Source organism: Paenibacillus macerans (genome assembly GCF_900454495.1).
GTDB classification, from domain to species: domain Bacteria; phylum Bacillota; class Bacilli; order Paenibacillales; family Paenibacillaceae; genus Fontibacillus; species Fontibacillus macerans.
Genome location: NZ_UGSI01000001.1, coordinates 3,056,137 through 3,171,479, shown reverse-complemented (window position 1 = coordinate 3,171,479; position 115,343 = coordinate 3,056,137). Strand labels below are relative to the sequence as shown.

103 protein-coding genes, 3 pseudogenes and 1 riboswitch (2 of these 107 only partly in view) are annotated in these 115,343 nt (G+C 51.5%); of the genes and pseudogenes, 84 read left to right on the top strand and 22 right to left on the bottom strand.

Translation table 11 applies throughout. The features are described 5' to 3' along the window. The 11 genes from DYE26_RS14350 to DYE26_RS14300 all read left to right on the top strand — a co-directional run. Positions 1-681, top strand: partial view of an endonuclease MutS2 gene (locus DYE26_RS14350; RefSeq protein WP_036628572.1) — the final stretch only. It extends 1,686 nt beyond the left edge of the window; the window shows 681 of its 2,367 coding nt (coding positions 1,687-2,367); the start codon falls outside the window, past its left edge; its stop codon occupies positions 679-681. A 20-nt stretch (positions 682-701) separates the two neighbouring features. Continuing rightward, on the top strand, positions 702-1,118 hold the full coding sequence (locus DYE26_RS14345) for a DUF350 domain-containing protein (protein WP_036624898.1): 417 nt from the start codon (positions 702-704) through the stop codon (positions 1,116-1,118). Between the two features lie 126 nt (positions 1,119-1,244). Beyond that, positions 1,245-1,928: a hypothetical protein gene (locus tag DYE26_RS14340; RefSeq protein WP_036624897.1), complete on the top strand. Its 684-nt coding sequence runs from the start codon at positions 1,245-1,247 to the stop codon at positions 1,926-1,928. 526 nt (positions 1,929-2,454) lie between these two features. After that, complete coding sequence (locus tag DYE26_RS14335; RefSeq protein ID WP_051985634.1) at positions 2,455-3,711, top strand: MFS transporter; 1,257 nt, start codon at positions 2,455-2,457, stop codon at positions 3,709-3,711. A 154-nt stretch (positions 3,712-3,865) separates the two neighbouring features. Then, positions 3,866-4,366, top strand: coding sequence for an Lrp/AsnC family transcriptional regulator (locus tag DYE26_RS14330; RefSeq protein ID WP_036624896.1), 501 nt, complete (start codon positions 3,866-3,868; stop codon positions 4,364-4,366). Positions 4,367-4,379: 13 nt separating this feature from the next. Then, positions 4,380-5,588 (top strand): aminotransferase class I/II-fold pyridoxal phosphate-dependent enzyme, encoded by a 1,209-nt coding sequence (locus DYE26_RS14325; RefSeq protein WP_036624895.1) that lies wholly within the window; start codon positions 4,380-4,382, stop codon positions 5,586-5,588. 197 nt (positions 5,589-5,785) lie between these two features. Continuing rightward, positions 5,786-6,019 (top strand): aspartyl-phosphate phosphatase Spo0E family protein, encoded by a 234-nt coding sequence (locus DYE26_RS14320; protein ID WP_172531724.1) that lies wholly within the window; start codon positions 5,786-5,788, stop codon positions 6,017-6,019. 770 nt (positions 6,020-6,789) lie between these two features. Further along, positions 6,790-7,359, top strand: a complete 570-nt coding sequence (locus tag DYE26_RS14315; protein ID WP_036624894.1) for a cob(I)yrinic acid a,c-diamide adenosyltransferase — start codon at positions 6,790-6,792, stop codon at positions 7,357-7,359. Then, complete coding sequence (locus DYE26_RS14310) at positions 7,356-8,327, top strand: RluA family pseudouridine synthase (protein WP_036624893.1); 972 nt, start codon at positions 7,356-7,358, stop codon at positions 8,325-8,327. Before DYE26_RS14315 ends, DYE26_RS14310 begins: the two co-directional genes overlap by 4 nt. Further along, positions 8,324-8,686, top strand: coding sequence for an arsenate reductase family protein (locus DYE26_RS14305; protein WP_036624892.1), 363 nt, complete (start codon positions 8,324-8,326; stop codon positions 8,684-8,686). The genes DYE26_RS14310 and DYE26_RS14305 overlap by 4 nt, the downstream gene beginning before the upstream one ends. Before the next feature lie 35 nt (positions 8,687-8,721). After that, entirely contained in the window at positions 8,722-9,582 is an 861-nt protein-coding gene (locus tag DYE26_RS14300) for a 5'-3' exonuclease (RefSeq protein ID WP_036624890.1), read from the top strand. A gap of 125 nt (positions 9,583-9,707) precedes the next feature. On the opposite strand, the pseudogene DYE26_RS14295 reads toward DYE26_RS14300, so the two are convergent. Then, positions 9,708-10,029, bottom strand: a pseudogene (locus DYE26_RS14295) (transposase); the annotation flags it as partial. 158 nt (positions 10,030-10,187) lie between these two features. After that, positions 10,188-10,853, bottom strand: coding sequence for a Crp/Fnr family transcriptional regulator (locus tag DYE26_RS14290; protein ID WP_036624888.1), 666 nt, complete (start codon positions 10,851-10,853; stop codon positions 10,188-10,190). A gap of 112 nt (positions 10,854-10,965) precedes the next feature. On the opposite strand from DYE26_RS14290, the gene DYE26_RS14285 reads away from it, so the two are divergent. Then, entirely contained in the window at positions 10,966-11,643 is a 678-nt protein-coding gene (locus tag DYE26_RS14285) for a lactate utilization protein (protein WP_036624886.1), read from the top strand. Positions 11,644-12,280: 637 nt separating this feature from the next. On the opposite strand, the gene DYE26_RS14280 is transcribed toward DYE26_RS14285, so the two are convergent. Together DYE26_RS14280 and DYE26_RS14275 are read right to left on the bottom strand one after the other, a co-directional pair. Beyond that, positions 12,281-12,487, bottom strand: a complete 207-nt coding sequence (locus tag DYE26_RS14280; protein ID WP_082208085.1) for a helix-turn-helix domain-containing protein — start codon at positions 12,485-12,487, stop codon at positions 12,281-12,283. Positions 12,488-13,117: 630 nt separating this feature from the next. Then, on the bottom strand, positions 13,118-13,426 hold the full coding sequence (locus tag DYE26_RS14275; protein WP_036624885.1) for a DUF3055 domain-containing protein: 309 nt from the start codon (positions 13,424-13,426) through the stop codon (positions 13,118-13,120). A gap of 260 nt (positions 13,427-13,686) precedes the next feature. Here DYE26_RS14275 and DYE26_RS14270 point away from each other — a divergent pair, with 260 nt between their 5' ends. Next, positions 13,687-14,691, top strand: coding sequence for an HRDC domain-containing protein (locus DYE26_RS14270; RefSeq protein WP_036624883.1), 1,005 nt, complete (start codon positions 13,687-13,689; stop codon positions 14,689-14,691). Between the two features lie 405 nt (positions 14,692-15,096). Here DYE26_RS14270 and corA read toward each other — a convergent pair whose 3' ends face one another. Continuing rightward, positions 15,097-16,032 carry a magnesium/cobalt transporter CorA gene (gene corA / locus DYE26_RS14265; RefSeq protein ID WP_036624882.1) on the bottom strand — a complete coding sequence of 312 codons (936 nt, stop codon included), beginning with the start codon at positions 16,030-16,032 and terminating at the stop codon, positions 15,097-15,099. A gap of 483 nt (positions 16,033-16,515) precedes the next feature. Beyond that, a riboswitch (SAM riboswitch) is annotated at positions 16,516-16,643 on the top strand. 113 nt (positions 16,644-16,756) lie between these two features. On the opposite strand from corA, the gene metA reads away from it, so the two are divergent. Genes metA through DYE26_RS14250 form a run of 3 tightly spaced genes read left to right on the top strand, consistent with a single transcriptional unit; the run spans position 16,757 to position 20,088 of the window. Next, positions 16,757-17,692, top strand: coding sequence for a homoserine O-acetyltransferase MetA (gene metA / locus DYE26_RS14260; RefSeq protein WP_036624880.1), 936 nt, complete (start codon positions 16,757-16,759; stop codon positions 17,690-17,692). Positions 17,693-17,708: 16 nt separating this feature from the next. Further along, positions 17,709-18,905: an aminotransferase class V-fold PLP-dependent enzyme gene (locus tag DYE26_RS14255; protein WP_036624879.1), complete on the top strand. Its 1,197-nt coding sequence runs from the start codon at positions 17,709-17,711 to the stop codon at positions 18,903-18,905. Further along, complete coding sequence (locus DYE26_RS14250; RefSeq protein WP_036624878.1) at positions 18,898-20,088, top strand: trans-sulfuration enzyme family protein; 1,191 nt, start codon at positions 18,898-18,900, stop codon at positions 20,086-20,088. The genes DYE26_RS14255 and DYE26_RS14250 overlap by 8 nt, the downstream gene beginning before the upstream one ends. Positions 20,089-20,238: 150 nt before the next feature. Here DYE26_RS14250 and DYE26_RS14245 read toward each other — a convergent pair whose 3' ends face one another. Next, positions 20,239-20,424, bottom strand: coding sequence for a hypothetical protein (locus tag DYE26_RS14245; protein WP_124331695.1), 186 nt, complete (start codon positions 20,422-20,424; stop codon positions 20,239-20,241). Between the two features lie 185 nt (positions 20,425-20,609). Between DYE26_RS14245 and mqnC the strand changes: the two genes are divergently transcribed. The 16 genes from mqnC to glnA all read left to right on the top strand — a co-directional run bounded on the left by mqnC (position 20,610) and on the right by glnA (position 38,878). Next, positions 20,610-21,746: a cyclic dehypoxanthinyl futalosine synthase gene (gene mqnC, locus DYE26_RS14240; RefSeq protein WP_036624876.1), complete on the top strand. Its 1,137-nt coding sequence runs from the start codon at positions 20,610-20,612 to the stop codon at positions 21,744-21,746. A gap of 116 nt (positions 21,747-21,862) precedes the next feature. Beyond that, on the top strand, positions 21,863-22,771 hold the full coding sequence (locus DYE26_RS14235) for a putative sporulation protein YtxC (protein WP_036624875.1): 909 nt from the start codon (positions 21,863-21,865) through the stop codon (positions 22,769-22,771). 510 nt (positions 22,772-23,281) lie between these two features. Then, entirely contained in the window at positions 23,282-25,222 is a 1,941-nt protein-coding gene (gene thrS, locus DYE26_RS14230) for a threonine--tRNA ligase (RefSeq protein ID WP_036624874.1), read from the top strand. A gap of 246 nt (positions 25,223-25,468) precedes the next feature. Further along, on the top strand, positions 25,469-26,155 hold the full coding sequence (locus DYE26_RS34550; protein WP_036624873.1) for a 3D domain-containing protein: 687 nt from the start codon (positions 25,469-25,471) through the stop codon (positions 26,153-26,155). A 138-nt stretch (positions 26,156-26,293) separates the two neighbouring features. Next, positions 26,294-26,461, top strand: coding sequence for a hypothetical protein (locus DYE26_RS33450; protein WP_164815208.1), 168 nt, complete (start codon positions 26,294-26,296; stop codon positions 26,459-26,461). Positions 26,462-26,638: 177 nt separating this feature from the next. Next, positions 26,639-27,616 carry a cell wall-active antibiotics response protein LiaF gene (gene liaF, locus DYE26_RS14220; protein WP_036624872.1) on the top strand — a complete coding sequence of 326 codons (978 nt, stop codon included), beginning with the start codon at positions 26,639-26,641 and terminating at the stop codon, positions 27,614-27,616. Between the two features lie 4 nt (positions 27,617-27,620). After that, positions 27,621-28,664: a sensor histidine kinase gene (locus DYE26_RS14215; protein ID WP_036624871.1), complete on the top strand. Its 1,044-nt coding sequence runs from the start codon at positions 27,621-27,623 to the stop codon at positions 28,662-28,664. Then, positions 28,661-29,320, top strand: coding sequence for a response regulator (locus DYE26_RS14210; protein WP_036624870.1), 660 nt, complete (start codon positions 28,661-28,663; stop codon positions 29,318-29,320). Before DYE26_RS14215 ends, DYE26_RS14210 begins: the two co-directional genes overlap by 4 nt. A 28-nt stretch (positions 29,321-29,348) precedes the next feature. Next, entirely contained in the window at positions 29,349-29,567 is a 219-nt protein-coding gene (locus DYE26_RS14205) for a hypothetical protein (protein ID WP_036624869.1), read from the top strand. Positions 29,568-29,842: 275 nt separating this feature from the next. Continuing rightward, complete coding sequence (locus DYE26_RS14200) at positions 29,843-31,456, top strand: S1C family serine protease (protein ID WP_036624868.1); 1,614 nt, start codon at positions 29,843-29,845, stop codon at positions 31,454-31,456. Positions 31,457-31,566: 110 nt separating this feature from the next. Continuing rightward, a complete protein-coding gene (locus DYE26_RS14195) occupies positions 31,567-32,256 on the top strand; it encodes a response regulator transcription factor (protein WP_036624867.1) in 690 nt (229 codons plus the stop codon). A gap of 1 nt (position 32,257) precedes the next feature. Further along, positions 32,258-33,715, top strand: coding sequence for a sensor histidine kinase (locus DYE26_RS14190; RefSeq protein WP_036624866.1), 1,458 nt, complete (start codon positions 32,258-32,260; stop codon positions 33,713-33,715). 183 nt (positions 33,716-33,898) lie between these two features. Next, entirely contained in the window at positions 33,899-34,858 is a 960-nt protein-coding gene (locus DYE26_RS14185) for a 4-hydroxy-3-methylbut-2-enyl diphosphate reductase (RefSeq protein WP_036624865.1), read from the top strand. A 109-nt stretch (positions 34,859-34,967) separates the two neighbouring features. Further along, positions 34,968-35,744: a CAP domain-containing protein gene (locus tag DYE26_RS14180; RefSeq protein ID WP_036624864.1), complete on the top strand. Its 777-nt coding sequence runs from the start codon at positions 34,968-34,970 to the stop codon at positions 35,742-35,744. 414 nt (positions 35,745-36,158) lie between these two features. Beyond that, the gene (gene aroF, locus DYE26_RS14175) at positions 36,159-37,202 is read left to right on the top strand and encodes a 3-deoxy-7-phosphoheptulonate synthase (RefSeq protein WP_036624863.1); all 1,044 of its coding nucleotides are present in this window, start codon (positions 36,159-36,161) and stop codon (positions 37,200-37,202) included. A gap of 251 nt (positions 37,203-37,453) precedes the next feature. Beyond that, a complete protein-coding gene (gene glnA / locus DYE26_RS14170; RefSeq protein WP_036624862.1) occupies positions 37,454-38,878 on the top strand; it encodes a type I glutamate--ammonia ligase in 1,425 nt (474 codons plus the stop codon). 105 nt (positions 38,879-38,983) lie between these two features. On the opposite strand, the pseudogene DYE26_RS34870 reads toward glnA, so the two are convergent. Next, positions 38,984-39,128 (bottom strand): annotated as a pseudogene (locus DYE26_RS34870) (IS4 family transposase); the annotation flags it as partial. 366 nt (positions 39,129-39,494) lie between these two features. On the opposite strand from DYE26_RS34870, the gene DYE26_RS14165 reads away from it, so the two are divergent. Continuing rightward, positions 39,495-40,412: a transposase gene (locus tag DYE26_RS14165; RefSeq protein WP_051985633.1), complete on the top strand. Its 918-nt coding sequence runs from the start codon at positions 39,495-39,497 to the stop codon at positions 40,410-40,412. A gap of 396 nt (positions 40,413-40,808) precedes the next feature. Here DYE26_RS14165 and DYE26_RS14160 read toward each other — a convergent pair whose 3' ends face one another. Continuing rightward, positions 40,809-41,807, bottom strand: coding sequence for a LacI family DNA-binding transcriptional regulator (locus DYE26_RS14160; RefSeq protein ID WP_036628566.1), 999 nt, complete (start codon positions 41,805-41,807; stop codon positions 40,809-40,811). 477 nt (positions 41,808-42,284) lie between these two features. On the opposite strand from DYE26_RS14160, the gene DYE26_RS14155 reads away from it, so the two are divergent. The 9 genes from DYE26_RS14155 (at position 42,285) to DYE26_RS14115 (ending at position 52,526) form a co-directional block, all read left to right on the top strand. Next, entirely contained in the window at positions 42,285-43,649 is a 1,365-nt protein-coding gene (locus DYE26_RS14155) for an ABC transporter substrate-binding protein (protein ID WP_036624861.1), read from the top strand. 115 nt (positions 43,650-43,764) lie between these two features. Beyond that, complete coding sequence (locus tag DYE26_RS14150; protein WP_036624860.1) at positions 43,765-44,658, top strand: carbohydrate ABC transporter permease; 894 nt, start codon at positions 43,765-43,767, stop codon at positions 44,656-44,658. A gap of 1 nt (position 44,659) precedes the next feature. Then, positions 44,660-45,496, top strand: a complete 837-nt coding sequence (locus DYE26_RS14145; RefSeq protein WP_036624859.1) for a carbohydrate ABC transporter permease — start codon at positions 44,660-44,662, stop codon at positions 45,494-45,496. Between the two features lie 33 nt (positions 45,497-45,529). Further along, complete coding sequence (locus DYE26_RS14140) at positions 45,530-48,265, top strand: GH36-type glycosyl hydrolase domain-containing protein (protein ID WP_036624858.1); 2,736 nt, start codon at positions 45,530-45,532, stop codon at positions 48,263-48,265. Between the two features lie 96 nt (positions 48,266-48,361). Next, positions 48,362-49,243, top strand: coding sequence for a hypothetical protein (locus tag DYE26_RS14135; protein WP_036624857.1), 882 nt, complete (start codon positions 48,362-48,364; stop codon positions 49,241-49,243). Positions 49,244-49,878: 635 nt separating this feature from the next. Continuing rightward, entirely contained in the window at positions 49,879-50,967 is a 1,089-nt protein-coding gene (serC, locus tag DYE26_RS14130) for a 3-phosphoserine/phosphohydroxythreonine transaminase (RefSeq protein ID WP_036624856.1), read from the top strand. A gap of 194 nt (positions 50,968-51,161) precedes the next feature. Further along, positions 51,162-51,626 (top strand): tRNA (uridine(34)/cytosine(34)/5-carboxymethylaminomethyluridine(34)-2'-O)-methyltransferase TrmL, encoded by a 465-nt coding sequence (gene trmL / locus DYE26_RS14125; protein ID WP_036624854.1) that lies wholly within the window; start codon positions 51,162-51,164, stop codon positions 51,624-51,626. A gap of 5 nt (positions 51,627-51,631) precedes the next feature. After that, entirely contained in the window at positions 51,632-52,192 is a 561-nt protein-coding gene (locus tag DYE26_RS14120) for a maltose acetyltransferase domain-containing protein (protein ID WP_036624852.1), read from the top strand. Positions 52,193-52,280: 88 nt separating this feature from the next. Next, a complete protein-coding gene (locus DYE26_RS14115; protein ID WP_036624848.1) occupies positions 52,281-52,526 on the top strand; it encodes an AbrB/MazE/SpoVT family DNA-binding domain-containing protein in 246 nt (81 codons plus the stop codon). A 448-nt stretch (positions 52,527-52,974) separates the two neighbouring features. Here DYE26_RS14115 and DYE26_RS14110 read toward each other — a convergent pair whose 3' ends face one another. Together DYE26_RS14110 and DYE26_RS14105 are read right to left on the bottom strand one after the other, a co-directional pair. After that, positions 52,975-54,042, bottom strand: coding sequence for a phosphodiester glycosidase family protein (locus DYE26_RS14110; RefSeq protein ID WP_036624845.1), 1,068 nt, complete (start codon positions 54,040-54,042; stop codon positions 52,975-52,977). After that, complete coding sequence (locus DYE26_RS14105; RefSeq protein WP_036624842.1) at positions 54,039-54,449, bottom strand: hypothetical protein; 411 nt, start codon at positions 54,447-54,449, stop codon at positions 54,039-54,041. Before DYE26_RS14105 ends, DYE26_RS14110 begins: the two co-directional genes overlap by 4 nt. Before the next feature lie 165 nt (positions 54,450-54,614). Between DYE26_RS14105 and DYE26_RS14100 the strand changes: the two genes are divergently transcribed. Next, entirely contained in the window at positions 54,615-56,234 is a 1,620-nt protein-coding gene (locus DYE26_RS14100) for an aminotransferase-like domain-containing protein (RefSeq protein ID WP_147291300.1), read from the top strand. Positions 56,235-56,315: 81 nt separating this feature from the next. Here the strand turns inward: DYE26_RS14100 and DYE26_RS14095 are convergent, their stop codons facing one another. Further along, on the bottom strand, positions 56,316-57,071 hold the full coding sequence (locus tag DYE26_RS14095) for a DUF2161 family putative PD-(D/E)XK-type phosphodiesterase (protein WP_036628562.1): 756 nt from the start codon (positions 57,069-57,071) through the stop codon (positions 56,316-56,318). Between the two features lie 605 nt (positions 57,072-57,676). Here DYE26_RS14095 and DYE26_RS14090 point away from each other — a divergent pair. The 12 genes from DYE26_RS14090 (at position 57,677) to DYE26_RS34865 (ending at position 76,168) form a co-directional block, all read left to right on the top strand. Then, a complete protein-coding gene (locus tag DYE26_RS14090; RefSeq protein ID WP_036624836.1) occupies positions 57,677-59,572 on the top strand; it encodes a PrkA family serine protein kinase in 1,896 nt (631 codons plus the stop codon). Between the two features lie 420 nt (positions 59,573-59,992). Continuing rightward, entirely contained in the window at positions 59,993-62,728 is a 2,736-nt protein-coding gene (locus DYE26_RS14085; protein WP_051985631.1) for an OmpL47-type beta-barrel domain-containing protein, read from the top strand. 17 nt (positions 62,729-62,745) lie between these two features. After that, entirely contained in the window at positions 62,746-68,649 is a 5,904-nt protein-coding gene (locus DYE26_RS14080; protein ID WP_082207885.1) for a toxin C-terminal domain-containing protein, read from the top strand. A 5-nt stretch (positions 68,650-68,654) separates the two neighbouring features. Then, entirely contained in the window at positions 68,655-69,167 is a 513-nt protein-coding gene (locus tag DYE26_RS14075; RefSeq protein ID WP_036624834.1) for a hypothetical protein, read from the top strand. Between the two features lie 146 nt (positions 69,168-69,313). Further along, complete coding sequence (locus tag DYE26_RS14070; RefSeq protein WP_036624831.1) at positions 69,314-69,718, top strand: DUF4279 domain-containing protein; 405 nt, start codon at positions 69,314-69,316, stop codon at positions 69,716-69,718. Between the two features lie 385 nt (positions 69,719-70,103). Further along, the gene (locus DYE26_RS14060; protein ID WP_155621573.1) at positions 70,104-70,484 is read left to right on the top strand and encodes a hypothetical protein; all 381 of its coding nucleotides are present in this window, start codon (positions 70,104-70,106) and stop codon (positions 70,482-70,484) included. A 459-nt stretch (positions 70,485-70,943) separates the two neighbouring features. Then, positions 70,944-71,303, top strand: a complete 360-nt coding sequence (locus DYE26_RS35055; RefSeq protein ID WP_036624826.1) for a YfjL-like protein — start codon at positions 70,944-70,946, stop codon at positions 71,301-71,303. Positions 71,304-72,156: 853 nt separating this feature from the next. Next, positions 72,157-72,951, top strand: a complete 795-nt coding sequence (locus tag DYE26_RS14045) for a hypothetical protein (protein ID WP_036624821.1) — start codon at positions 72,157-72,159, stop codon at positions 72,949-72,951. Next, entirely contained in the window at positions 72,942-75,002 is a 2,061-nt protein-coding gene (locus DYE26_RS14040; RefSeq protein WP_036624818.1) for a peptidoglycan-binding domain-containing protein, read from the top strand. Before DYE26_RS14045 ends, DYE26_RS14040 begins: the two co-directional genes overlap by 10 nt. A gap of 9 nt (positions 75,003-75,011) precedes the next feature. Beyond that, positions 75,012-75,455 (top strand): hypothetical protein, encoded by a 444-nt coding sequence (locus DYE26_RS14035; RefSeq protein ID WP_036624815.1) that lies wholly within the window; start codon positions 75,012-75,014, stop codon positions 75,453-75,455. A gap of 173 nt (positions 75,456-75,628) precedes the next feature. Further along, positions 75,629-75,823: a hypothetical protein gene (locus tag DYE26_RS14030; protein ID WP_036624813.1), complete on the top strand. Its 195-nt coding sequence runs from the start codon at positions 75,629-75,631 to the stop codon at positions 75,821-75,823. A 24-nt stretch (positions 75,824-75,847) separates the two neighbouring features. Further along, complete coding sequence (locus DYE26_RS34865; protein WP_082207884.1) at positions 75,848-76,168, top strand: pentapeptide repeat-containing protein; 321 nt, start codon at positions 75,848-75,850, stop codon at positions 76,166-76,168. 346 nt (positions 76,169-76,514) lie between these two features. Here DYE26_RS34865 and DYE26_RS14020 read toward each other — a convergent pair whose 3' ends face one another. Next, positions 76,515-77,966 carry a SpoVR family protein gene (locus tag DYE26_RS14020; RefSeq protein ID WP_036624811.1) on the bottom strand — a complete coding sequence of 484 codons (1,452 nt, stop codon included), beginning with the start codon at positions 77,964-77,966 and terminating at the stop codon, positions 76,515-76,517. Then, positions 77,963-79,123: a sporulation protein YhbH gene (yhbH, locus tag DYE26_RS14015; protein ID WP_036624809.1), complete on the bottom strand. Its 1,161-nt coding sequence runs from the start codon at positions 79,121-79,123 to the stop codon at positions 77,963-77,965. Before yhbH ends, DYE26_RS14020 begins: the two co-directional genes overlap by 4 nt. 527 nt (positions 79,124-79,650) lie before the next feature. Between yhbH and DYE26_RS14010 the strand changes: the two genes are divergently transcribed. From DYE26_RS14010 to narI, 8 genes are all read left to right on the top strand, one after another. Further along, positions 79,651-81,048, top strand: a complete 1,398-nt coding sequence (locus tag DYE26_RS14010; RefSeq protein WP_155621591.1) for a transposase — start codon at positions 79,651-79,653, stop codon at positions 81,046-81,048. 318 nt (positions 81,049-81,366) lie between these two features. Then, positions 81,367-81,843, top strand: a complete 477-nt coding sequence (locus tag DYE26_RS14005; RefSeq protein WP_051985627.1) for a hemerythrin domain-containing protein — start codon at positions 81,367-81,369, stop codon at positions 81,841-81,843. Next, positions 81,797-82,126 (top strand): hypothetical protein, encoded by a 330-nt coding sequence (locus tag DYE26_RS14000; RefSeq protein ID WP_036624806.1) that lies wholly within the window; start codon positions 81,797-81,799, stop codon positions 82,124-82,126. The genes DYE26_RS14005 and DYE26_RS14000 overlap by 47 nt, the downstream gene beginning before the upstream one ends. Positions 82,127-82,196: 70 nt before the next feature. After that, positions 82,197-82,478, top strand: coding sequence for a hypothetical protein (locus DYE26_RS13995; RefSeq protein ID WP_036624804.1), 282 nt, complete (start codon positions 82,197-82,199; stop codon positions 82,476-82,478). Then, positions 82,479-86,171, top strand: a complete 3,693-nt coding sequence (locus tag DYE26_RS13990; RefSeq protein ID WP_036624801.1) for a nitrate reductase subunit alpha — start codon at positions 82,479-82,481, stop codon at positions 86,169-86,171. After that, complete coding sequence (narH, locus tag DYE26_RS13985; RefSeq protein ID WP_036624798.1) at positions 86,161-87,663, top strand: nitrate reductase subunit beta; 1,503 nt, start codon at positions 86,161-86,163, stop codon at positions 87,661-87,663. The genes DYE26_RS13990 and narH overlap by 11 nt, the downstream gene beginning before the upstream one ends. A 16-nt stretch (positions 87,664-87,679) precedes the next feature. Then, complete coding sequence (gene narJ, locus DYE26_RS13980; protein WP_036624795.1) at positions 87,680-88,333, top strand: nitrate reductase molybdenum cofactor assembly chaperone; 654 nt, start codon at positions 87,680-87,682, stop codon at positions 88,331-88,333. A 14-nt stretch (positions 88,334-88,347) separates the two neighbouring features. After that, positions 88,348-89,049, top strand: coding sequence for a respiratory nitrate reductase subunit gamma (gene narI / locus DYE26_RS13975; protein ID WP_036624794.1), 702 nt, complete (start codon positions 88,348-88,350; stop codon positions 89,047-89,049). A 68-nt stretch (positions 89,050-89,117) separates the two neighbouring features. On the opposite strand, the gene DYE26_RS13970 is transcribed toward narI, so the two are convergent. Both DYE26_RS13970 and DYE26_RS13965 read right to left on the bottom strand, forming a co-directional pair. After that, positions 89,118-89,972 (bottom strand): DegV family protein, encoded by an 855-nt coding sequence (locus DYE26_RS13970; protein WP_036624791.1) that lies wholly within the window; start codon positions 89,970-89,972, stop codon positions 89,118-89,120. A gap of 55 nt (positions 89,973-90,027) precedes the next feature. After that, the gene (locus DYE26_RS13965; protein WP_036624788.1) at positions 90,028-90,876 is read right to left on the bottom strand and encodes a DegV family protein; all 849 of its coding nucleotides are present in this window, start codon (positions 90,874-90,876) and stop codon (positions 90,028-90,030) included. Between the two features lie 173 nt (positions 90,877-91,049). On the opposite strand from DYE26_RS13965, the gene DYE26_RS13960 reads away from it, so the two are divergent. Beyond that, complete coding sequence (locus tag DYE26_RS13960; protein ID WP_036624786.1) at positions 91,050-91,427, top strand: DUF423 domain-containing protein; 378 nt, start codon at positions 91,050-91,052, stop codon at positions 91,425-91,427. 665 nt (positions 91,428-92,092) lie between these two features. On the opposite strand, the gene DYE26_RS13955 is transcribed toward DYE26_RS13960, so the two are convergent. Then, positions 92,093-92,656 carry a hypothetical protein gene (locus DYE26_RS13955; RefSeq protein WP_036624784.1) on the bottom strand — a complete coding sequence of 188 codons (564 nt, stop codon included), beginning with the start codon at positions 92,654-92,656 and terminating at the stop codon, positions 92,093-92,095. Between the two features lie 215 nt (positions 92,657-92,871). On the opposite strand from DYE26_RS13955, the gene DYE26_RS13950 reads away from it, so the two are divergent. The 6 genes from DYE26_RS13950 to sufB all read left to right on the top strand — a co-directional run bounded on the left by DYE26_RS13950 (position 92,872) and on the right by sufB (position 98,759). Beyond that, positions 92,872-93,345, top strand: coding sequence for a Dps family protein (locus DYE26_RS13950; RefSeq protein WP_036624782.1), 474 nt, complete (start codon positions 92,872-92,874; stop codon positions 93,343-93,345). Between the two features lie 251 nt (positions 93,346-93,596). Beyond that, positions 93,597-94,379: a Fe-S cluster assembly ATPase SufC gene (gene sufC, locus DYE26_RS13945; RefSeq protein ID WP_036624780.1), complete on the top strand. Its 783-nt coding sequence runs from the start codon at positions 93,597-93,599 to the stop codon at positions 94,377-94,379. A 20-nt stretch (positions 94,380-94,399) separates the two neighbouring features. Next, the gene (sufD, locus tag DYE26_RS13940) at positions 94,400-95,701 is read left to right on the top strand and encodes a Fe-S cluster assembly protein SufD (protein WP_036624778.1); all 1,302 of its coding nucleotides are present in this window, start codon (positions 94,400-94,402) and stop codon (positions 95,699-95,701) included. After that, positions 95,698-96,918: a cysteine desulfurase gene (locus DYE26_RS13935; RefSeq protein ID WP_036624776.1), complete on the top strand. Its 1,221-nt coding sequence runs from the start codon at positions 95,698-95,700 to the stop codon at positions 96,916-96,918. The genes sufD and DYE26_RS13935 overlap by 4 nt, the downstream gene beginning before the upstream one ends. Continuing rightward, positions 96,918-97,340, top strand: a complete 423-nt coding sequence (sufU, locus tag DYE26_RS13930; RefSeq protein WP_036624774.1) for a Fe-S cluster assembly sulfur transfer protein SufU — start codon at positions 96,918-96,920, stop codon at positions 97,338-97,340. The genes DYE26_RS13935 and sufU overlap by 1 nt, the downstream gene beginning before the upstream one ends. Before the next feature lie 21 nt (positions 97,341-97,361). Beyond that, positions 97,362-98,759, top strand: a complete 1,398-nt coding sequence (gene sufB / locus DYE26_RS13925) for a Fe-S cluster assembly protein SufB (RefSeq protein ID WP_036624770.1) — start codon at positions 97,362-97,364, stop codon at positions 98,757-98,759. A gap of 463 nt (positions 98,760-99,222) precedes the next feature. Here sufB and DYE26_RS13920 read toward each other — a convergent pair whose 3' ends face one another. The 3 genes from DYE26_RS13920 to DYE26_RS13910 all read right to left on the bottom strand — a co-directional run bounded on the left by DYE26_RS13920 (position 99,223) and on the right by DYE26_RS13910 (position 101,569). Continuing rightward, positions 99,223-99,561: a L,D-transpeptidase gene (locus tag DYE26_RS13920; RefSeq protein WP_036624767.1), complete on the bottom strand. Its 339-nt coding sequence runs from the start codon at positions 99,559-99,561 to the stop codon at positions 99,223-99,225. A 124-nt stretch (positions 99,562-99,685) separates the two neighbouring features. After that, positions 99,686-100,732: an HD-GYP domain-containing protein gene (locus DYE26_RS13915; RefSeq protein ID WP_036624765.1), complete on the bottom strand. Its 1,047-nt coding sequence runs from the start codon at positions 100,730-100,732 to the stop codon at positions 99,686-99,688. Between the two features lie 84 nt (positions 100,733-100,816). Beyond that, positions 100,817-101,569, bottom strand: coding sequence for a molybdenum cofactor biosynthesis protein (locus DYE26_RS13910; protein WP_036624762.1), 753 nt, complete (start codon positions 101,567-101,569; stop codon positions 100,817-100,819). A 140-nt stretch (positions 101,570-101,709) separates the two neighbouring features. Here DYE26_RS13910 and DYE26_RS13905 point away from each other — a divergent pair, with 140 nt between their 5' ends. From DYE26_RS13905 to cotJC, 9 genes and pseudogenes are all read left to right on the top strand, one after another. Further along, positions 101,710-103,149 (top strand): bifunctional metallophosphatase/5'-nucleotidase, encoded by a 1,440-nt coding sequence (locus tag DYE26_RS13905; RefSeq protein ID WP_036624759.1) that lies wholly within the window; start codon positions 101,710-101,712, stop codon positions 103,147-103,149. Between the two features lie 34 nt (positions 103,150-103,183). After that, positions 103,184-104,011, top strand: a complete 828-nt coding sequence (locus DYE26_RS13900) for an undecaprenyl-diphosphate phosphatase (RefSeq protein WP_036624756.1) — start codon at positions 103,184-103,186, stop codon at positions 104,009-104,011. 88 nt (positions 104,012-104,099) lie between these two features. Further along, on the top strand, positions 104,100-105,200 hold the full coding sequence (locus DYE26_RS13895; RefSeq protein ID WP_036624754.1) for an HD-GYP domain-containing protein: 1,101 nt from the start codon (positions 104,100-104,102) through the stop codon (positions 105,198-105,200). Beyond that, positions 105,200-106,336 (top strand): radical SAM/CxCxxxxC motif protein YfkAB, encoded by a 1,137-nt coding sequence (yfkAB, locus tag DYE26_RS13890; protein WP_172531721.1) that lies wholly within the window; start codon positions 105,200-105,202, stop codon positions 106,334-106,336. The genes DYE26_RS13895 and yfkAB overlap by 1 nt, the downstream gene beginning before the upstream one ends. A 16-nt stretch (positions 106,337-106,352) precedes the next feature. Next, complete coding sequence (locus DYE26_RS13885) at positions 106,353-107,711, top strand: hemolysin family protein (protein ID WP_036624751.1); 1,359 nt, start codon at positions 106,353-106,355, stop codon at positions 107,709-107,711. 462 nt (positions 107,712-108,173) lie between these two features. Then, positions 108,174-109,076, top strand: a complete 903-nt coding sequence (locus DYE26_RS13880; protein WP_036624747.1) for a transposase — start codon at positions 108,174-108,176, stop codon at positions 109,074-109,076. Between the two features lie 717 nt (positions 109,077-109,793). After that, positions 109,794-110,045, top strand: a complete 252-nt coding sequence (locus DYE26_RS13870; RefSeq protein WP_051985626.1) for a spore coat associated protein CotJA — start codon at positions 109,794-109,796, stop codon at positions 110,043-110,045. 4 nt (positions 110,046-110,049) lie between these two features. Beyond that, positions 110,050-110,325, top strand: a complete 276-nt coding sequence (locus tag DYE26_RS13865) for a spore coat protein CotJB (protein WP_036624741.1) — start codon at positions 110,050-110,052, stop codon at positions 110,323-110,325. Positions 110,326-110,654: 329 nt separating this feature from the next. Beyond that, positions 110,655-110,846 (top strand): annotated as a pseudogene (cotJC, locus tag DYE26_RS13860) (spore coat protein CotJC); the annotation flags it as partial. Between the two features lie 17 nt (positions 110,847-110,863). Here the strand turns inward: cotJC and DYE26_RS13855 are convergent. The 3 genes from DYE26_RS13855 to DYE26_RS13845 all read right to left on the bottom strand — a co-directional run bounded on the left by DYE26_RS13855 (position 110,864) and on the right by DYE26_RS13845 (position 113,714). Beyond that, complete coding sequence (locus tag DYE26_RS13855; protein ID WP_240534170.1) at positions 110,864-112,549, bottom strand: recombinase family protein; 1,686 nt, start codon at positions 112,547-112,549, stop codon at positions 110,864-110,866. A 51-nt stretch (positions 112,550-112,600) separates the two neighbouring features. Then, positions 112,601-113,188, bottom strand: coding sequence for an ImmA/IrrE family metallo-endopeptidase (locus DYE26_RS13850; RefSeq protein WP_036624736.1), 588 nt, complete (start codon positions 113,186-113,188; stop codon positions 112,601-112,603). 142 nt (positions 113,189-113,330) lie between these two features. Continuing rightward, complete coding sequence (locus tag DYE26_RS13845; RefSeq protein WP_036624734.1) at positions 113,331-113,714, bottom strand: helix-turn-helix domain-containing protein; 384 nt, start codon at positions 113,712-113,714, stop codon at positions 113,331-113,333. A gap of 153 nt (positions 113,715-113,867) precedes the next feature. On the opposite strand from DYE26_RS13845, the gene DYE26_RS13840 reads away from it, so the two are divergent. The 5 genes from DYE26_RS13840 to DYE26_RS33150 all read left to right on the top strand — a co-directional run. Next, positions 113,868-114,074 (top strand): helix-turn-helix transcriptional regulator, encoded by a 207-nt coding sequence (locus DYE26_RS13840; protein WP_051985625.1) that lies wholly within the window; start codon positions 113,868-113,870, stop codon positions 114,072-114,074. Positions 114,075-114,131: 57 nt separating this feature from the next. After that, entirely contained in the window at positions 114,132-114,359 is a 228-nt protein-coding gene (locus tag DYE26_RS33155; RefSeq protein WP_144245275.1) for a hypothetical protein, read from the top strand. A gap of 80 nt (positions 114,360-114,439) precedes the next feature. Next, positions 114,440-114,679: a hypothetical protein gene (locus DYE26_RS13835; protein ID WP_036624732.1), complete on the top strand. Its 240-nt coding sequence runs from the start codon at positions 114,440-114,442 to the stop codon at positions 114,677-114,679. A 248-nt stretch (positions 114,680-114,927) separates the two neighbouring features. Further along, the gene (locus DYE26_RS13825) at positions 114,928-115,128 is read left to right on the top strand and encodes a hypothetical protein (RefSeq protein ID WP_036624728.1); all 201 of its coding nucleotides are present in this window, start codon (positions 114,928-114,930) and stop codon (positions 115,126-115,128) included. A gap of 102 nt (positions 115,129-115,230) precedes the next feature. Next, positions 115,231-115,343 carry the beginning of a hypothetical protein gene (locus DYE26_RS33150; protein WP_127463469.1) on the top strand. The gene runs 208 nt beyond the window's last position, so the window shows 113 of its 321 coding nt (coding positions 1-113); its start codon is at positions 115,231-115,233; the stop codon falls past the right edge of the window.

Sequence of the window (115,343 nt, the reverse complement as noted above, 5' to 3'; positions counted from 1 at the left end):
CAAAGGGACAAACATCTCGAGAGAGCGGAGGCGGATGCCGCGGCGATCGTTGCCAAAGCGCGCCAGGAAGCCGAACGGATCATCGCCGATTTGCGCAAAATGGCCCAGGAGGAAGGAGCCGCCGTCAAGGAGCACAAGCTGATTGCGGCCCGCAAGCAGTTGGATGAGGCCGAGCCGCAGCAGCGGAAGAAAACCGCGGCCGGACGCAAGGCGGCCAAGCCGCCCCGGCAAATCGAACCCGGCGATGAAGTGATGGTGTACAGCCTGAATCAAAAGGGCCATGTCGTTGAGCTTGCCGGCAGCAGGGAGGCCGTGGTTCAGCTTGGCATTATGAAGATGAAGGTGAGCCTGGACGACATGGAGCTCATTGCTCAGGCTCCGGCCAGCAAGCCGGCGCAACGCACGGTGACGAATGTCAAGCGGTCGCGCGACGATCAGGTCCGCAGCGAGCTTGATTTGCGCGGGGCCAACTTGGAGGAGGCGCTGATCGAGGTCGACCGGTTTATCGACGAGGCATATCTGGCGAATTTGGGCCAAATCTATATCATCCACGGCAAAGGCACCGGGGTTCTGCGCACGGGAATCTCCGACTATTTGCGTAAACATAAGCATATCAAAAGCTACCGGCTCGGCAATTACGGCGAAGGCGGTACGGGAGTGACGGTTGCGGAGCTGAAATAACGTAAGAGGAGAGGGAGGACGTGAAGGAGAACATCGATCCGCTGCTGGAGCAGCCGCTGGGGCTTATAATCGGTTATTTTTCCGTGGCGGTTGTGGAGTTGATCGTTTTTCTTTCCTGCTTTGAATCGTTGACCAAATACCGCTGCTGGCAGGAAATCAAGCGTGGGAATATGGCTGCTTCGCTGGCGACCGGCGGAAAAATTTTCGGGCTGTGCAACGTGATCCGGTTTGCCGCCAAGCAGCCGTCCATTTACGACTTTATGATCTGGTCGTCGGTCGGCTCGCTGCTGCTTTTTGCAGCTTACCTGTTATTTCAGTTCTGGACGCCGGTGTTCCGGCTCGACCGGGAAATCGCCGAAGGAAACACGAGCGTTGGTTTTATTTCCATGGCCGTTTCCGTTTCGGTGTCCTTTTTGATTGGAGCTTGTATAGGCTAGTTTAGGGGGAGTAGAGCGGAAGTGAAAAATTTGGTCCGGATCTTGTTTGTTGCGTCGATCCTGTTTTTGGCAGCAGGTATTATTTATTTATGGAACGCTTAATATACGTTGAAAGGACGAACATCGATGGAAACGACGATTTGCCCATGGTGTCAAACCGAAATCGTATGGGACGAAGAACTGGGGCCGGAGGAAGAATGCCCCTATTGCCATAATGAACTAAAGGGCTACCGGACGCTCAGCATTACCCTCGGCAGTGAAGAGGAGTTTGAAGACGAATACGAGGACCATCCTTTTGGCGACCGTAAACGCGGGCATCATCACGACCACGATTACGACCATGATGAACACGGTGACGACCATGGCCATGGCCATGACCACGATCGTGCACACGACCGTGACTACGATCATCATCAAGGGCATGATCACGGGGATGAAGATGACTACTGGGACGACGAACAGGGCGGGCATCTCGGCGCAGTGCGCCGGCTGGAAGCCTTTACGTCCTCCGGCGGGGATTTGCTGGCGTACGAGACCGGCGTGGAAAAGCTGCTCGATCATCAGGACGAGGTTCCGGAATGCCCTCACTGCCGGGAGTACATGATTTATGCCGGCCAGCAGGAGCTTGCGCCGGGCAGTCTGGACGCTCCGATTCCGACCGGCCTGAAACGGCCTTTGCTGCAGGCGCCGGTTAAGCTGAACGTGTACATCTGCTCCGCCTGCTTCCATGTCAGCCGCTTCTTATCCGAGGACGACCGGATTTCTTTTATCCGCACGGTGAGCGGGAATGATGAGGCATCCAACAAATGATTCGCCCGTGAAAAAAGACGCCAAAACGGCGTCTTTTTTGCATTTCTCGGAGCGTATTCGATATTTAATGACGGCGTGGCTAAACCAACTGCAAAAGTGCATTTGGTTTTCGAGTATAGCGGCGGTTTATGAAGGTTGAAATGCAAAAGTGCATCTGTTTTGGCGCTGATGGATAAAAAAAGGTTTTTTCGAACGGGAATGAAATGCACATTTGCATTTGAACCCCCTTTTTCGAGGGATTTCGACGAAAATCGCATGCATTTTTGCATTTCGCTCGCGGGTGGCGGAACAACCCGGACCAGTCCTTAGTTTTAGCATACTTTCGGAGTTGCTTTTGGCATTACTTTCGGAGTTATCGCATAATCCCGATTTAACATAACCCCAGCCTGCCCATGAAAAAAATCTCATGCTTCCTCCAGTTTTGGGCATCTTACAAAGTGCGTATTCAAAAAGGCGGGTTTAGAGCAACGGACTTTTTGAACAACCTCTACAAGAGTAACTTTTTTGACGGCTGGAGGAACGAATCATGAGTAAACACCGCAAAAGCCTGAACGGTCAGTCGATTCTGCTGCTGGCGGTCAACGGACTGTTTGTGCTGGCCGGAGCCTTGTCGGGGACTTTTCTCAACGTGTACATCTGGAAGGTGAAGCAGGATTTCTCTTTGATCGGCTGGTTTACGTTTTCCCAGCAACTGGCGCTTGGTTTAGCGTTTTGGATCGCCGGCAAATGGGTCAAGGAGCGCGACAAAATGTTTTTTCTGCGGCTTGGCATCATCGTATCCGGCTTGTTTTATTTGCTGGTGCTCTGGGCGGGGAAACATACGGTTGACTATATTTGGCCGCTGGGCCTGCTGTTTGGCGCAGGATCGGGCCTGTTCTGGCTGGCCTTCAATGTGGTTTATTTTGAAGTGACCGATGTGAAAACACGGGACCTGTTTAACGGCTGGGTCGGAGTGTTGGGATCGGTGATCGGGATTTTCGGCCCTTGGGTATCCGGTTGGCTGATTTCGGTCAAGCATGGCGAAGCGGGCTACCGGCTTATTTTCACGATTTCCCTCGTTGTATACGGCCTCGGCATTTTGCTCAGTTTTTGGCTCAAAAAAAGGCAGCGGGGAGGTCCCTACGATTGGCTCGCCCCGGTGCGCAAGCTGCGGCACGACAGCCCATGGCGTCAAGCGGCACCCGCGTCGGCGGCCCACGGTTTGCGCGAAGGCGTGTTCACTTTCATTACTAACCTGCTCGTCTTTATCAGCACGTCGGCAGAATGGCGGATCGGGCAGTTTTCGTTTGTGACTTCGCTGGTATCGCTCGTCAGCTATTGGGCGGTCGGCAAATGGCTGAAGCTGAAATTCCGCTATTACGGAATGCTGATTGGCGCTGTATTGATTACGCTCGTCATCGGCCCTTTGCTGTGGAAGGTGAGCTATGGCACGTTGATGTTTATGGGCATCGGCACCTCCTTGTTTTTGCCCTTGTACCTCATCCCCGTCGTTTCTTCGGTGTTCGATTTGATCGGCAATAGCCCGGAAAGCGTGGAGCGGCGCGTCGAGCTCGTCGTCCTGCGGGAGCTGAGCATCACGGTGGGGCGCATGGCCGGAACGCTGCTGTTTATCGTCATTTATTCGCTTTATCCGCAGATGAGCACGGTAACATGGTTGATGTTCGGTTTGGGGGCGGCGCCGATCCTGAGCTGGCTGGCGCTGCGCAAACAGCTGAAAAAGGCGCCGAGCCCTTCAGACCCGGATAGCCGCCGCAAAAAAACGGTTAGGGCCGTTAGAGCCTGATTTCGGCGGGCAACCGTCCAGTTCCGGGAAGCTCACCTAGAATGGGCGGTTTTTCTATGCAGGAGCCTAAATTTCATGTAATATAAGTATTAAATTTAGATTCCGAATCACTGGATTGATGCGGTGAAGCGGAAGCATCGCTGGAGGATGAGGGATGAAACAACTAAGCGAATTGAAGCTGAAGGTGCTGGACCTCCTGAAAGAGGACGCCCGCCGTGATGCGAATCTGCTGGCGACCCTGATCGGGGTTCCGGTGGAGGAAGTGGCGGAAGCGATCAGGGAGCTGGAAGATGACCATGTGATCGTCAAATACGCGACGGTGATCAATTCCAGCAAGCTGGACGACGAGAAGGTAACGGCTTTGATTGAAGTTCAAATCACGCCCGAACGGGGACGCGGGTTTGAAGCGATCGCGGAGCGGGTTTATTTGTTCCCTCAGGTCAAATCCGTCTATTTGATGTCCGGCGCGTACGATTTGCTGGTCGAGGTGGAGGGCCGCAACCTGAAAGAGGTGGCCAGCTTCGTGTCGGAAAAGTTGTCGACGCTGGAGTCCGTGTTATCGACCAAAACCCATTTTATTCTCAAAAAATACAAACAAGACGGCGTCATCTTCGAAGATCCGGAAGAAGACCGCCGTTTGATGATTTCTCCGTAAAGGAAGTAATGTTATGAGCGTTAATTCACAGCAAGCAGAGCAGGCAGGACCAACGATGACTTCATATTTGGCTCCCCGGGTCCGGGAGATTCAGCCTTCCGGCATCCGCCGTTTTTTCGACCTGGCCAGCGGGAGCAAGGATATCATTACTTTAGGGGTAGGCGAGCCGGATTTTATCACGCCGTGGCATGTGCGGGAAGCTTGCGTGTATTCGCTGGAGCGCGGGTACACGAGCTATACGTCCAACGCCGGCACGCCCGAGCTCAGGGAAGCGATCGCGGAGTATTTATATTCCAGTTATGACGTCAAATATAACCCGAAGGATGAAATTCTCGTTACGGTGGGCGCAAGCGAAGCGATCGACCTCGCCCTCCGGGCGCTGATCGAACCGGGGGACGAGATTCTCGTTCCGGTTCCTTGTTACATCTCCTATTCGCCGATCGTTACGATCGGGGGAGGGATTCCGGTAGAAATCGAAACCTACGCAGGCGACAATTTCAAATTGAAGGCCGAGCACCTGAAGGCTAAAATCACGCCGAAGTCGAAAGTGCTGATTTTGAACTATCCGAGCAATCCGACGGGCGGGATTATGACGTACGAGGATTGGCTTCCGATCGCCAAAGTGGTGGAGGAACACGATCTGATCGTTATTTCGGATGAGATCTACTCGGAACTGACGTACGGTCAAAAACACGTCAGCTTCGCATCGATTCCGGGCATGAAGGACCGGACGATCCTCGTCAACGGTTTTTCCAAGGCGTTTGCCATGACCGGCTGGCGGATGGGATATGCCTGCGGCCATCCGGATTTAATATACGCCATGCTCAAAATTCACCAGTACACGGTGATGTGCGCTCCTGTCATGGGGCAAGTCGCGGCGCTGGAAGCCCTCCGAAACGGACTTGAGGAAAAAGACCAGATGATCGAATCCTACAACCAGCGGCGCAGATTGATCGTTCAAGGGCTGCGGGACATCGGTTTGAGTTGTCATGAACCGCAAGGCGCGTTTTATGCCTTCCCGAGCATCGAATCGACGGGGCTGACGTCGGACGAATTCGCGCAGCGCCTGCTGATCGAAGCCAAGGTTGCGGCGGTGCCCGGGAATGTGTTTGGGGCCGGAGGCGAAGGTTTCCTTCGCTGCTCCTATGCGACGGGAGTCAGCCAAATCAATGAGGCGCTGCATCGGATAGGAGAGTTTGTCCACAAACTGAAGCTAGGTTAGAAAAAAATCCCTGTAGAAATGGTGTTAATTAACATTTCTTTCATTTTTTAATTGATTATTGTCATAAGGACATGGTATAATTCGATTTTGGGAGAAGGTTTTAGTTTCTCAGGGAGGGATTTCTTTTGCGCAGTGGTGGATACAACCTGCCATTCGATAACATGATAATCGCCGAAGGCAATGATACGAATCAGTGGATGGACGAAGAAGATCGGGCGAATTCACCACAAGCTGTAACGTTAGAGGATGAAATTCATCTGCTGCGCAGTAAGATGGAGAAGATCTTTTTGCAGGAGAAGTCCTTTACTTCGGATGTCGTGATCGAAATCAGCAGTTTGCTTGATTTGAAAATCAATGAGTTTATGAAAACCCATAAAAATACGTGTTCAAAAAGGCCGGTTTTCAGCACCGAGAAGGTTGAAAGAAGTTAGGGACGTAAGGAGTGGAGTGTACGTATCGGGTACGAGAGCAACGGAAGGCCCGGCTGAATTCAAGATTCGATGTGAATCCACTTCTTGATTCACTTCGTGATCAAAAGCGGACTTTTTGAACAACCTCTAAAAAAACAAATAATGGTTAGCCGCTTGCGGCTTCGAAGGGGATCCCGGGGGATCTCCTTCTTTGGTGTTTGGTATCCTAGAATGTACGTTGGCTACCCTTAGAAACTGTTGCGAAAAACATAAGGACAAAAAATGTCGTTATTTCAGCGATATCCGTCCATTTGAGTAATATAGAGGACATTTATGCCGTTATTTTCTCGAATCGCCAGTAGATGCCCGCAACCTGGACCATTTATGGAAAAATAAGAACATAAAATGCCGCTAAGGGTGACGAACATGGCTGGCTCCGGATCATAAGAACACAAATTGGCGCTATTTTGGAGGACATCCGGCTTGTCTTCGTCGTTCCAGCAGCCGGCTGTCTAGCGCCGAATTCTAGGTTGAGCCATAAATTGCCGCCGCTTTAGGCAACAGGGTTCCCGCACATAATGGATGGGCCTCTGCATAACCTTCGTTCTCTGGCGGTTTTTGTTGTGGTATCATGGAAGGTGGCAAGTTCCGATAGAACGGCTGACCTATATGCGAGACTTATATGCGATATCTATATGCGATATCTATCTGTGAAACCTATATTCCGGATCTATATGTGAGACCTATATTCGAGATCTATATGCGGCTCGAAGCGAATGGGAGGAGTACCAATGCCAATTTACACGCGTACCGGAGACCAAGGGCAAACCTCGGTCATCGGGGGCAGAGTGGACAAAGATGACAACCGGATTGAAGCTTACGGAATGATCGATGAACTGAACAGCTTTGTCGGGGTAGCGGCGAGTTTGGCCGGACCGGAGCTGTTTTCCGATTTGCGGGAACAACTGGTGGAGATTCAGCAGGAACTGTTCGACTGCGGTTCGGATCTGGCCTATGTCAAGCTGTCCGAAAGCCGCTATAAAGTGGCGGCGCAGCTGGCTGAACGGCTGGAAACGTGGATCGACCGGTACGAAGCGGAAAATCCGCCGCTGGAAAGGTTCATCCTTCCGGGCGGAACCGAATTGGCTTCGGCTTTGCATGTTTGCCGTACCGTCTGCCGCCGCGCGGAACGCCGCGCGGTCACCTTAAGCCGCCACACGGAAGTGAATCCGCATGTGTTAACCTACTTAAACCGGCTGTCCGATTATTTCTTCGCGGCGGCCCGCACCGCCAATGCCCGGCAGCACGTATCCGACATCGAATACGCCCGCGGCAGGAAGGTGTTCGGCAACAAGTCATGACCGAATATTACGATCCGATCACCTATCATGTCACCGAACGCGAGGACGGCTGGCAGGTCAAAAGCGTGCTGCAGCGCCGGCTGGGCGTATCCCGGAAACTGCTGTCCAAAATCAAGCTGACCGAGCGCGGGGTGCAGCTTAACGGCGAAAGAGTTTACATCAGCGTGCCGGTCAAAGCCGGCGATACGGTTTCAATCACACTGGAAAAAGAAACGTCAGAGGATATTTTGCCGGAGCCGATGCCTGTTGACATCGTTTATGAAGATGAGGCATTGCTTGTCGTGAACAAGGCAGCCGGCGTGATCGTCCACCCGACGCACGGGCATTACACCGGCACGCTCGCCAACGGCGTCGTGCATTACTGGCAGGAAAAAGGCGAAAAATTCCGGTTTCGTCCGGTGCATCGGCTGGATCAGGAAACGAGCGGACTCCTAGCAATCGCCAAAAACGCCTACGTGCACCAGCATATCTCCGAGCAGTTGATCGCCGGGCAGGTGACGAAGAAATACACTGCGCTTGTGCACGGATGGCCGGCGGAGCCGGAGGGGATGATCGACGGGCCGATCGACCGCGATCCGGCCGAGCCGCACCGGCGGATCGTCACGGAGAGCGGCTATCCGGCCCAAACCTATTACAAGGTGCTTGATGGCCGGCAGGCGGGCTCTCTCGTGGAGCTCCGGCTCGGGACGGGGCGGACGCATCAAATCCGCGTCCACATGACCTCGATCGGCCATCCGCTGATCGGCGACAAATTTTATCGGATGCCGGGGTTGGACTTGCTCGGACCAGAGGAGCGGGAGGCCGTGCTTTGGTGGGACGAAGCGATCGGCCGGCAGGCGCTGCACGCCTCGGAACTGGGCTTTGTTCACCCGCTTACGGGCGAGTTGCTCCATTTCACGCTGCCGCTGCCTGCGGATATGCAGGCGCTGTACGATCTTTTGCGAAACGGAAGGGGAAGTTCAATATGAGCAAATTATTGGTTTATCAATATCCGCCATGCGGCACATGCCGCAAAGCGATTAAATGGCTGGAGTCCAAAGGCCACGAGCTTGATTTGCGGCACATCAAGGAGAACCCGCCAAGCGAGGCTGAGCTGGCCGAGTTGGTGGAGCGGAGCGGTCTGGAATTGAAGAAGTTTTTTAATACGAGCGGCGAGGTTTATAAAGAATTGGGACTTAAGGACAAGCTGTCCGGCATGTCCAGGGAAGAGCAGATAACGCTGTTGTCTTCGAACGGCATGCTGATCAAGCGGCCGATCGTCACGGACGGAAAAACGGTCACGGTCGGGTACAAGGAAGAACAATACGAGCAGGTATGGGGCAAATAGCTCCATGCTTTTGAGGAAGGCGGTTTATATTTTTCATGAGCGAACATAAAATTCTTGTGGTTGACGGAATGGCCTTGCTTTTCAGAGCCTACTTTGCCCAGTCCTACAGTGCCAGGCGTCTGGCGGACGGCACCCCGACCAATGCGATTTACGGATTCCTGCAATATCTGTTCGACGCGGTAAATACGTTTAACCCTACGCACGTCCTATGCTGCTGGGATATGGGCAGCAAAACGTTCCGCAATGAGCTTCACGCGGATTATAAAGCGAATCGTCCCGAAGCCCCGGAAGACCTGGTGCCGCAGTTTTCTTTGGTCAAAGACATCGTAGCCGCGCTCGACATCCCCAATATCGGACTCGAAGGATACGAAGCGGATGACTGCATCGGCACGGTTTCCAACCGGTTAAGCGGGTTCGGTCATGTTTATGTTCTTACCGGCGATCAGGATATGCTGCAGTTGGTGTCGGAACGCATTCATGTCGTAATCATGAAGAAGGGCAGATCCAATTATGCGGTGTACGACTTGGATTTCTTAAAAGAGGACAAGGGAATTCAGCCGTTCCAGGTGGTCGAGATGAAGGGTCTTACCGGCGACACCAGCGACAACTACCCCGGAGTGAAGGGGATCGGCGAAAAGACGGCGTTAAAGCTGTTGGCCGAATACAAATCCATCGACGGGATTCTGGACAATTTGGAGCATTTGCCGAAGAGCGTTAAAGCCAAAATCGAGGCCGACTTGGACAACCTCCATTTGTCCAGAACGCTCGCCCGGATTAATATCGAGGTGCCGATCGAATGCTCGCTGGAAGAATGCTTGTGGACGGTGAACCCGGACGCGGCGGCGGACTTGTTTGAAAAATACCGGTTTACCTCTTTGTTGAAAATGATTGGTTAGAATCGTAAAGAAATGCTTGCAAGAGGGTGTCCCAAAAGTAAACTTTGGAACACCCTCAGCAATAAAATTAGGATGGTATTCGTAAAAAAACTAAGGAGCTAAGCAGTCTGTTCTCGCTTAGCTCCTTAGTTTTGGCGTCCACGGCAGCTTTTTAAGAGCAGATTATGGGCAAGGGAAAGCCACCCGATCTCCAGACTTACTTTTGGTAAACCTCGAAGCAGGAAACTTTTAAAGCCTCGATTGTTCTTCATATGGCCAAACACAGGCTCCGGCTCGATCATGCGCCTTACGGCCAGGGCATAACCTTCTTCACTGCGGAGCTTTTGTCTTGCCTGGTTCTTTAGCCGCAAATACTTCATACTAACTTTGATCTCGCGATCACCTTGGGCTTTTGTTACACTGCGGCTTTAGTGGACAGTCCTCACAGCCGGCACTTCGGTAATGTCGGTAAGTTGATCCATGGTATATTGAATATACAAAGAAACCGTCTCCTTCTGGTTTATGGTTGGGTGGTACCTCCATTTTACCAGAGAGCGGTTTCTTTTTGTTTGACGAAATGAAGAGAGGGACGCCCTCCCTGCTTGCCGGTTAGTGAAAATCTTTTTCTACTGCTTTTGCAATAGCTTAAATTCGTTTCTATAAAAGTCAATCAAGCCGTCCCGCTTCATCCATGCAAGCTCTCTGGATAAAGCACTTCGATCTACATCTAAATACTCGGCCATCGCTTCTCTATCAAAAGGAATAGTAAAAGTTTCTGTTCCAGTTTCACGCATAACTCTTGTTAAATAAGTTAAGACCTTATCCCGAATAGTAGGCATAATCAGACAATCATTTCGGTCATGCAGTTCTAACGCTCGTTCTGCAATACTATCAAAAAGATTGCCAAGTAATTGTTCGTGTGCCATACATAACTTCGTACAACGGCTCAATATGCTTTTGATAGGAATAAACAGAACCTCAAGCGGTTCTACTGCCTGTACTGACATAGGGCATCTTCTTCCACGGCTAGCCGCTGTTAAAACTGCGGTATATCCACCCGGATAATGGAGAGATACAATAATTTGTTTTCCCGTGACGCTCAATTTCGTACTTTGAGCGCTACCCTGCAATATGATGCCGACATCATCAACTAAATCGCCCTCACGGACAACCATCTCATCTTTTGCATATTCTTTCCGTGTGGCTGACAGACATTTAAGCATTTGGGGAATATCATATGGGGAAATCCCCGAAAATAAACGTGATTGACATAGGGAATCTAAGTTGTTCATGAGAGACTCCTCGTTGCATGTGCAACATACTTTTTCTGTTTACTATACTATATTTATCATAAATACACAAAAAGTTAGTCACCTTTTCTAAGGTCAGAATGGAGGAAAAACAATGCAAGAGAAAGAAAATTCAATAAAAGCGAGAAATCGACTTTTAGCCTCAAAGGTTATTAAAAATCTGCAAAGCAGAAAGTTTGAGGCTTATTACTGTGATAACGCCATAGAAGTTGTAGAAAAGGCACTATCATTTATTCCGGAACATTCTTCGGTATCATGGGGCGGGTCAGTCACGCTTGAAGAAATCGGGCTTCTGAATCGAGTACGTCAAGGCAGCTATATAATCACTGATCGTGATAAAGCGCAAACCATGGAGGAACGTTATGACCTCATGCGCCAATCTCTTTTGTGCGACACCTATTTAACGAGTTTTAACGCCGTTAGCGAAGATGGCATATTGGTCAATATAGACAGTGTGGGCAATCGAACGGCGGCGATTACCTTTGGACCGAAAAGTGTTGTTGCTATCGTTGGGATGAATAAGGTTTGCAAGACCGCTGAAGACGCAGTTATAAGAGCCAGAACATATGCGGCCCCCATTAATGTATACCGCTGTTCGTGTTCGTCCAGCCCATTTTTACATTCGCCGCAAAAAACGCCCTGCTTGATCAATGGTGCTTGCGGAGATTGTAAAACAGATGATTGCATCTGTTCTTACATCGTCCAAACAAGAATGTGTAGACCGGCGGGGAGAATAAAGATTATCCTCGTTGGTGAATCTTTGGGATTTTGAATAAGGATTATAGTTTAATAGCTGCCAAACGGCATATAAAAAAATCCGCCATTTGGCAGATGATGGTAGTGTCAAGGTGACACCAAATGAATCCACTGGTTGTGCAACGCTGCTTGAGTTAGAAATACTGCTGGTCGAATCAATTGCTCCTCCGCTAACTAAATAGTTGTATCTCGAAAACATTCAATATTCTATTTTCAAATATCTTAAATAAGGTTTGTCAGACCTCATAACCCCCTCTCCTTAGTCGTTCTAGGAGTAAGGGAGTTTTTTATAACTACATATACTCCACGCCTAAAAATAGGATGGAGACAGCTTTATTTTTTTTGAACAGAAGCAGACTAAAAAGGGAGTTTTAAATATTTAAGAGTCTGGTTGCTTTATCATCCCCTACTCCCCATTTATACCAATGAAAAGAAGATTACATCCTTGGTATGATTAACCGGATTGACTCGAAAGAAATGCCTGAGGATAGCAACTGGTAAAGAAACAGAAAATGCCCTGTATTCAGCGAGTTCATTAGAGGAAATTCTCACTTCAACGAAGTCAGGATGACAGTAGGGGAAAGAGGGCTTAAATACCGCACCAAAGGTAGGAAACGATAATGCTCCCCCTGAGTCATCCCTATCCAGTATGATTAGCCATCTTCCAATACAAGAAGTTCGCTCAAGCTGATGTTTAAAGTCTTACAAATCACATCAAAGGTGCTGAGATGTACCCTGTCAACTTCTTTGGAACAAAGATGGCTTATGGTATTTGGTCTTAGTCCTGTTAGTCTTGCTAATTCACGCTGAGACATATTGCGTTCGGCTAGAATCTCTTTGAGTTTAACGACAACTGGCAAAATGCCACCAACTTCCGAGTAGAGTTCATCACATAAATTATACGCTTTCTTGTCCGTTATGAAAACATGATTGACTGTATCGTCTAATCGATATACAGTCAAATTGTATCCATTAGGCGATATAAAATTCAAGTTAAATATGGAGGTGAAATATCGTAAAAAAACTTGAGCACCCTTTTTCGGAAAATCCGAAAGAAATCCGCCTTACAGTACGGCTTACGAAAAATGAGACTGTAAGCGTAAGATTGAGAAGTTGGATGATCATGAGTAAAAAGGAAGCGGCGCCTCCTCGCAAAAGAAATCGCCACTTCCTCCCCGCAACTGCCTGAAAGGCAGACTGCACATTTAATCTATCATGTGTAAGTCTTTCTCGTAAATGGGTTTCAGCTTGCGGCATTAATGATGATGGAAGTATACGTGGCAAAGGAAGAACTTCTTTTTGGCTAAGGTGAATTTCCGGTAACATAAATTTGAAATTTTATGCAATTTACTTCCAACGGACATTTCCGGTCGGACCAGACAATAAAGCGGCAGAAAGTCGTGGTTCTGCTGTCCCGTCTGACCGGAAATTGGTCCATTCATTCGAGTTAAGAATCGTTTGGCTTTTGTAAAGATGAAACCTTTGTGGCATCAGTCCGTAAAATAAGCGTCGCCAACCACCTGATACAGAAACGAGCGCATTTCTTCGGCTTCTTCTTCGTCCAGGCCGTAGACGTGTTCAAGGTAGCCTTCCTCATCCAAATCATCCGTGCCTAAGATGGCGGTTTTGCCGGATTGCAAATCCGTGACCAGCTTTTTGCCGTAAAAGCGGTTGGTCGTTGTGACGGCGAGATCGAACCGACGCAGCGAGCTCCCGATAAACGTGACGAAACGGGTCGAGGTATCCTCGGTGCTGTCGGAGAGAAAGTCCAAATCTTTATGCGGGTTCGGTTGGCTCATCATTTATGCCTCCTGTGGGTGTGGTTACATGTCTTTTTGGTTAATTATACAGGAAAAGCCGGACCGTTGGAAAAAGGATTAATCTTATAATAGCAGTGTCGTCTATTGACAGTCTCATTGAATATGGTATGATTAGGAATAACAGTATACGTCTGGAGGAAGCACCTCTCTTGCGATAACCGCAGGAGGGGTGCTTTTTGCGTTCCGCCAACATCAGGGTGGTTCCTCCGCGTAGCTGAAGTTAAAGGAGGAGAAAGATTATGCGGATCGTATTTTTGAACAGTTTGGAGAAGAAAAGAAACGGCGCGTTGATGACCGAGGCCCAGGTCTGGATCGGCGAAGAGGAAGGGCAATGGCGGATGGGCTGGAACGAATTGACCGCGGACGGGGAGCAGGAGCATTTGTGGTACGAAGGGGCTTCCTGGTCGGAAATGCTTCACGTTTACCGCCATCGTCTGGCGGTCAAGCTGGGGGAGGGATTTCGCCCCGTCATGGAGGGAATCTGGGATGAAAAAGAGCAGCTGAGAGGGCGGGGAATGGCGGCTCAGAAATTGATTTGTTACAGCGAGCTGAACGCAAACGAGCCTGTGTATAACGAGCTTTGTGTATGGCGTAGAAAGAAGGCCGCCGCCGACCGGAAAGCGCCCTATCTCATCGCGAGCAATCGGCTGCTGCGCATGATCAGCACATTTTTGCCGCATACGGCCGAGGAACTGCTGCAGCTTCCGGGCGTAGGCGAGAACAAAGCCGCCGAGTTTGGCGCCGAGGTGCTGGATATTACGGAGAAAGCGGAACGAACCCATGATTTTCCGCTGGATTGGGTGGAGCGGGAGATCGATGATGAGACATTCCGGTCCTGGCTATATAAGCAGAAGGAAGTCAAGTTTCGCGCGGAGATGGAAAAATTCAGCGTTCGCCGCTCGTTGCTTGAATCCCTGGCCGCAGGTTCAAGCTTAAACGACATGTGTTCCCGGGCCGGCATCGAGCGGAGGGAGGCGCTGGAGCTGCTTGAATCGTTGGAAAAGGAAGGGTACGATACCGATTCCCTGGTGGATGCCGAGCTGCAGGAGATGCCCGAAGAGGAGCAAATCGCGGTTTGGCAGGCTTACGAGGAACTGGGCGACGCTTTTCTTAAGCCGGTGCTCCAGAAGGTTTACGGCGCCGAAACACCGGAAGGAGCAAATCTCGATTTGCTCTACGAACGGCTGCGCCTGATCCGCCTCCGCTACCGCCGCCACCGCGAAAGCGCCCGCCACGCGGGGTGATTGTCCCCATATAAAAAAGCGCCGAACATGGTTTAACTTCCATGTCGGCGCTTTGACCTTCATACCAAAAGAGCGGTGTTACGGGATGGAGAGAAAATTTGAAGCGGGTAGCGCTTGCCTTGCCGCTTCAGTATTGTCTATATAAGTTGAATTAAAGAAGCGTGAAGAATAGGCAAGAGGGTGAAATGATTCTGAAGAAACGGCAGTGGTCGCCTTTGCGAGCGGATTTCTACCATATTTGAATTTATACAATCATAGAAATCCGGGAACAACAGCGATCGTAAGAACATTTCACCCGTCTGCCCCATCTGTGCAATCATTAGTTCAACTTATATAGAATCCTAGCGGCAACAGCGATCGTAGGCCCAAATATTTCTCGTAATCCCGTTCTTCACCGCTCTGCCCCTAAATCCAATCCCGCTTCCGGAAAATATAAAACATGCCCAAACCAAGCACGAGCATAATGCCCAAAACGATAAAATAGCCGTATTGCGAATGGATCTCCGGCATGTTGTCGAAGTTCATCCCGTAGATGCCGGTGATCAGCGTCAGCGGAATGAAAATCGTCGTAATCGCCGTAAACACGCGCATGATTTCGTTGGCCCGGTTGGCGATGGCGGACTGGTAGGCCTCGCGCAAGTTGCCGACCAGTTCGCGGAACGTATCGAAGTTTTCGGATATCTTCACGGCGTTTTCATAAATGTCGCTGAAATATTTCTGCAGTTGGTCGTCGATCAGCCGCAGATCTTTTTTATTTAAAATATTGATGACTTCTTTTTGCGGGCCAAGCACCTTTTTGAGCCACAAAATTTCGCTTCGCAGCCCGATGATTTCGTTCAAGTGCGAACGTTTCGTATGCATCAGGATGTCTTCCTCAAGCTTTTCGATCTTGACTTCGATCCGGTCGCCGACAATGAAATAATTGTCCACCACGAGGTCGATCAGCAGATACAGAAAACGGTCGGGTTCGCTTACTTCCTGTTCCCATAAAATCGGTTTGACCGCCCGCAGCTCGTTGATTTTCTGCTTGGTTACGGTAATGATGTAATGCCGTCCCAAAAAGATGTTCAGCGCCCGCAGAAAAATCTCTTCGTCATCATAACGGATGCTGTTCACAACAATAAAGTAATGGTTGTCGTATGTCTCGATTTTCGGACGTTGCTCTTCCTCGGTCAGGCAGTCCTCCACGGCCAAATCATGCAGCGAAAACAGCGGCTGCAGCAGCGCCAGATCGTCCACGTCGGCATCGATCCAATAGAAGCCTTCCTCCGGCGGGGTTGTCGTCAGTTCAACGTCCTCTACAGCGGTAAATACGCCTTCTTTAACATGACGGATTTTCATATGCTTTCACTCCCTTTCCCCTGGGGATGAATCCAGGGTTTGCTCTTGGTTAGAGCATAGGAAAGAGACCGCTGCATTCGGCCGCACCGAAAGAGGCGTTTAGCCAAACACCGGGAAACGGAAGTGCCCATCTCGGTCCTTGAGCACCCAGCTGATCAATTTCCTATGCGATTGTAATTTCCGGGTTGTCCTCTGCGAACTCGGGTCGCCTTCCATTCTCGGTTTCACCTCGCAACTTTTCAAAATTGAAACATTCAGTCCGCTTCAAGGCCGAACAGCCTCTAAGCACTTGTTTAGTATAACGCTGCGATCGGAAATGTTTCAACCCAAAAGTATATTATGCACCGGGACGAAAGCCGTACATGAAAAAACAGTGTGATTTTTCTCCTAAGTTCTTGACGGAAGGCAGCATTTACATTAAAGTGATTTCAAGGAGCAACGCTTCATGAACAACAGCTCCGAACCCCAATTAAATACAGCGAAATCTTATCAAGAGCAGGTGGAGGGACTAGCCCGATGAAACCCGGCAACCGGCGATCTTTGATCGCAGCGGTGCTAATTCTTGCAGAACCGATTTCAAGCGATGCTTGGCGGATTCTGAGAGATGAGAGAGGCGCATACTGGAACGTAATGACCTTTCTCCCGCGGAGAGAGGTCTTTCTTGTTATCGCCGACTTTCGAATCGATATGATTTCCGACTAACTTCTAAAGGAGTGAACCCCCTATGCCGATTAAAGTACCGGACCATCTGCCGGCCAAAGAAGTGCTGACCCACGAAAATATTTTCGTGATGGACGAAAGCCGGGCCTATCATCAGGACATCCGTCCATTAAGGATCGCGATCCTGAACCTGATGCCGACCAAAGAAACGACCGAAACGCAAATTTTGCGTCTGCTCGGCAACACGCCGCTGCAGGTTGAAATCGTCCTGCTCCACCCGAGCTCCCATACCTCCAAAAATACTTCGGCCGAGCATTTGGAGATGTTTTACAAGACGTTCGACGAAATCAAATACCGCCGGTTCGACGGCATGATCGTTACGGGCGCTCCGGTGGAGCAGCTGGAATTTGAAGATGTAAATTACTGGGAAGAGCTCAAAGAAATTTTCGAGTGGAGCAAAACCTACGTCACTTCCACCATGCATATTTGTTGGGCTTCCCAGGCCGGTCTTTACTATCATTACGGCGTGCGGAAAATCCCGCTGCCGAAAAAATGCTTCGGCGTGTTCTCCCATACGGTCAACGATCCGCGCGTCAAACTGCTGCGCGGCTTCGACGAAATGTTCCTGGTGCCGCATTCCCGTCATACGGATGTGGAACGCGCCGACATCGAGCGGGTGCCCGAGCTGCAGATTTTGGCCGAATCCGAAGAAGCCGGAATTTACCTGGTGGCCAGCCGGGACGGCAAACAGATTTTCGTGACCGGACATTCGGAATACGATCCCGATTCGCTCAAGTGGGAGTATGAACGAGACATAGCCAAAGGAATGGAAGTCGATCCGCCGGTCAACTATTTCCCGAAAGACGATCCGTCCCGTCAGCCGGTTTCGTCCTGGCGCGCCCATGCAAACTTATTATTTTCCAATTGGCTGAACTACTATGTGTATCAAGAAACGCCGTATGATATCGATCAAGCGGCGGAAATTATGTATGAGATCTGAAGTGGAGGGATAACAGATGGGAGAGAACAACAAGCAAGAGTGGCGCATCGAAAGCGTCCTGGCGCAAATCGGTTCCGTGGAGGAACCGGTGACCGGGGCGGTGAATTACCCGATTTATCAGGCGACGGCGTTCCGGCATCCGCGGCTCGGTCAAAGCACAGGCTTCGATTACGCCCGGACCAAAAGCCCGACCCGCAAAGTGCTGGAAGACGCGGCGGCTGTTTTGGAAGCCGGGGATGCGGGGTTTGCCTGTAGCTCCGGCATGGCGGCGCTGCAAACGATATTCACCCTGTTTGCCCAGGGCGATCATCTGATCGTATCGCTCGACCTGTACGGCGGGACCTACCGTCTGTTGGAACGGATCATGTCCAAATACGGCGTGACGGCTTCGTATGTGGACACGAACGATCTGGACGCGCTGGAAAGCGTGCGCAAGCCGAACACCAAAGCGGTGTTTATCGAAACGCCAACCAACCCGCTGATGATGGTGACCGACATCGAGGCCGTCGGCAAATGGGCTCATACGCACGGCCTGCTGACGATCGTGGACAATACGCTGCTTACGCCGTATTTTCAGCGGCCGTTGGAGCTTGGAGCGGACATCGTGGTGCACAGCGCGACCAAATATTTGGGCGGGCACAACGATGTGCTGGCCGGGTTGATCGTCACCAAAGGCAAAGAGCTGTCCGAGGAAGTAGGGTTTCTGCACAATTCCATCGGCGCGGTGCTGAGTCCGTCCGACTCCTATCAGTTGATGCGCGGCATGAAGACGCTGGCGCTGCGCATGGAGCGCCATGAAAGCAATGCGCTGGCGATCGCCAAATACCTGCAGGGCCATCCGCAGGTGGCCGAAGTGTTTTACCCGGGGCTGGAGGATCATCCGGGATACGAGATCCAGAACAAACAATCCCGCGGAAACACGGGGATTTTCTCCTTCAAAGTAACGGACGCCCGCTACGTGGAGCCGGTGCTTCGCAACCTGCGGCTGATCGCGTTTGCGGAAAGCCTCGGCGGCGTCGAATCGCTGATGACCTATCCCGCCGTGCAGACCCATGCCGATATTCCCGCCGAAATCCGCGAAGCGGTGGGCGTTGACGACCGTCTGCTGCGCTTTTCGGTAGGCATTGAACATGAGGACGATTTGATCGCCGATTTGGGACAGGCTTTGGAGGCGGCGCGGATCGAAGTCGAAGGGGGACAAAAACATGAGTAAACAGGAGCATAACGAAGCGGCGGCTCAACCCGGGAATTTGGAAAAAAAATTCGACACGAAGCTGATTCATTTCGGCAGCGAGGTCGACAGCGCTACGGGCGCATCCAGCGTGCCGATTTATCAGGCTTCGACGTTTCATCATCACGATATTTTTAATCCTCCGCAGCATGATTACAGCCGCTCTGGCAACCCGACGCGGCAGGCGCTGGAGGATTATATCGCGCTGCTGGAGGGCGGCGTGCAAGGCTTCGCCTTCTCCAGCGGAATGGCGGCGATCTCCACGACGTTTATGCTGCTGTCCGCCGGCGATCATATCATTGTGACGGAGGATGTGTACGGCGGTACATACCGGCTGCTGTCGAACATTTTAAGCCGGATGAACATCGAAACGACCTTCGTCGACATGACCCGGCCGGACGAGGTGAAAGCGGCCCTGAAGTCCAACACCAAAGCGGTATATATGGAAACGCCGTCGAATCCGACGCTGAAAATCACCGATATCGCCGAAATTTCCGCCTGGGCCCGCGAGCATGATTTGATCAGCATCGTCGACAACACGTTCATGACCCCGTATTACCAGCGGCCGATTGAACTGGGAACCGATATCGTGCTGCACAGCGCGACCAAGTTCCTGGGCGGCCACAGCGACGTGCTGGCCGGTTTGGCGGTGGCCCGCACCGAGGAATTGGCGAAGCGGCTTAAATTCCTGCAAAACGGCATGGGCACCGTGCTTGGCGCGTCGGATTCCTGGCTGCTCATGCGGGGCATGAAGACGCTTGGCGCCCGCATGGCCCACAGCGAAATCAGCGCCCGGAAGCTGGCCGATTGGCTGAGCAAGCGCGGCGACATCGACGCCGTCTTTTATCCCGGCCTGCCGGATCACCCAGGCCGGGAGATCCAGGAGAAGCAGTCGGCCGGTTACGGCGCGGTCGTCTCGTTTGACGTCGGCTCCGGCGAGCGGGCGAAACGGCTGCTGAGCGAAGTGAAGCTGCCGATCGTCGCCGTCAGCCTCGGCGCCGTCGAGAGTATCCTGTCGTATCCGGCGATGATGTCCCACGCCTCGATGCCGCAGGAAGTACGCAGCGAGCGCGGGATTACCGACGGCCTGCTGCGGTATTCCGTCGGTCTTGAAGATATCGGCGACCTGATCGCCGACTTGGACCGCGCCCTTCAGCGAAGCTGATGTTTGTTTTCCCCCACAGTACCCGGTCATCCTGGCCGGGTGCTTGCTTTTTGGTAAGAAAGTTAACGGCATTTTATGTACTTATTATCCGGACTCAGGCATGTTCATTCCCATTAGCGGCATTTTTGGTACTTATTTCCTATTAAAGGTCTAGAACGCGGTCATTTCCTTGTCATTCGAAAAAATAGCGACATAAATTGTACCTATTTCTCTCAAATGGACGGATACCGACGGAATAACGCCCTTTGTTGCCCTTATATTTTGCTGGACTCCTCTCTCAGGCTCAGGCAACCAGGTTTTAGCCTTTTTCAACTGCACTTTTGCAGTTGGTTCCATAAGGCCGTCCTTCTTCCAACCGTTCTCCCGATCGTTCTTCAACCGTTCTTCAACCGTTCTTCCGATCCGGCCTTCGCTCAACACGGGTGCTGTTTTTCTGCCCATGATTATGTTACGATTAAACCATAATGTTTAATTTTTCACGATTTTATTTATCTCATTTTTAGTTGTAGGGAGGCAGTGATATGGCTGCGATCGACGATATATTAAACAAGGCGCTGCAGGGCGGACGCCTGGATTTGGAGGACACGGTCCGTCTGTTCGAATCCGCTGAAGTGGAAAAAATGGGGCACACGGCCAACATTCTGATGGAGCGGAAGCATCCCGAACCGGTGACGACATTCGTCATCGGGCGGAACATCAATTACACGAATATTTGCGACGTGTACTGCCGTTTTTGCGCGTTTTACCGCCGTCCGGGCTCGGAGGAAGGGTATGTCCTGCCGGATGAGGTGATCTTTCAAAAAATCCAGGAAACGATCGACGTGGGCGGTACGGAAATCTTGATGCAGGGCGGAACGAACCCGAATCTGCCGTTCAGCTATTATACGGACCTGCTGAAAGCGATCAAGCAGCGGTTCCCGGATATCACAATGCACTCCTTCTCCCCGGCGGAGATCATGAAAATGAAAGAAGTGTCGAACGGACTGTCGCTTGAACAGGTGATCCGCGAAATTCATGCCGCGGGCCTCGATTCGCTGCCCGGCGGCGGCGCGGAAATTTTGGACGACCGCACCCGCCGCAAAATCAGCCGGCTGAAAGGCTCCTGGAGAGACTGGATGGACGTGATGCAGACGGCGCATAAAATCGGCATGAACACGACCGCGACGATGGTGATCGGGTTCGGCGAATCGATGGAGGAGCGGGCGCTGCACCTGCTGCGCGTACGCGAGGCGCAGGACGAGTGCATTCAAAACGGCTACCCGTCGGAAGGTTTCCTGGCCTTCATTCCATGGACGTTCCAACCGGACAACACGAACTTGAAAGCCGAAAGACAGACGCCGGAATCGTACCTGAAAACGGTGGCGATCAGCCGGATCGTGCTCGACAACATCAAAAATCTGCAGTCTTCCTGGGTGACGATGGGCCCCGAAGTCGGGAAGCTGTCGCTGCAATACGGCTGCAACGATTTCGGCAGCACGATGATCGAGGAGAATGTCGTCTCGTCCGCAGGCGCAACTTACAAAGTCAACATCGGAACGACGTTGCAAATCATCCGCGAGGCCGGAAAAACTCCTGCGCAGCGCAATACGAAATACGAAATATTGCGGGTGTTTGACGAAGAAGCCACGGTCGAACGCGATTTTATTATGCAAAATTAATCCGCATAAGCTGGCAGGCTATTGGCAAAACTGCCTTTCATTCCATGAACCTATTCCGTATATCCGTTTCCTTCCCGCCATATACTTGGAGAAGGAAGCGGAAGGGGGACAGGTTCATGGATTTTTTTACGATACGGGTCAAAGCCGCTGAGGCCGAAGCGCAAAACCGGTTCGCCGGTTACTTGCATGATGCCGTAAGCAGTCTGCACTCTCCGCGGGCCGTGCTCACGCTGAGCGAGGTTTCGGGCGGAACGATGGAGGCTGTGGTCAACCTGCCGGGGGCGGCGGGAGAAAACAAACCGGAACGACTGATCGACCTTTTATCGCTGGGATTAGCCAAGTATGTCGTGCATGTGAAAGAGGATGAGCTGCTCGGACGGATTTTGAACCGGGAATATGAGTGGACTTCGCGCGAGGAAATGGAAATCGTGAAGAACATCTGCCGCGAGCTTTTGGAGCAGCCCAGAGACGGAGTCAAGACCTGTCCGGCGGAAAGGCGGGTTCAGATGGTTTGCGCTGCGCTGCGGGAATATCTGCACAGCGAAAAGCATCTGCATCTTGACGGTTTTGCCGCCTTCCGGCTGAAGGAGTACGAGGCCAGTCTGCGGGAAGCCGCCGATTTCGCGGTGGACGAGTATTTGCTGGATAAGCAGTATGAGGAGTTTATTAGTTTGCTGCAGTATTTTGTTTATTTTCAGGAACCGCTGACGCCGCTCGTCCATTTGATGCATAAGCAAGGACATGAATTCGCGATTTTAAACGAGCAATTTTCACCGATCCAACTTCCGTCCTCGGGCGGAGTGGTGGCCCGAATCGCCGATCAGGAAATGGAAATGGAGGACGTTATCGTCAGCACGCTGATTTCGCTTTCCCCGGACCGCATTTTGATCCATACACAGGACCCGGGGGCGCAGGTCATTGAAACCTTGGCGAAAATTTTTGGCGAGCGCGTGGAAATTTGCCTTCTCTGTCCGCAGTGCAAGCTGTTTCACCGTGAGGTCCGCCGCCTGGATCAAGGCACATAATAAAGAGGTAAAGCGTTTTGAACAAAGCACATCGGAAGCATACTCTTTGGTGCTGAAAATCCGGCTTTTTGAACTCGCACTTAAGGGGGATCCGGCAAAATCTTGACGAGCCGGCGGGGATAGCATTATAATGATGTTCAAGCTAAAAGCGATGACAAAGACATGAACCAAAATGCCTGAAGGTGCAGAGAGAGGGAACATGGGCTGGAATTCCCTCCGGATTCGGTTTTGGTTTACCCCTTTGTAGCTGCGTTCCCGAACCCCAAGTGCGCGGATTCATGTCCGCCGTTTTTCGTTTATGATGATTAACGGTACTAAGGAATGCCGGTTCATTGCCGTTACACAATGCCGAATTAAGGGTTTATCGCCGCTGGCGGATGCTGCGGAATAAGCCGAATGAGGGTGGAACCACGGGTATAACGCTCGTCCCTTTGCCGGGACGGGCGTTTTTTGATTTGTCCGTTTCCGGAAGACCTTAAAACTATTTACGAAAACAGGGAGGAAACGACGATGGGAGCAGTATCCATTTCTTTGCCGGACGGGTCGGTCCGGGAGTACGCGGAAGGAAGCAGTTTGGAGGATGTGGCCGCTTCGATCAGCAGCGGGCTGCGCAAAAACGCGCTGGCCGGGAAATTAAACGGCGTGGCGGTCGATTTGAGCGCCAAGCTGATTGACGGGGCCAAGGTGGAAATCATTACGGGGGACTCCAAAGAAGGCCTGGAGATTATGCGCCACAGCACCGCGCATTTGATGGCGCAAGCGGTGAAGCGGCTGTTCGGCAGCAAGGAGGTCAAACTTGGGGTCGGTCCGGTCATCGAGGACGGTTTTTATTACGACATGGATCTGGAGCATCCGCTGAATCCGGAGGATCTGCAGAAAATCGAAAAAGAGATGGAGCGCATCATCGGCGAAAATCTGCCGATTTCCCGGCGCGAAGTCAGCCGCGAAGAAGCGTTGGCGATTTACACCGAATTGGGCGATCCGTACAAGCTGGAGCTTATTCGCGATTTGCCGGAAGACAGCGTCATCTCGATTTATGATCAAGGCGAGTTTTTCGACCTGTGCCGGGGGCCGCACGTGCCTTCGACGGGCAAAATCAAAGTGTTCAAGCTGCTGAGCGTCGCGGGGGCTTACTGGCGCGGCAACAGCGACAACAAAATGCTGCAGCGCATTTACGGCACCGCGTTTATGAAAAAGGCGGAACTCGACGAGCATCTGCATATGCTGGAGGAAGCGAAAAAACGGGATCACCGCAAGCTGGGCAAAGAGCTGAATATCTTTACGTTCAACAATCTGGTCGGACAAGGCTTGCCGATCTGGCTGCCGAAGGGGGCGACGGTGCGCCGGACGCTGGAACGGTACATCGTCGATATCGAGGAGCGGCTTGGCTATCAGCACGTGTATACTCCGGTGCTCGGCAACGTCGACCTGTACAAAACCTCGGGGCACTGGGAGCATTACCAGGACGATATTTTCCCGAAAATGGCCATCGACACCGAGGAATTTATTCTTCGCCCGATGAACTGTCCGCACCATATGATGGTCTATAAAAGCGATCTGCGGAGCTACCGGGATTTGCCGATCCGCATCGCCGAGCTCGGCATGCAGCATCGGTATGAAATGTCCGGAGCGCTTACCGGACTGCACCGGGTCCGTTCGATGACGCTCAACGACGCCCATATTTTCTGCCGTTTTGACCAAATCAAAGATGAATTCAAGCGCGTGCTGGATTTGATCGCCCAAGTCTATAACGATTTCGGCATCAAGGAATACCGGTTCCGTTTGTCCTACCGCGATCCGCAGGATACGGAGAAATATTACCAAAACGATGAAATGTGGAACAAAGCGCAGCGGATTCTTCGCGAGGTCGTAGAGGAAGCGGGACTTCCGTTCTTCGAAGCCGAAGGCGAAGCGGCCTTCTACGGTCCGAAGCTGGACGTGCAGATCAAGACCGCGCTCGGCAAGGAAGAGACACTGTCGACGGTGCAAATCGACTTCCTGCTCCCGGAACGGTTTGAGCTGGAATATGTCGGCGAAGACGGGGCCAAACACCGTCCAGTCGTATTGCATCGCGGCATTCTCGGAACGATGGAACGGTTTACCGCCTTCCTGCTTGAGAACTTTGCCGGCAATCTGCCGCTTTGGCTGGCGCCGGTGCAAGCGAAGGTCATCCCGGTATCCGGAAACTTCGACGCGTATGCCCGCCAAGTCGAAGACAAGCTGCGGGCCGCCGGCATTCGGGCGGAAAGCGACCTGCGCAACGAGAAGCTCGGGTACAAAATCCGCGAGTCCCAGCTCGAGAAGCTGCCGTACATGTTTATCGTCGGCGAAAACGAGCAAAGCGGCGGCACCGTATCGGTGCGTAAACGCGGCGAAGGCGACCTGGGTGCTAAAGCGCTCGATGAAGTAATCGTCGAACTGCAGAACGAAATCCGCAACCATACAATTTAATAGGTCAGCTTTTAAGCACCGAGAAGGTTGGATGAAGCCAGGGACTGAGTAGCGGAGCGTAGGTGTAACCTACGTGAGCAACTGAAATGCTTCCGTAGGAAGCATACTTCGGAAGCATCCGCTTGGCCGGCTGAATTCAAGATTCGATGCCGAATAAACTTCATGAAATTGCTTCGTGATTAAAAGCTGACCACGTATAAATTGAGGCGCATGTGGAAAACCTTCGGATAAGGGGGAGGTTTTCACATGCGCCAAATTTATATCTGGAAACATATCGGCAAGTGCTTGATGCTAGGAGTGCTGCTGACCGTTACGCTTGCCGCGGATGTTCCGCCGCACGGGATTGCCGGGGCGAATCAGGCGGTATATCAATACCGGAGTCATGCGCCGTGGCTGGAAGCCGGATTTTCCCGGACACCCGCCGGTTGGCAAAACCGGGCCGTTCATTACCGGCACAAGTTGATGTTAAACGTGCAAAAAACCGAGACGAAGCCCGAACCGAAAAAAAAGACCGTCAAGACGGTCAGGGTTCTGGCTACCGGATATACCGCGGGCTATGAATCCACGGGTAAAAAGCCCAACCATCCGCAGTACGGCATAACGTATTCGGGAGTCAAGGTACGGCGGGACAAGGATACGGTATCGACCATTGCGGCCGACCTGAAGGTGTTCCCGATCGGCACCATTTTATATATTCCGGGCTACGGATACGGGGTCGTCGCGGATAAAGGCTCCGCCATCAAAGGAAAAAAAATCGATTTGTATTTCGATACAACGAAGCAAGTATATAAAGAATGGGGCAAGAAGGAAGTCGAAGTGCAGATCGTCCGGAAAGGCAACGGGAAACTGACGGAAGCGATGCTGAAAGAGCTTGGCAAAGCGATGGAAGTGAGCAAGGAAATCCCGGAAGATTTGTGGAACAAGGCCATTTAACAGCGGATTAACAATTTGCTCCAGGCCGCATATTTTACCTCGCCGGTCGCATAATAACCGATGTGGTCATCCTTCGCGAAGACCGCATCGCACCCGGCGGTGACAAACCGCTCTGTTATGGAGAGGGAGGTGAAATTCATGCCAAATCAAAATCAAAAACGTGCGGCTTCTCCTGGTTACAAAACACCAAACGAGAAGTTTAACGAAGAATTTGCTGAGGAAAGCACTGCAACCGTTGCCCAAAAGGCTAAAGCTTCCCGCAATGCAACTACGCCTGTAAGCGGTACTCAACAACAACAACAATAGTTAAGCAACTAAGCGAAGAGCGCCCTAAAATCGGGTGCTCTTTTTATATGTAAATATTTGGTGTTTTCCTCGGTCCGGAGACCGAGAGAAGCTTACTTCTCCCGCCGCTGTCCTCCTTCAGCAGCTTGTTGTACACTAGCATTAACAGAGTTTGTTTGAGATATGGAGGGAAACATGATGAGACACAATTGGTTCGGCAGGCTGATCGGCGGGTTGCTGCTCATTGGTATCGGGGCCTTGTTTTTGCTCAACCAAATGGGAATAACCGACGTTAGCATCGGCTATCTGTTCTCTACGTTTTGGCCGGTGTTTCTGATTTTTGCCGGATTGACGAGCCTGGCCTCGGGCAACCGGCACGGCGGCGGACTGGCGGGCAGCCTGATTTTACTGCTGATCGGCGGTTATTTTCTTGGCAGTAATTTGGGATATATATCGCTCGATCCGGGGGACTTCTTTAAGTATTTCTTCCCGCTTGCGCTGATTATCGGCGGGATTTGCCTCATTTTCAGACCGCGGCATTCACACCGCCGTCGCGAGGGATTTCCGCCGCATCCGCACCGCCGCCGCCATGAGCAATTTCCGCCTCCGCCGCCGTCGCCGCTGAATCCGCCCCCGCCCCCGGCATTTCATCCGGAAATGGAGTCGCCGCTGGATTCGATTTTCGGTTCGCTGGAGAAGGAAGAGGCCAAGAAGGAAGCAACGCAGGAGAAGGAACGTCCCAAACAGGAACGTCCGAAATACGAGCATTACTATGGCATGGACAGCGACAAGGGTGAAGTGGTCAATAAATCGGGATTTATCGGAGACGTACATTTGGGGCAGGATTATTTTCAGCTGCGGCCAACGAACATCTCGCATTTTATCGGGGATACGGTTATCGATTTGACGAAGGCGCAAATTCCGTACGGGGAGACGAAAATCAACGTTTCGTCTTTTATCGGCGACGTCAAGATATTCATTCCGGAGGATATGGATATCGGCATCATGGCCACTTCCAGCGCCTTTATCGGCGATTTGAAGGTGCTGAAGCAGAAGCAGGGCGGATTTATGAGCAGCGTTTCCGCCGAATCCCCGTATTACCGGGAAGCGAGCAAAAAAATCAAGCTGGTCGTCAGCGTGTTTATCGGCGACGTTAAAGTGAATATGGTGGGTTAGGCGGATGATCGTACAGCGTATTTTAAAAAATACGAAATGGGAGCTGCTGTGTTATTTTCTGCTTACGGGAGGATTGACGGCGGCTGCTCTTTACATCGGCTCCAAGACCGGAGTGATTCATGTGGGCGACCCCCACGTGTGGATTTACGACATTGCCGGCATTGTGGTGTTTACGCTGATCATCGGCTATATCGCCGGACGGCGGATTCAGGGCAAAATCGATCTGCTTCATTTAAACATGCTGCAGGTGGCCAAAGGGAATTTGTCGATTCGGATGCCCGAAACGGCGGATCAGACGTTTGCCGGTGTTTATCAGGAATTCAACGAAATGGTCGATTCCATGGAAACGAAAATGCAACTGCTGCAGCAGCTTGGGGAGCAGGAAGTCATGGAAAAGGAGCAGGCGGCCGAAAAAGCGGTGTTGGAAGAAAGAAGGCGCATGGCCCGAGACTTGCACGATACGGTGAGCCAGCAGCTGTTCGCGATTCACATGGCCGCTTCCTCGCTGCCCAAAGTGCTGGAAAGCAATGCCCCTGCGGCCCATACGGTGCTGGAACAGCTCATCCAGATGTCGAATACGGCGCAAAAGCAAATGCGGGCGCTGATTGCCCAGCTTCGGCCGATGGAACTGGTCGGCAAATCGCTGGCGGAGGCGCTGGATCAGTGGTTTCCGGATTACTGCAGGCAAAACGGTTTGAAAGGAATCAAAGACCTGGATCTTCAGGGGGAGCTGTCGGAAGCGAAAGAGCATCAGCTGTTTCTGATCATTCAGGAAGCCATGGCCAACATTGTCAAACATGCCGGGGCCCATTTGGTCAGCCTGTCGCTTCGCGAAGGGCCGCGCCAGGTGGTGCTCGGCATTAGCGATGACGGACAGGGCTTCAGCGGCACCTCGCAGAAGCAGGGCTCTTACGGGCTAACGACGATGAAGGAGCGCGCCGAGAAGCTTGGCGGTCATGTTGAGGTGATCAGCAAGCCGGGAGCGGGCACGACCATTCGGGTGCATATCCCGAAATTTGAGGAAGGTAAGGGAGGAAGCCGCGAATGAGCAGCAAAATCAGGGTTATGATCGTCGATGATCATGATATGGTGCGAATGGGACTGAAAACCTATTTGATGCTGGACCCGGGCTTTGAGGTGGTGGCCGAAGCCGGGGACGGCGAAGCGGCCGTCGAACTGCTGGAGCAAGGCATTCCCGGCGGCTTGCCGGACATCATTTTGATGGATTTAATGATGCCGGTCATGAACGGCGCGGAGGCGACCAAAGCGGTGCTCAGCCGCTACCCGCAGATCAAGATCGTCATCCTGACCAGCTTTTTGGAGGATGAGCTTGTCGTTCAGGCGGTCGAAGCCGGGGCGGTCAGCTATGTTTTAAAAACGGTCTCGGCCGAAGAACTCATCTATGCGTTGCAAGGAGCTTACCGCGGGATGCCGGTCATGACCGGAGACGTGGCCCAGGCGCTGACGCGCGGGCTGCGCCAGCGTACCGTGCAGGGGGACGATTCCGGGCTCACCGAGCGCGAGAAGGAAGTGCTGCTGCTCATTGCCGAAGGCAAAACCAACAAGGATATCGCCGAAGAGCTGCATATCAGCATCAAAACCGTCAAAACGCACGTCAGCAACCTGCTGATGAAATGCGAGCTGGACGATCGCACACAGCTAGCCATTTATGCCCACCGGCAGGGCTGGGCGTCCCGTCAGTAAGGTTGTTTTATCTTCCCCGGATATGGATATGGATATGGATATGGATATGGATATGGATATGGCTATGGAAACGACCCGAAAATCGCCGTTGAAAATCGCCGTTTGGCAGCGGGAAATTGCACTAAGCTCTACTGGAGCGGCGAACCGCCGGCTGGACTCTGAAAATAGCCGCACTTTATGTACTTATTATTCGGATATGATCATGCCCATCCCCATTAGCGGCATTTTTGTACTTATTTTCCTATGAACGGTCCAGAACGCGGGCATTTCCTGGCGATGCGAGACAATAGCGGCATCAATTGCCTCTATTTCTCTCAAATGGACGGGTAGTCCAGGTATAAGGGCATTTTTTGCCTTTAAGTTTTGCGATCCCCAGCAATATTTTCAAATTCGTTCAACTTATACGGACTTATAGCTTTTATCTCCTTTTTAATTGTTTTTAAGGTACCCTTAAGGTTCCTGGTACAAAATAAAAATATGAAAACAACACCCCCTGGAAACAGGGGAAGGAGGTAAACATAGATGGACGATCAAAAAAACAAACCAGGCCAAAATTTTGGAGACAACCCTGGCGATAAGCCGCAGGAATCTCCGGAGTCGGGCTCTTCATATTATTACTCTTACGGACCATTTCAATCCTATGGAAAAAACAACGAAGGATCCGGAGAGGACCGCTTCTATGAGCGCCGTCAGCCGGAGGAAGTGGAAATCACCCGGCCGGAGCCGGTGAAGCCGCTTCCGATGTATGACTACCGCTCTTCGGCGCAGGCGTCCGGCGGTTCGAACGGGGACGGCGGCCGCGGCGTGCCGACCCTTAAAAGCGCGGGCAACTGGCAGTACAGCAAGCCGCCGAAGAAACAATCGTTCCGTTCCGTGATCGCGGGCGTTCTGGCCGGGATGCTGATCGTAACCGGAGCCATGGTGTTCGCCGATCGCGAAAACCTGTTTACATCAAACCAAGCGGCGGCGACAACGACCGCCCCTGCGTCCGGCACAACGACGGAAGGAAGCGGCAACGGTTCAGCGGGCAAGGCGGCGAACGTAGTGTATCCGGTCACGAGTTCGGGAGACGTAACCAGCGTTGTTAATCAAGCTGGCCCGGCTGTGGTCAAAATTGAAACGCTGACGGATTCGAGCAAGCAAAGCAGCAATTCGAATCCTTACAGCAATGATCCGTTTTACCGCTACTTCTTCGGCGATTCCTTCGGTTCGGGCAGGGGGAACAGCAGTAATGGCGGCTCTTCTTCCGGGGCGGGCCAACTGGTACCGACCGGAATTGGTTCCGGGTTTATTTTCGATAAAACGGGCTACATTCTGACAAACGAGCATGTCATTCACGGTGCGGATGTGGTCCAAGTCACTGTGCAGGGCACGGACAAACCGTACGAAGCGAAAGTGCTCGGCTCCAGCTACGACCTTGATTTGGCCGTGCTGAAAATCGATGGAACCAGCAATTTTCCGTCGATTCCGCTGGGCGATTCCAACAGTACGCAGGTCGGCGAATGGCTGGTGGCCATCGGCAACCCGCAGGGCTTTGACCATACCGTTACGGCAGGGGTTCTGAGCGCGAAGGAACGCGGGCCCATCACCATCCCTGGCGAAAACGGCGAAAAGGACCGGGAGTACGAGCATTTGCTGCAAACCGACGCCTCGATTAACCCGGGGAACTCCGGCGGTCCGCTGCTCAACCTGAACGGGGAAGTGATCGGCATTAACGTCGCCGTCAGCACCGATTCCCAAGGTATCGGCTTTGCGATTCCGAGCAGCACGATCAAAGAAGTGCTGGACAAATTGAAAAACAACGAGGAAATTCCGGCTAAACCGGAACCGTTCATCGGAGCCACGCTGATGACAATGACCGATGAAGTTGCAAAACAGATGGGCACCGATGTAAAGGAAGGCTCGATCGTGACCGATGTCGTTTTCAAATCTCCTGCTTACACGGCCGACCTGCGCCCGTATGATATCATCGTCGGGGCAAATGGAACTAAATTCGCCACGAAGGAAAAACTGATCGAATTTATCCAGAAGCAGAAGGTTGGCGCCAAAGTGACCATGAACGTCGTACGCGACGGAAAAAATGTCGATCTTCAAGTCACGATCGGCGACAAAAACAATTACCCGAACGTGGAGTAATCGATCGGCCATTTATGGCCCAAGCGCTTGCGAGGCGGCAGGTTTAAAGCCTGCCGTCTCTTTTGGTACAATAAGGTAAGGCGAGTTGTATAGATAAGGAGAGATCATAAGTGCGATCGGGAATATTGGTTATTGATGATGACGAAAAAATCACGTCCATGCTGCGGCGCGGCCTGGCGTTTGAGGGATATGACGTATATACGGCGCATAACGGGGCGGAAGGGCTGTCCATGATCATGACGGCCGACCCCGACCTGATCATTCTGGACGTGATGATGCCGAAGGTCGACGGCTTTGAAGTATGCCGCAGGCTGCGCGAAGGAGGCAGTACGGTCCCCGTGCTGATGCTGACCGCCAAGGATGAGGTCGAGAATCGGGTGAAGGGGCTCGATATCGGCGCGGACGATTACCTGGTCAAGCCGTTTGCTCTGGAGGAGCTGCTGGCCCGGGTGCGGGCGCTGCTTAGGCGCAAGGAAAGCGCCGGGGAGGCTGGCGGTCAGCGGCTGATTTTTGAGGATATCGTCATGGATCTAGATTCCCGCGAAGTGGTGCGGGCTGGGAATCGGTTGGAGTTAACGGCCAAAGAGTTCGAACTGCTTCACCTGTTCATGCAAAATCCGAAACGGCTGCTGACCCGGGACTTAATTATGGATAAAATCTGGGGATACGATTACAGCGGGGAATCCAATGTGCTGGAGGTATATATCGCCATGCTGCGCCAAAAAACGGAGGAACATGGCGGCAAGCGGCTTATCCAAACGATCCGCGGCGCCGGCTACATTTTGAGAGGAGACGCTTAATATGTCGATCCGGCTGCGGCTGACCGCATGGTATACCGGCATATTGGCCGTGACGCTTATTTTGTTTAGCGCTTCGATATACGGGCTGGTTTATTATAATACGTATCAGGAAGTAAAAAATAGGGTCATCGAGCAGGCGGACCAGATACTTAAAACACAAAACATTACGGTCACGCAGGGATGGGATATGCAGCTCGACCCCGATCAAATCATCCGGCTGGAGGATGCCCGGATATTTTGGCAGCTTAACAATTATGTCATTGGAACATACCGCACCTCTCCCGGCTTGAGAGAACGAAAGATTTCTTTTCCCATCCCCGAGATGAAAGATATCCAAAACGGTAAATTTCAACCGATTACCATAAACGGAAACTCCTATATGCTGTACGAAAGAGCGCTTGGGCTTAACGATCATACCATCGTTGGGCTGCTTCAGCTGGCTGCGGATACGAACGCTGAAGACCGGCTGATGAAGCAGATGCGGACCGTCATCTTATTCGGCTCGCTGTTTACGATTGTGATCGCCAGTTCGCTAGGACTGTTCCTGGCCCGCAAGTCGATGGCGCCGATCGGGAAGGTGATCGAAGCCGCAAACGGGATTCAGACGGGGAACGATTTGAGCGTACGGATCGACTACGACGGACCGAACGACGAAATCGGCCGCCTGATCGGCACCGTAAACCGCATGCTTGAACGTACCGAGGGATTTTATAAGGAACTGGAGGAAGCTTATTCGGCGCAGCGGCGCTTCGTTTCCGACGCCTCCCATGAGCTGCGGACTCCGCTGACCACGATTCGCGGCAATGTCGACTTGCTGAAAAAGATGTGGAGCCAGGAAGCGGAAAAACACGATCCCGCCGAAGAAGAAAGGATACGTTCCTATTCCGTGGAGGCGGTCAGCGACATTTCCGCCGAATCGGAACGGATGAGCCGGCTGGTCAACGATATGCTGTCGCTGGCGCGCGCCGACGCCGGGCAAACGGTGGCCAAGGAACCGCTCATGCTGCAGCCGGTAGTGGAGGAGGTCGTTCGCCGCGCCCAATTTCTGCCGCGCAAGGCCGAATGGATTACCGGCAATCTGGATGCGCTGGCTGGCGCCGTTGTGGCGGGAAGCAAAGATTATTTGCAGCAGATGCTGTTTATTTTCATTGAAAATGCCTTCAAATATACCGAAAAGGGCAGCGTCACCATCGACGCTTTGCGCTCCGGGGACCAAATCGGCATCCGCATTGCCGATACGGGAATCGGCATGGACCGCAGCGAGGTCCCGCATATTTTCGAGCGCTTCTACCGCGCTGACCCTTCCCGCGGCGTGATCCAGGGCACGGGTCTTGGCCTGTCCATCGCCAAGTGGATCATCGACGAGCACGGCGGCTCGGTGGAGGTCATGACCAAGCTCGGACAAGGCACGACGTTCGTCATCTGGCTCCCTGCAAGCTTTAACGGCCTGCTGGAATAAGCTATAATAGAGGTAGTTCAGAAAATCCGCTTTTGATCACGAAGTGAATCAAGAAGAAACTCGGCATCGAATCTTGAATTCAGCAGGGTCTTTCGGTGCTGAAAACCGGACTTTTGAACACGCTATAATAGAGTTGCTTCCCTCCGTCAGGAAATATGGGTGCCAGAAAGCAGGGATAAAGTCATGGAAGTGATCAAAATTTCGCCGCGCGGCTACTGTTACGGCGTTGTCGATGCAATGGTGCTGGCCAGACAGGCGGCTAAAAATCTGGATCTGCCGCGGCCGATTTATATATTGGGCATGATTGTGCACAACAGCCATGTCACGCAGTCGTTTGAAGACGAAGGCATTATTACGCTGGATGGGCCTAATCGGATGGAGATTCTCGAGCAAGTGGAGAGTGGGACGGTTATTTTTACCGCCCACGGGGTGTCCCCGGAGGTCCGGAAATTAGCCCGGGACAAAGGGCTTACGACCGTTGACGCCACCTGTCCGGATGTGACGAAAACGCATGTGCTGATCGAGGAAAAAGTGGCGGACGGATACGAGGTTATCTACATCGGCAAAAAAGGCCATCCCGAGCCGGAAGGCGCGGTCGGCGTAGCTCCGGAGCATGTCCATCTGATTGAGAAAGAGGAAGAGATCGAAGGTTTGCAGGTCGCTGCGGACAAGATCGTCATTACGAATCAGACGACGATGAGCCAGTGGGATATCAAGCATATCATGAAAAAGCTGCTGGAGAAGTTCCCGGGAGCGGAAGTGCACAACGAGATCTGCCTGGCGACGCAGGTGCGCCAGGAAGCTGTCGCCGAACAGGCGGGGCAGGCGGACCTGGTCATCGTCGTCGGCGATCCGCGCAGCAACAACTCCAACCGGCTCGCGCAAGTGTCCGAGGAGATCGCCGGGGTGAAGGCGTACCGGATCGCCGATGTCACGGAGATCAAGCGGGAGTGGCTGCAAGGTGTCCGGAAGGTAGCGGTCACGGCGGGCGCTTCGACGCCTACGCCGATTACGAAGGAAGTCATTCATTATTTGGAGCAATATGATCCGGAAAATCCGGCTACCTGGGACATCGTCCGTACGGTGAACATGAAAAAGCTGCTGCCTCCGGTAAAAGCCGCCGCCCGCAGCAGGGAGGAATAGCGTTTCGATTTCCAACATTTGCGGGGTCACAACCCCGCAAATCTCATGTTATACTCCTAGTAGATTGGTTACAAAATTGTAACCGAAAAACTACTAAGGAGATGACAGCATGAAATCGAATAGAATGAAGCGGTTGGTATCCGGCGGCATTACGGCGCTCGTAGCCGCAGCTCTGATCGTTCCGGCTACGGCTTCGGCGGCATCGGCATCGGATACGACGACTTACCGGACTAATACGACTTATAAAACTTATACAGTGAATGTGGATAATTCCTCTGATAATTCTTGGACAAGCTATTATACGATTCCTTGGTATTTATTTTTTGGTTCCCAGCCGGTAACAGGTTATCCAAACAGCGGATCGAACGCAGGAAAAACGCAAACCGGAACTCCCCAGGGCAATACGCAATCCGGAAATAAGCAATCCGGAAATACACAAAGCGGAACCGGTCAAAAAGGAACTACCGGTAACTCCGGTTCTTCGGCTCAGCAGGGCGCAGGAACGACGGCGGACAAATCGCAGTTTGCTACCCAGGTTATCAAATTGGTAAACCAGGAGCGGGCGAAACAGGGCCTTAAGGCGCTCACCGGCGACTCCGCGCTGAACAACATGGCTTTGGCCAAGGCGAAGGATATGAGCCAAAACAACTACTTCAGCCACACCTCGCCAACTTACGGCTCGCCATTTGACATGATGACGAAGTTTGGCATCAAGTACAGCTATGCCGGCGAGAACATCGCTATGGGGCAAAAAACGCCGCAAGAGGTCGTCAACGCCTGGATGAACAGCGAAGGCCACCGCGCCAACATTTTGAACGCCAACTACAACCTGATCGGGGTCGGATACTACAACGGCTACTGGGCACAGGAATTTGTGGGCAGATAAGTTAATCTAGCGGTGTATGATAGAAGGCTGGAGAGAGAATCTCCGCGCCTTCTATTTTTTTACGCCAAGGTTTGGTTTAATATAATAGGAATATGGACGGTAGAGCGATTGAAATGCAAAACCCGAAAGTACATCTGTTTTGGGATTATTCGGCAGGAGAGTCGGAAATACGCTGTACTTTTGCATTTCGCGAATAAATCTATAAGTTACCTTTAGGCTTGACGGATGGGAGATAATCGGCTATAGTTGCTTTAATGGATAAAAGCTTAAAAGCGAACAAGCGTTTAAGCGAAAGAGCAAATTTATTCTTCTTAATTATCATTGTCGTACTCACGCCAGGCCCCTGCCATTATAGGGCGTGATCAAAAGATGACTTTTTGTACTACCCCCTTAATCATGAAAGGATGTATGAAGATGATCGTAATTACCTCGAAACAGACGCCGGAAGAGCGTATCCAGGAAATTGTCGCCGTGATTGAAAAGGAAGGGCTGCAGGCCCATGTATCGCGCGGAAAGGACCATACGGTGATCGGCCTGATCGGGACGATTGAACCGAAGCTGGCCGAGCATCTCCGTCAGATGAAGGATGTTGAAAATGTCATTAAAATTTCAAAATCATACAAATTGGCGAGCCGCGATTTCCATCCGGAAAACACGGTCATCCGCATCGGCGACGTAACCATCGGCGGTGGGGAGCTGGTCGTGATGGGCGGTCCTTGCGCGGTGGAATCTCCCGAGCAGATCGACGAAATCGCCCGGCTCGTCAAAGCGGCCGGCGGCCAGGTGCTGCGCGGGGGCGCATTTAAGCCGCGTACGGGCCCGTACAGCTTCCAGGGCATCGGCGTGGAAGGCCTCGTCATGATGGCCGAGGCGGGCAAAAAACACGGCCTGCTGACGATCACGGAGGTCATGACGCCGGAATACGTCGACGTCTGCGCGGAATACGCCGATATTTTGCAGGTGGGGACGCGCAATATGCAAAACTTTGACCTGCTGCGCAAGCTCGGCACATGCAACAAGCCGGTGCTGCTGAAGCGCGGGTTCAGCGCGACCTATGACGAGTTCCTGAACGCGGCCGAGTACATCCTTGCCGGCGGCAACCCGAACGTTATGTTGTGCGAGCGCGGCATCCGTACATTTGAAACGTATACGCGCAATACGCTCGATTTGTCGGCGATTCCGGTGCTGCAAAGCCTTAGCCACCTGCCGGTTATCTCCGATCCGAGCCATGGGACGGGGCGGCGCGAGCTGGTCGAGCCGATGACCAAAGCTTCCGTGGCGGCCGGAGCGGACGGCCTGATTATCGAGATGCACACCGATCCCGACAATTCGATGACGGGCGACGGCGTTCAGTCGTTGTTCCCCGACCAGTTTGCGGCCCTGCTGCAAGATTTGGAGAAGCTGGCTCCGCTTGTCGGCAAACGGTTTGATACCCCGAAGGCTGCGCTTCAGCTGTAAGTTACAAATGTTTTGGAGTATTTGCCAATAATGGGCAGCCCTTTCGCCACGCCAGCGAAGGGGTTTTTATACTTTTTGTCGGATAATTTGTACTTGTTGTAATAATACCTTACATGAGATATAAAAATACCTTACATAAGTATTGACGAGCGGCCCCAATAGACCTATAATGAACCACAGAATAAAACAAAAGGATGAACGTTAATCGCATTAACGAGATTTAATGTTCGTGATTTGGGGAGGAAAGCGTAATGTCAGCAGAGTTCGTTTTAAAAACAATCAAAGAAAAGCAAATCGAATGGGTAGACTTTCGTTTTGTTGATTTGTCGGGACGCGCGCATCATATCACACTTCCTGCCAAAGAAGTGGATGAAGATACTTTCAAAAACGGCGTTGCTTTCGACGGATCTTCGATCCCCGGCTTCCGCGGTATCGAAGAATCCGATATGGTTATGATGCCGGACCACGGCTCCGTATTCGTAGATCCGTTTACAGCGCATCCGACGTTGAACGTGTTTTGCGATATCTATACGCCGGACGGCGAGCGTTACGAACGAGATCCGCGCAGTGTGGCCGTACGGGCCGAGGAATACCTGAAGCAAAGCGGCGTCGGAACCGCAGCCTTCTTTGCGCCGGAATCCGAGTTTTTCATTTTTGACGATGTCCGCTTCGAGAGCGGTATGAATAAAACGTTCTACTCGGTAGATTCCGAGGAAGCGATCTGGAATACGGGACGCGCCGAAGAGGGCGGAAACCTCGGCTACAAAGTGCCTGTCAAAGGCGGCTACGTGCCGGTGGCTCCGACCGACAAGCAGCAGGACATCCGCAGTGAAATGTGCCGCCTGCTTGAGGAAGCCGGCCTCCGCGTAGAACGCCACCACCATGAAGTGGCCACTTCCGGCCAAGCGGAAATCAACTTCCGTTTCGACACGCTGCTGAAAACGGCCGACAACCTGATGGTTTATAAGTACATCGTGCACAACACGGCCGCTCAATTCGGCAAAACCGCGACGTTCATGCCGAAACCGCTGTTCGGCGACAACGGAAGCGGCATGCACGTGCACCAATCGATCTTCAACGGCGACACTCCGCTGTTCTACGATAAAGGGGCGTACGCGAACCTGAGCGAAACGGCGCTGCACTACATCGGCGGCATCTTGTACCACGCTCCTGCGATCATCGCGTTCACGAACCCGAGCACGAACTCGTTTAAACGTCTGGTGCCTGGCTTTGAAGCGCCGGTGAACCTCGTATTCTCCAAGGGCAACCGTTCGGCGGCCGTGCGTATTCCGGTAGCGGCCGTAACGCCGAAAGGATGCCGGATCGAGTTCCGTACGCCGGACTCCACGGCCAACCCGTACCTGGCCTTCTCCGCGATGCTGATGGCCGGTCTGGACGGCATCAAGAACAAAATCGATCCGGTGAAACTGGGCTACGGACCGTTCGACAAAAACATCTATGAATTGTCCGACGAAGAAAAAGCCGGCATCCGCAGCGTACCGGGCTCCCTGGACGAAGCGCTGGACGCACTGGCAGCCGATAACGAGTTCCTGACGGCAGGCGGCGTATTCACGAAAGCCTTCATCGAGAACTTCATCGAATTGAAACGCGCTGAAGCGAGAGCGGTAGCCGTAAGAGTACATCCTTACGAATTTGGACTTTATTACGATCTGTAAGAAGTATTGCTACTATATAAATAGAAAATAATCCAAAGGCTATCCCTTGAAGGTTATCAATCACCTTCGCCGGATGGCCTTTTAAATATTTATAAAATTTATTACTCAACTTTCGCAGCAAAAAATCGGCGTAGACAAGCTTTGATGTAGCTGGGGTAAAGCAGCAATCCATTGCCGGAGTTGACGCTGAATCTAAGGCGGACAATGTCTTCCCGGTATTTTGGGCTGCTTCGGTGATCAAGTCGAGCAACTATGGAAGCGTCAACGATGTAGAGACGTCACGATCCGGTGGGGTTAGTATATCTACCTTTTGCACCGTGGCCGTTTCGAGCTGTGTCACAAATCGACGCCAGGTGAGGGGGCCTGTCTAAAGGGTTCGTGTCTTTGGTGTTCCTGCCTGCAACCTGCCTTTGCACGATTATCCCTTTCGTCCAGGGAGCAGGGGGGGCTAAAGCAAGTCAAGGGTTCCAAAAAAAGAGAAGAAAAAACAAAAAAAGATAAGGAAAAAATGAGGTGGTTCAGGTGAGATTTTCGGCTTGATAAGGGAACGCGTGTTTGGTATAATGAAATAAATGGAACTTATGTTCGTATATCCTTGATTCGGGGGCGAGTGAACATGGAGGTCAATGCGGGAACAGAACTTCAGCCATTCAGCAGCCGGTTTAACAGCGAGCAGGCCTGCCTGGAGGCGCTGATCGCGATGAAGTGGCCAAACGGCTTCGTCTGCCCGCGCTGCGCTCACACCCGGTGCAGCCGTCTGACCTCCCGGCATATCCCTTTGTTCGAGTGCGGAAAATGCAAGCATCAAACATCGCCTTTGGTCGGCACGATTTTTGAAGGAGCCAAGGTGCCCTTGCTCAAGTGGTTCGAGGCCCTGGATTTGTTCTTGCTTGAGGGCGGCATCTCAGCGTTGCGGCTGCGCCAGGTGATCCGGGTCACCTACAAGACCGCCTGGTCGATGCTGCACAAAATACGTCATGCCGTGGGGGAGTTCGATGCCCGGGAACTGCTCTCCGGAGAGGTGAAGGTGAACAGCGATCAGTATGGACGTAATCCGTCCCGGTGTCAGCTTTCGCATCCGTACGCCTCGGCGGTCGTAGCCGGCTGCACGGTAACGGAGTCGGGCGAGCCGGAGCAGGTCAAAATCCGCCTGGTGCCGCATAAGCGGGGGGACGGGAAAATGACAAACCGTCACGATCTAACCGCTTTTATTAGCGGGCATGTGGATGTCCATACATCGGCGGTACAGTTGTTTCCTCAGGCCTTTCGGCTGTATGCGCCCTTGCGGAGAGTGGTGAGAGAGGCATGGGAATCGCTGAAGAGTACGTATGGAGCCTTGGGACTGAAGCATCTGCAGGCGTACCTGAACGAGTACACCGTACACCGCCGGCTGCGCCTGCAAGGAGGACTGCCCGGAGCGGAAGAAACGATGCGGCAGAAGTTGCTGCGCATGTGTGTGGCGATTCCCGCGATCCCTTACCGCCGGCTGATCGCACGCCAACCGAACCAGCCCCTTGCGGCTGCTGCAGCCTGATCGAGACGCTGGAAACGGTAGGGGGAGTTTGATGCAGATCAACTTAATGGTCCTTGATTTCCTGTCTTGATCTCCTATCCGGTCTGCTTCACCTCACCTAAATATGATATGTTTCCTTCTCTTAAGCCCGTCTAAATTATCTCGAACCTATCTGCTTCTTCACCAAATATTTTCCGAGCTTGCCTTTCTCTCTAGCTACCTGATCAAACGGGATAATCGTCCAAAGTCTCCGGATAGGGAGTGTTGATCTCCGTCCTCCACCTCCCCCACCTCCCTATCCTGAAGCGTTCAACGCCCTTTCGTGTTTCTTGCCACTCTTAATTCTTTGAACACCTTCAGCTCAGGGACTCAAGCTGATTTTTGCTCTGCGAAAGTTGAGATTCCAACCTGTTCGCCTTAAAGCACGGCGGGTTTGCCTCCGCAGGACTCGCGAATCACGAGCTCGGGCTCCACGACAACATTGCTCGTCTCGGATTGACTGTTGATCAGGTCGTAGAGCAGCGAAGCGGCCAGCCTGCCGATTTTGTCTTTGTTTTGCCGGATGGTCGACAGGGTTGGCGTCGTGTATTTGCACGCTTCGATGTCGTCGCAGCCGATGATGGCGATGTCCTGGGGGACGTGAAACCCATGTTCCTTCAAAGCGCGCATCGCCCCGATCGCCAGCAGGTCCGAGGCCGCAAAAACGGCCCGCGGCAAGGACCCGGATTGGATTATCCGGGTCATGGCTTCATAGCCGCTGGACTCGAAGAAATTGTCCCCGTTGACAAACCATTGCTCCATGACAGGGAGGCCGAAGCTTTCAATCGCGTCCTTATACCCTTGTTCGCGCATATTGGAAATGTCCGATTCCAGCGTGCTGCCGATATATCCGAGATCTCTGTATCCGAGCAAATAAAAATGCTCCACTACTTTATAGGACATTTTGTAGTTATCGGACATGATGTACCCTGAGCTTTTGCCGTTTAGTTGAATATCGACGCCGATGCAGGGGATTTCGCTGTGATCCAGCTCGTTGATGGACGGCTCGACCTCCTGACCGGTGACGATGATGCATCCGTCCACTTGGAAATGCCGGCAGCGCGCCAAATAATCGCCGTCGACGGAGTGGAATTTCTCGTTGGAGAAAAACAGAAGGTCATAGCCCAGAAAACCCATCTGCTTCTTGAACGCGTTCAGCACTTCAATAAAGAAGGGGTGGGTAAAATCGATATTGAGTTTGCCCGCGAAAATAACGCCGATCAGGTTCGACTTCTTTGTAGCCAGCGTTTTCGCTGAATTCGAAGGTATATACCCCGTCTGCTTCATAATTTCGAGAACTTTCGTTCTTGTCTCCTCGGAGATGTCGCTATAGTTATTAATAATTTTGGAAACGGTCGATACCGATACTCCGGCCATTTCCGCGATTGTTTTAATATTGACCGCCAAAAAGCAGCCCTCCCTACAATAAAAGAACATTTTGGAATTAGTATATCTTAATGAGATACTCAAGACTATTAAAGAAATCGATGGCGAAACATTTACGAAACTGGTTTCGTGATTAGTTTAAAGGAATTGCGAAACGGAGTCAAGACAACTCGAAATAAATGGGAAAAACGAAGCATACTAAGGCCGGAAATGGACTATTCGACGATAAATACAGCGTCTGATCCGCGTCGGAACGAGGTTTTTGCGAATCGCGAAAAAAACCTTTACAAAGCAAATTTTTGATGCAATAATGTGTTTTGACGAAACCGCTTTCGGTAAATTCATCCCGAAATTCTCTAAAATGGCCTGGTTTTACGAAAATTATGAAAAACTTCAGTGCACAGCGTAAATCGGGAAGGTAAACCGAATCGATAGTCCAAAATCATTACCTTAATAGGGGGTAACAGCATGGTAAAGAGAATTTCAGCCTTGATCCTGGCCGGTGCGCTGACGCTTAGTCTGGCTGCTTGCGGCGGAGGAGGCAATGGCGGCAGCACGGCTCCGGCAAACGGAGGCGAAGGCGGCAAAGCGTCCGGGGAGAAGAAAGTCATTAAGATTCTGCACTGGAAGCAAGAAAACATTAACAAAGCGATGGAAGAGATCAATAAGGCGTTCGAGGAAAAATATCCGGAATATAAGATTGAATATACGACGACCGGCCCTGACGACGAGTACAAGCAGGCGCAAAGAGCGCGAATCACGGCGAATGATGTTGATATTTTGGCCGACTTGTCCGGGATGAGACTTTCCCCGCAAGAATGGACGCCCGGAGCGAAAACGCCGGATTGGCAGCAATGGATCGATTCCGGTCTGATCGCCGATCTGTCGGACCAGGCGTTCGTCAAGAACTGGAATGCAAACGACATTGAAAAAGCCGGAACTTACAACGGCAAGGTGTATGCGATTCCAACCGGCAAAGTGGCGATGTCCGGCCTGTTTTACAACAAACAAATCTTTGAAGAAAACGGCCTTTCCGTACCGAAAACCTGGTCGGAATTCATCAAGCTTTGCGATGACCTGAAAGCGAAAGGCATCACGCCGATCGCCGTCGCCGGTAAAGACGTATGGCCGCTGAAGTTGCCGGTATTCGCCCTGCAGTCGAAAATTTTGGGCGGCGGCGATCAGCAAAAATGGATCGAAGGCGTTTGGAAGGGCGAAACGGCGTTTAATGACGCCGAAGCCGTGGAAGTGCTGGAAAAAGCGAAAACGATTCAAGACAATTACATGATCGATGGCTTTATGGGCATCGACTATGCTTCCGTACCGTCGATTTTCGCTGCGGGCAAAACCGCGATGCTGGCGGACGGATCTTGGGACGCTCCGACGATCGCAACCGCGAATCCCGATTTGAAATATGGATATTTCCCGCTTCCGGCCACGGAAGACGCCGCGAAAAACGCTTCTTTCGTAGGGAAGTACGATGTAACCTGGTACGTTGCCGAAAAGGGACCGAACAAAGAAGGGGCCCTCAAATGGATGGAATTTTTCTCCCAGCCTGAAAATTACACCAAATTCGTCAAAGCCGCCGGCTTTATTCCGACGCAGGACAACATCTCGACGGAAAGCGAATTTATCGACCAGGAGCTGACTCCATACCTTGGCGATTTTGAGCTGGCTTACGAGATTATGATGATCAACCGCGAAAACGTCGGCGAACATCTTGCGGCCGAAGGCGTGCATACGGAATACCTGGCTCCGGGCGGAGCATTTAAAACCGCGAAGGAACTGGCCGACGTCCAGCAAAAAGAATGGGAAGCCGCAGCGCCTAAGTAAGCCTAAGGTTTCTGCCTGAATCTATAGAAAGAAAACAACCATACTGTACTGCCCTCGGGGTCTGCTCGTCAGGCCCCGATCCTTTATTTGATTTGGATCTGAAGAGGTGAGAGAGATGTACCCATTTGGAAAAGGCTTTGCCCGTTACGTTCCTTTTCTGCTGCTGTTGATTCCGCTGGCGTTATACGTCGTTTTTTATTTCGGACCATCGGTGTTGACCGTGATTTATTCGTTTACGGATGTGAAAAACATCCCTGGCAGCTCCATGAACTTCGTCGGGCTCGATAATTATAAAGACTTGTTTTTTGCCGGAAATTCCGGGGAACGCTGGGTTTCCATCAAAAACACGTTAATTTTCATGTTTATCGTCACCATCGTGCAAAACGGAGTGGCGTTGTTTGTGGCTGTGCTGATTAACCAACGGCTGCGCGGCGATTATTTTTACCGGGCCGTGTTTTTTCTTCCGGTCGTGCTTGGGGTGGCTGTCGTCGCGCTCGTTTGGGGCATGATGTTCGACCCGATGAGCGGGCCGGTTAACATGCTGTATCAATCGCTGTTCGGATATAAAGACATGTTTTTCTCCAGCTTTACGCATGCGTTCGGCTACATTATTTTCGTGCAAATCTGGATGTACATGGGCTATTCAATGCTGATTTTTCTTGCCGGCCTGCAATCCGTGCCAAAAGATCTGTACGAAGCGGGGTACATCGACGGTACGAACCGCTGGCAATCGTTTAAGAACATTACGTTCCCGCTGATCGCCCCGTCTTTTACGGTCAATATGCTGCTTTCGATCATCGGGGCGATGTCCACGTTCGATATTATCCTCGCCACGACGGACGGCAAGTTCAACACCAGAACGATGGCTTACGACGTGTATAAGGAAACGTTCCGCGGCAGTCTGGAAATGGGCTTGCCATCGGCGCTGTCCGTGGTCCAGTTCCTGATCATTTTGGTGTTCGTTATCGTGGCCGTCAGACAGACGCGTAAGAGAGAGGTGGAATATTAAAATGAAAAAATCCAATTCATTTACGATTCTGTCTTACGCCGTCATCGCCGTGCTGCTTGTCCTTTACGTGGTGCCGTTAATTTTGGTGCTTAACGTTTCGCTGAAATCGTATCCCGAATATTTGATGAATCCGATCGGAATGGTGAAGGAAGCCCAATGGAGCAACTATGTCAGCGCCTGGACCGAGGGCAATTTTGCCAGCTATTTTCTGAACAGCGTGCTTTATACCGGGGAGGCTACGGTGCTCACGATCATCGTATCCATTCTCGGCGCGTTTCCGGTAGCCCGGGGGTACGTCAAATGGAGCGGGTTTATCTACCTGTTCTTCCTGCTGTCGCAATTTCTCCCGAATCCGATGGTCGCCCAATATAAGCTGATGCTTTCTTTTAAAGAAAGCCTGGATTTCTTCGGTTACGATACGAAGCTGGGTTATATCATTTTGAAAACGAGCGGTACGGGCGTCGTGTTCATGATGTTCGTCGGCTACATCAAATCGATCAGCCGCGAGCTGGACGAAGCCGCGGGCATGGACGGATCGGGCTATACAAGGTACCTGTTCCAAATGATTTTGCCGCTGATGAAGCCGGTTATTGCGACAGGCGTCATCCTTACGGCAATCGGGATCTGGAATGATTTCGTCGGTCCGATCATGTATTTGCCGAGCAAAGTGAACTATCCGATTACGTTTGGCTTGAAAGAGTTCAAGGGCCAATACGGCAACAACTGGCCGCTGTTGGCGTGCGGGATTACGATCGTGGCGGCTCCGCTCATTTTGCTCTATACCTTTATTCAAAAATACCTGGTGGACGGCGCGCTTGCCGGGGCCGTGAAATCTTAAATGCGGACTAAAGAGAGAGAGGAAGAAGCGCAAATGGGACAAAAAGGTTGGAAGTTTCAAGGGGAGCAAGGCGAGTTCAGACTGGAGCAGCCAGAACATAACAGCTATTTGTATTTTCCCCTCGTCAACGAGGCGGGGATGATGTCGGCCGTGACCCCGAATTTGCACGGAGAAATCACTTCGGGACACAACACGTTTCTGATGGAGCCCGTATCGGCGGAAAGTTTGCATAATTCCAAGGCATCGCGGAACTTTTGGGTGTTTATCGAAGGATACGGGGCATGGTCCGTCAGCGGCAACTCCGCGAGACAAAACGCGGCGCGGTTTACGGGCGAAGAAGAGCGCTCCGCGGTGGAGGCGGGGTTCCTATGGCATGCCGTGACGCGCGACAACGAAAAAGCCGGACTAAAGGCCAGGACGGTCAGCTTTGTTCCGGTAACGGACGATAAAATCGAGCTGATGCGGGTGACCCTGACCAATACGGGGAACGCTCCGCTTAAGCTGACGCCGACGGCGGCGATTCCGCTGTACGGGCGTTCGGCCGACGATCTGCGGGATCACCGCCACGTCACATCGCTGCTGCATCGGATATTTACGTCGGAGTACGGCATTGAAGTGCAGCCGGCGCTTTCCTTTGACGAGCGGGGCCACCGCGTCAACAAGGTCACTTACGGCGTGTTTGGCGCTGAAGCTGGCGGAACGGCGCCCGCCGGATTTTTCCCGGTGACGGAGAATTTTATCGGCGAAGGCGGGGCGCTGGACTGGCCGGAGGCCGTCGTCGCGAACCGCGAACCGGATGCGCAGGCGGGGGCCGCCGTGGAAGGCTACGAAGCCGTCGGCGCGCTGCGCTTTGCTCCGGTGGAATTAGCGCCGGGTAAGTCCGTCTCCTATGTCGTGGCCATGGTCATTTCGGGGGACCGGATCGATGTCGGGCGGTACGCGGCGGATTATTTGGCGGCCGGCCGGTTTGATGCCCTGCTGGAGCAAAACCGGGCCTACTGGCGGGACAAATTGGATACGGTCCGGTTCAGCTCCGGGGACGGTGAGCAGGATTTATGGATGAAATGGGTGACGCTGCAGCCGATTTTACGCCGGCTTTACGGCAATTCGTTCCTGCCGTATCACGATTACGGACGCGGGGGCAGAGGCTGGCGCGACCTGTGGCAGGACTGCCTGGCGCTGATGGTAATGGAGCCGGCGGAAGTGCGCCATCTGCTGCTCAACAACTACGCCGGCGTGCGGATGGACGGCAGCAACGCGACGATTATCGGCGCGGGGCCGGGGGAATTCGTCGCCGACCGCAACAACATCCCGCGGGTATGGATGGATCATGGCGCCTGGCCGCTGATGACGACGCTGCTGTACCTCCATCAAAGCGGGGACCTGGACCTGTTGTTCCAGCCGCAGAGCTATTTCCGCGACGTATTCGTCAAGCGGTGCCGCGAGCGCGACGCCTCCTGGACGCCGGAGCAGGGGAACAAGCTGCTGACCGCGGACGGACAAATTTATGAGGGCACGATTTTGGAGCATATTTTGCTGCAAAATATCGTTCCGTTCTTTAATGTCGGCGATCACGGCAACATCAAGCTGGAGGGCGCGGACTGGAACGACGGGCTCGATTTGGCCCCGGACCGCGGCGAAAGCGTGGCGTTTACGGCGTTTTACGCCAGCAACCTGATGGAGCTGTCCGAGCTGCTGCTTGAGCTGCAGAAGCGCACCGGAAAAGATTCGCTGGACATCGCCGAAGAAATGGCCCTGCTGCTCGATACGCTCGGGAAGCCGATTTCCTATGACAGCATTCAGGAAAAACGGAGCTTGCTTGACCGCTATTACGACGCCGTCACTCCGCGCGTAAGCGGCAAAAAGCTGTTGCTGGACATCCGCAAGGTGGCCGAGGATTTGAAGCGGAAAGCGGATTGGGCCGTAGCGCATCTGCGCGGGAGCGAATGGATCCAAAGCAAGGAAGGTTATGCCTGGTTCAATGGGTATTACAACAACGATGGCGAACGCGTTGAAGGAGACCATCCGGACGGCGTGCGGATGACGTTAACCGGGCAGGTGTTCGCGATTATGGGCGGCGTCGCCACGGACGAACAGACGGAGAACATCTCGCAAGCGGTAAACCGCTACTTGAAGGACGAGCGGATCGGCTACCGGCTGAATTCCCGCTTCGGCGGAATCCAGCAAAACCTCGGCCGGGCCTTTGGCTTCGCTTTCGGCCACAAAGAGAACGGCGCGATGTTCAGCCACATGACCGTCATGTACGCCAACGCGCTGTATAAACGCGGGTTCGTGCAGGAAGGGTTCGAGGTGCTCGACTCCATCTACCGGCTGTCCGCCGATTTCGAGAACAGCCGGATTTATCCGGGGGTTCCCGAGTATATCAACGAACGCGGCCGGGGGATGTACACCTATTTGACCGGATCGGCGAGTTGGCTGCTGCTGACGCAGCTTACCGAGGTTTACGGGGTCAAAGGCTGCTTCGGCGACCTGCGTTTGGAGCCGAAGCTCGTGCAGGCGCAGTTTGACGGTTCCGGCGAAGCGGCGGTCGAAACCTTGTTCGCGGGGCGCATGCTGCGCGTCGTTTACCGCAATCCGCAGGCGGCCGAACACGGCCAGTACCGGGTGGATTCCGTCAGCCTGAACGGTCAAAGCGTAGATTGCCAAAACGATGGGGCCGGCTGTCTGATCGGCCGTTCGCTGATCGAAGCTTTGCCCGCCGACGGTGTTCACGAACTGATCGTTACGCTTGGCCGCAATATAAGTTGAACTAAAGAAATACGGGGGTTGGGTCATTTCACAAGGCTGCCCTGATCCGTACAATCAACAGTTCAACTTATACAGCTCAAGAAAGGTAATGATCGCATGGCTTATCAACTGAATAACGAGCTGCTTGCGGTTGATATCGCGGACCCCGGGGAATACCGGGGAACGCGGTTCGACTGGAGCGGCTTTATTACGGGCGTCCGGTTCGCGAGCCATACGTTTTGCGTTCCGGAAAGCCTGGTTCCCGGTCAAGGAACCGGAGGCATAGGGCTTTGCAGCGAATTCGGGATCGCGCAAACCATTGGCTATGACGAAGCGGAGAGCGGCGGGAAATTTCCCAAACTTGGCGTCGGGTTGCTGACACGCCCGGACGAGGCGCCTTATCAATTTTTCCGCGATTATGAGGCCGAACCGTTTTCCATCATGACTGAGCAGCAGGGGCCGCAAAGCGTTGCGTTTACTGTGTTGCCTGAAGACTGCCGCGGTTACGCCGTGCAGCTCGTAAAAACCGTCGCTATCAAGCAAAACCGTCTGAGCGTGAGCGTTGAGCTGGATAACGTTGGCACCCGACCAGTTCTTACCGATGAGTATTGCCACAATTTCTTCGGGATTGACGGCGAGCCGATTGGCCCGGACTACGTGCTGCGCTTTCCGTTTGCGCCTTCACCCCGGAGCGATGACCCCGGTACGCTGGACGGGCTTGCGTTCAGCGGCAACGAAGTTACCTGGGAGCGGCAGCCGGAGAAAGATTTTTATTTTCGCCTGCCGGGGGTCGACGGAGCGGAGCAGCCGTGGCTCTGGGAACTGGTTCATCGGCCCAGCGGCCTGGGAGTTCGCGAGCGCAGCAAGCTCCCCGTGGCCGCAGCAGCGGTATGGGGCAAGGGGCACGTTGTTTCACCGGAGATGTTCGTGGAAGTGAAGCTCGCTCCGGGTGAGCGGCAGACCTGGACCCGGATCTACGAGTTTTTTCAGACGATGTAGGTGGTTCAGGCAAAAAAAGGGCATTTTTTAAGCTTAACTAACCTAATAATCAGCGCTTGACAGGGAAGGCCGGTGGGTTGGTTGGCGGGGTGGTCGGCGGATCAACATCCACTGTCCGGACGCTTTGCACGATTATCCCATTTGATCAGGAAGCAGAGAAGTAGATAAATTCAGAGCAGAAGATAAATTCAAAAGAAGAAGATATATTTGAGTGAAGCGGATATATTTAGGGTAAGCAAATTTGTTAGAGATTATTAGACGGATTAGGGAGAAGTAGACATGTTCGAGATCATTAGACGGGTTTAGGTGAAAGAGGTTTAGAAGAAGTGAAGCAGACCTGACGGAAGGAATGGGGCAACCGCCTCATTTTTTCCTGCTCTCTTTTTATTTATTCCGTACATTAAGCCCCCTGACCCCCCTGAACGAAGGGGATAATCGTGCAAAGCGGCATGCAGGACACCCATACACGAACACAGCCTATGTCTTTATTAAAATGAAGCATTAATGTGTCATTTCTGTAAACTGGCGAATTTTTGCGAAATATCAGCTTGCTGGGCGGCGGTTTAGTTGATATGATAATCCTTATCTAAAACTTCGAACCATACAAGCCATGGAAGGGAAAGGGATGGGGAGCAATGAGTAACAGAGCTTATAACTTTAACGCCGGACCGGCAGCGCTGCCGCTGGAAGTGCTGGAACGCGCCCAGGCGGAATTTGTCGATTTTCGCGGAACAGGCATGTCGATTATGGAAATGTCGCACCGCGGAGCCGTGTACGAAGCGGTTCATAACGAGGCGGCCAGCCGCCTTTTGAAGCTGTTGGGCAGCCCATCCGGCTATCAGGTGCTGTTCCTGCAGGGCGGGGCTTCCACGCAGTTTGCGATGATTCCGATGAACTTTCTGACCGCAGGCAAAACGGCCGGTTACGTGAAATCGGGAAGCTGGGCCAACAAGGCGATTAAGGAAGCGAAGCTCATCGGCGAGACGTTTATCGCGGCCTCCTCGGAGGAAAACAAATATATGTCCGTTCCGGATGTAGGCAGCTTGAAGCTTCCGGATAACGCGGCGTACGTACACATCACGTCCAATGAGACGATTGAAGGCACACAGTTCCGGAAGTTCCCGGATACCGGCAGCGTGCCGTTGATTGCCGATATGTCGAGCGATATTTTGTGCCGTCCGTTTGATCTCAAGCAGTTCGGCATGGTTTATGCCGGGGCCCAGAAAAACCTCGGCCCGTCCGGCGTAACGGTCGTAATCGCCCGCGAGGAACTGCTCCGCGAGTCGCCGAAGCATCTGCCGACGATGTTCCGGTACGATACCCATGCGGAAAACAACTCGCTCTACAACACCCCGCCATCCTTCTCCGTTTACATGGTGAACGAAGTATTGAAATGGATTGAAGAACAAGGCGGTTTGCAAGGCATCGAGCAAAAAAATGAGCAAAAAGCCGGTCTTCTCTATGAAGCGATCGACGCAAGCGGCGGATTTTACCGGGGCTGTGTGGAGCAAGGCAGCCGTTCGACGATGAACGTTACGTTCCGCCTCGCTTCCGAAGAACTGGAGAAGCTGTTTGTCAAAGAGTCGGAGCAGGCTGGTTTTGTCGGGCTCAAAGGCCATCGCAGCGTCGGCGGTCTGCGCGCTTCGATCTACAATGCCGTGCCGTATGACAGCATCAAGGCATTGGTCGAATTTATGGACCATTTTCAAAAATCGCACGGCTAAGCGGGTCTCGGTCTGGCGGACCTGGCCGCTGTTTAGGGCCATCGCAAAATACGGCTCCATCATCGCATGGTTTGACGGTGGTGGAGCTTTTATTTTCGGTTCCCGCACCTGAAAGAAGGCGGCCGATTTGCTATAATGGAACAAGCGCTGCCCGAGGATGGACAGACTCACAAATTGGACGAGGTGTTAGTTTCATGGCATTGCATATTGTGCTGGTGGAGCCGGAAATTCCGGCAAATACGGGGAATATCGCCAGAACCTGCGCGGCGACGGGGACCCATCTGCATCTGGTGCGTCCGCTGGGGTTTCGTACCGATGACAAAACTTTAAAACGGGCCGGGCTGGATTATTGGTACGCGGTCCACATTGAATACCACGATTCCTTTCAGGAAGTGGAGGAAAAATACCGGGGCAGCCGTTTTTTCTTCGCGACCACCAAGGCGGACAAACGGTATACGGATTTCTCGTTTCAGGGCGGGGATTTTCTGGTGTTCGGGAAAGAGACGAAAGGGCTGTCTCCGGAAATATTGGCGGCGCATCCCGATACCGTGATGCGGATGCCGATGACGGATAAAGTCCGTTCGCTGAATTTATCCAATTCCGCGGCGATTATCGTGTATGAGGCGCTGCGGCAGCTTGATTTTCCGGGAATGGAGTAGATGTGATGAAAACGGAAAAAGAGAAGATGCTGGCCGGCGATTGGTACGACGCCAGCGATCCCGCGCTCGTTGCCGAACGGCTGCGGGCTCGCGGGTTGACCAGAGAGTTTAATGCCACACAAGAGGATGAACGGGAGCGGAGAACCGGTATTTTGAAGCAGCTCTTCGGCAGCTGCGGCGACGATATTTACATCGAACCGACCTTCCGCTGCGATTACGGCACGAATATTTATGTCGGCAATCATTTTTATGCCAATTTCGACTGCGTTATTCTGGACGTATGCGAGGTGCATATCGGCGAGTACTGCTTTATGGCGCCGGGGGTTCATATTTATACGGCGGCCCATCCGCTGAATCCGGCCGAACGCAACTCCGGGGCGGAATTCGGGAAGCCGGTCAAAATCGGCAACAATGTATGGATCGGCGGCCGGGCGGTGATCGTTCCCGGGGTGACGATCGGCGATAACGCGGTCATTGCCGCGGGTGCGGTCGTTACGAAAGATGTGCCGGCCGGCGCGGTGGTTGGAGGAAATCCTGCCAAAATAATTAAAACAATTGAAATTTAGCAGGAATCCTGAAAATGATAGCGAAATAAAATAGATTAGGTATTTGGTTCTATTTTTACATAATTTTTTTCAGGAGAGGTGTGCCTTTATGAAACCTGCTGGTGTAGTCCGTAAAGTGGATCAGCTGGGAAGAATCGTCTTACCCAAGTCGTTGCGCAAAAGATATCAAATGAACGAGGGCGATCCCGTCGAGATTTTGGTACAGGGAGATCACATTATTTTGGAAAGATACCGTCCGAAATGCGTGTTCTGCGGATCGATGGAAAACGTGAGCGATTTTAAAGATCGCTCCATTTGCAATCAGTGTTTGGTCGAAATGAACCAGTTGTCCTAAAACCAAAGACCTGATAGCCGCGGGAAGTCCTTTCCTTCCATAAGGGGAGGCGGCCCGCGGCGGATCGCAAAATAAATGAGCTGCCCGTAAGGGGGCTTATTTATTTTGGTAGCAAACGTGCGGTGGGCTTGGACAAGCGGCGATCAAACGCGCCTGCCTGGCCATAAGAAAATAGACCGCTTGCCGCGGTCTTTCTTCTTGGAATGTGCGCCGATGGGCGCTTGTCTTCATTAAAGACCTTTTGTTTTATCGTCGTTATAAGCCGCAGTCAAAATCCCGCACACAAACATAACCATAACCAGGGTAATAATCCAGAACGTCAAAGAGAAAGACAAACCCGAACACCTCCACGTTGAACTTCTGCTCTTATTATACCCGCCTATACTTTAAAAATAAATGCTAAAATGTGATGTTTTTCATAGACGAAGATGATTGTGGTTTGCTTGTGCTATTTGAAGAACAGGAAGTGGGTTGGCACGGGGCGCAGGGCACCGTCCGACGGACTGTTTACCACCCGGCCGTTGACGACGAGCGACGAAGAACCGCCGCCATCCAGGTTATAGGCGTCCTGAACGCCCATCTTTTGCAATTTTGCCTGAAGCTCCTCCAGCGTTGCCCCGGAACTTCCGTTTTCGTTCCGGCCGTCGATGACCAAAATGACCAGCTGGTCATCCTTGTAGTTGCCGATCACGGTACGCGGCGCACGTAAAGGCGAGGACCGCCATTTTTCCGGGATTGCCGTTTTCCTGCCGTCCTGAAGCAGGATGGGGACAAAGGAAGCGCCGAACATCGGCTCCAGCCTGTCCAAATCTTCTTTGCGCTCAAACTTGCCGCCGATGAGCTTGCCGAATTTGCTCAAACCGACGAAAAACAAATCCTTGTAGGTGGCTTCGAACCCGTTTACATATTTGCCGCCCACGATCGTCGTGCTTAACGGGTAACGTTTGCCCCGGGAATCGGCGAACCCGCCGGCGTTGATCCCGGCCACGGCGCCGTAGCGCTGGACGGCTTGTTTGGTCGTTTCCGAACCGCCCAGCATGTCTTTGCCCAGCGTCATTGTCATCGCGTCCGGAGATTTCAGCTTAACCTTCATCGCGTAGCCCCGGTAGGTTCCCGGGTTGACTTTGTATAACTCGATGCGAATCCGGTCGCTTTGGACCGTTTCGTACGGCGTTCCGAGCTTGGCCGTGATTCTTCGGTTATAGATCGTCGCGGGCATTCCGGCCGACGTTTTGGCCGTTTTCACGATGGTGCTCATCGCCGAGGTCGTTTTGCGGTACAGCTCGGCGGTTTTTTGAATGGACGAAATCGTGGTTTTGGCGTTCGCTTGCGCCTGCGTAAGTCCGCGGGAAATCGCCCCAGTCGTCTGAAAAATATCCGCCTCCGGCGTAATATCGCCGGGTGGGCTGTTCCATTCGATACGGGGGCCGCTGATCAGCAGGGCGATCAGAAGGCCAAACAAAGGACCGGTTGCCAGCAGAAAAAAACGGTTGACTCGTTTTACCGGCGTAATCATTTGAGCAGACCCATCTGTTTCTGAAGCTTGGCCAGCTGCTGTTTGACCTCGTTCAGTTGAGTATACAGCTTGTTGCTGTTGTCCGTTTTTTCGCTGGTGTTGTCCTTCGTAAATTCAAGCAGTTCATTAAACGTATCGACTTTGCTCTGCAGTTCTTCGACTTCTTTCGATAAAGCCGTCAATTGCGAGGTGTAGTCGGCTTTCATCATTTCCGTTTGGCTTTGCCATTTGGCGTCCAGCTGCGCGACCATCGATTGCTTTAAATGATTGCTGTAAAAATAGGCGGCGGCGGCCCCGGCGCCGATCAACAGTACCCAGACGAGCAAAATCAAAGCTACGGAAGGACTCTGCTTTTTCCGGGGGCGCATCGGTTCGGTGACGGTTGCAGGCTCCGTAGAATAAGACATCACATGATCACCTCAAAAACTATTATTCGCAGTACCCATTCTAACACGGCGACATTTTTATCGCAAAAAGGATAGATTTAGAGAAAATATGCCAATTTGCGCATCTTTTTTTGTTTGCCGGCGCCGGTTGTCTGGAAACTTTGTCCTGGGGTACAATCGCCGTAAATGAAGGAGCGGAAAGGGGGAGTTCACCTGAACCTCTGGCTTGAGATGTTAAGGAGAAGATTGCCGCCTACTTTTGTACTTGAAGCCGAAGAGCGGCTGGAAAACGGAACATTGATCGGGTTGGCCGGGTCGCACGGGGACGGGGGAAGCGGCAGCCGTGATGAGAAATTAGGACCGCTCTGCGGAGAAGAACCTTGGGAGCATCGGGCGGACGAACAGTCGGCACATGATAAAGATATATTTAATGAAGAAAACATTCCGCAGGATGAAAGCGCGGCTGGCGTGCAGGCGGAGGAAGCGGCGGAGCGTATGCTGGTGGATTGGCTGGCTGCCGCTTACGCCAATTGCGAAGGCGGAGAGGCGCTCCAGCCGCGGCAGTGGCTGCTTGCGGAAAGCGCCGACGGGGCGCTTGAGTTGGCGCTGCGGGCGCTGGTTCCCGGCGGCGGGGCCGTGCTGGTCGAGACGCCCGCCGCGCCGGAGGCGCTCGAGCTGATGCGCCGCCTCGGGCTGCGGACCGTCCCGGTGGAGTGCGACGGGGACGGCATGCTGCCGGACGATGTGCGGCGGAAGGCGCGGCTGGCCGGGGGCAAGCCTGCCGGGGGTGAGCCTGCCCTGGCGTATGTGACGCCGCACTTCTCGAATCCGTCCGGCCGGGTGTGGAGCCGGCAGCGCAAGCTGGAGCTGCTTGCGCTGAGCGCAGAGCTTGGGCTGCCGCTCGTGGAGGACGATACGGCAGGGGCGCTGCCATTTGCGCTGTTATTCAAAAATCCGCAGGTTCCTGAAGCTCCGGAAGTCCCGGAAACGGGGGCTGCTGCTGCGGAGAAGAAGTTGGCGGCGGTGCCGGGAGGTGAAACGCCGAGCGCAGCGGTGCTGGGGAACGAAATGCCGAAAGCGATGGTACCGGAAGGCGAAATGTTGAAAGCGGCGGTGCCGGAAGGCTGCGAGTCACTGCTTCGCTTGCGGCAGATGGCGGGGATTTCCGGGGCCAAGGTGATCGGCATCGGCTCGTTTGAGCGGGCGCTTCTGCCGCAGCTGCCTTTGGCCTGGCTGCGCGGCGAGGCGGAGGTGATGGAAAAGCTGCGGCGGGAAGCGGGGCGCGGGAGCGGCGGCGGAAGCGGTCTGCCGGCGGTGGGCCCGGCCAGCCAATGGAGCGAGGCCGTGCGGGCCGCGGGCGATCGGGCCGCGGGCGATCGGGCCGTGGGCGGAAGGGCTGCGGCCGATCGGGCCGTGGCCGCAAGGGCCGGGCGGCTCCGCGCCTGGCTCGCGTCGCCCGCAGCCGCGCGGCATGCCGCCGCAGCCGCGGCGGCGTACACAGCGCGGCGCATGCTCGCGCTGGAGCTGCTGCGGGCGCCCGCCTGGCGGGGCGCCCGCGCGGCCGATCCCGGCGGCGGGCTGTACCTGTGGGTCAGCCTGCCCGCCGGGATCTCCAGCGAAGCGCTGCTGCGCGCTTCGCTGCTGGAGGGCACAGCGTTCCTGCCGGGGACGCTGTGCTGCGCCGCTGAGCCGGATGACGGCTGCATCCGGCTCACCGTGGCCGCGCTCGAAGAAGCGCGGCTGCGCGAGGGGCTGGCGCGCATCGCCGCCGCCCTCGCCGGCTTTACGGCGCGTTCCGGGGGCTGACACGCCCCATCTCCGCGCCCCGGGGGCCGACGCGCCGCCAACGCTGCGCCCCAGGGCTGAACGCGCCGCCAACGCCGCGCCCTACTCCGCCCCCTCGCTCCGCTCCAAGGCCGCGGCGGCGCGCCGCCACGTGTCCACGACGTGGGCGTACTGCCGCAGCCCTTCCGTCCCCGCGGGCGTCAGACAATAGCGGCCGCGGGCGACGCGGCGGAACCAGCCGTAGTAGTCGCGCTGCAGAATCGCCGCGGCGCTGCCGACGCCGCTGCGGTCGCGCGCGTCCTTGGGAGCCATCTCCCCGCCCCCTTCCTGCAGGGCGAGCGCGACGCGCAGCGCCTTTTCGCGGTACGCCGTCACCAGCTTGGCGCCGTGGCTGCCGCCGACATTGTAATCGCCGCTGCGCTCATGAAACTCGTGCATCAGCCGCTCCGCCCGCCTTTTAACGACCTTGGGCCCCGGGGTGTATACGCTGTCTTGCGGCGCGCATAAAATCTCCACAAACGCGGGTTTCGTTTTGTACCGGGTGACCGCGATCAGGCCCAAACCCAGCCTGCGGCACAATATGGTGATTTCGCTCCAGCGCTGATTGTGGGCCCCTTTTTTCGCGCGGTTTTTCTCCACGGCCAAATAAACCTCGCCGCTCAGCTTCTGCCGTTCGAGTCCCTGCAGCAGCAGCGGCAGGTTAAATGTCTTTTTCATTTCGACGATCAGCGGCTCATCGCTGCCCGGCCGATAGCCGACCAGGTCGCAATGGCGGACTTCGCTGCGCACGATGTATCCGCGCTCCTCAAAAAAAGCCTTCAACGGGGCGTATAGTTCCGTCTCATGCTGTACGGCCATGACGATCTCCTTTACAAGGTTGTTCAAAAAGTTATCTTTCCATGACGAAGCAAGTTCATGAAGCGGAACGGCGTCGAATCTTGAATTCAGCCGGGCCTTCCGGTGCTCACGTACCCAAAACGTACGCTCCGCTCCTTTCGTCCCTAGCTTCATCCAACCTTCTCGGTCCTGCAAATCTAACTTTTTGAACTCACATTTTACAAGGTTGTTCAAAAAGTTATCTTTCCATGACGAAGCAAGTTCATGAAGCGGAACGGCGTCGAATCTTGAATTCAGCCGGGCCTTCCGGTGCTCACGTACCCAAAACGTACGCTCCGCTCCTTTCGTCCCTAGCTTCATCCAACCTTCTCGGTCCTGCAAATCTAACTTTTTGAACTTACATTTTACGTATCCATGATCAGTACAAATTATAGCACAAACCTCAATCCCCACTTTTTCGATGCGAATATTTTTACCCCGAAAACGGTCAACTTCTCGGGAAAAGCCGCATAGGAATGTAATACACTTTTCAACGTGGAAGCTCCATTTAAACTCAGCTTCAGATACAAAGGCCAAGGCCGGGGACGCGGGAGAACCCCTAAGCGGGAGTACAGGAGGTACCTAACATGGACATTTTTGAACGTATAGCGGCTTACCGGGCGGAAAGCGACTCTTTGTCGTGGAGCGGCACATTTAAACAATATATCGAACTTTTGGCCAAGGACTCTTCGCCGGCGATGACCGCCCATGCCCGAGTTTATGAGATGATCAAGTCTTATGGGATAGAGGAAGTTGACGGCCGGAAAAGGTATAAATTTTTCGAGCAGGAAATCTTTGGGCTGGACCGGGCGATTGAAAAGCTGGTTGAGGAATATTTTCACTCCGCCGCCCGCCGGCTGGACGTCCGGAAGCGGATTCTGCTTTTGATGGGCCCGGTCAGCGGCGGTAAATCGACGCTGGTGACGCTGTTGAAACGGGGGCTGGAGAAATTTTCGCGGACGGACAAAGGGGCCGTATACGCCATTGCCGGCTGCCCGATGCATGAGGACCCGCTCCATCTTGTTCCGCACGAGCTGAGGCCCGAGGTAGAGAAGGCACTGGGCGTCCGGATCGAAGGCAACTTATGCCCGGTCTGCCAGTTGAAGCTCAAAACGGAGTACGGCGGCGACATTGAAAACGTCAGGGTGGAGCGGGTGCTGCTCTCCGAGGACGAGCGGATCGGCATCGGCACGTTCAGCCCTTCCGACCCAAAGTCGCAGGACATCGCCGATTTGACGGGAAGCATCGACTTCTCGACGATTACCGAATACGGATCGGAGTCCGATCCCCGGGCATACCGGTTTGACGGCGAGTTAAACAAAGCCAACCGCGGGCTGATGGAATTTCAGGAAATGCTGAAGTGCGACGAAAAGTTTCTGTGGAACCTGCTGTCATTGACCCAGGAGGGCAACTTTAAGGCCGGCCGGTTTGCGCTGATCAGCGCGGATGAGCTGATTATCGCCCATACGAACGAAGCGGAATACAAATCGTTTATCGCCAATAAGAAAAACGAGGCGCTGCAGTCGCGGATGATCGTGATGCCGATTCCATACAATCTCAAGGTGTCCCAGGAGGAGAAAATTTACGCGAAGCTGATCGGTCAAAGCGATATGAGCCACATTCACATTGCCCCGCACGCGCTAAGGTCGGCGGCGATTTTTTCCATCTTGACCCGGCTCAAGGAGACGAAAAAGCAGGGCGTCGATCTGGTGAAAAAAATGCGCCTGTACGACGGCGAGGAAGTGGAGGGCTACAAGGACGCCGATTTGAAGGAGCTGCAAAACGAATACCTGGAGGAAGGGATGTCCGGCGTCGATCCGCGTTATGTAATCAACCGGATTTCCAGCGCGCTGATCAAGCAGGACCTGCATTGCATGGGGGCGCTCGATATTTTGCGGGCGATCAAGGACGGTCTCGATCAGCATGCCTCCATCACGAAGGAGGAGCGCGAGCGCTATTTGAACTTTATCGGCATCGCCCGGAAGGAATACGACGAACTGGCCAAAAAGGAAGTGCAAAAAGCGTTCGTGTATTCGTTCGAAGAATCGGCGCGCACGCTGTTTGAAAACTATCTCGACAATATCGAGGCGTTCTGCAACTGGACCAAAATCCGCGATCCGCTGACGGATGAGGAGCTGGACCCCGATGAGCGCTTGATGCGTTCCATCGAAGAGCAGATCGGCATCTCGGAAAACGCCAAAAAAGCGTTCCGGGAAGAAATCCTGATCCGCATTTCCGCCTACTCGCGCAAAGGAAAAAAATTCGAATACAATCATCACGACCGGCTGCGCGAGGCGATCGAAAAGAAGCTGTTTGCCGATCTCAAGGATATCGTGAAAATTACGACGTCGACCAAAACGCCGGACGAAAATCAGTTGAAGCGGATCAACGAGGTCAGCAAACGACTGATCGACGAGCACGGGTATTGCCCGGTGTGCGCCAACGAGCTGCTGCGCTATGTGGGAAGCTTGTTGAACCGTTAAATGAACATGCTCTGCCGGTAACATCCATGGTAAGATGAACTCCCTGCTTTGATATTTCTGAAGAATATCGAGGCAGGGATTTTTTTACTTAGTTCTGAAGCCCTGAAACTTCATAGAGTACTAATTTTCAATTATAACTCCCGAGGTTAGGCGGCTTAGCGCAAAATAACTGATGGATAGAGATTTCGGACAAGGTCGTCTGAGCTCTGTCCATTTTTTAGTTGTAATTATTTTATACGGATCGGCGAATCGTCTTCACACAAATCTTTCTAGCATAAAAAACGATATAAAATTAGTAACATCATGTATCCAAACAAGGTGTCGAACATGTTTCGCTATATGCAAAAGCCAAAAATGGAATGATAATACTATTTAGATTTTTTGAAATTAGGAGAATGGGTGGGCGGGAGTGAATCATAAGTGAATCTAAAGAAGCAGGTCTTTGGATATTACATTGGAGGCATGCATATAGGAGATGGAACAAGATTACAACTTTATAGAGTCTTGATTAGAAAGGGGAGCAGTATGACTAGCAAAAGAATAAACAGACAAGTTTGCCTTATGCTCATCGCAGTATTTTGGATATTATCAGTTTCATTATATATTACAAGCAATAAAGCAGAGGCAGCAGGTGAGTGGAAACCGATTTATAGCAAAACTCAAAGACTAATGTACTACGAAGATAATGTGTACTTGCATTATCCAACAAATATCCCTAGAAGTGAACTGGGGAATTACAGAATAGATCTCTCTTGGACTTATACCACATATCTTATATATCACTACAATAAAACAGATATTGGTACTATTGATGTTAGAGCAGTAAAGTCTGGTGACACAAATATTATGAGGAGAAAAAATATTGTATATGGGGGTAGGGACGATTCTGCTTCCTATTTGTTCTCCAATAACAATGACTTTTCTGTCACAGAAAACATTCTAACTCACTTTAGCACCTATGAACCTAATCTTATAGATACCATCACTATGGTTATCTACTATAGAGATGCAAGCCCTCCTACTAATCCTACAATATCTGTTAACCCACCGGGATATACCCAAGGCAACGTCTCTGTTTCGATCGGTGGGAGTACGGACATCACTGGAGTTGCCAGTTATGAGTACAGCCTTCAAGGAGCTCATAATTCGGGATGGACGGTATATAACAACCCGATAACGATTACCAACCCCGGACAGACCACGATTAGTGCCAGGGCGGTAGATGCAGCGGGCAATGTCAGCGGGGTGAGCACTTCCAGTGCGTACATAGACCAAACGGGCCCAACTGAACCAGCCGTATACATTAGCCGATCGGATTGGAGTAATACGGACGTCATGGTAGGCATCAGCAGCCACGGGGCGGACAGCCAGTCCGGCGTATCGAGAAGTGAAATCGCCGTGACAGGAGCAACTAATATAGGATGGCAAACCTATACGGGAACGTTCAACATATCCGCTAATGGTCAGAGTGTCGTCCATGGCCGAACGATAGACAATGCTGGTAATGTGGGTCCAGAAAGTACAGGTATGGTCTACATTGATAAACTTGCGCCCAACCTGCCAACAATTAGCATGGATGGGAACTGGACCAGCAGCGGTAAAACTTTTACGCTCCAACACGGAACAGATAATGGAGGAAGCGGAGTAAACCGAAGTCAATACAAGCTCGGAGATAGTGGGGCATGGACCGATTACACCGATCCGGTAACCGTAAACCAAGAGAACCTCGTCGTTTACGCCAGAACGATAGATAATGCCGGTAATGCGGGCGAGGTTGCTCAATCCAACGGAAATATTGACTGCACACCCCCGACGCAGCCTTCCATTACATTGAGTGAGACCGGATATACGTCCAAAAATGTTTCGGTCACCGTAACCAGCGGGCAGGATGCCCTGAGTGGCGTGCTGAAATCACAGTATCGGATTGATAGCTCAGGAGCATGGACCGATTATACGGCGCCCTTTTCAGTGACCAATGAAGGGGTAACGACCATCTATGCCCGTACCATGGACAAAGCAGGGAATGTGAGCGAAGAAGCAACCGCAGTGGCTAAAATTATTCGGACCAAGCCGGTAAAGCCAGCTATCACCTTAAGTCCTGTGGACTGGACGAGCCAAAATGTTATCGCGACAATCAACAATCCAAACAACTCAACTGGAAGCATCTCCTACAAGGCTCAGTATAAAGTCGGGGATACCGGCGCATGGGCTGATTACCAGTCTCCCATCACCGTTGGAGATGAAGGCATAAAGGTGTATGCGAGGGTTGTTGATGCAGCAGGTAACTTCAGTGAAGAAGTCTTGGCTGAACCAAGAATAGATACGACAGCTCCGACGGAACCTGTGATTGAAAGCATGTTGAATCCGAGCGGATCAGGGGCCAATATCACGGTAACGCCGGGAACGGATACACTTAGCGGAGTGAGCCGGACGGAGTACAAAATCGGGGATCAGGGCACCTGGACAGCGTATGCGGCTCCATTTACCGTTAACCGTCAGGATGCGGTCATCGTCTATGCAAGAACGATAGATCGGGTCGGGAATGTATCCATTGAAGCAGTAGCGGTAATTGATGCGAATTTATACCAGAAAACACTGGCCGAAGCCATCCAAGCAGTTGAAAAAGCTGAGGCATCGAAGCTTCAGTCGGATATCAATGCGGCCCGCACCCTCATTAATGATTTAAAGGATACCGATCAAAAACTTCTGCTGAACCGATTGAATGCTATCCAAGTGATGCCGGATGTGCCAGATGATCAAAACGGCCCGTCTACTCCTGCCAACCTAGTCGGCACAAATGTAACGCCAACCAGCATCAAACTGTCCTGGAAGGCTTCTACCGATGATGAAGGCGGGGTCAGCTACGAAATCTATATTGACGGTCAGCTCATAGGTGAGACAAGAGAACTCGCTTATGAAATCACAAACTTGGATCCGCAAACCAGCTATGCGTTTACCGTGAAGGCCAAGGATGCCGCCGGAAATTATTCCGGTCCGAGCAATACGGTCACTAAAGGCGTGTCTAAAAACTATAACTACAAGTATGATGCCGCTGGAAGACTGGACTATATCGAGTCGAACGGCAAAGTGATATTCGATTACCAATATGACAAAAATGGAAATCTAATACAAATTATTGCACTGGTCAATCCTTAAGATTGGAGAAAAGGTCGATGAAGAGAAAACTGGGTACGCGTAATATTGCTATATTCCTGCTGCTACTCATTTTTTTCAATACAATGAATGCCTATATTCCTAACATCGCGAGCGCTTCCGAGAAAACGGGTACATACGAACAAATCGCTTCCCGCTTTGGAATGTCTGCTTCATTTATCCAGAACGAGCTGCAAAAAGGATACTCTATAAATCAGGTTTATACTGCACTTTTTCATGCAGAACAGGCGAGTAAAACTTATGAAGAAGCCTTGGCGGAATTGTTTCCTAAGGAATTAAATAAATCAGAAACCGTTACGAGTAATGTTTATAATCGGTTAAATACATCGCCTTTAGACGGTATCGTAGTTTTTGATGTCACGGATGACGTCGATGCGAATAAAACAGAGGACCGTAGTTCTGTTACTGAAGATGTGTACTCGATTGGTAAGACTAAAGCGAATTCCTTAAATAGAGTGGCCGATATACCTGTACTCCCCCCAATAACAGAAGAAGCTCCGGTTTACGATAAAACTTCATTTAACGACGCTCCTTACTCCGTGGGAAATGAAAAAGAAAGCATTTCCACTCTTTCGGGTAACTTGCATGTCCAAAATTCAGATATGTCGTTACCGGGGAGAAATGGTCTTGGATTTTCACTTACCCGGCAATATAATTCCAACGATGCCCAATTTTATGGCATGGGAGCTACATTAATTGATGTAAGCGAAGCAAAGCAAAATTACTACGTCGAATTTAATGTCATTGAGAAGCCTATCATAAGACAATATAAGGTGAGCTATAACGAGAAAAAATGGATCCAGGAAGATACCAATGGAGACGGGATTGTTGACCGCAATACCTATGATCTCCCTGCCACAACCAAAGTTGTAGGAACCTATTCAACATTGGAAGAGGCAAATCAGGCGGCAAGCCAAACAATCACATATACTGTTCCTGCGGAGTCCAAAATAGTAACTAAATACCGAACGGCCAGGAATCCAGATTCGTTGCCGCAATCCATAAGTTATAATCAAGATGGTTTTGTTGGAAGTCTTGAACCTAGAGGACGAGCGGAAGTGATATCAGGTTCATATACACCTTTGGACTCTAAATATATTTCAAACTATAGTTGTGAGATCGTTAAAGTAGGGAGTTACGATGGCTATGGATACTGGTCTCCTAATTTATATGATTATCCTGGCGGTTCATGTGGTAAATCAAGACTAGAATATAACGATGGTACCTATAGCGGAACATTGTCATTTAACTATGATTTTATATGGTTAGGTTGTCCTTCTCCTGAATACAAAAAACGTAATTCGGTGTGCACTGTACGAGGCGATGCTTATTATTCGGGGACAGTCTTTTCAAAAGGAACTGAGGATACCCGTATATGGGGACAGAACTACGAAGGGATTGTTACCAAACCTGGGTACACCAGTGACACCGGCTACGATGCTTGGGTCGACAATGGGCAGGGAGGAAGGATAAGGTACGCATATACTGCTGACGGCCTGCCATGGATCGATAAGCTTGAGTCTGAAGGAAATGGAAGTAAGGTTCTGAAACAAACACAGCTTTACTCTACACTGGAAGAAGCCGAAGTGTGGAAAGAGTTTATCGGCAGCAATTCCGGTTTAGAGATTACCGGCTCGGAAGAAGGCGCCGAACCTAACTATCGGTATTATATTGCAGAAGGTGCTCATCCCGTTATTGGTGCAGTAACCGTTGAATATCAACCCAAATTTATCTATCAGAATACGACTAATACGCCGCTAAACGAGCAGCTTTTTCCATTAGGCAAAGGGTGGGCCTGGAATCTCCCTTATGTAGAAACCAAAGATGATAAACAATATATTCATCTTCCTGAGGGTGGAAGTTATGAAATTGAGGGAGACCAACTCAAAAATTATGATTGGAAGGGACTTACCTTTGTAGCGGACGAAAGCGTAAACGTAAATGGTGAAGTGTCAGCTTACGTACTAAAGTCAACGAATGCCCAGCCCAAATACTATTTTTCGAAAGACGGCAGATTACTGCAGATTTCGGACGCTCATAACAACTTTATTCACTTTTACTATGAGCAAAATGCTACTTATAATCGTAAATTGTTGAGCAAAATTAAGGATGCCATAGGGAACACAATAGAAATTTCGTATTCCGCGACTGAGGTTACAGTTGTTAAAGGAAATGAGACAGTTGTTTATAAAAAGCATACGGAGCAAGGAGTTGAACTTCTCGATTCGATAACAGATGCAGCCGGAAGGAAAACGACGTATTCATATACTTTGGCTCCTGCTAAATTTAATCTAAACGCCTCAGAGCCAGGAAGACAATTGTCGAATCCATACGCGCTTCTGACCAAAGTGTACCATCCTACCGGGGCTGCCACCGTCTTCACCTACGATGATCAGCCGGTACGGCGCTATATTGGTGCGAATTCTGTTAACGAAGCTTACCGAGCCGTCTCGCGAGTGGATCAAATTATTTACAGTAATGACCTTGTTGAGGAGTTTAATCGCGAAACGATACACTATACCTCTGACATGGCAGCGACCTATAATGACAATACAAGCTTTTCAACCCTTATTAATAACGGGTTAACTAATTCGACTTATAAGTACAATAAAAAATATGTCGATAATAAAGTAGGTTCCAAATATTACCTGGAACAGGCCGTTGTTCAAGCAGTGGATAACGAGAAGGTAACCAGCTATCAGTATAATAAACAGGTAGAGGGCAAGTCGTATTCGGCGCCGGTTCCAACGGTTACTACTTCGAGAAATAATCAAAATTCAGATGTATATACTTCAAGTGCGGTGTATGACGATTACGGGAATGTTACGGAATCAACGGATGATCGGGGCTCAAAATCGTACTATACGTTCGATGACAATCACCTCGTTAAAACAGCGATAGAACCTTTAGACTCCAACACCAATGGCTATGTTGAATTTGTACGAAATGGGCAAGGAGATATTGTTCAAACTACTGTTCGCGAGAACAATGCAAGCGGTAAATTACTGCAGAAGGTGGAGTATGCGGATAGAGACTCGTACGGGAATGTCACCAAGCAAATCATTACTAATGATGATAGGACGGTTACTACTCTGAGCGAGTTCAGCAGTCAGTATGGTAATGCATTCCCTACTTTGCAAAGTGTACAAGTGACGAATGCGGATGGAGATATTTCAACAGTCAGCAAAAAAATCAGTTATAACAAAGAAACGGGACTAGTCAGTGCTTCGACGGATGGAAATGGCCATGAAACCGCTTATGAGTATGATGCACTTGGGCGTGTGATTAAGGTAACCTATCCCGATGGAAACAACATAGGCGCATCTTACGACGATCAGGAAAATACGGTAACCGTAACGAATGAACTGGGAGTAAAGTCTAGAACGCGTTGGAATGCTCTAGGATGGAACATTGAGACTGGCTTGTATAATGGCACAGAGTATCAAGTTAAAACAAAATCGGCTTACGATCACAATGGCCGACTGGTATCGAGTGAAGATGCATTAGGAAATCTCACCAGATATACCTACGATGGTTTGGATCGTCTGACATCAACAACTTACCCGGATGGTTCTACGGCTACATCGACTTACAACGATGCTCTTCGCCAAATAATACAAGCTGATGGAGAAGGCAATAAACAAATTAACACTTACGACAAGTGGAACAGAATTGAGATAACGGAAGAACAGCCTGCTAATCAAGATCAAAGTACGGTTGTGGCGAAGTTCGAATACGATCGGGTCAACGACCAGGTTCTAAAAGATTATGATGCTCTGAATAACACCACTTCTTACAAGTATAATTCATCAGGCAAAGTTATTTCGGTTACAGATCCTAACGGAGACATCACCAAGTATGACTATGATATGCTTGGAAATCTAATTCAAACTACCTATCCTGATGGTAACGTTAAGTCGAAGAGTTACGATGAGCTTGGACGCGTTATTCAGAACAAAGACGAAGTCGGCCAGTCCGAAAAACAGTATTTTGATCCTAGTGGAAATGTAATTCGTGTGGTAGATCGAAACGGGAACTCGACGGTTTTTGAATATGACAGCCGCAATCGTTTGAAAACACGGAAAAGCAACAGTGAAACGGTAAGTTATACCTATGATGCAGCCGGTAAACGTCTGTCGATGACGGATGGAACCGGAACAACTTCTTACGAGTATGATAAGTACACGGAACTGTTGAAGACGATGACTTACCCGGATGGATTAACCCTTAGCAATCAATATGATGCAGGAAATAATCGAATACACATGGCAGGTCCATTCGGAGCCGAAACATTCTATACTTATGACAACCTGAACCAAGTGAAAACGGTAGGAAGTGTAGAAAAGCAACCGGACACAACGTATCAGTATTATAAAAATGGACTGGTTCAAGGCGCAGTTTCCAGCAATGGTTACGAAACTCAAAATCGGTATACAGGCTCAAAATTGACGGAGTTAAATCATGCGCTGGCAGAAAATGTTACCCATCATTTCGAGTATGGTTATGATGATAATAAAAATATCAGAGAGCGCCTGCAAAACGGAATTAATGATTCATTTACGTATGATGAGCTAAATCGAATAAACACCTCGACAGAAAATAACGAGACTTACACCTATGACTCCCGAGGCAACCGTCTTACCTTGATGACGGTTCAAGAATTAAAGACGAAACCAAGAGAATATAGCTATGATGATCAAAATCAGTTAACAAGGGTTAGTCTGAATGGTCAAACCGTCGAATACCGGTATAATGGAGACGGTCTGCTGGTTGAAAGAATTCAAGGCGGAGTACACACGCGCTATTATTATGACAGCAACAGTGAACAAATTATAGCCGAAGCAACCGTAGAAAACGGAAAGGCCAATTTGGTCGCAAATTACACAAGAGGACTGAAGCTGGAAGCTATAGAATATGCAGATCAAACCAAAGCCTATCCGTTATATAATGGACACGGGGATTTAATAGAGCTGAGAGATTCAGCAGGGACGTTACTGAACCAGTATCAATATGATATATGGGGAAATATCATTTCCGAACAGGAGAAAGTCCATAATCCATTCCGTTATTCCGGTGAGTTGTGGGATGATGAGGTTGAGTTACAATACCTGAGAGCCCGCTGGTATGATCCGTCGGTTGGTCGATTTATAAATGAAGATACGTATCAGGGGCAGCTTACTGATCCGCTAAGTTTGAATTTGTATACGTATGTGCAGAATAATCCATTAATTTATTTAGACCCGACGGGGCATAGACATGAGCAAGGAGCCGGATTTACGGTCACCCCGGATATAACAACACTTACACTTGCCGAATTAAGACAACAGCTTCCTAATTTTAAATTTGTGGATCATAAAGAGATGTTTTATGAGGCGCAGCAATACCAATCTTTGTGGTATAACGGAAGTAAAGCATTTGATCGTCTTGACGCTGCGTCCTTAAGCCATAGTTCGTATGTTGTCGTCAAGCTATACTTCTTACGGAAAGATGGCCAGGATTTATCTGAGCTAACGGTAGGGCAGCTAGATAAAATGAGCTTTGACCTATCCAGCGCCGGGTTTAAAATTGATTCAATTGCTCTAGGTTTATATGGCGCGTCTTATGGGGTTAAGGAGACGAGTGAACCAACACAGAGTGGGAATAAGCTGAAGTTGCATTTGCAGCAGTTTGGTGGTATGACAACCAAAGAAGCTACGGCGGCAGCAAAAAAACTTGGGTATACAAAAACCAACTTTACATCTCATGGCCAACCTGTCTTTAAGAAAGGAAATAAATATATTACCCCTGATGTAGATGGACACAATGGTGGGATATGGAAAATGGCTGATTCTGTGAAAAACTTAGGCAGTAAAAGTACTAGGATGGGTACTTACGATGAAAACTTAACTTGGATTGGAGATTAAATAGAATGCATTGCTGGAGAATAACAAAGTATGATCCTGCATATCGCGACTACGAAGGGAACTTTAAAAAGGAGGAGTGGACATCATTTTCTGATATTGGGAGAGTATTTGGAGGAAAGCAATTTACCATAACAGAATATCTGTCTATAGAGAGTAAGTATATCAGCGCAGTAACCATTCTTATGGATTATATGAATGTATCTTCATTGGAAATTAGCAATCTAGAGAAATTTGAAGATAGTATTGTTCAAAATCAGTATGTTACAAGAAATATGGTCGAGATGTTTACGACTATTAAAGATGGTGATAAATTTAACGTTACAAATATCCCTGATTTATGTAAACTAATTCTTCGTGAGCATTCATGGGGAAAGTTGTCCACGTCTTCAATGTTTGTTCATTTTGGTTATGACTTCTATATGTATATTGGACTGCAAAAAGAATGCCGACTTGGGCTAAATGAGATTAGAGAGTCGGGGTTATTTATAGAGGCATTTACCTCGCCGTATCTAATCTAAAGATTACGATTAACCTTGATTGGCTCCGTGCTTTTCAAGGTTTCTTTTTTTGGCGGAGACTACCCAGTACCGAATGGAACCTATCATCAGGTTCAAAATTCTAAGTTATCGAACAGGTGAGTACATTAACTAATGGGAGAATGTACATGGATAAAACAAACGTGAAAGTAGAATTCATTATCACTGGTGAAGAGTTTAACGTTACTGAGATAAGCGATTTATTAAAGCTAATTCCGTCGAAATCTTGGGATAAAGGAGATGATATACCTGGAAAGAGCATCAAAAGAGTGGAGACAATTTGGATGATTGAAACTGAATATGAAGAATCTCTTGACATCAACGAACAACTGTCTAAAATTCTTGACAGTATTTTAGACAAAAAACTTATCTTGAAGGAAATCAAAACAAAGTATAGCCTTGAATATGTTTTTGCAATAGTAATAAACGTAGAAAATAATGAAAAGCCTTCAATGTACTTTAATCATGATTTTATTGAATTTGCCAGTGAAATAAAAGCCGAGTTTTACGTAGACCTATATATTTACTCATAAGTCATAGTTTTTATCTTGTCGTCAAGTTATATTTCCTACGAAAGCATGGCCAAGATTTATCTGAGCTAACGGTAGGGCAGTTGGATAAAATGAGTTTCGAAATTTCCAGCGCTGGGTTTAAAAATTAATTCAATCGCCCTAGGCTTATACGGTGCGTCTTATGCGGTTAAAGGGACGAATCTTTGTAGCAACCATTCTTACTGACCCAAGCACAGGTACTAAAGTGAGAATACATGCAGAGCCTGGGGGAGGTACTCCTTATTTTAGGGTTCAAAATAAGGGCGGCGGCTATCTTGATGACAATGGAGTATTCCCTAGCAACGCAACAAAGCAAGAATTAAGAGATGCAACACATTTCTATTTTGTTAGTAGGTGAGTTAAAGTGTTGGCTACCAATTTGCATGATGTTCTAGAAAATTTCGATTTTACAGATAGCATAGTTACTGAAGTGAAGTGGGATGACAACCTAATAGACCTGATAGTAGTTGTCGATTACTATTGGGATATTCAAGATGGTCGTGACACTACAAGACTATTAAAGATCATTTTCAAAAATTGCATGAAAGCGGATTTTCAATTCAGCACAGAACTTCCCTTAACTTCTCATGAAGTAAACAAAGAAAGTCTCTTTACAATTGTCCTTTTCAAAGAGATGGCGGAGAGTAAAAACAACTCGTATAAGCAAAATCATGTGGGGATTTTTACTACAAACTACTCAAAACCGTGGTTGTCGGTAGTATGTTCTGATGTAATGTTGGAGGAATAACACCATCTATGAACCTTGATTGACTTCGTGTCCTTCAAGGTTTTTTCTTTGGTAAGGCTACCCAGTGACGAATGAATCCATCATTCAACCATTAATACTTATTTTCAGAGCCATAGAGAAACTCCTTTCAGGTATACAGGGATAGCCGATAGGGACTGATGGTCCAGTAATAAGTGAGTTATGTATATATATGAACAATATCTGCTCAGTATGAGGTCATAATGGGTTAGAAGAAACACCCTATGATCAGGACGGAAATCCTCCTATGAAATAAATGGCCTGCATTTCAATTAAAACGGCAATTTTTATTGAAATGGCACTAAAATAGGGGAGGTACAATCATATCCGAACGATTTGATATATTTTTGAAGAATATTAACATAGGAATGCAACTATTAGATTAGAAGCGTGTAGCAGGATAGGGATTGAATATCTATCCTACTACTAAGGGGTGATGAAGTGAAATATTGGATCACAGGACTTGTAGTTTTTACTGTACTGTTTTTTGCTTATAGCATATTTAATGGAACGCCGTGGGGGAAAGAAAACATGAGGAAAGAATCATCAAGATACTTGCAGGACAAGTATGGTGACGAGATGAAAATTGAATCGGTAAAGTATGATTTTGACAATTCATTTTATTTCAAGTATAGGTACTATACAGTAGTTCACTTAAAGAAGAATCTACAAAATCAATTTCAAGTAAACAAGTACAAGGAGAAGTTAACGGAAATTATTATATATCCTACTGGGAATATGAAGTTAAAAATGAGATTAAACAGCAATTTCACCAAATATCAAGTGTGTCGTTTCAATTGAGGTCTGATCCATCACAAGATCGATCAGAAATTAACGGAATATATCCGCCTAATTACCATGAAATAAAGAAAGAAATCAAGGAAAAAGATATGCCTGAATTAAGACTATGGATTAGTGTAAATGATGACAAGCAAGAGCAAATTATGAATGCAATTTTTGAAATCGTTTTGTTTCTTAAGGAGAAGGACTACAGATTATCGTCTATTAGTTTTATGTTAGATAATCAAACAAATAATGAGTCATATTATCTGAGTGGTATGGATTTAAAAGAGGTTACTGATCTTAATTCACTGACAAACAGGCTAAAGTAGTTTTTTATTCACCACATGCGAGTGTGACAACTGCATGTGGTCTTGTTTTTTACGAGTCCTGCCGCCCCGTGCACTATGCACCCGTTCATTTAGTAGGCGGAAGAGAACGAAGCCAAGCAAATACAGCTATTCATGCCAATGAAAAAATGATTCCAATCGAGGAAGCATTGCAAAAGTGCAATAGGAAGCGGCAGCGTACTATAATGGTTTCTAGTGTCCAAGATTTGATGGCCATGTTGACCGCTCACCGTAAACCAGTCAAGGCCACACTTGACTGGTGATTGGATTCCTTTGCTGGGACAGCCACGTGGTGAGCGATGGGGTGCAGGGGACGAGTCTCCTACGTTTCCCTTAGTAAATTATCCTCATAAATGTGTCCGGGGCAGCCCCGTGCTGCTCCGGACTTTTTGTTCATTTATCTAGGTGAAACGGATCATTTGTGGGATATTATGCCAACTAAGGAATTGTGAGGCCGGCGGCGGGTTGATAGAATGTATTGAAGTGTCTTTTCCATAAAATATCTAAATGTCCAGGAGTACGGAATGAATAGGACTAACTATGTGCTGTCGAATGATGAGGGGTTTTACCTATGCTTGCTTTCCGGAGCCACTACCTTTTTCGGTTTGGAAGATGTGCTGAATGGCCTTAATTTGCAGGAGGCCCGCCAACGATGGGAGAAGGTGTCCGGCCGGCTGAAGAGCAAACATATTTTGATGGAAGAAGATGAGGATCAACTATACATAGAGCGTGATTATGCTGCGATTGCGGAAATTTTGTCGTTCCCGGACCAGGTGATTGCTTGCTTGGTGGAAAAAGGCGGGGCAGTCTCCATGGAATTTATCCATTGCCGGGCGGGGATGTTCACGCGCTTAACCGGGGAAGAGACTTGCGAAGTCCAGCTTTGCACCGGGCGGGAAGAAGCGATTGCCATGCTCCGGAAGCAGTTTTTGCTTAGCGATTGTGAGCAAGAGGCGTTTTATCGTTTACCTGCGGTGGAGGCCAATTACGCTCTGGCGCTTGCGGAAGCTGGAGAACGGGGAGCGGCAACGGTTCTTTGGCAAAAGCTTGGGATAGATCGCCAAACCTCGTCAGACTTAGCGGAAGCCTTTGGGCCACAGTCCGATTGCCGGGTCATTGCCGGATACCACTTGGCTTCTGGAGAGGAGGCCGAAGCGCTGTTTACCTGTGCGCGAACAGAAAAAGGAACCTGGATGCTGGGGATGATGCCGGAGCGAAGTCAGGCCCTTTTGTTTCGGCGCAAACCGCTTTCCGCTCTTGAACAACTTTTTGCGTTTCCAAGTATGTTGGGGAAAGGAGGGGGAACGTCTTGGAACTGAAGGTTGATCCGGCCCGCATTAACGGGCTTGCAGACGAAGTACGCCGGTTGGAGCAACAGTTCGGAGATCAAGTCACAGTTACGCTAAAAAGGGTATCGGAGTTAGCCAGTAGAACAAGTTCGGCTTATTCCGAGCCGGGAGTCCGCTCCGCAATATCTGAAGTGGAGCGGCGGATGGAGCGGATTAGGCAGTTGTCCCGGGAGATCGGCGACGAATTGCGCACGAAAGAGAAAACGCTGCGCTGGGCGGCGAACGAGTATACTCGCCAAGAGCAGGAGTCCTTTTTGAAGGCAAAGCAGTTAAAACTTCCGGTTACCTTAAACCCATTTGACGCGTTCCCCACGACTTCAGGGAATAAAACGAGCGTCTTTCCTTTGCCGTTTTCGGCGTTTTCCTTATTCTCCCGGGCAGCGGTTTATCTCCCTATCCATGTGGAGCCGCTTACGAAAGAACTGACTCTGGATCCGGAGCATAACAGCGACGAAGTTTTAAAGCTACAAGAAAGATTGCAGGAACTGGGATACGAGCTGGAAGCGAGCGGGTATTTTGACTCGGCCACGCTGGCAGCAGTTAATCGATATAAGGAAAAGTATGGCCTGGACAATGCCGGCGATCGGCAAGGAATCGTGGATGAAAATGTGTGGCGAACCTTGTTCGGGACGTTAAGCGGGCTGCTGACGGTGCAAATGCACGGTCAGGCCTATTCCGAGCCGTTGAAAATGGCGCAGCTGCGGTTGCAAGAGCTGGGGTTTGAGGTCGAGGCGAACGGCTATTTTGATGAAGCTACCGTACGCGCGTTGGAAGGGTTCCGGGAGGTTTACGAGAAGGATCAAGACGGGCTCCAGGGTGTAATCGGGCAGGCAACCTGGCAGGCGCTGTTTAATATTCCGAAAGTGGAACCGGTTGAGGAGGCCAAGCACGAGCCGCAATACTTTATTATGGCCGATGATCCGCGAAGCTATTCGCTGGACGATGTGCTAAACCGCGATGATCCGGAAGTTCAGGAGCGGCTGAAACAGACCTGTTGGGCAGATTTGACCAAGGAAGAACAAGACAGGATATATAACGAACAGAAAGAGCTTGAGAAAAAAGAAGAAAACGAAATGCGGCAAAAACAAAGCGGCATCGGCAATCCTTTTTTCGCGAACCTAATGGTCGGCGGGTCAAATGCCGTGGTGAACGCAATCAACACGGCCTCGGCAGGATTGCCGGAGCTGCTTGCCGAATGGATTATGGGACCGGAGCCGGAAGGATACGTAAATCCGCTGGATGATCCGTACGGCAAAGGAGTTGGCGAAGCTGCCGGAAATGTAGCCGGGTTCTTTTTGCCCTTTAAATATGTGAAGGCAGTGAAAACACCGGCGGCCCTCTCCAAGCTATCGCCGACGGTGGTCAGATCCATGACGGCGGGAGCGATCTTCGGCACGGCCACCGAAGCATCTGACGCGGTAACCGACTTCAAGAATGACGGCGACCAAGACCTCACAGGCCGCGCCCAAAATATCGCCCTCGATACCGCTATGGCCGGAGCCGGGGACGTGACCTTCACCTATGCGTTTAAGCTCATTTCCAGCGCGCTCAAGAGTACAGCGGGACAAAAGCTGAACGGGTGGCTGAAGCGTTCGGAAGTGGATGAGGTGCCGGCAACGCAAGGAAACTTGGAGACGCTGGTACCGAGTAAGATGGCTGAGGGGACGAGTAATCTTTTCAATACACTGGAGAATTTAGGGTTAAATACACCACAGAATATGGTTCGTGCTAAAAAATTGCAAGCTGTAGGTGTAACAGAAGAGAACATCACTAAAGTGATTCAAAATGAAATGAACTCTTCCACGTTTATTCAAAAGAAAATTTTGAACTTGGATGAATTTAAATATCTTAATGCTGAACAGCGAAGTGCAGTAATTTCAGCAATTAATGATGGTAGAGTTGATTCAAATGGTCAGAGTATTACTTTTGAGCAAGCGAGTAATATTGCAAATAAAATTAAGGAGAAATTCCCAAACAAAACTATTGAAATATGGACATCAGATGGGGATGTCATTAAGTAGGAGGATATCATGAGAAAGACATGCAAGTGCGGAGTAACTCTGTCGGATACAATTGTACCTAATAATGTAGTTTTTTGGACTTATAAGGCAACTGAAAAAAATCAACTTATTAAAAATTTTGAAGGAGAATTTACTGATCTAACTCAAATTGCAATTTGGTACTGTGAGGAATGTAAACGATTTTACTATTGGGGTGACGATGGAAAAGTATATACGTATGCACTAAGAAACGAAGAGGTGTTAGACTATCATAATATAGACTGGGAAAAAGATGAGAGTTTGTACTATTCTTTTAATGATTTTGAGGAAGAAGAACTAAGAAGTGAAATGAAGAGAACGGGTGAACTTGCTATTCCAAGGAAAATAAAAATACTAGAAAATAGGAATAAAATTGCGATTAAGTCAAATGGAAATGAAGCTATAAAGCTATATCAGCTAGAAAATGTTGAATAATGTAACAGCAAATTGTAAAGAACGTATTAATGCAATTACAACGGCAGTATCTCTTATGGAGAAAATGGAGAGTATAACAAGAACTAAATGCCGTCGCCGTCACAGTAGGGAGGGAAAATCCATGAATCGTTTTCCATTAAATGAGCCCTGATACGGCGGGAGAATGTCAGGACATGGATTTGATCTTGATGATCTTCCCTCTGCGCCGCATCTTGCTGTATCTCTTTGTCGGCCGGATGCTCGGCTGCGATGATAGTATGTTTTTAAAACATCATAAATTGGCAGATTCGGAGGGTCATATTGGAGAGAAATTAGAAATTGTGAAAGAAGAATTAATACAACTGAAGCTTACATGGATGAATTTTTAGTTGTTCAGAGATTGAAGAGTCAATATGCACAATTCGTTTTTGACTAATAATGATATGAGTGATTGCTATTTTTTAAGTATATCATTCGAAGAAGTGAATCTCTCGGAGTGTATACTGAGTAAAATAGTATTTGATTACGCCTCCCTAATACATTCAAATATAAGAATTTGTGTAGGTATAAAAGCGTCTTTTGATGGTACAGACCTTAGCTTTGTTAATATATCTGGATATGACTTGAGGCGAGCATCATTTCGAAGAGTAAATTTAAGCTACGCAAAGTTTTCTAATGTTGACTTAACAAATGCTCTAATACACGAGAGGCGCAAAACCAAAAACGGTGCTTGACCACCAGAAAAGGCACAGATCCCTTAACCGAGCTGCCATTCTAACGGTTGTCAGCGCCGTTATTTTGGTAAAATGCCGAGGAAATTAATTTTAACGGTTGTGGCAGAGCTTATTTTGCCTTTTTTCTGCAGATTCGCGTCTTTTTCGCCTAAATAGGCGCGATCATAACCGTTAGAAATTGAAACCCTGTCTTTTCGGCTAATTAGGCGCGATTACAACCGTTAGCGTTAGACCGGTGGCCCGGAGATCCAGAGACCCGAGGGCCGAACCGTTCACTCCATACGAAAGGATCGGCCATCTGATCTTGTAGTCCGTCACTGATTTCGGCCCACGGCTTACGTCTCCATTACAACATCTTCCGCAGATGCTTCTGCCCGTCGTAGGAGAACAGCGCGCGTTTGTCTTCGACCACGGTTTCCAGGTGGACGGGGCGGCCCCATAAACGGTAGACGTGGGGGAGCGTATGCTCCAAGTATTTCAGGTCGAGCTCAAGGCCTTCATATTGATGTTTTAGCAGCAGTTCGCCGGAGCGCAGGTAGTCGCCGTCCTGGACGACGATGTACGGGGAACCGCCGTTTACGCGGGTGGCTACCAGTTGATCGCGGATGTGTTCCCACGTCTTATCGGTGATTTTCCATTCCGGGCCCTGCTTCTCGAAAATGTACAGGTCGAGGTCGCGCACCAGGTCCTTGGTCAAATAGCTGCGCAGGAAGGAGATATCGGAGTCGAGCTCGCGCACTTCGAAAATCTTTTCCCGGCCCTGTCCGGGCTCGCGGCCGAAGCGCTCCTGTTCCTCCTTCGTCGGATTGTCCCAGCGGCGTTCGATATCCTCGAAGATTTTCAGCCCGAGATAATACGGGTTAAGGCTTTGCTGCGAGGGCTGCACGACCGAGGCGTTCAGCTTGGCGAATTCGATCGTTTCGTCGCTGGTCAGGTCGAGTTCGCGGATAATGCGCTGGTGCCAATAGGAGGCCCAGCCTTCGTTCATGATCTTAGTCTCCATCTGCGGCCAGAAGTACAGCATTTCCTCGCGCAGCATGCTCATGATATCCCGCTGCCAGTCCTCCAGCGTTTCCGAGTATTCCTGGATGAACCAGACGACGTCTTTCTCCGGCTCGGGGGGGAAAGAGGACTCTTTGGCTTTGGTTTTGGCTTCGGCTGCGGCTTCGCGTTTGTTCGCGATCACGTCGAGTTCCCACAGGTCGTCGTATTCCTTCGGCTTGATCCGCCCCTGCCGCCCTTCTTTGGCCAGCCGCAGCTTCTCTTCCATCTGCCGGCGTTTGTCGTACCGTTTCGGCTTGATGAGCTGCGGGTCGACATGCTCCTGGATGGCCAGCACGTCGTCGAGGAAGCTTTCCACCGTACCCGCGCCGTAGATCAGTTCGTAGCGGCTGATCCGCTCGGCGGTGGCGGACATGCTTTCTACCATATCCCGGTTGGTGCCGGAGAAGCGGACGTTGTTTTTGAAAAAATCGCAATGCGCCAGCACATGCGCGACGATCAGCTTGTTTTGGATCAAGGAGTTGCCTTCCAGCAGAAAGGCGTAACACGGGTTCGAGTTGATAACGAGCTCGTAGATTTTGCTGAGCCCGAGGTCGTATTGCATTTTCATCTTATTGAACGTTTTGCCGAAGCTCCAATGCGAAAAGCGGGTAGGCATGCCATAGGCGCCAAACGTATAAATGATGTCGGCGGGACAGATTTCGTAACGCATCGGATAATAATCGAGACCAAAGGAGTCGGCGATTTCCATAATTTCCGCGATCGCGTATTCGAGCTGCTCATGTTGGCTGTTCAACTGGCCGCACCCCCTTCGCGTTTGTGGAAAAACCGCTTCAGCGCGTTATAAACCTCGCCTTTTTCCTTGATGACGTAATACATGAATTTCTCCTGCTTGATGTTCCGGTAAGCGGACATCAAGGTGCTGCCGCGGTTGTACTGGTTGACCTCACCGTAGCCGAACAGATTGCAGCGCTTCATGAGCTCGACGATCAGCTTGGTGCAGCGTTCGTTGTCGCTCGTCAGGTTATCGCCGTCCGAGAAATGGAACGGGTAGATGTTGTAGCTGGACGGGGGGTAACGGGAATCGATGATTTCCAGCGCTTTTTGGTACACGGACGAGCAGATCGTGCCGCCGCTTTCGCCGCGGGTGAAGAACTCTTCCTCGCTGACTTCCTTGGCCTCCGTGTGGTGGGCGAGAAACACGATTTCCACCTTTTCATACTGCCGCCGCAAAAAGCGGGTCATCCAGAAGAAAAAACTGCGCGCGCAATATTTTTCGAACGCGCCCATACTGCCCGACGTATCCATCATGGCGATGATGACGGCGTTGGAGTGGGGAATGACGACTTCCTCCCACGTTTTGTAGCGCAGATCGTCGGGCGTGATGCCGTGGATGCCCGGCGTGCCGGCCGTCGCGTTGCGGCGGAGATTTTCCAGGATCGTCCGCTTTTTGTCGATGTTGGACATGAGGCCTTTTTTGCGTATATCGTTGAAACGGTAAGATTCGGTCTCCAATTCGTCTTTGTCTTTTTCCTGAATGAACGGCAGCTCCAGCTCCTCGAACAGCATATCCTCCAGCTCCTCGATGCTGATGTCCGCCTCCACGTAGTCGATCCCCGGCCGATCGCCGGCTTTGCCGCCTTTTCCGTTGTCTTTGGGACTGTCCTGGCCAAGCACGTCGCCGACCTCGCTGCTTCCGTCGCCCTGGCCGACATGCTTTTGTTTCTGATAGTTATGGATAAACCGGTATTCCTCCAAATTGCGGAGGGGTACCTTAATGATCTGTTTTCCGTCGGACATAATGATGTTTTCCTCGGTTACGAGATCGGGGAGATTTTGCCGGATGACTTCCCGCACCTTCTCCTGGTGGCGCTGCTGATCCTGATAGCCTTTGCGGTGCAGCGACCAATCCTCTTTGGAGACGACGAAATTGTACCGTTCGGGCGAAGACATGGTGAACACCTCCATATGTGGAATTACGCCAGCGCTGTGAAGTGGATGTAAATAAAGTATATTCACGGGGTGAGGCGATATGTGAGGGGGAGTTGCTATATAAGTAGAACTGTTGGTTATACATGTTGAACTATTGGCATACGCGATGGAGGTTCACAGCATGAAATTGGTAAGTAAGCGTTAATGTAACGGGGCAAAGCGGCTTACCGGATCCGGAGTTTTGGAGTAGTTGCAAAATGTACACTTACATATCCGCAAATGCTGCCACAGCGCTTGATTAAGTCTAAAACCTGCAGTTACTCCGCTATCTTTCGAAGAAGAGTCAAAAAGACGAGGAAATAGCTGCATGAAAGAGTCAATTTCATAATTCAAAACGCTTGATATAACTGGATTTTTTGGGCATAGAAAAAGGAGTACCTCCCCAAATCTCGAAGTAATAGTGACCAAACCAAACTCGAGAAAGAGAAACGGAGGTAATCCCTATCTATTCAATTCGCCAAACGGAGTTGTTTTCCTTCGAGGAATTAATGGAAATGCGCCCCGAAGATAAGTACAGCCAAATCTTCGAGCATTTGGATCTTGCCCCAGTCATGCAGGCACTCAGCAAACCAAAACGTCGCGGGCGTAAGGAAGAATTAAATTATCCAGCCATGGTATATTCGCTGCTCATCGCAAAGATGGAGGGTATAGAATTCGTCTCTTCCATCATAAAACGTCTGGAAAGCAGCGAGGAGTTTCGCATCCAATGCCGGTTCACCGGCTCGGACCGTATACCAAGCGAATCGACCTACTCTCGGCTGAATCTGGCGCTGCAGCAAAAGGGTCTGCTCGAACAGGTGCTGGACCGTTTGGTGAGAGCCGCTCATGCCGAGGGTTTCTTAACGGGAGCTCATATCGCCGTCGATTCCTCGGCGGTTGAAGCGTGGGACTGCCAATATGGAGAATCTGCTGCCAAACGCCGAGCCGCAAGGAAACAGAAGCAAAAGAAGGAATCTTCGGTGCAACAGCTCGAAATGGAGCCCGTTCTCCCCGTGTCTGAGACCGAACCCACGAAGCCGACAAAGCCGGTTTACGGGCGTGGAAATTGCTCGGCCGAAGAAAAGGAGCGCCGCCGTAAAGAACGGGAAGCATACGAGGCGAGCCTGCCCCCTTTCGAAAAGAAAATAGAAAACATGTTGCCCTTCACCTACGACGAGCTGTTTGAAGCGATGCCCAGGTCTGCTTCGCGTTGCACCAAGAAAAATTCGAAAGGCAAGCTCACCACCTGGTATGGCTATAAAGCCAACATCGTAGTGGATACCGATAGTCAGTATGTGCTCAGCGGGGTACTGAGCTCGGCTCATTTGAACGACCAACGCATGGCTGTACTGTTGCTCAAAGGTCTTCCACTTAAGTTTCCCATGCTGAAGGTGAAATATGGGTTGGGGGACAAAGGCTACGACAGCACGCCCATTTACGAGTTGATTCGTTCGCTCCAAGCTTACCCGATCATTGATATCATCCACCATACGGCTCCGCCGGAAGGGATGAATCTTGATTATGGTCCGGTTTGCAAAGAAGGCCACGCCTATCGGTACGACAGCTTTGATCCCAAGTATGAGACACTTCGGTATACCCGTCCAAGCGAGTGCAAGGAATGTCCGTTTGCGGAATCCGGCTGCCAAAAGGTGTTTAAAATTCGGATCGAAACGGACGTGCGTAAGCACACCTATCCGGCAAGAGGCAGCAAAGGGTTTAAAGAACTGTACAAAAAGCGAACGGCTGTCGAGCGTGTCTTTGCCTATCTCAAGGGTTACTATGGATTGAAACGAACACGTCACCGCGGTGTCCGAGCCAACGTCGACTTCCAACTCAGTATACTTGCGTACAACCTAACCAAGTTTGCACTCGATAAGTTGAATAAACGCCTGCCTCAAGCAGCATAACCGTATTTTTTTAAACAAGCAGCATTTTATTTTCGGTAATTATAGCTCTATATTCGAATCGAATTATGAAATTGACTCTGAAATGCAATTAAACGAACGATTGGGCAAATGGATATAAAGTTAGTTGTATGATTTGCAATTAACGGTCAGAGTGGGGCCGGTCAAGCACATTTCTAAGATTTTATACACACTCTGTCTGTACAGCATCAGGGATTAAGTCGATTGTTGCTCTGCGAAAGTTGAGTTAAAAAGGTATATTTCTCAGATTCGGAACAAACGCTAATAAAAAATTCAGGTAGGAAAAGGAAGTGGAGTGAAATGTCAGGGCCCTCTTTGAGACGAGCGGACAGCCACGGTCTGATTCATGAGGCCGCGCTTGAGGAAGCCGGAGAATTGGCGGAATTGCTGGAGCGGAGTTTGCGCCGGGGCGAACGGGACAAAGCGCTTGACATCGCCTGGATCGCTGTCGAACATTGGGAATCGCGCACGCTCCAGCACGCGCAAAGCGAGGAAGAGGGATTATACCTGGAGGCGGTAGAGCTGAAGCCGCAGCTTCGGGACGTGATTATCGCTTTGACCCGGGACCACGATTTGCTGCGGGAACTGGTCGCCGAAATCAAAGCGCGGCTGGAGCGGGGCGAGATGGACGAGCAGGTGCTGCAGCGGTTTCAGGCGCTCATTCTGATCGACCAGATACATAACCGGGATGAAGAAGAAATGGTGGAAAAGGAATTGGAGGAGAGTCGCCATGGAGCGGTTTTCGGCCCCAAAGTTGACGGCCCTGCTGCCGGATAAACCGCTGCGGGCGGTGGAACCCCGGCTGTACGAGTGCCTGACCTGCGAGCTCCGCCGGCTGAACTTGCATCCTTATGACGTAAAAGCCGGCGGGCAGGCGAGCGGACAAGGGGTTGCCGTTTACGTTCGCTACGGAGAAAGGTTCGACCGGATGGAAGGCCGTTTTTTTTCTTGGGACATGGTCGAAAATCAAGACGAGCAAATCGGCGGTTTTATGCGCCAGGCGGCGGAACAGGTGAAAAAAACGCTGATCGCGGAGTACTACAAAAAAGCGCGGCTCTAAAGTCTATGGCACGGGGAAACCGGCACCCGCGGGAGGGCCGAAATCGTTTTGACGGAAAGGAAGGGTCGACATGGAAGCACATGAGCTTGACGTTTTGGCAGCGCAGGATCAGGAGGACTTGCTGGCGGTGCTGGACATGCGGTTCGGGGAGATTCCGCGCGCGGCGGTGGAACGGATCGCGGCCATTCGCAAGCCGGACGAGCTGCAGCGGTTGATTCTGGCCGCTTGCAATGCTTGCGCATGGAGCGTATTTGCGGAGGAATTGCAAGCGGGAGAAGGGGCGTTTAAGCTGGCGGGCGAACGGTTTAATCCGGCGCCGCGGATTTGCGGAAGCGAAGGGGGGAACTCATAGGTGGGCGATAAGCAAAACAAGTTGCTCCAGGCGCTGAAACATTTGCGGCGCGGCGAAGTCATTAATGAGGGATGGACGGAGGAAAGCCCGCGGGGGCGGGATTGGGAAAGCCTGTACCGCGGCCGCTGGCAGCATGACAAGGTCGTCCGCTCCACGCATGGGGTGAACTGCACCGGTTCCTGCAGCTGGAATGTGTTCGTGAAGGACGGCATCATCACGTGGGAGACGCAAAAGACGGATTATCCGACGACAGGCGCCGATTTTCCGGAATACGAGCCGCGCGGCTGCCCGCGGGGAGCCAGCTTCTCCTGGTACACCTACAGCCCCCTGCGCGTGAAGTACCCGTATATTCGCGGGGAGCTCTACGAAATGTGGCGGGAGGAAATGGCCGCCGTAAAAGACCCCGTTGCAGCCTGGGAGAACCTGGTCAGCGATCCGCAAAAAAGAGCGCGTTACGTCAAAGCCCGGGGGAAAGGCGGATTCGTGCGCGGCGATTGGGACGTGGCCTGCCAGATGATCGCCGCGGCCACGATCCACACGATCAAGCGGTACGGGCCCGACCGCGTCGTAGGGTTCAGCCCGATTCCGGCCATGTCCATGGTCAGCTACTCGGCGGGAACCCGGTTCCTGTCGCTGATCGGCGGGACGATCCTGAGCTTTTACGACTGGTATGCCGATCTTCCGCCCGCTTCGCCGCAAGTATGGGGCGATCAAACCGATGTGCCGGAGAGCGGGGACTGGTACAATACGAAATATTTTATCATCTGGGGGACGAACATTCCGCAAACCCGCTCGCCGGACGCCCATTTTATGGTCGAGGCGCGTTACAACGGCACCAAGGTGGTTGGCGTGAGCCCCGATTATTCCGAATACGAGAAATTCGCCGATATTTGGCTGCCGGCCCGGGCCGGCACGGACGCGGCGTTGGCGATGGCGATGACGCACGTCATTCTCAAAGAGTTTTATGTGGATCGGGAGACCCCCTATTTCATGAATTATGTGAAAAAATTCACTGATCTTCCGTTTCTCGTCCTCGTGAAGGAGGAGAACGGAATGACCCGTTCGGACCGCTTCCTGCGGGCGGCCGACTTGGCCGACTTGGGCGACGGGCAGGAGCTTGCCGAATGGAAAACCGTTGTCTGGGACACAGCGTCGGGGAAACCGGAGGCACCGAACGGGAGCGAAGGGTTCCGCTGGGATCAAAGCAGCCGTTGGAACCTTGATCTGAACAAGCCGGACGGAACTCCAATCGACCCGCAGCTGACATTTATCCAGGGTGCCGACGAAGTCGTACAGGTGGATTTTCCGTATTTCGCGGAAAAAGCGGGTGAAACGGTGCGGCGCGGCGTCCCGGTCAAGCATCTCAAGAGCGTGTCGGGCGAGACGTTTAAGGTGGCGACGGTGTATGACCTGATGATGGCCCACGCCGGCGTTCCGCGCGGCCTGCCCGGCGATTATCCGGCCGATTACGACGATATGAAGCCTTATACGCCGGCCTGGCAGGAGGCGATCACCGGGGTCAAAAAGTCGCATTGCATCCAGGTGGCCCGCGAGTTTGCCGATAACGCGGCCAAAACGGGCGGCCGTTCGATGATCGCCATGGGCGGGGGCACCAATCACTGGTATCACAGCGATCAGATCTACCGCTCGATCCTGAACCTGGTGATGCTGACCGGCGCGCAGGGCGTTAACGGAGGCGGCTGGGCCCACTATGTCGGTCAGGAAAAAGTGCGGCCGCTCGAGGGCTGGCAGCAGATCGCCTTTGCCGGCGACTGGATCCGGCCGCCGCGGCTGCAGAACGGCACTTCGTATTTTTACTTTGTGACGGAGCAGTTCCGCTACGAGGTACGCGTGAGCGAAGAGCAGGATACGCCCTGGGGCGGGCGGTACGGCAAAATGCATCCGGCCGACGTCAATGCGCTGGCCGTGCGGCTTGGCTGGCTGCCATCGTTCCCGCAATTCACCCAGAATTCCCTCGATCTGGCGCGGCAACTCCGCGAAAAGGGGCTGACGGACGATCAGGAGGCCGTGCGGGAAATCGCCAGGATGGCGGCGGAAGACGAACTCGACTGGGCGATCGAGCATCCGAACGACCCCCGCAACTTTCCGCGGGTGTTTTTCAACTGGCGCTCGAATCTGCTGGGGGACAGCGGCAAAGGGCATGAATATTTCGCCAAACATATGATCGGGGCGGACAATCAGGTGCTGACCGACCCAAGCCTCTCCTGGCGGCCGGAGGATGTGCGCACCGACGACGTGCCGCCGGAAGGCAAAACGGATCTGTTCGTCAGCATCGATTTTCGCATGACCAGCTCCGGGCTGTTTTCGGACATCGTGCTGCCGGCGGCGACCTGGTACGAAAAACACGATTTGAGCAGCACGGACATGCATCCGTTCATCCATCCGTTTAATCCGGCGATTTCGCCGCCATGGCAAAGCAAAAGCGACTGGGACGCGTTCCGGGAGATCGCCAAGACGTTTTCCGAGCTTGCGGAGAAGCATCTCCCTGCCTGCGAAGACGTGATGATGACTCCGCTCGGCCATGACAGCCCGGACGAGGTAGCCCAGGTGCACGGGAGGATCAAGGATTGGCGCAAAGGGGAAATCGCGGCGGTTCCCGGTAAAAGCATGCCGCATTTTCTCATCGTGCCGCGCGATTACAAGGACGTTTACGGCAAGATGATTACGATCGGGCCCAACATCCGCAAAGGGTACGGCTCGAAGGCGGTGAATATCCCCGGCGAGCGGGTTTACGAACAATTGCTGGCCCGGCTTGGCGCCTCGAAGCGTGAAGGCGTCGGCAAAGGCCAGCCGGATTTGTATGACGACCGCCAGGTGATCGAAGCGATCCTGCTGATGTCGGGGGCGACGAACGGAGAGCGCGCCGTGGAAGGATGGCGCGACATGGAGCAGAAGACCGGCAAAAAACTCGTGGAGATCGCCCTGCCGCGCGCGGAGGAAGCCTTTACGCTGTTCGACATCACGGCCCAACCCCGCCAGGCTATTTCCGCGCCCGTCTGGAGCGGGCTGGAGAAGGACAACCGCCGCTATTCGCCATTTACGCTGAACACCGAATACAGTATTCCTTGGCGGACATTAACCGGGCGGCAGAGCTTTTATCTCGACCATGAAATGATCCTCGACTTCGGGGAGGCTTTGCCGCTGTATTTGCCGCCGCTAAGGCATGTTCCTTTTCTCAAAGGGGAGAAAGGCGTGCCGGAGAACGGGAAATCGCTGACGCTCCGTTACTTGACCCCGCACCAGAAATGGGGCATCCATACGATGTTCACCGACACCAACCAGATGACGACTTTGTTCCGCGGCTGGCAGGTCGTCTGGCTGAACGAGAAGGACGGGGCTTCCATCGGGATCAAGGACAACGATTGGATTGAGGTATACAACCGCAACGGCGTCGTCGCGGCCCGGGCTGTGCTGACGTACCGGATTCCGGAAGGCATCGCCTACATGTATCATGCCCAGGACCGCACGCTGGGCGTACCCGGGACGTCGATCACCAAGCAGCGCGGCGGTACGCATAACAGCGTGACGCGGATTACGCTCAAGCCGACCCACATGATCGGGGGCTACGCCCAGTTAAGCTACGGGTTCAACTATTATGGTCCAACGGGAAACCAGCGCGATACGCTGACCATCATCCGCCCGCTGAAGGAGGTAGATTGGCTTGAGGATTAAAACGCAGGTCGCGATGGTGATGAATCTGGACAAATGCATCGGCTGCCACACCTGCTCGGTCACCTGCAAAAATACCTGGACCAACCGTCCCGGCACGGAGTACATGTGGTACAACAACGTGGAGACGCGGCCGGGCCCGGGCTATCCGAAGGAATGGGAGGATGCGGGCAAATATAAGGGCGGTTGGGTGCTGCGCGGCGGTAAGCTGGCGCTGCGTGCCGGAGGTCCGATCGCCAAGCTGGCGAACATTTTTTACAACCCGAACATGGCCGATTTGGACAGCTTCTATGAACCTTGGACCTATGATTACGACAACCTGCTGCACAGCCCAAAGAGCAAGCATCTCCCGGTCGGGCGGCCGGTGTCGCTGATTACGGGCGAGTATATGGACAAGCCTGAATGGGGGCCGAACTGGGACGATGATTTGGCCGGCGGCAGCGAAATCGTGCCGCTTGATCCCAATGTCAAAAAGCTGCAGGAGCATATCGCCCTGGAATATGAAAAAACGTTCATGATGTACCTGCCGCGGATCTGCGAGCATTGCCTCAATCCGTCCTGCGTCGCTTCGTGCCCGTCCGGCGCGCTGTACAAACGCGACGAGGACGGGATCGTGCTGGTTGACCAGGAGGCTTGCCGGGGGTGGCGGTTCTGCATGAATGGCTGCCCGTACCATAAGGTTTATTACAACTGGAACACCCATAAGGCGGAAAAATGCAATTTTTGTTACCCGCGTACGGAGGCCGGGCTGGCGACGATCTGTTCCGAGACGTGCGTGGGCCGGATTCGCTATATCGGCGTCGTCATGTACGATGCCGACCGGGTGAAAGCCGCCGCTTCGGCAGAGGAGCCGCAGGGGTTGTACGAATCGCAGCTCGGCGTTTTCCTGGATCCGTTTGATCCGGAGGTCATCAAGGAAGCGAGAAGAACGGGGATCACGGATGCGTGGATCGATGCGGCCCAGCGCTCTCCGGTTTACAAACTGGCGATGAAATGGAAGGTGGCGCTGCCGCTGCATCCGGAATACCGCACCTTGCCGATGGTTTGGTACGTACCGCCGCTCAGCCCGATCATGAACCATATCGAAGAGGACGAGCTGCAGACGGACATGTACATCCCGGCGGTCGATCAGATGCGGATTCCGCTGGAATATTTGGCTTCCCTGCTGACGGCGGGAGACACGAAAGTGATCCGGCGGGTGCTGCTGAAGATGACGGCGATGCGCGTATTGATGCGGGACCGTGCGGTCGGCGGCTTGGACGAGCTGAAGCGCAGCAAGCTGCTTGGGGAGGCGGAAACCAGCGTCGAGGAAATCGAAGAGATGGCCCGTTTGTTTGCCGTAGCCAAGCACAACGAACGCTTCGTCATCCCTACAGGCCGGCGGGAAATGATCGGCGAAGCCGGACTGCATTACCGTCAGGGAGCTTGCAGTCTGGAGGGCATCACGCCGGAGGAAGGGTTTTTGCCGCAGCGGTTTGCCAAAGAAGACAGGTAGAGCAAGGAGGTTGGCGATGGAAGACAAGCAAATCAGTTTGATATTTGCGGCCAGGCTGCTCGGATATCCGGAGGACGATTTTCCGGAAACCGCGCGGAGCATGCTGGAAGCGGCCCGGGAAGCCGGCAGCCCGTTGCTTACGGAACGTCTTCAGGAGACAAGCCGCCCGCTGTTATCCTGCCCGCTGAAGGAGCTAAGGGAGCAGTATGTTTGGGCCTTTGACTGGAAGGAAAAAACCGGACTGTATCTGACCGCGCATGAGCTTGGGGACAGCCGGGAGCGCGGGGCGGCGCTGATTCTCCTGCAGCAGATCATCAAGGACGCCGGTTTTGCCGCCGCTGAAGGCGAACTGGCCGATTATATGCCGCTCTTGTACGAGCTGCTGGCCGTGCGTCCGGACCATATCCACGTCCGGGCTTTGGAGCTTCGGCTCGCCGTCGCCACGAAGCGGATCTGCGAGCATTTGGCGGAGGACAACCCCTACCGGGAACTGCTTCGCCATCTCGTGGCGGACGTTTTTGGCGAACCCTCGGAGGAGGATGTCCGCCGGCTTACGGAGAAGCGGGAGCAGGCCGATCTGGACGAGCTTCCTTACCCGATTCTGTATGGGATGGACGGAACTGCCCGAACGGGAACGGATCTATCGTTTTGCAAATACGCAACTGAATGAATGGGGGTAGCTTCATGACCGGATTGTTTTGGTGGGTCGTTTATCCGTACATCGCCCTAACGGTGATGATCGGCGGATTGTTGTACCGGTTTGCCTTCCGCCAAGTGAGCTGGACCGCTCCTTCGACGGAAATGTTTGAGAAAAAATGGCTGCGGCTCGGCTCCACGATTTTCCATTACGGCATCGTCTTTGCCTTTATCGGCCACGTGATGGGGGTGTTGATTCCGCGAAGCGTTTATCACGCGTTGGGCGTGAGCGATGAAACGTACCACATCTTTGCGATTGCCGGAGGCGGGCTGGCGGGAATCATGGTGGTGCTGGGGCTGATTATTTTGCTGATTCGCAAAATGACGAACCGGCGCGTGCGCGCCCATGCCGGATTTGCCGATTATTTTACGGTGATCCTGCTGCTGATCGTCGCCGCCAACGGCACCTTTATGACGCTCGTATACAACACGACGGTGGCCGCTTACGAATACCGCACTACCATCGGTCCCTGGTTCCGCAGTTTGCTGGCGCTTCGGCCGGATTATCGCCTGATGGATACGGTTCCGTTCATCTTCCAACTGCACGTCCTTTCGGCGTTCCTGTTGTTCGCCTCGATCCCGTTTACGATGCTCGTGCACATGTTTTCGCTGCCGGTCCGCTATCCGGCCCGGGCGCCGCAGCAATACCGCTCGCGGGTCGGCTACAAACGCGGCAAGCCGCAAACTTAGGCGGAAAACCAATAGAGTCATATCCTGGTTGCCCCACGGGGTTAAAAGGACATGACTCTATCTGTACGTCAGCTTGTCTTTTTCGTATACAGGATGCCGATCGTTTTGGCGCCGCAATGGCTGGAAATGACGCAGCCGGCATTGGAGACGGCGACGGTCTTGGCCCCGGTTCTGGCCTCAAGCTCTTGCTTCAGCTTGGCCGCGTCCTCATCCGCCAGGGAATGGGTGACAAAAATAATGTCGTTATCCATATCGTTCAAGCGGCTAAGCGCGTTGTTCAGCAGCTGGTCGAGCGCTTTTTCCCGGCTGCCGCGGATTTTGTAGGCCGGGGTCATTTTGCCGTCCACCACTTTGATGACCGGGCGGATTTTGAGCAGGCTGCCGATCAGGTTTTGCATGCCGGAGCAGCGCCCGCCTTTGTACAGGTACTCCAGCGTATCGATGACAAACTCCGTTTCGACCTTAGGCCGAACCGCCGTGAGCAGGCCGACGATTTCGGCGACGGTTTTGCCTTCCGCCGCGGCTTGCACCGCCTTCATCACCTGAAGGCCGATGCCGGTCGATAAATTAAGCGAGTCGAAGACGGTGACCGTCCCTTCCGGGAACTCCTCCGCCGCAATCAGGGCGTTTTGGTATGTAGAGGACAGCTCCGAAGACAAGCTGATGCATAATATTTGCTGCCCTTGCCGGGCATAAGGGGTGAACGCCTGAATGAAATCGGCCGGCGACGGCGCCGCCGTCTTCGGCAGTTTGCCCGTCTCGCTGACTTTGCGGTAAAGATCGGGCACGCTCAAATCGACGCCGTCCTTGTACGTTTGGTCGGAAAAAGTGACGTACAGGGGAACGATGCCAATTTCGTACCGCTGAATCCAATCCACCGGCAAATCGCAGGTGCTGTCCGCGAAAATTTTGATCGATGCCATAGTGATCCTCCTAAAAGTTGTGGCCTTTCTGCAACAGCCTGGCCTAGGCGGCCGATTATTGTCTCGTGTACATAATGGCGACGGTGCCGGGCCCGCAGTGGCTGGAAATGACGCAGCCCGCTTCGGCCACGGCGACCTCCCGCGCTCCCGTCTGCTCCCGCAAAATCGCGGCCAAACGCAGCGCCTCCTCTTCGGCCAGCGTGTGGGCGACGATGATCAGATCGTTGTCCATGTTGTCCCGGTCGGCCAAAGCGTTGTCGAGCATCTGCTGGACCGCCTTCTCCTTGCGGCCGCGGACCTTGTACGCGGGAATAATGTTCCCGTCCACCAGCTTAAGCACGGGCCGGATCTGGAGCAGGCTGCCGATAAAGTTCTGCATGCCGGAGCAGCGTCCGCCTTTATACAAATATTCCAGCGTGTCGATGACGAATTGCGTTTCCACCCGCGGCCGGATAGCGCTGACCAGCGCGGCGATTTCGCCGGCGGTGCGGCCCTCCGCGGCGGCTTTGACCGCTTTCATGACCAACAGGCCGATGCCGCTGCATAAAGTAAGGGAATCCACAACGTGAATCCGCCCTTCCGGGAACTCCGCGGCGGCGATCAGGGCATTTTGATAGGTCGATGAGAGCTGGGAAGAAAGGCTGATATAAACGATGTCCTGCCCGCGTTCGATATGGGGGCCGAAGGCGTCCATAAAATCTTTGGGCGACGGAGCGGTTGTTTTCGGCAAACTCCCGGCAGCCTCGACCCTCCGGTAAATATCGACCGGCGTGATATCCACCCCGTCCTGGAACGTCTCGCCGCCAAACACGACATATAAAGGAATAATTCCGATATCATAGCGGGGAATCCATTCTGCGGGCAGGTCCGAGGTACTGTCTGCGAAAATTTTCACGTTTGCCATAAGCATCTCCTTACATAGTTCGGTTATTCTATTTTAGCAAAAAGCGAAAGACAAGGGAAAGGCATCGGTCATAAGCTTTATTTCCGCTTGCTGTAGATATCGGACGGATGGTTGAGGTAGAATGAACATGAATGAATTTTGGCGAAATGGACAAATAAGGGGAGGCGGAAAAAATGCGGCGCACCTATGCCGGAATCGGCGCGGTCATCATGCTGCTCGCCGTTGCGCTTGGCGCATTCGGGGCGCATATGTTGAAGGCGAAAATCGGCGAAACGGCCATTGGCACCTATGAGACCGGAGTACATTACCAGATGATTCACGGGATCGCGATCCTGCTGACGGCGTTTTTTGCCGGGCAGTGGGGGGAATCCGGGCGGCTTCGCTGGGCGGGCCGGCTGTTTCTGCTCGGCGTCATCCTGTTCTCCGGCAGCCTGTACGGATTGGCGGCACTCCATTGGACCTGGCTCGGGCCGGTTACGCCGCTCGGCGGCGTTTCTTTTATCGCCGGTTGGCTGCTGCTTGCGCTGGAGGCTTGGAACAGGAAGGCCTGACAGACTCGGCAACAACGAAAAAGACGGCTGAAGGGCTCCGCGGCGGAGCGGATTCAGCCGTCTTTTATGAAAATTTATAACTCGACTTTCGGTGCGACCAGAACGAAATCCAATGAACTGCAAAAGTGCAGGCGAATTTCGTCGAAATTCCTCGAAAAGGGTGGTTCAACTGCAAAAGTGCATTTCCGCTCCGGGCAAAAGTTCCTTATTTATCGAACAGCCCCTAAAGAGATGCTTTTGCATTTCAATCGCTCTAAAATGGTGATTTACGGAAAATAGAATGCACTTTTGCAGTTGATCTCATCTCAGCGGGCACTAGCGTTGCATTAACTGGGAAATGATCATGTTTTCAAGCCGATCATGCGCCCGCCGGAAATCTAACGGTTGCAGCAGCGGCTAATTTGCGAACAAAGCCTTTTTCAAAACTCTAACGGTTGTGAGCGCCGTTATTTGCCTGAATCTAAGCAAACTAAGCCGGATTTCAGTGAAATAAGCGCTATGGCAACCGTTACAATTTAAAATCAACGTTTTTGGAACAAATAACGCTTGTGGCAACCGTTAGAATATTGGTGTGGCTAATGCAATGCTAGTGCTCAGCAGGCCGCCCTTCTTTCCATGAAAAACGATATGCTCGGCTGAATGACATGAATCGTCCAATTCCCGGATTAAGTATCCAGGAAGTCGATAATTTCGCTCAGCTTCAGATTATAGACCTGCTTCTCGTCCACATGATACACGTTTAAGGCGTACGTTTCCGGCAGGAAGTTTAAAATCCGGCACGGGATGCTCATCCGTTCCCCGTTCCGGTTGATATATAACCGTACCAGTTTGTTTCCCGTAATGTAACTTTGAATCCACTTCTGAAATTCCTCGCTGGAAGCAAAGTCCTTAAAGCCGCTGGCGGCTTGATCCGGGACAGGCGCTTCCGCTTTGGGCTGGGGTTTGCTTTGTTTGCCGTCATCGGGAGCATTGTTGTTCGCCTCCGTTTTTCCCAAGCGCTTATAGGTCTTGGAAATAAAGGACTGCTTCCGGTTGGCAAGCAGCGAATCGATGATTTCACCCAGTTCTATTCCCGAATTAATTCGGAAATCCATGATGTCGGGCCCGTTGTTCAACAATTGCAGCAGGTTCTGCAGCGCTTGCCCGTTCGTTTTGCTCCGAATCAACACTTCCACGTTAAATAAGTAACCGGATTCATCTTCATGATGCTGTTCATTTTGCTTGTCCATAGTTCCCCCATAAAAGTCGTGTTCGGTTTGACTTCATTAATAATAGCACCGCTCAATAAACAATCATAGCCCCAAATTCCCAAAAAAAAACACGGAACAGAATATGTAAAGAATTTACAATTATCCGAATGAATCGAACCCGTTTCGCAAACACTGGTTGTGGGTAATAAATAAGGGAGCATACTCTATTCCAGGATGAAGGTAGGGGATGAATCATGGCGCAATCGGATGCCAAACCGACGGGCAAGTCGAACAAGACGGCCCTGGAGCGGATGCTTAACGTACAGGTGGCCAATTTGAACGTGTTATACGTCAAGCTCCATCATTTTCATTGGTACGTTCAAGGCGGCAATTTCTTTACCCTGCATGCCAAATTCGAACAGCTATATAATGAAGCCACGGAGCAGATGGACGCCATCGCCGAACGGATGCTAGCCCTGAAGTGGAAGCCTGCGGCAACGTTAAAGGAATATCTCGATTTGGCCACCATTCAGGAAGCGGCGGGGCAGGAAGAGCCTCAGGCCATGGTGCAGAGCTTGGTCGAGGATCTTGCCTCCATGGCGGAGTCTTATCATGAAGCGATCGATTTGGCCGATCAGGCCGGCGATGATGCCACCAGCGACTTGTTGACGGGGTATAAAAGAGATTGGGAAAAACACATGTGGATGCTGCGTTCTTACTTGGGCTGATTTAGGAAAGCTTAAGTCGGTCCCCCCTTAGTTTGAACAGGCTTGGCCGTCATGAAGAGGGCCGAGCCTTTTTCGTATGACGGCAATCCGCCGGCGTACGTTGATTATGCATACAAAGTAGGTTAGAATGAAATGAGAATCAATGAGAATCACTTAGAATTATTCTAATGTGAGAATTGTTATGCTATAATGGCAAAAACAAAGGGCAGCGTCCCTGGCTAAACTCTCGTACGATGGAAGGAGCAGGAAAAATGGCTACACATTTTGTTGTGGAAGGTCTTAAAGCGACGATTGAAGGGAAGGAGATCCTGAAAGGGATCGATCTTGAGATAAAAGGCGGAGAAATCCACGCCATTATGGGCCCGAACGGAACCGGGAAAAGTACGCTCGCATCGGCGCTCATGGGACATCCGAAATACGAAGTGACGGACGGTAAAGTTACGCTGAACGGCGAAGACGTGCTGGAGATGGAAGTGGACGAGCGCGCCCGCGCCGGCATGTTCCTGGCCATGCAGTATCCGAGCGAAATCGCCGGGGTGACGAATTCCGACTTTTTGCGCAGCGCGATCAACGCCCGCCGCGAGGAAGGCGACGAAATCTCTCTGATCAAATTCATCCGTCAAATGGAAGCGCAAATGAAGGTGCTGGAAATGAATCCGGAATTCGCCCACCGCTATTTGAACGAAGGTTTCTCCGGCGGGGAGAAGAAGCGGAACGAAATTTTGCAAATGCTGCTGCTGGATCCGAAACTTGTCATTCTCGACGAAATCGACTCCGGCCTTGACATCGACGCGCTGCGCATCGTGGCGAACGGCGTCAACTCGATCCGCAGCGAGGATCGCGGCTTCCTGATCATCACCCACTATCAGCGCCTGCTGAACTACATCAAACCGGACTTCGTGCACGTCATGATGCAAGGGCGCATCGTCAAATCCGGCGGCCCCGAGCTGGCGGAACGTCTGGAGCAGGACGGTTACGATTGGGTTAAAGAAGAGCTTGGCATCGTGGACGAGACGGTCGGTCAAGAAGCCTAAGCGGAAGGAGGAACCAAAAGATGACGACACAAACCGTTCTTCCGGTGGAAGCGGAGCAGCTGAAGAAAATTTCCGCTAAGCGCGGCGAACCGGCGTGGCTGACCGAAAACCGGTCGCGGGCGCTGCAGCTGGCGGCGGAACTGGAATTGCCTAAATTGGAGAAAACGCGGCTCGACCGCTGGGATCTGAACAATTACGGAGGATTAAGCGAGGTTCGCCAGGAAAAAACGCAGCAGCTTCCGGAAAGCATAACTTCGCTTGTTGATTTGACGGAGCACAGCAATCTGCTTGTGCAACGCAACTCCGACACCGTATTTACCCGGCTTGCGCCTGAGTTGGCGGCGAAGGGCGTTATTTTTACGGATCTGGAAACCGCGGCCCGCGAGCACGGCGACCTTGTCCAGAAATATTTGCACGCGGCGGTGAAGCCGGAGGAAAACCAGCTTACCGCGCTGCATGCGGCATTGTGGAACGGCGGGGTATTCCTGTACGTGCCGAAAAACGTGGAAATCGAGGCGCCGCTGCAAAGCATTTTCCTGCTGGATGAGGCCGAAGCTGTTTTTGCGCCGCATGTGTTGATCGTGGCTGAAGCGAACAGCAAGGTCACATACGCGGATAATTATATTTCCGTAAACCTGGGCGGCAAAATCGTGCACAACGGTTCCGCGGAAGTGTTCGTAAACCAAGGGGCCAAGGTGCAGTTCGCTACGGTGCATCATTTGGGCGAGCACGCGACCGACTTGACGTTCCGGCGCGCCATCGTCGAAAACGACGGCAGCATCGAGTGGATCGTCGGCGAAATGAACGGCGGCGACGCGGCCAGCGAAACGCTGTCGATTCTGAAAGGCAACGGCTCGAGCTCCGACGTCAAAGCGATCGCGGTCGGTTCCGGGTCGCAGCGTTTGAACTACACGACGAAGGCCGTTCACTACGGCAAAAGCTCAAGCAGCCAAATGATCACCCGCGCGGTGATGCGCGAATCGGCAACGGCGATCATCAACGGGATCACGAAGATCGAAAAGGGCGCGACCAAAGCGGACGGCCAGCAAACGGAAAAAGTGCTGATGCTGAGCCCGAAAGCGCGCGGGGACGCCAATCCGATCCTGCTGATCGACGAGGATGACGTTACGGCCGGGCACGCCGCATCCGTCGGCCAGGTCAACCCTGAGCAAATCTACTATCTGATGTCGCGCGGCATTTCCCGCGCCGAGGCCGAACGCTTGATCATCTACGGGTTCTTGGCTCCGGTCGTGTCGGATATCCCGCTGGAGCCGCTGCAAAAGCAATTGCAGGCTCTGGTGGAAAGGAAGTTGAGACAATGAGCATAAACGCCGAAGAGCTCAAAAAACAGTTCCCGATTTTGCAGCAGGAGGTAAACGGGCATCCGCTCGTTTACCTGGACAGCGCGGCTTCTTCCCAGAAGCCGGTCCAAGTATTGGAGGCGCTGAAGCACTACTACGAATGGGATAACGCCAATGTGCACCGCGGCGTTCACACGCTGGGCAGCCGGGCGACCGACGCTTACGAGGGAGCCCGCGAGAAGGTAGCCCGCTTTATCGGCGCGGCGCGCCGCGAGGAAATTATTTTTACCCGGGGAACGACGACGTCGCTGAATCTGGTCGCATCCTCTTACGGGGCGGCGTCCGTGAACGAGGGCGACGAAATTGTCATCACCCCGATGGAGCATCACAGCAACCTGATTCCGTGGCAGCAGCTGGCGCTGAAGAAGAAGGCGGTGCTGAAATATATTCCGCTTCAGCCGGACGGTCATATCGCGCTGGAGGATGCGGAGAAAACGATCACCGGCAAAACGAAAATCGTGGCCACTTCTTATGTATCCAACGTGCTTGGCGTGGTCAACCCGGTGAAGGAGCTGGCCGCCATCGCGCACCGGCACGGGGCCGTCATGGTCGTTGACGGGGCGCAAAGCACGCCGCATATGAAAGTGAACGTACAGGACCTCGATTGTGATTTCTATGCTTTTTCCGGCCATAAAATGTGCGCTCCGACCGGGATTGGGGTACTATATGGGAAGAAGCATCTGCTGGAATCGATGGAACCGATCGAATACGGCGGCGAAATGATCGACGATGTCGGTTTGTACGAGTCGAGCTGGAAGGAGCTCCCATGGAAGTTCGAAGGCGGGACGCCAATTATCGCCGGTGCCGTCGGACTAGCGGCGGCCATCGATTTTCTGGAAGGAATCGGGCTGGAGGAAATCCATCGGCACGAGGCCAAGCTGGCGGCTTACGCGATGAACCGCTTGTCGGAGATTGAAGGTTTGACGCTATACGGCCCGCGCGAGCGCGAGGTTGGACTGCTGACCTTCAATTTGGAGGACATTCATCCGCATGACGTGGCCACCGTGCTCGACGCTTCCGGCATCGCGATCCGGGCCGGTCATCACTGCTGCCAGCCGCTGATGCGCTGGCTGGAAGCGAGCGCAACGGCCAGAGCCAGCCTGTATTTATACAATACGGAACAGGATATCGACCGACTGGCGGAAGCTTTAATCCAAACAAAGGAGTATTTTGGGTAATGCAACTGGACGATTTGTACCGCCGCGTCATTATGGATCATTATAAAAATCCGCGCAACCGCGGAAAATTTGACGGAGATGCCGTTACGGTCGACCTGAACAATCCGACCTGCGGCGACCGGATTTCCCTGCAGCTGATCATCGAGGGCGACATCGTCAAGGACGCCCGGTTTACCGGGGAGGGCTGTTCGATCAGCATGTCCTCGGCCTCGATGATGACGGAAGCCGTCAAGGGCCGGACGCTGACGGAAGCGTTGGATTTGGCCGGACGTTTCTCCAAGCTGATGATGGGCGAATCCGTGGATTTTGACGATTACGAGGATCTCGAGGCCTTATCCGGAGTTAATAAATTTCCCGCCCGGATCAAATGCGCCACATTGGCTTGGAACGCTTTGAAAAAAGGGATTCAAACCGAATCTTAAACTTAAGGAGGGACCTGACTCATGGCCAAAAAAGCACCGGAATTGGAAGAGTACAAATATGGCTTCCGGGACGAACACAAGGCGGTATTCCAATCGGGTAAAGGCTTGACCCGCGAAATCGTGACGGAGATCTCCCGGATTAAGAACGAACCGGAATGGATGCTGAATTTCCGGCTGAAGTCGCTGGAACAATTCGAGAAGATGCCGCTGCCTCGTTGGGGCGGAGATCTGAGCGAGCTTGATTTTAACGATATTCAATATTATGTAAGACCTTCGGAAAAGCAAGGGAAGACGTGGGAGGAAGTTCCTGCCGAGATCAAGGAAACGTTCGATAAACTGGGGATTCCGGAAGCGGAGCAGAAGTTCCTCGCCGGGGTATCCGCGCAATACGAATCCGAGGTCGTTTACCACAGCATTCAGAAGGACCTGGAAGACCAAGGCGTTATCTTTATGGACACGGACTCCGCGCTGCGCGAGTATCCGGAACTGTTCCGCGAATACTTCGGCACCGTCGTTCCGGCGGCGGACAACAAGTTTGCCGCTTTGAACAGCGCCGTTTGGTCCGGGGGCAGCTTCATCTACGTGCCGAAAGGCGTAAAATGCGAAATTCCGCTGCAGGCTTATTTCCGCATCAACTCGGAAAATATGGGCCAGTTCGAACGCACGCTGATCATCGCCGACGAAGGCAGCTTCGTGCACTACACGGAAGGCTGCACGGCGCCGATCTACAGCACGAATTCGCTGCATAGCGCGGTCGTGGAAATCATCGTGAAAAAGGACGCCCGCGTGCGTTACACGACGATTCAAAACTGGGCGCCGAACATTTACAACCTTGTTACGAAACGGGCGGTGGCCGAAGAGAACGCGACGATGGAATGGGTCGACGGCAACATCGGCTCCAAGCTGACGATGAAATATCCGGCGGTCGTGCTCAAAGGCCGCGGAGCGAAAGGCAGCGTGCTGTCCATCGCGGTAGCGGGCAAAGGCCAGCTTCAGGACGCCGGCGCGAAAATGATCCACCTGGCACCGGATACGACGTCCACGATCGTGTCCAAATCGATCAGTAAACAAGGCGGCAAAGTGACGTACCGCGGCCTTGCTTCCTTCGGCCGTCAGGCGGAGGGCGCGAAAGCCAACATCAAATGCGACACGCTGATCCTCGACAACGAGTCGACGTCGGATACGATTCCGTACAACGAAATCATGAACGACAACATCGTGCTGGAGCACGAAGCGACCGTCTCGAAGGTGTCGGAAGAGCAGCTCTTCTACTTGATGAGCCGCGGCCTCTCCGAAGAAGAAGCGACGCAAATGATCATCATGGGCTTCATCGAACCGTTCACCAAGGAGCTGCCGATGGAATACGCGGTAGAGATGAACCGGTTGATCAAGTTCGAGATGGAAGGTTCGATCGGTTAAGGAAAGTTAAGCTATCCACTATTTAGGTTGAAAAATCCGCAGATTTGCTCTGCGGATTTTTTTTACATAGCGGGGAAAACCACCATCTACCGGTAGGGTATTCGCTGAATAGAGCGGAAAGCCTCCCGGCTTTGACAACGGCTTCATGAATCGGGTCCGGCAGCTGCTCGTTTTTCATGGGAAGAAGGAAAGCTCGCTGGGATCAGATGCAAAAGTACATTTGATTTTCCGCAAATTTCTGCTTTTGAGCGGATGAAGTGCAATAATACATTTGATTTGGGGCTATCGGATCAAAAAGTATCTTTTGTCCGGAAATGAAATGCACTTTTGCAGTTGAGCCGCCTATTTCGGGGGATTTCGACGAATATCGCATGCTCTTTAGGCTTTTGCATTTCGTCATCGTAACGGACTCAGGAGGGGGCCTGAGGAGATTTTATTGTCTCCAATTCAGCACAAGTTACGGCTACCGCCTGATCGTGACGCGCGTCCCGATCGGGAGGATTCTTGCCAATTCGATTACATCCGGATTGTACATGCGGATGCAGCCGTGGGAAACTTCTTTGCCGATAGAAGAAGGATCATTGGTGCCGTGAATCCCGTAATGGGGTTTGGATAACCCCAGCCAATAGGCGCCAAACGGGCCGCCGGGATTTGGGGCTTTATTGACGATCGTATAGGTGCCTTGCGGTGTTTGCGTGAGCATTTTCCCGATCCCGACCGGAAACGCGCGGACAACGGTGTTGTTGTCCAGCAAATACAATTTTCTTTCCGAAAGATCGACGATGATGCGGTAGTTCGGCATATTGTGCGCCTCCACGTTTTTGCCATAGTGTATGCTCTTTAGGCTTTAGTGGATTGGGCGCACGCAAAGCCGCCCCGGGCCGGTTGGCCCCATGGAGCGGCCTTGCATAGCTTACAGATACACATTACAGATACACATCTTCGATGATGGTTTCCCGTTCTTTGGAGAGATCGACGAAGCGGGCATCGGTTTGGACGAGCGGGCGGAAAAAATCGGTCTGGTTCGTCATCACGATCGAACCGACTTCGCCGGTGCTGAGCAGCACCTTCTTGCCGATGAAGTTCGGCAGCAAATGGCGGATCAGCGCCTGCGTCGGCTCGGGGCTGAGCTTGCCGAAGCTGAGGCTGTTCAGCTCGCGCAGTACGGTCAGCAGCTCCTGCTTGGACCGGTACACGCGATTGGTGGTCATCGCGGAATAAACGTCGGCGACGGCGGCGATTTTGGCGAAAGGGTGGATGTCTTTGGCGCGCAAACCGTTTGGATACCCGCTCCCGTCCTCGCGTTCATGGTGCTGCAGCGCTACTTGAGCGGCGATTTCGTCCCCGGTTGAGTTTCGGATAATTTCATATCCGTAGGCGGGATGTCCTTTGACTTGTTCAAATTCCTCCGGCGTCAGCTTGCCCGGCTTGGACAAAATTTCCTGCGGCACCTTGCAGTTGCCGATGTCGATCAAATAGCCGGCCTTGCCGGCCTGATAGGCTTCCTCCTTGGAATAGCCGAGCCATGAAGCGATATAATAGGAGAGCATGCCGACCTGCATGGAGTGATGGTAGGTATAGTTGTCATCGCCTCCAATGAGCAGGAGCAAGGATACGACGTCTTTATGGTCAACGAGTTGATCGACCATCGGCTTAAGCAGCTTGTCCACTTTGGCATTGTCAAAGGTACCGCCGGTTAGCGCTTCCAAAAAAATCTGTTCAAAACCGTCTACGGCGTCGTCCAAAATCGGTTTGACTTTTTGCCCCGGATGGGAAGGTCCTTCTTCCGAAGGAACATCCGCATCCAGGCTTTGCGGTTCAATATCCACATAGTCGACCCCGTGCTGCATCAATCTTACGATGGCATCGCTTGTCAACCGGGTGCCTTTTTGCATAACAAAAACACCATAATTATTGAATATGTCGGTTTGAAGACGGTCGCCGGACCTGAGTTCCATGATATGCACTTTCAAGGACGATGACACCTCATAATCACCAGTTTTCCTTCATAATAACAGGTAATAATTGGATTGACAATGAGAATTATGGGGCGCCAGTCACCGTACGGAGCTGTAAGTCCCGGGAACGGAGGGGTCCCACGGACCCAGGCCGTGCCCTTTCCATTCGGAACCGTCTTCCCAGATTTCCTTCTTCCAAATGGGCACGATTTGTTTCAAGCGTTCGATGGCGTAACGGCTCGCTTCGTAGCAGCTATCCCGGTGCGGGGCCGATACGGCGATGACCACGCTGATTTCGGACAGGCCGACGCGGCCGATCCGGTGGCTGATGGCGCACCGCGCGCCCGGCCATTTCTCGCCGAGCTCGGCGCCGATTTGCTGCAGTTTGGCCAAGGCCATCGGGACGTAAGCTTCATATTCCAGGTGCACCGTGCGGCGCCCCTCGGTCCATTCCCGGGTCGTGCCGGTAAAAGTGAGCGTTGCGCCATGCGCGGAAGTGATGACTTTACGGGTGACTTCCTCGACGGAAACCGGTTCTTCGGTAATGACGTAAAGCTCGCTCTCCCGCGGGGGGGCGTTATCGTCCGCGGCGTTTTCCCCGCCCGATACCGGCGGAATCAAGGCGACTTCGTCACGCTCGGTGATGACGGCGTTCCCGGCGGCATATTCCTGGTTAACCGCCACGAACGAAGCGTCAATCAACGTTGAGGCGGCAGGGTAAGCCGCGGTCAAGGCTTCTTTCAATTGAGCTGCGGTCACTTGCTGATGTTCGGGATGCGGAAATGCGAAATCGAGGCTGGACGTGCCGATCCGGTCCGCCAGTCCGGCGAATAAGGCAATTTTAATTTTCATAAGTAAATCTCCTCGGCTTGGTTTGATTGTAATATATCATTATCGGAAGACAATGTTCAATTTAAAGGTATATAATACTCTTTGAACTCTAAAATTTAGAATAGGCCGATTTAAAGGAGAAGGCAAGGGGGCAAGATGTGATGCCGGAGATGGACCAGGACACATTAACGATACTTTATACGAACGATATACATAGCCATTTCGACGCCATGGAGCGCATCGCCGCCATGATCGATGAATTGCGGGCCCATGCGCCCGGCCCTACGCTCCTTCTCGATATCGGCGATCATATGGACCGTTCCGCCGTGGAAACCGAAGGGACGATGGGGCGGGCCAACGTCGACGTGCTGAACCTGACGGGCTACGATGCCGTGACGATCGGCAACAATGAAGGGCTGACGTTTACCCCCGGCCAGCTTGAACAAGCATATGCGGAATTGAAAAGCCCTGTCGTGTGCGGCAACATTCTGGATAAAGCGACCGGACGTCCGCCGGCCTGGATGCACAGACGGCTGATTGTGCAAAAAGGCGGGTTTACGATCGGCCTTGTTGCGGCGACGGCCGCTTTTGCCGAGTTTTATGACCTGCTGGGCCTAGGCGCACTCGATCCGCGGGAGACGATTGCCGAGGACGTGCGGCAGCTTCGCGGCCAAGTGGACCTCGTTATCGTCATGTCCCACCTGGGGGTGACGCTGGACCGCGAACTGGCGGCGACGGTACCGGGGATCGACCTGATTTTGGGCGGACATACGCATCACTTGCTGGAGACGCCCGAGCCCATCGGCTCGGCGATGATTACGGCGGCGGGTAAATTCGGCCGTTATTTGGGAAAGATCGTCGTCCGCAAAAATCCGCCGGGCCAGGGCCGGCCTTTGCAAATCGGCGGCGTTTGCCTCGAAGTGGGGGACGGGCCCAAGCAAGGGCGGGTGCAAGCGGCGATTGCCCGCAACCTGGCCGCAGCCAAAGAACGGTTAAGCCGCACGGTGGCCGTCGCGGAGCGAAGCCTGCCTATAGAATACGGCGCGGAATCTCCGTTCGGGAATCTGCTCGCGCAAGCGGTCCGGAGGTATACGGGCAGCGAGCTGTCGATCGTGAACAGCGGACAGCTGCTGTCCGGCCTTCCCGCGGGCGAAATTAGCGCGGGGATGCTGCATGAACGGTGCCCGTCGCCCATTAACCCCTGCAGAATGAAGCTGAGCGGGGAGGACATCCTTTACAGCCTGGAGCAATCGCTATTGGATGAAATGAAGGAAAAGGTCATTTTCGGATATGGTTTCCGGGGGAAAGTGCTGGGGAGCATTTGCGTCGACGGCATGGAAATCCTCTATAATCCGGACGCCCCTCCCTTCCGGCGGATCGTAGAGGCCCGCGTGGCGGGAAAGCCCGTGGAAGCCCGGAGAACCTACGATGTCGGAACGCTGGATATGTTTTCGTTCGGCGTCGGCTACGAGCGGCTGAAAAACGGAAGCGATATGCGGTTCATGCTCCCCGATTTCCTCCGCGATTTGCTGCGGCTGGAGCTGCAAACGGACGGCGCGGCGGAAAATTGTTTTCAGAAGCGATGGAAAAAAGTAGAATAAAAGAATAGACGTCACACCTGATCAGGAGGATGGGATGAGTTTTATCGTCGCGATTGTTTTAGCTATTGTGGAAGGCCTGACGGAGTTTATTCCCGTATCGTCGACCGGACATATGATCCTGACGGCCAAGCTGTTCGGCTACGACGATCAGTCGCCGGAGATGAAAACATTCGAGATCGTCATCCAGCTTGGGGCCATTTTGGCGATGGCCTGGGTTTACCGGGAGCGGATTCTGGATTTGCTTGGCCTGAGCCAAAAGGTAAAGACCGTCGACCCGGACGCTCCGTCACGGAGGCTGAATTTGCTGCATGTCTTTTTGGGGATTTTGCCGGCGCTTCTCGTCGGATATGTGTTCCGGGACTTCATCAAAAGCCTGTTCAGCTCTTCCACGGTATTGTGGGCCTTGGTCGCAGGCGGCGTTTTTATGCTGTTTGCCGAATGGTTCTCCAAACGCAAGGCGAAGATTACGGCGCCGGATATCGATCGGCTTACGTACAAGCAGGCTTTACTGATCGGCGTGTACCAATGCATCTCCGTACTGTGGCCGGGCTTCTCGCGTTCCGGCTCCACGATTGCGGGCGGCATGCTCAGCGGGCTGAGCTACCGGGCGGCGTCGGATTTTTCGTTCCTGATCGCCATTCCGATCATGTGCGCGGTTTCGGGTTACGAAATGCTCGATTCTTACCGATATTTAACTTCAGATACGCTGGGCTATTTTTTGGTCGGGTTTATCGTGGCTTTTATCGTTGCGTATGTGGTGATCGTGGCCTTTTTTAAGCTGATCCAAAAAATCCGGCTTCGCCACTTCGCTTACTATCGCTTTATTCTTGCCGCGCTATTCTGGATTTTTATTATGCGCTAATACCGCATATGGCTGGAAGTTTAACGATCCAAAATAAGCCGCTGTTCCATAGGGACATTAAGAAATTACAGAGACGGAAGTGGATAACATGCGGTTGATACCCGTCGGCTCGCTGCAGGCCGGAATGAAATTAGGCAAAAAGATTTATAATGAGGACGGGGTCGTTCTTCTCTCCGAAAATGCTGAGCTTACCGATGCGATTATTCGGCGTCTTAAGTCCCACGGGCTGGATTTCGTCTACATTGCGGATCCGCGTACGGATGATGTCGTTGTCAATGACATGATCGAGGATGAAACGCGGCGGCATGCGCTCTCGGAGATCCGGACCCAGTTTCGCAATTGGGCGACCCCGGCCGTCAAAGGTGTGGTATATCCCTATTTGGGAAAAAAGTTTACCGGCGTCATCGAGTCGATTCTCGACGATCTCAGCGCCAGAAACGACGCCATGATTATGATGATGAACATCAACAGCATGGATCATTACCTGTATCGTCATTCCTTGAACGTATGCGTGTATACGCTGCTGCTCGGACAAATTCACGGGTACAGCAAAGACGAGCTGACGATGCTTGGCCTGGGGGCGATGCTGCATGACGTGGGCAAAACAAAGCTGCCGTTGTCGCTGCTGAACAAGCCCTCCCGGCTGACCGACGAGGAGTTCAAGCAGATTCAGCTGCACCCGGAGCTGGGCTTTAAAATGCTTAAGGATGAGCCGGGCATTCCTTTGATTTCGGCGCATTGCGCTTATCAGCACCATGAGAAGATAGACGGCAGCGGTTATCCGCGGGGGCTGCGGGGCGAGGAGATCCATGAGTTTGCCCGCTGGATTGCGATTACGGACGCTTACGACGCCATGACGACGCACCGCGTCTACCGCAAGGCGATGCTGCCGCATCAGGCGCTCGAGGTACTGTACGCCGGATGCGGGGATTGGTACGAAAAATCGAAGCTGGAGGTTTTCCGCGACCGGGTGGCGATTTATCCGTTAGGCATGACCGTGAAGTTAAGTACGGGCGAAAGCGGCGTTGTGGTGAAAATTAACGGGCATATGCCGCAGCGTCCGGTGGTGCGGGTTTTAACCGATCCGCTGGGCGCGGAATTGAAATCGCCCTTTGAAATTGATTTGTCCGTTCAATTCGCCGTGGTGATTACGGAGATTGACGGGATGGGAATGGTGATAAAATCATGATGGAAACGAATAATATGGCGGGAGCTTGGAGTCAGGCGATCAGTCCGCAGAACGACCCGTGGGACCCGATCGGTTCGCTGCGCAAATACGGCCGGCATGTGCTGACCAGCGTGGAATTGACGGTTACGAATTTATGCAATATGCGCTGCGAGCATTGCGCGGTCGGCGACAGCCTGGTGCTGAAGGAGCCCGAACAGCTGCCGCTGCCGCTTATTCTGAAAAGGCTGGATGAAGTGGAGTATTTGCAAACGATCAGCATCACGGGAGGAGAGCCGACGTTCCGGCGGCAGACCGTGGAGGAGAAAATCATCCCACTGCTCAAATACGCCAAGGCGCGCGGAGTGCGCTCCCAGATCAACTCAAACCTGACCTTGAATTATGACCGGTACGAGCCGCTGCTGCCGTTTTTGGACGTGATGCACATTTCCTTCAACTATACGAGCGAGCGCGATTTTCACGAGGTGGGGTTTGCGCGAAGCGGGCATTCCGTTCCGGCGGAAGCGGCGTATAAGCTGTATGATACAATGATCGAAAATACGCGCAAACTAAGCGAAGCGGGGATGTTCATTTCCGCGGAGTCGATGATCAATTACCGGACGCACGAGAAGCTGCCGCAAATCCACCGGATGATCGTGGAGATGGGCTGCCGGAGGCATGAGGTTCACCCGATGTATGCGGCCGATTTTGCCGAAGGTCTGCCGGTGTTGGCGCTCACGGAAATGCGCAAGGCGATACATAAGCTGCTGGATGAGCGGGACCCGTCGGTTTGGATGCTGTTCGGGACTTTGCCGTTTTTTGCGTGCAGCGATGGTGAAGATGATCTTGAGCTATTGCGGCGCTTGCGGAAAGAACCCAACGTCACGGTCCGCAACGACCCGGACGGCCGGAATCGCGTGAATGTGAACATGTTTACGGGCGATGTTTACGTCACGGATTTTGCGGCCATTCCGGCGTTCGGCAATGTGAAGGAAGGCCGTTTGGACGACATTTTCGCCAAATGGCAAACGGAGCATCCGCTAAACCAGACGGTGAATTGCCATTGCGATGCCGCCGGCTGCTGCGGTCCCAATCTGCTTGTCGCCGATATGTACTACAAAAATATCGACTTTAAAGCCCGCCAAGCGATAACTCTATAGGAAAGAGGCGTTTCCATTGCCTGATGGTCATACCGAATTTGAAGTAGGGAAGCTGATTTTAAACCTGCTTATCGTATTTATTCTCGTTTTTCTGAACGGTTTCTTCGTGGCGGCCGAATTTTCGCTTGTCAAAGTACGGCAGTCCCGGCTCACCCAACTGGTTAAAGAAGGAAACCGGCGCGCGAATTATGCGCTGAAGGTAAATAAACGGCTTGACACGTATTTGTCGGCAACGCAGCTGGGCATCACGCTGGCCTCGCTCGGTTTGGGCTGGGTCGGCGAACCCGCCGTGTCGGAACTGCTGGTCGAGCCGCTCATGCATAAAATGGGCGCCACGGATCCGACGCTGATTTCGACGGTTTCCGTGGCCGTCGGCTTTGCGATCATTACTTTTTTGCATATCGTCATGGGCGAGCTTGCCCCCAAATCGCTGGCGATCCAGAAATCGGAGGAGACGTCGCTGTGGCTGTCGTGGCCGCTGCTGATGTTTTACCGGGTGTTCCTGCCGGTCATCTGGCTTTTGAATTCGGCGGCCAACGGGGCGCTGCGCCTGATCGGCATCGAGCCGGCCGGCGAGGCGGAAGCGGCGCACTCTGAAGAGGAGATCCGCATTTTGATGAATCAAAGCGCCAAAAGCGGGGTTTTCGATCAGGACGAAATGAAGCTGGTGGACAATATTTTCGATTTCTCGGACATGCTCGCCCGCGAGGTTATGCTGCCGCGCACGGACATGGACTGCTTGTACACGAACCTGAGCTGGGAAGAAAACATGAAGATCGTGGCCGAAACGAAGCATTCTAGGTATCCGGTTGCGGTTGAGGATAAAGACCAAATCATCGGTTTTGTCCATATTACCGACCTGCTGCTGCCGGAAGCGGACCGCCCGCTGGATTTGGCGCAAATGGTGCGGCCGATTCTGAACGTGCCGGAGTCGATGGAAGTCAGCCATGTGCTGCGCCTGATGCAGAAGAAGCATTCCCAGCTGACGCTGGTGGTGGACGAATACGGAGGCACGGCCGGGCTGCTGACCGCGGAGGAAATTCTAGAAGAGATCGTCGGCGACCTGCATGACGAGTTCGAGGACGAACGACCGGAAGTGGAAATTTTGGCGGAAGGCGTCTATTCGGTAGACGGCCGGATGCTGATCGAGGAAGTCAACGACCTGGTCGGCAGCGACATCGAGGATGAAGAGGTCGACTCCATCGGGGGGTGGCTGTTCAAGGAGCTGGAAGGGGCTCCGGCCAAAGGGAAAAAAATACAGGTCGACGACACCCTGTTTGAAGTGGCCGAATCGGGCCGCCTTCGCATCACCCGGGTGAAAATTACGAAACTGCAAATTTTGGAGCCGGATGAAGCTGAGTTGGAGGATGAATAGTACGGTTTGTTGATTATTGCCGAGTAAATAAAAATAAGGAAGTCCAGGTTGACAAACCTGGGCTTTTTTTTGAAAATACTAAAATTTATCACTCAACTTTCGCAGCAAAAAAATCGGCAGCAAGCAACTGCTGTAAGGCAACCGGCCAATCGAGTGTGCCGACTTCGTCGCACAGCAAATAAAACAAGCCGCTGAAGGGGCGTGCGTTGGACTTTACCGGGTTTGTGTCTTGGTGTCCCTGCCTGCAGCCTGCCTTTACACAATTATCCCTTACGTTCAGGGAGCAGGGGATGGGGGCTTGAGTAAGGATTCCAAAAAAAGAGAGAAGAAAAAAACAAAAAAGATGAGGAAAAAATGAGGCGGTTCAGGTGAGATGTTTGGCTTGATTAGAGAACATGCGTTTGGTATAATGAAATAAATGGAACTTATGTTCGTATATTCTTGATTCGGGGGCGAGCAAACATGGAGATCAATACGGGAACGGAACTTCAGCCATTCAGCAGCCGTTTTAACAGCGAGCAGGACTGCATGGAAGCGCTAATCGCGATGAAGTGGCCAAACGGCTTCGTCTGCCCGCGCTGCGCTCACACCCGGTGCAGCCGTCTGACCTCCCGGCATATCCCCTTATTTGAGTGCGGAAAATGCAAGCATCAAACATCGCCTTTGGTCGGTACGATTTTTGAAGGAGCCAAGGTGCCCTTGCTCAAGTGGTTCGAGGCTCTGGATTTGTTCCTGCTTGAGGGCGGCATCTCAGCGTTGCGGCTGCGCCAGGTGATCCGGGTCACCTACAAGACCGCCTGGTCGATGCTGCACAAAATACGTCATGCCGTGGGAGAGTTCGATGCCCGGGAGCTGCTCTCTGGAGACGTGAAGGTGAACAGCGATCAGTATGGGCGTAATCCGTCCCGGTGTCAGCTTTCGCATCCGTACGCCTCGGCGGTCGTGGCCGGCTGCACGGTCAAGGATTCGGGCGAGCCGGAGCAGGTCAAAATCCGCCTGGTGCCAAATAAGCGGGGAGGCGAAAAGAGGGCAAACCGTCAAGATCTAACCGTTTTTATTAGCGGGCATGTGGATGTCCGTACATCGGCGGTACAGTCGTTCCCTCAGGCCTTTCGGCTGTATGCGCCCTTGCGGAAAGTGGTGAGAGAGGCGTGGGAATCGCTGAAGGGTACGTATGGAGCCTTGGGACTGAAACATCTGCAGGCGTACCTGAACGAATACACCGTACGCCGCCGGCTGCGCCTGTCCGAAGCGGAAGAAACGATGCGGCAGAAGTTGCTGCAAATGTGTGTGGCGATTCCAGCGATCCCTTACCGCCGGCTGATCGCACGCCAACCGAACCAGCCCCTTGCGGCTGCGGCCTGATCGAGACGCTGGAAACGATGGGGGGAGTTTGATGCAGATCAACTTAATGGGTAGGGGTTAGCATGAACTATGCGGGCGTTGCTGCAGACGGAAGGGTTCGGGCTACAGCAAAATCACGGTCCTTTCGGTTCCTTCGCGTCTTGTCCTTAATCTTCTGTCTTGATCTCTTGTCCGGTCTGTTTCACCTCCTCTAAACCTGATTTCTTCTCCTATGCCTTTCTAAATTATCTCGAACCTATCTGCTTCTCCACCAAATGTTTTCTTCTCCAGAGTTTGTCTGTTTCTCTGCTACCTGATCAAACGGGATAATTGTGCGAAGTCTCCCGGACATCGAGTGTTAATCTGCCGCCTACCCCACTTCCCTATTCTCAAGCTTTCAGCGCACTTCCGTGGTTTTTGCCACGATCGGTTTTCGACTTGACTGGCAAGCAAGGATTATAAAGGTTAAGCCAGACACCTCTTCCGTCCGAATATCTTAATTCTTTGAACACCTTCAATTCAAGGACTAAAGCTGATTTTTGCTCCCCGAAAGTTGAGTTATAAATTTCGGCGGGGGAAAAGACGAAGCGCTGGTAGAGAGGGAGGAGAAGTTTGCGCGGGCATAAGCCCCGCCAGCGGCGATGTTTTTTTGCGATTTTTGCGGATTTTCGGTTCATTATCTGGGCGAACGTCATATGTTATTGGTAAGATGCAGGGAAATGATGGTTTCCTGACAGCATGAAATTTGTCCCGAAAAAGGAGGAAATTTCTTTGAACCATCCCCAAGAGCGCGTGTATACCCCCTTCATTGGCCCATTTGATCCTTGTCCGCCGATCACCCACAAAACATACAGCACCCCTCCGCAGTTATTTATACATTTTCAACCGCCGAATTTGCCGCAGTTCAGCCCGATGGAGGCTTTGAGACACGGTACGTTGTGGCCCGCTTTGTACAGCCCTTATGAATCCAAATGGGGAAAAGGACGGTGATCCCATGAGTGAGAATGCAAACAAGCCGTTCGATTCGCAGTTTTATGAACTGCTTGAAAATCTACAGGCGCTGGATTTCGTGCTGGTCGAGCTAAACCTGTACCTTGACACGCACCCCGACGACCTGGCCGCCATTCAGCAGTTTAACCAAGTGACCCGGGAACGGACACAGCTTGCCAATCATTTTCAGCAGCTTTACGGACCGCTGCAAAACTTTGGGCGAGCCTATTCGAAATTCCCCTGGGAATGGTCGCAAAGCCCGTGGCCTTGGCAGGTTTAAGTGTGTGTTCAAAAAGTCGGGTTTTCAGGACCGAGAAGGTTTGATGAAGCTAGGGGCTAGGGGCGGAGCGTACGTTTTGGGTTCGTGAGCACCGGAAGGCCCGGCTGAATTCAAGATTCGACGTCGAAACCACTCCATGATCTGCTTCGTGATAAGAAAAACGTCTATCGACGTAATTCAAGGAAGACAGACCACGCGATTAGCGGTAGTTTTTCTTGCGATATAAGGAAGGCGATACTTAGTTGTCAACTCTTTCTTATATCTTCAAAAGATGACTTTTTGAACTACCTCTTCCTGTGATTGAAGCTAAAGGAGGTTAATTAGGCGATATGTGGATATATGAGAAAAAGCTGCAATATCCTGTTCGCGTAGGCAAATGCGACCCTCGGATGGCCAAACTACTGATCGAGCAGTACGGCGGAGCCGATGGGGAACTGGCGGCCGCGTTGCGTTATTTGAACCAAAGGTACACGATCCCCGACAAGGTTATCGGGCTCCTGAACGATATCGGCACGGAGGAATCGGTACCACCATGTTATCACTGAGGAAGTTTCGGAAATAAAGTGACTTTAAAATCATCCAGCGACCCGTTCCAACGGGCTTTTTTTGTTTTTAAATAAATGGATGTTTCTAAAACACTTTTTAGTAATTCATTTTTAATCTCTGGATCATCTGTTTTGTAGTACGCATCAAGGACATGTTCAACCTGGGGAATAACTCGTACTCTGGCAGTTGTTCGTTCTTTTTCCAAAGCTATCTCTTGTTCGATTTTTGAAAGTGCTTCTTTGCAATCATTGATTTTTGACTTCAGCTGTTGTGATCTTATACGGAACGTATCAACGTCATAGACTTTTTGTTCAACAAGATCAAAAGCGTTTTCGAGTTGCTGCTCCAATTCAGCTAATTTTTTTTCTTGGTTTATTTTTGATTCAATTTTCAACTCCATTACTTTATTCTTGGCATCATTATTAACTGGGACATTCTTATCCCACTCTGCTTTGTAATTTTTTAACCATTCTTTTAATCCAGCCAAAATTCGTTGTTCTACTAGATCAAGAAATGAACTAACATTTCCACAACTAGGTAATTGACACATAAGTGTGGCCGGCCGACCTTTATGCGGTCGTCTTATCATTTTACGCCCACATACTCCGCAGACTACCAGACCGGCAAGCGGATTAGAAATTTTTAATCTTAGACTAACTGGCTTTCTTGGGTTTTTAGACATAATTTCTTGGGCTAAATTCCAAGTAGTTTCATCAATAATAGCAGGGTGTAATCCGTCCACAAGAATCATATCTTCCTTTTTTGCTCTTGGCCGGCTCTTGATAATTTTACCATTTTGTTTCTTTTTAATTAAAGGTCTTGATTTGAACTTTATTTTACCATTATAAACAGGATTCCTCAGTATGTCTCTGACCGTTGGAACAGTCCATACTCCGCCCTTAGCAGATGGAATACCTAAGTTATTTAACTTTCGGGCTATTAAACCAGTACCTAAACGATGGTATACACCATCCTGGTCAGGTTCACCTTTGGTGTACCATTCATAAATTAATCTAACAATTCGGGCTTCTTCAGGAACTATTTCAAGGGTGTAGCCCTTAGTTTTTACTAACTTAACTCTATTGTAACCATAGGGGTTAATATTCCCAGTGTACTTTCCTTCTTTAGCTGAATCCACTCTACCTCGCTGTTGCCTGCGGTTTATTGTCTTATATTCTCTTCTTGACATGTATAATCCAAATTCAAAATACTCCTCATCAAACTCGTTATTAGGGTCGTAAGTCTTCGTAGGAGTTATGATTTTTGTTCCAGAGTACTTGAACGTTTGAGCAATGGTCCCTTGATCAATTGTGTCCCCACGAGCCAAACGTTCGATTTCCATAACCAGTACGCCCTGCCATCTTTCATCTTCTACTTCACTTATAACGTGCTGAATAACCGGTCTTGCTTCGATCGTTTCCCCGGATACAAGTTCCTTGTATATTTCCGCAACATAAATTTTCTGGCGTAATGCAAGATCAAGCAAGTTACGTAGATGACGAATAAAAGTCTCACCTTCACCCCGAGCTTCTGCCTCAATGTCAGCTCGAGATTTTCTTAAATAAATGCAAAACTCCTCAGACATATCTAGTTTATGCTGAGCTACTAACGAGAAAAATTCGTTTTTATACTGGTCATATAACTTTTTTTCCTCCGGATCAATTACAGTATGTACCATGTTCTAACCTCCTACATGTTTAAAATATGCTATAAGTAATTTGAAATAGAATCAGTGTTTTAATTGGTACTCTAATTGGGTTAATAATTGATGGGTCATTTTTGACCATTCTCTTTTTTCTGGAACTTGATTTTTTTTCGCTGAAGAGACAAGTAAATTTCCAAAAAAAGTTCTTCGTTTTAGTTGATCGAGACGTTGTTTCGCCAATTGTGCAGGGACTCTGAACTCGGAAGACAAGAAAGAAACAGCTTGATCAAGTCGTACAGGAATTGGAAGTTCGCTAATCATTTTAAAAGGTAATGCAGCATAGTAAACGAATTGTTCCGCTTCCCTTTCTTGAACTTGTGTAAACATTTCAGGTAATACGGACTGATCCCCTGCATGACGTAATACGTGGCAGAGTTCATGAAAAAAATCCAGGCGTTGCTGCATAGGTGATAAATTTTTATCTATGTTTATGGAATACAATCCCTCTTTTAACTCAAGCGCTTTACTTCCTTGCTTAGTAAAATAGATCCATATGTTTAATCGATCCGCAATCTCTAAAATTTCCAACTCCCAAGGATGCTGAATATTAATTCTAGCATAGAGATCCGCTTGGAATTTCTCAAGTTCAGTCATCTGATAATTTCTAAACATATAACGGCCTCCTAAATGAGAATGTATGTTCCCTTTTTATGTAAAAAGAAAAGCCCTGTAGGGCCATATACACTCATTATCAGACCAAAGTAGGAAATTATCAAGACTTTAGCATTACTTTTTTTGACAAAATGCGCAAAAGTTACTCGCCTTGTTTTTGTCCTGGTTTTCGATCTTTTTCCTGTTGAAGTATAAATTCTAAGAATTGTCTCATTTCTGCCTTTTTTTGCTCTGGGGCCTCAAGATAGCCTTTAAAAAATGCTCCATGAAGCGGATGATTTAACAGTCCCTCTATGTCCTCAGTTTGTGTTTTCCCATCTCTTTTATCAGATTTACCAATTAAATAATCTATAGAAACATTAAAAAAATTAGACAACGCAATTAAACGTTCTTTTCGAGGAATTGACTCGGATACTTCTAACCTTCTTATCGAAGCTGCGGGTATGTCCATTTTTTGAGCTAATTGCTCTTGAGTAAGTCCTTTTTCTAATCTAAGTTCTTTGAGACGTTCCTTAAAAAGAGCCAATTATTATCACCACCTAAATGAATAATAAACGAAAATGTTCGTAAAATAAACGTTCAAAAAACAAACATTTCGATATTGACACGCTCGCAAAATGAACATATAATTTAGACATCAAATGTTCGTTAAACGAGCGGAAAAAGGAGTTGAGGTTGAATGAACACAGTTGCAAGAGAAAAGAAACGTACATTATTGATTATTTCAAGAAAAAGTAAGGGGTTAACCCAATCTGAGCTGGCTGAACGTGTAGGAATCTCTCGACCATACCTAGCGAACATCGAGCGCGGAGAGTACGATCCGTCATTGAAAGTTGCTCAGTTATTATCACAACAGTTGGGCAAACCAATTGATGATTTGTTTTGAATACGACGCTCGAAATACGAACATTTCTCAGTGATACCAAATAAGAGGTGAGAAAACATGGCTGTCCCACAGAACCGGCTGCATACACTTAATCCTGGGAGGGATGCAGGTATGCAAAAGCCCGAATCAATGCTTATGCAAGGAAATGTTGTTGAGACTTATAAGTTCGGTGAAACCACCGTAGAAATATGCGACGATTTCTGCGTTCGTGCGCCGGAAGCAATAAGTAAAATCGTCAAGGATATGCATCTCATTGCATGGCCCGTTTTTCAGTTAAGTAAATAAATGCGCTCCATTGTATTTTAGCAGATATTGGGACCTCATTTGCACTATTTAGTCTGATTTTTAAGGTGAGGGGGATTCAAATGAAAGTAACCATAACCAAAATCGAAATGCCAACGGCAAGTAATTGGGGGATTGTGCAAATCAATAATCTGGAAAATACTTTTTTCCGTTTTGATGTTCGTAACGGGAAACCGGTGCTAGATGTAAGCCTTTTTGTATGTAATGTTCAGGACCCAAATGAAAGGCAAGAAAAACTGGGTTCTGAACTGCATCAGTCCATCCAGGAGGCACTGGATGATCATTTTAAAGACATGACCTGATTGTATCCAATGGGAGGGATTATTTTCTGTGGACGATGTCCTTATCACAATCATGAGGATATTGGCAATTCATTCGTTGCCCTACATGCTCCATGGTTCAAGCATACATATTGGCAGTCATTTACTTCAGATCGGAGTCAACGACAATTCCGAGGAATTTAGATTCACACTTGATGGTTCTGAGTTTAGTTTTGAAGATGTTCTTACCTGGATTTCCCAACAAACTGCTGAAACAGTAAGGTGATTCCATGAATAAAGAGGACAAGGAGCAATTTGCAATAGCGCTGGCGGAACGGTATGCACAGTTAAAAACGGTGATGGATCAGGATCCGAATAATCCAAATATGGATGCCAAAGAGAAACTTGAAAGTCTGATAAAGGTTATCGACGACTTTGAGGATGACTTACGGAATTTAGTTCGTAAGGAAATCGAGTGCCTGGATAACTGATACGGTTCGCCCTTTCCGTGGGACAAGCCTTGGCGCAAGATTGCGCTCAGTGAATGTTTTATGGAGATGCGGGTGACGTATTCAAGGAATGGAAACAGTGTAGTGACCAATATCAACATATGTGCTGCGGCGGTTGCAGACCCGTTAAACCAGGGGGCACCCGAGACGGCAATATCAAAACTGTTTTCCCTTGATCTTCCATCTTTAGGCGGGCG

Coding starts and splice junctions, on each gene's coding strand:
- DYE26_RS14340 (WP_036624897.1), top strand. CDS start 1,245: ATGGAAACGACGATTTGCCCATGGTGTCAAACCGAAATCGTATGGGAC.
- DYE26_RS14335 (WP_051985634.1), top strand. CDS start 2,455: ATGAGTAAACACCGCAAAAGCCTGAACGGTCAGTCGATTCTGCTGCTG.
- DYE26_RS14330 (WP_036624896.1), top strand. CDS start 3,866: ATGAAACAACTAAGCGAATTGAAGCTGAAGGTGCTGGACCTCCTGAAA.
- DYE26_RS14325 (WP_036624895.1), top strand. CDS start 4,380: ATGAGCGTTAATTCACAGCAAGCAGAGCAGGCAGGACCAACGATGACT.
- DYE26_RS14320 (WP_172531724.1), top strand. CDS start 5,786: ATGGACGAAGAAGATCGGGCGAATTCACCACAAGCTGTAACGTTAGAG.
- DYE26_RS14315 (WP_036624894.1), top strand. CDS start 6,790: ATGCCAATTTACACGCGTACCGGAGACCAAGGGCAAACCTCGGTCATC.
- DYE26_RS14310 (WP_036624893.1), top strand. CDS start 7,356: ATGACCGAATATTACGATCCGATCACCTATCATGTCACCGAACGCGAG.
- DYE26_RS14305 (WP_036624892.1), top strand. CDS start 8,324: ATGAGCAAATTATTGGTTTATCAATATCCGCCATGCGGCACATGCCGC.
- DYE26_RS14300 (WP_036624890.1), top strand. CDS start 8,722: ATGAGCGAACATAAAATTCTTGTGGTTGACGGAATGGCCTTGCTTTTC.
- DYE26_RS14290 (WP_036624888.1), bottom strand. CDS start 10,853: ATGAACAACTTAGATTCCCTATGTCAATCACGTTTATTTTCGGGGATT.
- DYE26_RS14285 (WP_036624886.1), top strand. CDS start 10,966: ATGCAAGAGAAAGAAAATTCAATAAAAGCGAGAAATCGACTTTTAGCC.
- DYE26_RS14275 (WP_036624885.1), bottom strand. CDS start 13,426: ATGAGCCAACCGAACCCGCATAAAGATTTGGACTTTCTCTCCGACAGC.
- DYE26_RS14270 (WP_036624883.1), top strand. CDS start 13,687: ATGCGGATCGTATTTTTGAACAGTTTGGAGAAGAAAAGAAACGGCGCG.
- corA (WP_036624882.1), bottom strand. CDS start 16,032: ATGAAAATCCGTCATGTTAAAGAAGGCGTATTTACCGCTGTAGAGGAC.
- metA (WP_036624880.1), top strand. CDS start 16,757: ATGCCGATTAAAGTACCGGACCATCTGCCGGCCAAAGAAGTGCTGACC.
- DYE26_RS14255 (WP_036624879.1), top strand. CDS start 17,709: ATGGGAGAGAACAACAAGCAAGAGTGGCGCATCGAAAGCGTCCTGGCG.
- DYE26_RS14250 (WP_036624878.1), top strand. CDS start 18,898: ATGAGTAAACAGGAGCATAACGAAGCGGCGGCTCAACCCGGGAATTTG.
- DYE26_RS14245 (WP_124331695.1), bottom strand. CDS start 20,424: ATGGAACCAACTGCAAAAGTGCAGTTGAAAAAGGCTAAAACCTGGTTG.
- mqnC (WP_036624876.1), top strand. CDS start 20,610: ATGGCTGCGATCGACGATATATTAAACAAGGCGCTGCAGGGCGGACGC.
- DYE26_RS14235 (WP_036624875.1), top strand. CDS start 21,863: ATGGATTTTTTTACGATACGGGTCAAAGCCGCTGAGGCCGAAGCGCAA.
- thrS (WP_036624874.1), top strand. CDS start 23,282: ATGGGAGCAGTATCCATTTCTTTGCCGGACGGGTCGGTCCGGGAGTAC.
- DYE26_RS34550 (WP_036624873.1), top strand. CDS start 25,469: ATGCGCCAAATTTATATCTGGAAACATATCGGCAAGTGCTTGATGCTA.
- DYE26_RS33450 (WP_164815208.1), top strand. CDS start 26,294: ATGCCAAATCAAAATCAAAAACGTGCGGCTTCTCCTGGTTACAAAACA.
- liaF (WP_036624872.1), top strand. CDS start 26,639: ATGAGACACAATTGGTTCGGCAGGCTGATCGGCGGGTTGCTGCTCATT.
- DYE26_RS14215 (WP_036624871.1), top strand. CDS start 27,621: ATGATCGTACAGCGTATTTTAAAAAATACGAAATGGGAGCTGCTGTGT.
- DYE26_RS14210 (WP_036624870.1), top strand. CDS start 28,661: ATGAGCAGCAAAATCAGGGTTATGATCGTCGATGATCATGATATGGTG.
- DYE26_RS14205 (WP_036624869.1), top strand. CDS start 29,349: ATGGATATGGATATGGATATGGATATGGATATGGCTATGGAAACGACC.
- DYE26_RS14200 (WP_036624868.1), top strand. CDS start 29,843: ATGGACGATCAAAAAAACAAACCAGGCCAAAATTTTGGAGACAACCCT.
- DYE26_RS14190 (WP_036624866.1), top strand. CDS start 32,258: ATGTCGATCCGGCTGCGGCTGACCGCATGGTATACCGGCATATTGGCC.
- DYE26_RS14185 (WP_036624865.1), top strand. CDS start 33,899: ATGGAAGTGATCAAAATTTCGCCGCGCGGCTACTGTTACGGCGTTGTC.
- DYE26_RS14180 (WP_036624864.1), top strand. CDS start 34,968: ATGAAATCGAATAGAATGAAGCGGTTGGTATCCGGCGGCATTACGGCG.
- aroF (WP_036624863.1), top strand. CDS start 36,159: ATGATCGTAATTACCTCGAAACAGACGCCGGAAGAGCGTATCCAGGAA.
- glnA (WP_036624862.1), top strand. CDS start 37,454: ATGTCAGCAGAGTTCGTTTTAAAAACAATCAAAGAAAAGCAAATCGAA.
- DYE26_RS14165 (WP_051985633.1), top strand. CDS start 39,495: ATGGAGGTCAATGCGGGAACAGAACTTCAGCCATTCAGCAGCCGGTTT.
- DYE26_RS14160 (WP_036628566.1), bottom strand. CDS start 41,807: ATGGCCGGAGTATCGGTATCGACCGTTTCCAAAATTATTAATAACTAT.
- DYE26_RS14155 (WP_036624861.1), top strand. CDS start 42,285: ATGGTAAAGAGAATTTCAGCCTTGATCCTGGCCGGTGCGCTGACGCTT.
- DYE26_RS14150 (WP_036624860.1), top strand. CDS start 43,765: ATGTACCCATTTGGAAAAGGCTTTGCCCGTTACGTTCCTTTTCTGCTG.
- DYE26_RS14145 (WP_036624859.1), top strand. CDS start 44,660: ATGAAAAAATCCAATTCATTTACGATTCTGTCTTACGCCGTCATCGCC.
- DYE26_RS14140 (WP_036624858.1), top strand. CDS start 45,530: ATGGGACAAAAAGGTTGGAAGTTTCAAGGGGAGCAAGGCGAGTTCAGA.
- DYE26_RS14135 (WP_036624857.1), top strand. CDS start 48,362: ATGGCTTATCAACTGAATAACGAGCTGCTTGCGGTTGATATCGCGGAC.
- serC (WP_036624856.1), top strand. CDS start 49,879: ATGAGTAACAGAGCTTATAACTTTAACGCCGGACCGGCAGCGCTGCCG.
- trmL (WP_036624854.1), top strand. CDS start 51,162: ATGGCATTGCATATTGTGCTGGTGGAGCCGGAAATTCCGGCAAATACG.
- DYE26_RS14120 (WP_036624852.1), top strand. CDS start 51,632: ATGAAAACGGAAAAAGAGAAGATGCTGGCCGGCGATTGGTACGACGCC.
- DYE26_RS14115 (WP_036624848.1), top strand. CDS start 52,281: ATGAAACCTGCTGGTGTAGTCCGTAAAGTGGATCAGCTGGGAAGAATC.
- DYE26_RS14110 (WP_036624845.1), bottom strand. CDS start 54,042: ATGATTACGCCGGTAAAACGAGTCAACCGTTTTTTTCTGCTGGCAACC.
- DYE26_RS14105 (WP_036624842.1), bottom strand. CDS start 54,449: ATGTCTTATTCTACGGAGCCTGCAACCGTCACCGAACCGATGCGCCCC.
- DYE26_RS14100 (WP_147291300.1), top strand. CDS start 54,615: ATGAAGGAGCGGAAAGGGGGAGTTCACCTGAACCTCTGGCTTGAGATG.
- DYE26_RS14095 (WP_036628562.1), bottom strand. CDS start 57,071: ATGGCCGTACAGCATGAGACGGAACTATACGCCCCGTTGAAGGCTTTT.
- DYE26_RS14090 (WP_036624836.1), top strand. CDS start 57,677: ATGGACATTTTTGAACGTATAGCGGCTTACCGGGCGGAAAGCGACTCT.
- DYE26_RS14080 (WP_082207885.1), top strand. CDS start 62,746: ATGAAGAGAAAACTGGGTACGCGTAATATTGCTATATTCCTGCTGCTA.
- DYE26_RS14075 (WP_036624834.1), top strand. CDS start 68,655: ATGCATTGCTGGAGAATAACAAAGTATGATCCTGCATATCGCGACTAC.
- DYE26_RS14070 (WP_036624831.1), top strand. CDS start 69,314: ATGGATAAAACAAACGTGAAAGTAGAATTCATTATCACTGGTGAAGAG.
- DYE26_RS14045 (WP_036624821.1), top strand. CDS start 72,157: ATGAATAGGACTAACTATGTGCTGTCGAATGATGAGGGGTTTTACCTA.
- DYE26_RS14035 (WP_036624815.1), top strand. CDS start 75,012: ATGAGAAAGACATGCAAGTGCGGAGTAACTCTGTCGGATACAATTGTA.
- DYE26_RS14030 (WP_036624813.1), top strand. CDS start 75,629: ATGGATTTGATCTTGATGATCTTCCCTCTGCGCCGCATCTTGCTGTAT.
- DYE26_RS34865 (WP_082207884.1), top strand. CDS start 75,848: ATGCACAATTCGTTTTTGACTAATAATGATATGAGTGATTGCTATTTT.
- yhbH (WP_036624809.1), bottom strand. CDS start 79,123: ATGTCTTCGCCCGAACGGTACAATTTCGTCGTCTCCAAAGAGGATTGG.
- DYE26_RS14010 (WP_155621591.1), top strand. CDS start 79,651: ATGGAAATGCGCCCCGAAGATAAGTACAGCCAAATCTTCGAGCATTTG.
- DYE26_RS14005 (WP_051985627.1), top strand. CDS start 81,367: ATGTCAGGGCCCTCTTTGAGACGAGCGGACAGCCACGGTCTGATTCAT.
- DYE26_RS14000 (WP_036624806.1), top strand. CDS start 81,797: ATGGAGCGGTTTTCGGCCCCAAAGTTGACGGCCCTGCTGCCGGATAAA.
- DYE26_RS13995 (WP_036624804.1), top strand. CDS start 82,197: ATGGAAGCACATGAGCTTGACGTTTTGGCAGCGCAGGATCAGGAGGAC.
- narJ (WP_036624795.1), top strand. CDS start 87,680: ATGGAAGACAAGCAAATCAGTTTGATATTTGCGGCCAGGCTGCTCGGA.
- narI (WP_036624794.1), top strand. CDS start 88,348: ATGACCGGATTGTTTTGGTGGGTCGTTTATCCGTACATCGCCCTAACG.
- DYE26_RS13970 (WP_036624791.1), bottom strand. CDS start 89,972: ATGGCATCGATCAAAATTTTCGCGGACAGCACCTGCGATTTGCCGGTG.
- DYE26_RS13965 (WP_036624788.1), bottom strand. CDS start 90,876: ATGGCAAACGTGAAAATTTTCGCAGACAGTACCTCGGACCTGCCCGCA.
- DYE26_RS13960 (WP_036624786.1), top strand. CDS start 91,050: ATGCGGCGCACCTATGCCGGAATCGGCGCGGTCATCATGCTGCTCGCC.
- DYE26_RS13955 (WP_036624784.1), bottom strand. CDS start 92,656: ATGGACAAGCAAAATGAACAGCATCATGAAGATGAATCCGGTTACTTA.
- DYE26_RS13950 (WP_036624782.1), top strand. CDS start 92,872: ATGGCGCAATCGGATGCCAAACCGACGGGCAAGTCGAACAAGACGGCC.
- sufC (WP_036624780.1), top strand. CDS start 93,597: ATGGCTACACATTTTGTTGTGGAAGGTCTTAAAGCGACGATTGAAGGG.
- sufD (WP_036624778.1), top strand. CDS start 94,400: ATGACGACACAAACCGTTCTTCCGGTGGAAGCGGAGCAGCTGAAGAAA.
- DYE26_RS13935 (WP_036624776.1), top strand. CDS start 95,698: ATGAGCATAAACGCCGAAGAGCTCAAAAAACAGTTCCCGATTTTGCAG.
- sufU (WP_036624774.1), top strand. CDS start 96,918: ATGCAACTGGACGATTTGTACCGCCGCGTCATTATGGATCATTATAAA.
- sufB (WP_036624770.1), top strand. CDS start 97,362: ATGGCCAAAAAAGCACCGGAATTGGAAGAGTACAAATATGGCTTCCGG.
- DYE26_RS13920 (WP_036624767.1), bottom strand. CDS start 99,561: ATGCCGAACTACCGCATCATCGTCGATCTTTCGGAAAGAAAATTGTAT.
- DYE26_RS13910 (WP_036624762.1), bottom strand. CDS start 101,569: ATGAAAATTAAAATTGCCTTATTCGCCGGACTGGCGGACCGGATCGGC.
- DYE26_RS13905 (WP_036624759.1), top strand. CDS start 101,710: ATGCCGGAGATGGACCAGGACACATTAACGATACTTTATACGAACGAT.
- DYE26_RS13900 (WP_036624756.1), top strand. CDS start 103,184: ATGAGTTTTATCGTCGCGATTGTTTTAGCTATTGTGGAAGGCCTGACG.
- DYE26_RS13895 (WP_036624754.1), top strand. CDS start 104,100: ATGCGGTTGATACCCGTCGGCTCGCTGCAGGCCGGAATGAAATTAGGC.
- yfkAB (WP_172531721.1), top strand. CDS start 105,200: ATGGAAACGAATAATATGGCGGGAGCTTGGAGTCAGGCGATCAGTCCG.
- DYE26_RS13880 (WP_036624747.1), top strand. CDS start 108,174: ATGGAGATCAATACGGGAACGGAACTTCAGCCATTCAGCAGCCGTTTT.
- DYE26_RS13870 (WP_051985626.1), top strand. CDS start 109,794: ATGAAATTTGTCCCGAAAAAGGAGGAAATTTCTTTGAACCATCCCCAA.
- DYE26_RS13865 (WP_036624741.1), top strand. CDS start 110,050: ATGAGTGAGAATGCAAACAAGCCGTTCGATTCGCAGTTTTATGAACTG.
- DYE26_RS13855 (WP_240534170.1), bottom strand. CDS start 112,549: ATGGTACATACTGTAATTGATCCGGAGGAAAAAAAGTTATATGACCAG.
- DYE26_RS13850 (WP_036624736.1), bottom strand. CDS start 113,188: ATGTTTAGAAATTATCAGATGACTGAACTTGAGAAATTCCAAGCGGAT.
- DYE26_RS13840 (WP_051985625.1), top strand. CDS start 113,868: ATGAACACAGTTGCAAGAGAAAAGAAACGTACATTATTGATTATTTCA.
- DYE26_RS33155 (WP_144245275.1), top strand. CDS start 114,132: ATGGCTGTCCCACAGAACCGGCTGCATACACTTAATCCTGGGAGGGAT.
- DYE26_RS13835 (WP_036624732.1), top strand. CDS start 114,440: ATGAAAGTAACCATAACCAAAATCGAAATGCCAACGGCAAGTAATTGG.
- DYE26_RS13825 (WP_036624728.1), top strand. CDS start 114,928: ATGAATAAAGAGGACAAGGAGCAATTTGCAATAGCGCTGGCGGAACGG.